This window comes from Vibrio sp. V31_P5A7T61, assembly GCF_009904895.1.
In the GTDB taxonomy this organism is placed as follows: Bacteria; Pseudomonadota; Gammaproteobacteria; order Enterobacterales; family Vibrionaceae; genus Vibrio; species Vibrio metschnikovii.
In genome coordinates, this window is the sequence record NZ_WXWI01000018.1 from 1 (window position 1) to 106611 (window position 106611).

Annotated in this window: 84 protein-coding genes; 37 read left to right on the top strand and 47 right to left on the bottom strand. The window is 45.8% G+C overall.

From position 1 onward, the window contains the following. Nucleotides 1–360: 360 nt before the first annotated feature. The 12 genes from CAG58_RS02515 to CAG58_RS02570 all read left to right on the top strand — a co-directional run bounded on the left by CAG58_RS02515 (nt 361) and on the right by CAG58_RS02570 (nt 18451). On the top strand, nt 361–2031 hold the full coding sequence (locus CAG58_RS02515; protein ID WP_004394189.1) for an ABC transporter substrate-binding protein: 1671 nt from the start codon (nt 361–363) through the stop codon (nt 2029–2031). A 220-nt stretch (nt 2032–2251) separates the two neighbouring features. Next, the gene (locus CAG58_RS02520; RefSeq protein WP_004394190.1) at nt 2252–3238 is read left to right on the top strand and encodes an ABC transporter permease; all 987 of its coding nucleotides are present in this window, start codon (nt 2252–2254) and stop codon (nt 3236–3238) included. 2 nt (nt 3239–3240) lie between these two features. Continuing rightward, nucleotides 3241–4266: an ABC transporter permease gene (locus tag CAG58_RS02525; RefSeq protein ID WP_154170222.1), complete on the top strand. Its 1026-nt coding sequence runs from the start codon at nt 3241–3243 to the stop codon at nt 4264–4266. A 2-nt stretch (nt 4267–4268) separates the two neighbouring features. After that, nucleotides 4269–5252, top strand: a complete 984-nt coding sequence (locus CAG58_RS02530; RefSeq protein WP_004394193.1) for an ABC transporter ATP-binding protein — start codon at nt 4269–4271, stop codon at nt 5250–5252. A 40-nt stretch (nt 5253–5292) separates the two neighbouring features. Then, on the top strand, nt 5293–6288 hold the full coding sequence (locus CAG58_RS02535; RefSeq protein ID WP_004394196.1) for an ABC transporter ATP-binding protein: 996 nt from the start codon (nt 5293–5295) through the stop codon (nt 6286–6288). Nucleotides 6289–6442: 154 nt separating this feature from the next. Next, the gene (locus tag CAG58_RS02540) at nt 6443–8161 is read left to right on the top strand and encodes a glycoside hydrolase family 9 protein (RefSeq protein WP_161425797.1); all 1719 of its coding nucleotides are present in this window, start codon (nt 6443–6445) and stop codon (nt 8159–8161) included. Nucleotides 8162–8216: 55 nt separating this feature from the next. Beyond that, a complete protein-coding gene (locus tag CAG58_RS02545) occupies nt 8217–10148 on the top strand; it encodes a beta-N-acetylhexosaminidase (RefSeq protein ID WP_161425796.1) in 1932 nt (643 codons plus the stop codon). A 61-nt stretch (nt 10149–10209) separates the two neighbouring features. Beyond that, nucleotides 10210–12615, top strand: a complete 2406-nt coding sequence (locus tag CAG58_RS02550; protein ID WP_161425795.1) for a GH36-type glycosyl hydrolase domain-containing protein — start codon at nt 10210–10212, stop codon at nt 12613–12615. A gap of 42 nt (nt 12616–12657) precedes the next feature. Beyond that, a complete protein-coding gene (locus tag CAG58_RS02555) occupies nt 12658–14070 on the top strand; it encodes a phosphoglucomutase/phosphomannomutase family protein (RefSeq protein ID WP_161425794.1) in 1413 nt (470 codons plus the stop codon). A gap of 458 nt (nt 14071–14528) precedes the next feature. Continuing rightward, a complete protein-coding gene (locus tag CAG58_RS02560; protein WP_161425443.1) occupies nt 14529–15527 on the top strand; it encodes an iron ABC transporter substrate-binding protein in 999 nt (332 codons plus the stop codon). A 231-nt stretch (nt 15528–15758) separates the two neighbouring features. Then, nucleotides 15759–17363 carry an ABC transporter permease gene (locus tag CAG58_RS02565; protein ID WP_161425444.1) on the top strand — a complete coding sequence of 535 codons (1605 nt, stop codon included), beginning with the start codon at nt 15759–15761 and terminating at the stop codon, nt 17361–17363. Then, entirely contained in the window at nt 17360–18451 is a 1092-nt protein-coding gene (locus tag CAG58_RS02570; protein WP_154170210.1) for an ABC transporter ATP-binding protein, read from the top strand. The genes CAG58_RS02565 and CAG58_RS02570 overlap by 4 nt, the downstream gene beginning before the upstream one ends. A gap of 52 nt (nt 18452–18503) precedes the next feature. Here CAG58_RS02570 and CAG58_RS02575 read toward each other — a convergent pair whose 3' ends face one another. The 3 genes from CAG58_RS02575 to CAG58_RS02585 all read right to left on the bottom strand — a co-directional run bounded on the left by CAG58_RS02575 (nt 18504) and on the right by CAG58_RS02585 (nt 20691). Then, the gene (locus CAG58_RS02575; RefSeq protein ID WP_161425451.1) at nt 18504–19733 is read right to left on the bottom strand and encodes an ammonium transporter; all 1230 of its coding nucleotides are present in this window, start codon (nt 19731–19733) and stop codon (nt 18504–18506) included. 26 nt (nt 19734–19759) lie between these two features. Then, the gene (gene glnK / locus CAG58_RS02580) at nt 19760–20098 is read right to left on the bottom strand and encodes a P-II family nitrogen regulator (RefSeq protein WP_004394213.1); all 339 of its coding nucleotides are present in this window, start codon (nt 20096–20098) and stop codon (nt 19760–19762) included. A gap of 206 nt (nt 20099–20304) precedes the next feature. Continuing rightward, nucleotides 20305–20691 (bottom strand): YacL family protein, encoded by a 387-nt coding sequence (locus tag CAG58_RS02585; protein ID WP_161425445.1) that lies wholly within the window; start codon nt 20689–20691, stop codon nt 20305–20307. A 140-nt stretch (nt 20692–20831) separates the two neighbouring features. On the opposite strand from CAG58_RS02585, the gene CAG58_RS02590 reads away from it, so the two are divergent. Further along, a complete protein-coding gene (locus CAG58_RS02590) occupies nt 20832–21977 on the top strand; it encodes a glycerate kinase (protein ID WP_161425446.1) in 1146 nt (381 codons plus the stop codon). Between the two features lie 125 nt (nt 21978–22102). On the opposite strand, the gene CAG58_RS02595 is transcribed toward CAG58_RS02590, so the two are convergent. The 16 genes from CAG58_RS02595 to hrpB form a co-directional block, all read right to left on the bottom strand. Then, entirely contained in the window at nt 22103–24298 is a 2196-nt protein-coding gene (locus CAG58_RS02595) for a TonB-dependent receptor domain-containing protein (RefSeq protein WP_161425447.1), read from the bottom strand. Nucleotides 24299–24589: 291 nt separating this feature from the next. Then, nucleotides 24590–25984 (bottom strand): HAMP domain-containing sensor histidine kinase, encoded by a 1395-nt coding sequence (locus CAG58_RS02600; protein ID WP_161425448.1) that lies wholly within the window; start codon nt 25982–25984, stop codon nt 24590–24592. Continuing rightward, nucleotides 25974–26657 carry a response regulator transcription factor gene (locus CAG58_RS02605; RefSeq protein WP_154170198.1) on the bottom strand — a complete coding sequence of 228 codons (684 nt, stop codon included), beginning with the start codon at nt 26655–26657 and terminating at the stop codon, nt 25974–25976. Before CAG58_RS02605 ends, CAG58_RS02600 begins: the two co-directional genes overlap by 11 nt. Before the next feature lie 88 nt (nt 26658–26745). Further along, complete coding sequence (locus CAG58_RS02610; RefSeq protein ID WP_154170196.1) at nt 26746–27639, bottom strand: metal ABC transporter solute-binding protein, Zn/Mn family; 894 nt, start codon at nt 27637–27639, stop codon at nt 26746–26748. 4 nt (nt 27640–27643) lie between these two features. Continuing rightward, entirely contained in the window at nt 27644–28522 is an 879-nt protein-coding gene (locus tag CAG58_RS02615) for a metal ABC transporter permease (protein ID WP_004394220.1), read from the bottom strand. Further along, on the bottom strand, nt 28522–29289 hold the full coding sequence (locus tag CAG58_RS02620; protein WP_161425452.1) for a metal ABC transporter ATP-binding protein: 768 nt from the start codon (nt 29287–29289) through the stop codon (nt 28522–28524). Before CAG58_RS02620 ends, CAG58_RS02615 begins: the two co-directional genes overlap by 1 nt. Beyond that, complete coding sequence (locus tag CAG58_RS02625; RefSeq protein ID WP_237665964.1) at nt 29289–30221, bottom strand: metal ABC transporter solute-binding protein, Zn/Mn family; 933 nt, start codon at nt 30219–30221, stop codon at nt 29289–29291. The genes CAG58_RS02620 and CAG58_RS02625 overlap by 1 nt, the downstream gene beginning before the upstream one ends. A 16-nt stretch (nt 30222–30237) precedes the next feature. Beyond that, nucleotides 30238–30837, bottom strand: a complete 600-nt coding sequence (locus tag CAG58_RS02630) for a DUF6162 family protein (protein WP_161425449.1) — start codon at nt 30835–30837, stop codon at nt 30238–30240. Beyond that, nucleotides 30821–31123, bottom strand: a complete 303-nt coding sequence (locus CAG58_RS02635) for a hypothetical protein (protein WP_040903804.1) — start codon at nt 31121–31123, stop codon at nt 30821–30823. Before CAG58_RS02635 ends, CAG58_RS02630 begins: the two co-directional genes overlap by 17 nt. A gap of 10 nt (nt 31124–31133) precedes the next feature. After that, the gene (locus CAG58_RS02640; protein WP_161425450.1) at nt 31134–31958 is read right to left on the bottom strand and encodes a DUF4198 domain-containing protein; all 825 of its coding nucleotides are present in this window, start codon (nt 31956–31958) and stop codon (nt 31134–31136) included. Nucleotides 31959–32036: 78 nt separating this feature from the next. Further along, nucleotides 32037–32549, bottom strand: coding sequence for a DUF2271 domain-containing protein (locus CAG58_RS02645; RefSeq protein WP_237665965.1), 513 nt, complete (start codon nt 32547–32549; stop codon nt 32037–32039). 64 nt (nt 32550–32613) lie between these two features. Continuing rightward, the gene (locus tag CAG58_RS02650; protein ID WP_154170188.1) at nt 32614–33240 is read right to left on the bottom strand and encodes a PepSY-associated TM helix domain-containing protein; all 627 of its coding nucleotides are present in this window, start codon (nt 33238–33240) and stop codon (nt 32614–32616) included. Nucleotides 33241–33473: 233 nt separating this feature from the next. Continuing rightward, a complete protein-coding gene (gene acnB, locus CAG58_RS02655; protein ID WP_158138870.1) occupies nt 33474–36071 on the bottom strand; it encodes a bifunctional aconitate hydratase 2/2-methylisocitrate dehydratase in 2598 nt (865 codons plus the stop codon). 230 nt (nt 36072–36301) lie between these two features. Beyond that, nucleotides 36302–38626: a patatin-like phospholipase family protein gene (locus tag CAG58_RS02660; protein WP_161425961.1), complete on the bottom strand. Its 2325-nt coding sequence runs from the start codon at nt 38624–38626 to the stop codon at nt 36302–36304. Nucleotides 38627–38666: 40 nt separating this feature from the next. Continuing rightward, nucleotides 38667–40946: a penicillin-binding protein 1B gene (gene mrcB, locus CAG58_RS02665; RefSeq protein WP_237665968.1), complete on the bottom strand. Its 2280-nt coding sequence runs from the start codon at nt 40944–40946 to the stop codon at nt 38667–38669. Between the two features lie 98 nt (nt 40947–41044). After that, a complete protein-coding gene (gene hrpB, locus CAG58_RS02670) occupies nt 41045–43507 on the bottom strand; it encodes an ATP-dependent helicase HrpB (protein WP_161425963.1) in 2463 nt (820 codons plus the stop codon). Nucleotides 43508–43736: 229 nt separating this feature from the next. On the opposite strand from hrpB, the gene sfsA reads away from it, so the two are divergent. The 7 genes from sfsA (at nt 43737) to panC (ending at nt 49761) form a co-directional block, all read left to right on the top strand. Further along, nucleotides 43737–44483: a DNA/RNA nuclease SfsA gene (gene sfsA, locus CAG58_RS02675; RefSeq protein WP_161425964.1), complete on the top strand. Its 747-nt coding sequence runs from the start codon at nt 43737–43739 to the stop codon at nt 44481–44483. A 132-nt stretch (nt 44484–44615) separates the two neighbouring features. Beyond that, on the top strand, nt 44616–45062 hold the full coding sequence (dksA, locus tag CAG58_RS02680) for an RNA polymerase-binding protein DksA (protein WP_072671411.1): 447 nt from the start codon (nt 44616–44618) through the stop codon (nt 45060–45062). 157 nt (nt 45063–45219) lie between these two features. Beyond that, complete coding sequence (gene gluQRS, locus CAG58_RS02685; RefSeq protein ID WP_161425965.1) at nt 45220–46089, top strand: tRNA glutamyl-Q(34) synthetase GluQRS; 870 nt, start codon at nt 45220–45222, stop codon at nt 46087–46089. 110 nt (nt 46090–46199) lie between these two features. Then, nucleotides 46200–47570, top strand: a complete 1371-nt coding sequence (gene pcnB / locus CAG58_RS02690) for a polynucleotide adenylyltransferase PcnB (protein ID WP_161439693.1) — start codon at nt 46200–46202, stop codon at nt 47568–47570. After that, nucleotides 47567–48058, top strand: a complete 492-nt coding sequence (folK, locus tag CAG58_RS02695) for a 2-amino-4-hydroxy-6-hydroxymethyldihydropteridine diphosphokinase (RefSeq protein ID WP_158138875.1) — start codon at nt 47567–47569, stop codon at nt 48056–48058. Before pcnB ends, folK begins: the two co-directional genes overlap by 4 nt. A gap of 15 nt (nt 48059–48073) precedes the next feature. Beyond that, a complete protein-coding gene (panB, locus tag CAG58_RS02700) occupies nt 48074–48868 on the top strand; it encodes a 3-methyl-2-oxobutanoate hydroxymethyltransferase (protein WP_040903811.1) in 795 nt (264 codons plus the stop codon). Nucleotides 48869–48879: 11 nt separating this feature from the next. Next, nucleotides 48880–49761: a pantoate--beta-alanine ligase gene (gene panC / locus CAG58_RS02705; RefSeq protein WP_154170174.1), complete on the top strand. Its 882-nt coding sequence runs from the start codon at nt 48880–48882 to the stop codon at nt 49759–49761. A gap of 126 nt (nt 49762–49887) precedes the next feature. Here the strand turns inward: panC and CAG58_RS02710 are convergent, their stop codons facing one another. Together CAG58_RS02710 and CAG58_RS02715 are read right to left on the bottom strand one after the other, a co-directional pair. Then, nucleotides 49888–50658 carry an ABC transporter permease gene (locus tag CAG58_RS02710; protein WP_004394238.1) on the bottom strand — a complete coding sequence of 257 codons (771 nt, stop codon included), beginning with the start codon at nt 50656–50658 and terminating at the stop codon, nt 49888–49890. Further along, complete coding sequence (locus CAG58_RS02715) at nt 50658–51581, bottom strand: ABC transporter ATP-binding protein (protein WP_004394239.1); 924 nt, start codon at nt 51579–51581, stop codon at nt 50658–50660. Before CAG58_RS02715 ends, CAG58_RS02710 begins: the two co-directional genes overlap by 1 nt. 263 nt (nt 51582–51844) lie before the next feature. On the opposite strand from CAG58_RS02715, the gene can reads away from it, so the two are divergent. Continuing rightward, nucleotides 51845–52513, top strand: a complete 669-nt coding sequence (gene can / locus CAG58_RS02720) for a carbonate dehydratase (RefSeq protein WP_004394240.1) — start codon at nt 51845–51847, stop codon at nt 52511–52513. A gap of 77 nt (nt 52514–52590) precedes the next feature. Here the strand turns inward: can and hpt are convergent, their stop codons facing one another. Further along, the gene (gene hpt, locus CAG58_RS02725) at nt 52591–53121 is read right to left on the bottom strand and encodes a hypoxanthine phosphoribosyltransferase (RefSeq protein ID WP_004394241.1); all 531 of its coding nucleotides are present in this window, start codon (nt 53119–53121) and stop codon (nt 52591–52593) included. Nucleotides 53122–53507: 386 nt separating this feature from the next. On the opposite strand from hpt, the gene CAG58_RS02730 reads away from it, so the two are divergent. Further along, nucleotides 53508–54137 (top strand): LuxR/HapR/OpaR family quorum-sensing transcriptional regulator, encoded by a 630-nt coding sequence (locus CAG58_RS02730; RefSeq protein ID WP_110167828.1) that lies wholly within the window; start codon nt 53508–53510, stop codon nt 54135–54137. Between the two features lie 104 nt (nt 54138–54241). Here CAG58_RS02730 and lpdA read toward each other — a convergent pair whose 3' ends face one another. The 7 genes from lpdA to xerD form a co-directional block, all read right to left on the bottom strand. After that, on the bottom strand, nt 54242–55669 hold the full coding sequence (lpdA, locus tag CAG58_RS02735) for a dihydrolipoyl dehydrogenase (protein ID WP_004394244.1): 1428 nt from the start codon (nt 55667–55669) through the stop codon (nt 54242–54244). A gap of 266 nt (nt 55670–55935) precedes the next feature. Continuing rightward, nucleotides 55936–57822, bottom strand: a complete 1887-nt coding sequence (aceF, locus tag CAG58_RS02740) for a pyruvate dehydrogenase complex dihydrolipoyllysine-residue acetyltransferase (RefSeq protein ID WP_161426633.1) — start codon at nt 57820–57822, stop codon at nt 55936–55938. Nucleotides 57823–57841: 19 nt separating this feature from the next. Then, nucleotides 57842–60502 (bottom strand): pyruvate dehydrogenase (acetyl-transferring), homodimeric type, encoded by a 2661-nt coding sequence (gene aceE, locus CAG58_RS02745; protein ID WP_161426634.1) that lies wholly within the window; start codon nt 60500–60502, stop codon nt 57842–57844. A gap of 50 nt (nt 60503–60552) precedes the next feature. After that, complete coding sequence (gene pdhR, locus CAG58_RS02750; protein WP_004394247.1) at nt 60553–61323, bottom strand: pyruvate dehydrogenase complex transcriptional repressor PdhR; 771 nt, start codon at nt 61321–61323, stop codon at nt 60553–60555. A 303-nt stretch (nt 61324–61626) separates the two neighbouring features. Then, nucleotides 61627–63366 (bottom strand): single-stranded-DNA-specific exonuclease RecJ, encoded by a 1740-nt coding sequence (gene recJ / locus CAG58_RS02755; RefSeq protein WP_158139070.1) that lies wholly within the window; start codon nt 63364–63366, stop codon nt 61627–61629. Nucleotides 63367–63426: 60 nt separating this feature from the next. Beyond that, complete coding sequence (locus CAG58_RS02760) at nt 63427–64179, bottom strand: thioredoxin fold domain-containing protein (protein ID WP_161426024.1); 753 nt, start codon at nt 64177–64179, stop codon at nt 63427–63429. A gap of 15 nt (nt 64180–64194) precedes the next feature. Then, a complete protein-coding gene (xerD, locus tag CAG58_RS02765; RefSeq protein WP_154170166.1) occupies nt 64195–65103 on the bottom strand; it encodes a site-specific tyrosine recombinase XerD in 909 nt (302 codons plus the stop codon). Between the two features lie 131 nt (nt 65104–65234). On the opposite strand from xerD, the gene fldB reads away from it, so the two are divergent. Beyond that, nucleotides 65235–65753 carry a flavodoxin FldB gene (gene fldB / locus CAG58_RS02770; RefSeq protein ID WP_154170164.1) on the top strand — a complete coding sequence of 173 codons (519 nt, stop codon included), beginning with the start codon at nt 65235–65237 and terminating at the stop codon, nt 65751–65753. Here fldB and ampD read toward each other — a convergent pair. Next, nucleotides 65750–66295, bottom strand: a complete 546-nt coding sequence (ampD, locus tag CAG58_RS02775) for a 1,6-anhydro-N-acetylmuramyl-L-alanine amidase AmpD (RefSeq protein ID WP_154170162.1) — start codon at nt 66293–66295, stop codon at nt 65750–65752. The genes fldB and ampD overlap by 4 nt on opposite strands. Nucleotides 66296–66403: 108 nt before the next feature. Between ampD and nadC the strand changes: the two genes are divergently transcribed. The 8 genes from nadC (at nt 66404) to yacG (ending at nt 73736) form a co-directional block, all read left to right on the top strand. Beyond that, nucleotides 66404–67324, top strand: a complete 921-nt coding sequence (nadC, locus tag CAG58_RS02780) for a carboxylating nicotinate-nucleotide diphosphorylase (protein WP_161426025.1) — start codon at nt 66404–66406, stop codon at nt 67322–67324. Between the two features lie 377 nt (nt 67325–67701). Further along, nucleotides 67702–68121, top strand: coding sequence for a pilin (locus CAG58_RS02785; RefSeq protein ID WP_004394258.1), 420 nt, complete (start codon nt 67702–67704; stop codon nt 68119–68121). A 14-nt stretch (nt 68122–68135) separates the two neighbouring features. Further along, a complete protein-coding gene (gene pilB / locus CAG58_RS02790) occupies nt 68136–69824 on the top strand; it encodes a type IV-A pilus assembly ATPase PilB (protein ID WP_161426026.1) in 1689 nt (562 codons plus the stop codon). A gap of 18 nt (nt 69825–69842) precedes the next feature. After that, on the top strand, nt 69843–71069 hold the full coding sequence (locus tag CAG58_RS02795) for a type II secretion system F family protein (RefSeq protein ID WP_154170154.1): 1227 nt from the start codon (nt 69843–69845) through the stop codon (nt 71067–71069). Between the two features lie 175 nt (nt 71070–71244). Then, entirely contained in the window at nt 71245–72111 is an 867-nt protein-coding gene (locus CAG58_RS02800; protein WP_158138884.1) for a prepilin peptidase, read from the top strand. 5 nt (nt 72112–72116) lie between these two features. Further along, a complete protein-coding gene (coaE, locus tag CAG58_RS02805) occupies nt 72117–72725 on the top strand; it encodes a dephospho-CoA kinase (protein WP_158138885.1) in 609 nt (202 codons plus the stop codon). A gap of 31 nt (nt 72726–72756) precedes the next feature. Next, complete coding sequence (gene zapD, locus CAG58_RS02810; protein ID WP_004394266.1) at nt 72757–73497, top strand: cell division protein ZapD; 741 nt, start codon at nt 72757–72759, stop codon at nt 73495–73497. A 41-nt stretch (nt 73498–73538) separates the two neighbouring features. Then, nucleotides 73539–73736: a DNA gyrase inhibitor YacG gene (gene yacG, locus CAG58_RS02815; protein ID WP_040903818.1), complete on the top strand. Its 198-nt coding sequence runs from the start codon at nt 73539–73541 to the stop codon at nt 73734–73736. Between the two features lie 96 nt (nt 73737–73832). On the opposite strand, the gene parC is transcribed toward yacG, so the two are convergent. The 6 genes from parC to nudF form a co-directional block, all read right to left on the bottom strand. Beyond that, nucleotides 73833–76106 carry a DNA topoisomerase IV subunit A gene (parC, locus tag CAG58_RS02820; protein WP_161426027.1) on the bottom strand — a complete coding sequence of 758 codons (2274 nt, stop codon included), beginning with the start codon at nt 76104–76106 and terminating at the stop codon, nt 73833–73835. Between the two features lies 1 nt (nt 76107). Next, nucleotides 76108–77991, bottom strand: a complete 1884-nt coding sequence (gene parE / locus CAG58_RS02825) for a DNA topoisomerase IV subunit B (protein ID WP_161426028.1) — start codon at nt 77989–77991, stop codon at nt 76108–76110. A 218-nt stretch (nt 77992–78209) separates the two neighbouring features. Then, nucleotides 78210–78797: an esterase YqiA gene (gene yqiA, locus CAG58_RS02830; protein WP_154170737.1), complete on the bottom strand. Its 588-nt coding sequence runs from the start codon at nt 78795–78797 to the stop codon at nt 78210–78212. Nucleotide 78798: 1 nt separating this feature from the next. Continuing rightward, nucleotides 78799–79620 carry a 3',5'-cyclic-AMP phosphodiesterase gene (gene cpdA / locus CAG58_RS02835; RefSeq protein WP_004394272.1) on the bottom strand — a complete coding sequence of 274 codons (822 nt, stop codon included), beginning with the start codon at nt 79618–79620 and terminating at the stop codon, nt 78799–78801. Nucleotides 79621–79636: 16 nt separating this feature from the next. Next, the gene (locus tag CAG58_RS02840; protein WP_161426029.1) at nt 79637–80086 is read right to left on the bottom strand and encodes a DUF1249 family protein; all 450 of its coding nucleotides are present in this window, start codon (nt 80084–80086) and stop codon (nt 79637–79639) included. 7 nt (nt 80087–80093) lie between these two features. Then, a complete protein-coding gene (nudF, locus tag CAG58_RS02845) occupies nt 80094–80723 on the bottom strand; it encodes an ADP-ribose diphosphatase (protein WP_154170144.1) in 630 nt (209 codons plus the stop codon). A gap of 318 nt (nt 80724–81041) precedes the next feature. On the opposite strand from nudF, the gene tolC reads away from it, so the two are divergent. Continuing rightward, nucleotides 81042–82355, top strand: a complete 1314-nt coding sequence (tolC, locus tag CAG58_RS02850) for an outer membrane channel protein TolC (protein WP_158138890.1) — start codon at nt 81042–81044, stop codon at nt 82353–82355. Nucleotides 82356–82460: 105 nt separating this feature from the next. Here the strand turns inward: tolC and hldE are convergent, their stop codons facing one another. The 4 genes from hldE to CAG58_RS02870 all read right to left on the bottom strand — a co-directional run bounded on the left by hldE (nt 82461) and on the right by CAG58_RS02870 (nt 90274). Continuing rightward, entirely contained in the window at nt 82461–83891 is a 1431-nt protein-coding gene (gene hldE / locus CAG58_RS02855; RefSeq protein ID WP_161425898.1) for a bifunctional D-glycero-beta-D-manno-heptose-7-phosphate kinase/D-glycero-beta-D-manno-heptose 1-phosphate adenylyltransferase HldE, read from the bottom strand. Nucleotides 83892–84032: 141 nt separating this feature from the next. Further along, a complete protein-coding gene (gene glnE / locus CAG58_RS02860) occupies nt 84033–86876 on the bottom strand; it encodes a bifunctional [glutamate--ammonia ligase]-adenylyl-L-tyrosine phosphorylase/[glutamate--ammonia-ligase] adenylyltransferase (RefSeq protein ID WP_161425899.1) in 2844 nt (947 codons plus the stop codon). 105 nt (nt 86877–86981) lie between these two features. Then, complete coding sequence (locus tag CAG58_RS02865; protein ID WP_161425900.1) at nt 86982–88238, bottom strand: methyl-accepting chemotaxis protein; 1257 nt, start codon at nt 88236–88238, stop codon at nt 86982–86984. A 515-nt stretch (nt 88239–88753) separates the two neighbouring features. After that, entirely contained in the window at nt 88754–90274 is a 1521-nt protein-coding gene (locus CAG58_RS02870; RefSeq protein ID WP_161425901.1) for a CYTH and CHAD domain-containing protein, read from the bottom strand. A 208-nt stretch (nt 90275–90482) separates the two neighbouring features. On the opposite strand from CAG58_RS02870, the gene CAG58_RS02875 reads away from it, so the two are divergent. From CAG58_RS02875 to CAG58_RS02890, 4 genes are all read left to right on the top strand, one after another. Further along, nucleotides 90483–91163: a TIGR00153 family protein gene (locus CAG58_RS02875; RefSeq protein ID WP_161425902.1), complete on the top strand. Its 681-nt coding sequence runs from the start codon at nt 90483–90485 to the stop codon at nt 91161–91163. A 146-nt stretch (nt 91164–91309) separates the two neighbouring features. Further along, nucleotides 91310–92569, top strand: a complete 1260-nt coding sequence (locus tag CAG58_RS02880; protein ID WP_158138894.1) for an inorganic phosphate transporter — start codon at nt 91310–91312, stop codon at nt 92567–92569. Nucleotides 92570–92799: 230 nt separating this feature from the next. Continuing rightward, a complete protein-coding gene (locus tag CAG58_RS02885; RefSeq protein WP_154170138.1) occupies nt 92800–93408 on the top strand; it encodes a TIGR04211 family SH3 domain-containing protein in 609 nt (202 codons plus the stop codon). 70 nt (nt 93409–93478) lie between these two features. Next, nucleotides 93479–94693 carry a multifunctional CCA addition/repair protein gene (locus tag CAG58_RS02890; protein ID WP_161425903.1) on the top strand — a complete coding sequence of 405 codons (1215 nt, stop codon included), beginning with the start codon at nt 93479–93481 and terminating at the stop codon, nt 94691–94693. Between the two features lie 99 nt (nt 94694–94792). Here the strand turns inward: CAG58_RS02890 and eno are convergent, their stop codons facing one another. The 5 genes from eno to rlmD form a co-directional block, all read right to left on the bottom strand. Continuing rightward, complete coding sequence (gene eno / locus CAG58_RS02895; RefSeq protein WP_004394305.1) at nt 94793–96094, bottom strand: phosphopyruvate hydratase; 1302 nt, start codon at nt 96092–96094, stop codon at nt 94793–94795. Nucleotides 96095–96171: 77 nt separating this feature from the next. After that, nucleotides 96172–97809 carry a CTP synthase gene (locus CAG58_RS02900; protein WP_161425904.1) on the bottom strand — a complete coding sequence of 546 codons (1638 nt, stop codon included), beginning with the start codon at nt 97807–97809 and terminating at the stop codon, nt 96172–96174. A gap of 221 nt (nt 97810–98030) precedes the next feature. Next, complete coding sequence (gene mazG, locus CAG58_RS02905) at nt 98031–98834, bottom strand: nucleoside triphosphate pyrophosphohydrolase (protein ID WP_161425905.1); 804 nt, start codon at nt 98832–98834, stop codon at nt 98031–98033. A 122-nt stretch (nt 98835–98956) separates the two neighbouring features. Continuing rightward, on the bottom strand, nt 98957–101176 hold the full coding sequence (relA, locus tag CAG58_RS02910; RefSeq protein ID WP_004394308.1) for a GTP diphosphokinase: 2220 nt from the start codon (nt 101174–101176) through the stop codon (nt 98957–98959). Nucleotides 101177–101241: 65 nt separating this feature from the next. Beyond that, nucleotides 101242–102564, bottom strand: a complete 1323-nt coding sequence (gene rlmD, locus CAG58_RS02915; protein WP_161425906.1) for a 23S rRNA (uracil(1939)-C(5))-methyltransferase RlmD — start codon at nt 102562–102564, stop codon at nt 101242–101244. Nucleotides 102565–102787: 223 nt separating this feature from the next. Here rlmD and barA point away from each other — a divergent pair, with 223 nt between their 5' ends. Continuing rightward, nucleotides 102788–105577, top strand: a complete 2790-nt coding sequence (gene barA / locus CAG58_RS02920; protein WP_161425907.1) for a two-component sensor histidine kinase BarA — start codon at nt 102788–102790, stop codon at nt 105575–105577. Nucleotides 105578–105650: 73 nt separating this feature from the next. Here barA and CAG58_RS02925 read toward each other — a convergent pair whose 3' ends face one another. Together CAG58_RS02925 and CAG58_RS02930 are read right to left on the bottom strand one after the other, a co-directional pair. Then, the gene (locus CAG58_RS02925; RefSeq protein ID WP_186463716.1) at nt 105651–106334 is read right to left on the bottom strand and encodes a response regulator; all 684 of its coding nucleotides are present in this window, start codon (nt 106332–106334) and stop codon (nt 105651–105653) included. Between the two features lie 18 nt (nt 106335–106352). Next, on the bottom strand, nt 106353–106611 hold a 259-nt coding region (locus tag CAG58_RS02930; RefSeq protein WP_237665966.1), incomplete at its 5' end, for a sensor histidine kinase.

Genomic DNA, 106611 nt, shown 5'->3' on the forward strand with positions numbered 1-106611 from the left:
ATGCTATATATATAAAGGAAATTAAAGATAGTAACCACTCACAAATTGACGGCGCAATTGACTCATTTGCGAAGTGAATCACTGTTTACTATTTCAACACTCATGAGGCAATTAGATTCATTTTAACAAAACTGACGTCAAGTAAGAGTATTTTGACGTTTTTAACGGGAATTAGAATTGATAATTTTCCTTGTAAGGTGTTTCCTTACCTCTGTCAACGACCTACAGGCCACTCATGCCATTGAGCTTTGACTTAATGAACATCATGAGGTGGGTCATTGCCGAGTGTTAATCCGATGATGACATTCAAACCCTATTCATATCCGTATGTGAAATGAAAGCAAATAGTAAGGAACAGCTATGCTTGCCAATATAAAAAAAACTGCCCTAGCCGCTGCCGTAATTACTGCAGCCGCAACCGTGTCAACTCCAGCGTTTGCACGCAGTGAGTTGACCATCGTACCCGATTTTTACCCAACCATGGTGCGCAACTTTAACCCTTACCTTGCCACGAATTTAAGAACAACCACTGACTTCATTTATGAACCATTGGTCATTTTTAATGAAATGCACGGTAATACTCCCGTTATGCGTTTAGCCGAAAACTTCTCCATGTCTGACGATTTAATGAGTGTCACTTTCGATATTCGTAAAGGCGTCAAATGGTCAGATGGTAAGGGCTTTAGCGCGAACGACGTCATCTTCTCATTCAATCTAGTGAAAGAAAAACCTGAACTAGATCAACGCGGTATCAATAAGTGGGTCACCAGCGTTGAGAAGATTAATGACTACAAAGTGCGTTTTCGTTTGAGTGAAGCTAACTCCAACGTTCCTTATGAAATTGCTCAAGTACCGATTGTTGCTCAACATATCTGGAAAGATGTCAAAGAGCCAACGACATTCACTAACCAAAACCCAGTTGGTACTGGTCCATTTACCGAAATTGATACCTTTACTCCACAACTTTACATCCAGTGCCGCAACCCGAATTACTGGGACGCAGCAAGCTTAAAAGTCGATTGTTTACGCGTGCCACAAATCGCCAATAACGACCAATTATTGGGACAAATTATTAACTCTGAGCTTGACTGGACATCCTCATTTGTTCCCGATATCGATCGTACTTACGCGGCGGCCAATCCAAACCACCACTACTGGTACCCAGCGGCAGGAACACAAGCGTTTATGATTAACTTCAAAAACGCCGATCCTGCGAAAAAAGAAGCACTGACTAACGTTGATTTCCGTCGCGCCTTCTCAATGGCACTGGATCGTCAAACCATCATTGATATCGCCTTCTATGGTGGTGGTACGGTCAACGATTTTGCTTCTGGTCTCGGCTACGCGTTTGAAGCATGGTCAGATAAAGCGGTACACGATAAGTATAAAGGCTTCAATACCTACAATGTCGAAGGTGCCAAAGCGCTACTCGCCAAAGCTGGCTTTAAAGATATTAACGGTAATGGTTTTGTCGAAACACCATCAGGTAAAACCTTTGAGTTGTTAATTCAATCGCCTAATGGCTGGACCGATTTTAATAACACCGTTCAGCTAGCCGTTGAACAGTTACAAGAAGTGGGCATTAGAGCTCGAGCTCGTACGCCTGAGTTTGCAGTTTATAACCAAGCCATGCTCGAAGGTAACTACGATGTCGCTTATACCAACTACTTCCATGGTGCCGATCCTTATACTTATTGGAATAGTGGTTATAACTCAGCGCTACAGTCTGGTGATGGAATGCCGCGTTTTGCTATGCATTTCTTCAAAAATGAAGAGCTTGACCGTCTTCTAAACAGCTTCTACAAAACCGCAGACCGTAATGAACAGCTAGCCATTGCTCACAAGATCCAAAAGATCATCGCTGAAAATCAAGTCACCGCTCCTGTTTTGTCTGGTGCTTGGATGTACCAATATAACACCACGCGCTTTACTGGCTGGTGGAACGAAGAAAATCCAAAAGGCCGTCCAAGTATTTGGGCTGGTATCCCAGAGCGTTTACTACATGTACTGGATTTAAAACCCGTTAAGTAAACGTTGATTGCTGCGGCGCATTCGTTGCGCCGCTCTTGAAAATCCCCTCTCTTATTAATGATAAGTATGGCGCGTGTCGTCAGGGGATTTCTCGCTCTCAACTTTCTGTGAGCGACCTGAATAATATAACCAAACGGCTTGGAGTTGCAGCTAGCCAACATTACCGCAACTTCAAATAGCACGGGGTTATCAGGATGACTGGGTGAGTAAGGGGTAAGTTATGGGATATTTTTTAAGACGTTTGTCATTTTATTTTGCGGCGTTGCTGGTTGCAGCAACCCTCAATTTTATTATACCGCGAGCCATGCCCGGAGATCCGGTGACCATGATGTTCGCACACGCAACCGCACAAGTGACACCAGAACGAATTGAAGCCATGAGACAACTGCTTGGCTTTGTTGATGGACCGATTTGGGTTCAATATTTTACTTATATGAAAAGCATCCTCAGTTGGGAACTCGGGACATCGATCAAATTCTATCCATTAAGTGTTAATGAGCTTTTAGCGGGTGCTTTTGGTTGGTCACTATTCCTTGCTGGCACAGCGGTGATTATTTCATTTTCGATTGGCTCTATCCTCGGCATCTTTGCTGCTTGGAAACGAGGCAGTTACTACGACTCTTTTGTGACCCCAGGGATGCTGGTGATTCAAGCGGTTCCCCAAGTGGTTATTGCCATGCTCGCCATGTACACCTTTGCTATCGGCTTAAGATGGTTTCCAACTGGTTACGCTTACACACCAGGTACCATTCCAGATTGGACAAGCTGGGCCTTTATTAAAAACGTAGGATTTCACGCTGTACTGCCTTTGCTTTGTGCCTCAATCGTGCAAATAGGTGGCTTCTTAGTCAACATGCGCAACAACATGATTAACTTGTTGGCTGAAGATTACATCACGATGGCGAAAGGCAAAGGACTCAGTGAAAACCGAGTCGTTTTTAACTACGCCGCTCGTAATGCACTATTACCCAGCGTCACCGCTCTTTCAATGTCACTCGGCATGGCGATAGGTGGTCAATTAATTATTGAGATTATCTTCAACTACCCCGGCCTTGGTACGGTTTTGTTCAACGCGATCACCGCGCGAGATTACCAGGTTTTGCAAGGCCAATTGATCATCATGACGCTCTTTATGCTGTTCTTTAACTTACTCGCCGACATGCTTTATGTTGTGCTCGACCCGCGTTTACGCCGGGGAGGTAAATAATTATGCAAGCACTCGTGAAACTTCTTCGTGGTAATAGAATGGCAATGCTCGGAGTGATCATTCTTAGCCTGTTCTTACTGATGGCAGTTTTTGCGCCGTTAATTACTCAACATGCACCCGATAAACGGACGGGAAATCCACATGAATACCCAAGCTTTATCGTCAAAGCCGCAAAAGCTAATCCAGATGGTTGGATAGCGACTAATCTGGGCAACGATCGTCGAACTTTGGCGATGTCCAAAAAAGAGAACCATGTGCTCGGCACTACCCGTATGGGACGAGATGTGTGGGCGCAAGTGGCCTATGGAGCAAGAGTATCACTGGCGGTCGGTTTTGGCGCTGGGATCACCGTATGCTTTTTAGCGACCATTATTGGCGTCTCTGCGGGTTACTTTGGTGGAAAAATCGATGATTTTCTTACCGCTGCGATGAACATCATGTTGGTGATTCCCCAATATCCCTTACTGTTTGTGGTCGCCGCCTTCATTGGTCAAGCTGGGCCACTGACCATCGCACTGATAATCGGTTGTACCTCCTGGGCTTGGGGCGCTCGAGTCGTGCGAGCACAAACCATGGCACTGCGTGAAAAAGAGTTTGTTAAAGCCGCAGAAGTGCTTGGTGAGTCTTCTTGGCGGATCATTTTCGTCGAAATTCTTCCTAACCTGATTTCGATTGTTGGGGCAAGTTTTATCGGCTCGGTGATGTACGCGATTATGATGGAAGCCACCATCTCCTTTCTCGGTTTAGGCGATCCAAACACCATCAGTTGGGGCATCATGCTCTATAACGTACAAACCTCCTCCTCGATGTTAATTGGCGCGTGGTGGGAACTGTTAGCTCCTTGCCTTTCTTTAACCTTATTGGTGACTGGCTTAGCGTTGCTTAACTTTGCGGTTGATGAGATAGCTAACCCACAATTGCGTTCTCACAAAGGCATGAAACGTTGGAAGAAGCTTGCCAAGCAAGAACAGAAAGAGCGTAAACCAGCCATGCAACCTCAACAAGCCATTTGGAGCGGAGACAAATAATCATGACCCAACCTATTATCTCAATCCGCAACCTCTGTGTTGATTATATTACCGATGCGGGCGATGTTCGCGCTTGTAATAATGTCAGCTTTGATATTGCGCCAAAAGAAATCTTTGGCCTCGCTGGCGAATCTGGTTGTGGTAAATCGACCGTCGCTTTCTCGTTAATGCGTTTACATAAGCCGCCCGCATTTATTACTGGGGGAGAAGTCATCTTCAACGGCGAAAATATTTTGCAATACAGTGAAGAACGTATGCAGTCCTTTCGCTGGAGCCAAATGTCGATGGTCTTCCAAAGTGCCATGAATGCACTTAACCCTGTATTGACCATGGAAGAACAGTTTTGTGACGTGATCATGCGTCACACCAATATGAGCCGCTCACAGGCCAAACGGCGTGCTGAAGGCTTATTAGAGATTGTCGACATTCATCCTAGCCGTCTCAATGACTATCCACATCAATTTTCCGGAGGGATGCGTCAACGGCTAGTGATTGCGATTGCTTTAGCCCTTAATCCGAAAATGATCATTATGGATGAACCCACTACTGCATTGGATGTGGTCGTCCAACGAGAGATCTTGCAAAAGATCTATGCGTTAAAAGAGGAATTTGGCTTTGCCATTTTATTCATCACTCACGATCTGTCTTTGATGGTCGAATTCTCAGACCGGATTGGGATTATGTACTCTGGTGAACTGATTGAGGTAGCTCCTTCTAAACAAATTTTAGAGACCCCTTATCACCCTTATACCAAAGGGCTAGGCAGCTCGTTCCCACCCTTAACCGGACCGAAAAATAAACTCACAGGAATCCCTGGCAATCCACTGAACTTATTGGAAATTCCCCATGGTTGCCGTTTTCAAGCTCGCTGCGATCGCGTTCATGAAGCCTGCAGCAAAGTGCCCACTGAGTTGCGTCTAATTGAACAAGGACGCTTCTCGAATTGCCATCTCTATGGTGAGCCGATTGCTCAGCGAAAAGCATGAGTATTGAGGTAGGTAAACAACTGAATTTCTGGAGATAACAATGAGTAATGTATTAGGCCAACTGTTGGTGGAAGGTAAGAATCTCGTCAAGGATTTTCCACTAAATAGCAATAGTCTTAAACAACCGATGATGCGCGCTATCAATGACGTATCATTTAAAATGTACAAAAGTCGTGGCTTATCAGTCGTGGGAGAATCTGGTTCAGGCAAATCAACCACGGCCAAAATGATCGCCAAGATGTATGCCCCCAGTTCAGGAACGATTGAATACAAAGGCAGAGATATTCTTAACATTAAATCACGTTCAGATTTAATGCACTACCGTGAGGGTGTGCAGATGGTATGGCAAGATCCCTTTGGATCGCTCAATCCAACCCATACCATTTTTCATCACATCGCTCGTCCGCTACTGATCCATAAAAAAGTCACACCGGGGAATAAAAAAGAGCTGCAAGAGCGAGTGTATGATTTGCTTGAGCAGGTTGGTTTGATTCCGCCGAAAGAGACCGCTGAAAAATACCCTCATCAGCTCTCTGGTGGACAGCGACAACGCATCAACTTAGCTCGTAATATCGCCGTTGGCGCAGAAGTGGTACTCGCTGATGAACCAACCTCGATGCTCGATGTGTCGATTCGTGCTGGGGTCTTGAACTTAATGCAAGAGATGAAGTTTGAAAAACAGATGTCTCTACTCTACATCACCCATGATATCGCCACTGCCCGTTATATTGCCGAAGATCTCGCCGTGATGTATGTCGGTCATATGGTCGAATGGGGAGACACCGATGAGATCATTCACGATCCACAGCATCCTTATACCCAGTTGCTCGTCTCTGCGGTTCCCGATCCTAAAAAGTCGATTCATGAAAAGCTCAAAGGCAATAAAGGTGAAATTCCACTCTGGACACCCGACTCCGTTGGCTGCCCCTTTGCTGGGCGATGCCTGCACGCCAGCGAGCGCTGTCGAGAAAAACTGCCCGAGGTAACCCAGCTATCAGAAAACCATTTTGTGCGCTGTTATTTATTTGAACATTAATACTGTCCTTATCGTTGGCTCGCGACTTTGGGGTCACGATAAGGAAATGTCGAATCGCTATCTGCAAACAACTTGGAGCGTCAAATAGCAAGGAGATAAATAACTATTGAATCATCAACATAACAACGATTTTGCGTGATTAACGGAGAGAGGAATGCAATTACTCACTAACCACATTGGTTATGAAGCGTTGGGACCTAAACAGGCCGTATTATTGACCTATCAATCGGCTTTTTACGTTGAAGAAGCCCGCTTGGTATGTGCGCATACACATCAAACTATGGCTCGTATTGCGATTGAATTTGGTGGCCAAGTCGATGGTTGGCATCAGGGGCATTTTCATCGTCTCGATTTTTCGGCCATCACGCAAATGGGTCAATTCTATCTTTGTGTCGATAACGCACGCTCAGCCACTTTTACTATTCAATCTGGGCTACTGATGCAGCGTACCTTTTCGGATGTACTGCATTATTTTAAATCACAACGCTGTGCTGGCGTATTCGATAGACAAGATAAGCAAGTACCACTGCTGGGCACTTCACTCACTGCCGATGTGCACGGCGGTTGGTACGATGCTTCTGGTGACGTCAGTAAATACTTCAGTCACCTTTCTTATGCTAACTATTTGAACCCACAACAAACACCTATGGTGGTATGGAATATGCTCAAAGGGTTAGCGCTTTTAAACCATCACTCGGGTTTTGCTGATTTCTCTCGCATTCGTCTCATGGAAGAGGCGTTGTTTGGTGCTGATTTTCTCGTTCGTATGCAAAACGCCGAGGGTTTTTTTTATGTCACGGTATTTGACAAGTGGAGTAAAGATCCCAAACAACGCGAAATTTGTAGCTATGCCACTCAACAAGGGCACAAATCTACCGATTATCAAGCTGGCTTTCGTCAAGGTGCAGGAGTGGCGATTGCCGCGCTAGCGGCGGCTGCTCGCCTATCCGAGCACGGCGAGTTTACTCAGCAGCAATACCTAGAAGCAGCACAGCGAGGTTATCAACATTTGCTAACGGCCAATCTCGCTTATCTAGATGATCAGCAAGAAAATATCATTGATGAATATTGCGCCCTATTAGCCAGTTGTGAGCTCTATCAAAGTACTCAGCAAGCCGACTATTTACTCGAAGCTCGCCAATGGGCTCAACGTTTATCTGCTCGACAAATGAGTGATGAACAGCATAACCATTTTTGGTCAGCCAATCAGGACGGTTCGCGCCCTTATTATCACGGTGTTGAAGCTGGTTTGCCTGTGATTGCATTGTGTGAATATCTGGCAATTGAGCCTGAACTGACCCAGCGCGAAGTTGTGCAGCAGGTGGTGACTCAAGCCTGTCAATTTGAACTGGCCATTAGCTCGCAAGTACACAATCCTTTCGGTTACCCACGACAATACGTATGTGACACTAAAGGCCTAAAACGCAGCGCTTTTTTCATGGCTCACGACAACGAAACTGGTTACTGGTGGCAAGGGGAAAATGCTCGGCTCGCTTCATTAGCCAGTATGGCTTACTTAGTACAGCCTTATCTTACCGATAACCGCCTGAGTCAGTCATTACTTGCACTAGCCCACAATTCACTGAATTGGATCTTAGGGCTTAATCCTTATGACCTCTGCATGCTCGATGGTCATGGCCATCATAATCCCGATTATTTACCAGATTTGGGCTTTTTTAATGCCAAAGGCGGGATCTGCAATGGGATTACCGCAGGATTTGATGATGAGCAAGATATCGCTTTTAACCCTGAACCACAAAAAGACGATTTGCTACAAAACTGGCGCTGGGCAGAGCAGTGGATGCCTCATGCCGCTTGGTATTTGTTAGCAATGACCACTCAGTTTGCTCACTTTACCTCCGTAGGAGAATAACCATGAGTCCGCATTTAACTCACTTGCTCAACGTCAATGGCAGTAAGGATAGAGTATGAATTATCGAATGGATTTTGCTGTGCTGAGCGAGCAAGCTAGCCATTGCCGTTTTGGCTTAACCTTGCATAATCTAAGCGATCAGCCCCTGACTGACTGGCGCTTACACTTTGTGATTGAGCGTTATATTGACCCCAATTCCCTCACTCAAGGTCAGCTACAGCAAACAGGGAGCTTTTGCACCATCGAGCCTAATTGCCAGATTTTAGCTGCCAATAGTCACTTTTACTGTGAATTTAGCATAAAAACCGCACCATTCCACTTTTATACCGACGGTATTAAAGAGGCTTTTATCGAATGGTCAAGTGCCAATACTATTCATCGCCAAACCGTTACCGTCACGCCCATCGCTCTGCTGTCTAGCCATAAACGGCGCAGTGTTATCGAGGCGGTTGAGTGCGCAGAGCTGTGTTTAATTCCCTACCCTAATCAACTGCAGCGATTCGAGGGCAAACTCTCTTTACCTCGCCAAAGTGGATTCGCAATACAAACGGAAAAAGCTCATCACGCCAGTCAGTGGTTTCGAGAGCAGTTGATGGCGTTATACGCATTCCCTATTGAGGATAAAGCGGAAGCCGCGCCGATCCTTTATTGTCTTAAACCAACACTTGATGCACAAAGTTATCAATTGGAGATCGACCAACAAGCCATTCGCGTCTTCGCCAATAGCGAAACCGGCTTTATGTATGCCAGCGCTACGCTATTACAGCTCGCGCAACACAATGATCCGGTTGTCGATTTTCCCTGCTTAACCATTAGTGATGCTCCGCGCTTTGACTACCGAGGCATGATGCTCGATTGCGCGCGACATTTTCACTCTTTAGAAACGGTTAAACGCTTAATCAATCAACTGGCCTACTACAAATTCAATACTTTTCATTGGCATTTAACCGATGACGAAGGCTGGCGGATTGAAATTAAATCGCTGCCGCAACTAACGGACATTGGCGCATGGCGCGGTGTTGATGAGGAACTAGAGCCCCAGTACAGCACGCTCACGGAACGTCATGGGGGATTTTATCGTCAACACGAAATCAAAGAGGTGATTGCCTATGCCGCTGAGCGTGGGATCACGGTCATCCCAGAAATCGATATTCCCGGTCACAGCCGCGCAGCCATCAAGTCACTCCCTGAGTGGTTAATCGATAGAGAAGACAAGTCGGCTTATCGCAGTATTCAATATTATACCGATAACGTGCTCTCTCCCGCTCTGCCCGGCACCTATCAGTTTATTGATCGGGTTTTAGAAGAAGTCGCTGCCCTGTTTCCAAGCCCATGGGTTCACATCGGTGGCGATGAAGTCCCTGAGGGTGTCTGGCTCAATAGCCCTAAGTGCCAAGCCTTAATGGCAGAGCATGGTTATACCAGTAGCCATGAATTACAAGGTCATCTGCTGCGTTATGCCGAGCAAAAACTTAAGTCACTGGGTAAACGCATGGTCGGATGGGAAGAGGCGCACCATGGCAATAAAGTCAGTAAAGATACCGTGATCTACTCTTGGCTGTCGGAAAAAGCCGCTTTGCACTGCGCCAAGCAAGGCTTTGATGTGATCTTACAACCGGGACAATTTACCTACTTAGACATCGTACAAGATTACGCGCCAGAAGAACCCGGTGTTGATTGGGCCGGAGTGACACCGCTAGAACGCGCTTATGGCTATGAGCCATTAGCTGAGGTCGCCGATAACGATCCGCTGCGTAAACGTATCCTCGGTATTCAATGCGCCCTATGGTGCGAACGAATCAATAACCCATCACGTCTCGATTATATGATTTATCCACGCTTAACCGCTCTCGCCGAAGCTGGCTGGACCGAAAAACAGCATCGTGATTGGTCCGGTTATTTGACACGTTTAAAAGGTCATCTGCCGCTACTTGAGCAGCAAGGTATTGACTATCGCCATCCATGGCAAGCAAAGCAGCAGAACTAAATCTACTTAACTCTTTATTTTTTATCTGCCCCATTGAGCAGTGTTTGAAAAGGAAAACATCATGAAATACGGCTATTTCGATAATGAAAATCGCGAATACGTCATTACTCGCCCCGATGCTCCGGCCCCGTGGACCAACTACCTTGGCACAGAGAAATTCTGCAGCGTGATTTCACATAACGCTGGCGGATACGCTTTCTATCATTCTCCTGAGTACAATCGTGTCACTAAGTTTCGACCGAACTTTACTCAAGATCGTCCCGGTCATTATGTTTATTTACGTGATGATACCAGTGGTGATTTTTGGTCTATTTCTTGGCAGCCGGTGGCGAAAAGCCTTGCCCAAGCCAACTATGAAGTTCGCCATGGCCTGTCTTACTCAATCTTTAAATGCGAATACCAAGGTATCGTCGCGAGCAAAACACTGTTTGTACCCAAAGGAGAAGATGCTGAACTGTGGGATGTGGTGATTGAAAACACGTCCAATGAGACGCGGACTATCAGTGCTTTCAACTATGTTGAATTTTCCTTTAGCCATATTAAATCTGATAACCAAAACCATCAGATGTCACTTTATTCTGCTGGTACTGAATATAAAGAAGGGGTGATTGAATACGATCTGTATTACAACACTGATGATTTCTTAGGTTTTTATTATCTCACCGCAACCTTCGATGCCGACAGCTACGACGGTCAACGTGACCAATTCCTCGGCATGTACCGTGATGAAGCCAACCCAATTGCGGTAGAGCAAGGTCGATGCTCAAACAGCGCACAAACTTGCTATAACCATTGTGGTGCGCTGCATAAGCAGTTTGTCCTCCAACCCGGAGAAAAAGTCCGTTTTGCTGTGGTATTAGGGGTCGGGAAAGGTAACGGCGCCAGACTACGTGAAAAATATCAAGATCCACAACAGGTTGATCAAGCATTGGCAGCAATAAAAGCCCATTGGGATGAACGCTGCGCTAAGTTTCAAGTCAAATCCCCTAATCCAGGCTTGGATACCATGATTAACACTTGGACGCTCTACCAAGCGGAAACCTGCGTAGTCTGGTCACGCTTTGCCTCTTTCATCGAAGTGGGTGGCCGTACTGGGCTTGGTTATCGTGATACCGCTCAAGATGCCATCTCGGTGCCTCATACTAACCCTGAAATGACCCGTAAACGCTTAGTTGATCTGCTGCGTGGTCAAGTGCAAGCGGGCTACGGTTTACACCTTTTTGATCCAGACTGGTTTGATCCAGAAAAAGCCAATGTCAAACCATCAAAATCGCCAACCGTCGTTCCAACGCCTTCTGATGACGATAAGATCCACGGCATCAAAGACACCTGCTCTGACGATCACCTATGGATCGTGCCGACCATCTTAAATTACGTGAAAGAGACTGGCGATATGGCCTTTATCGATCAAGTGATTCCTTATGCGGATGGCGGTGATGCTACCGTGTACCAGCATATGATGGCTGCGCTCGATTTCTCCGCCGAATACGTGGGTCAAACCGGAATTTGTAAAGGTCTACGCGCCGACTGGAACGACTGTCTGAATCTTGGCGGTGGTGAATCGGCGATGGTGTCTTTCCTTCACTTCTGGGCACTAGAAGCATTCCTCGAACTGTCTCGATTCCGTCACGATGAAGCGGCCACCGATAAATACCAAGCCATGGCTAACGGGGTGCGCGCCGCGTGTGAAACCCATTTATGGGATGAACAAGGTCAGTGGTACATTCGCGGCCTGACTAAAGATGGCGATAAGATTGGCACTTTTGACCAAGTGGAAGGCAAAGTGCATCTGGAATCCAATTCACTGGCTGTGCTGTCTGGTGCGGTGAGCCACGAACGTGGCATCAAAGCCATGGATGCAGTGTATGAGTACCTCTTCTCTCAATATGGCTTGCATCTCAATGCGCCATCCTTTGCGATCCCAAATGATGATATTGGTTTTGTGACTCGTGTTTACCAAGGGGTAAAAGAAAATGGCGCGATTTTCTCTCACCCTAACCCTTGGGCATGGGTGGCTGAAGCAAAACTCGGCCGTGGCGATCGAGCGATGGAATTGTACGATGCGCTCAATCCTTATAATCAAAACGATCATATCGAAACTCGTATCGCAGAACCCTACTCCTATGTGCAGTTCATCATGGGTCGCGATCATAAGGATCATGGTCGAGCCAACCATCCTTGGCTGACTGGTACTTCTGGTTGGGCTTACTACGCCACCACCAACTTTATATTGGGGATTCGCACTGGCTTTGAGGGCTTAGATGTCGATCCTTGCATCCCAACCTCATGGCCTGGTTTTGAAGTCACCCGTCAATGGCGCGATGCGACCTATCAGATCAAGGTTGAAAACCCTGATCACGTTTCTAAAGGTGTGAAATCGATCACTTTGAACGGTCAAGCGATTGAAGGGGCGATTCCGGTGCAAACAGCAGGCTCAGTCAATCAAGTCATCGTCACAATGGGCTAAACAGCTTGGGGCGCATTTTTGCGCCCCTCTAAGGAGAGAAGCATGATTCAATTTGGTACCGGAGGCTGGCGAGCCTTTATTGGTGAAGAGTTTACCAAAGACAATGTACGCATCGTCGCACAAGCGCTAGCCAACATCATTCAGCAAGAACAAGTGGCAGAGCAAGGCTTTGTGATTGGCTATGATCGCCGCTTTTTATCCGATAAGGCCGGGCGCTGGTTTGCAGAAGTCCTTGCGGGCAATGGCATCGTGGTCAGTTTTATTAATAAATTTGTCCCCACGCCTGTGGTGATGTTTCAAGCAAAAGTTATGGACTGCGCTTACTCGGCCTGCATTACCGCCTCACACAATCCTGCCGATTATAATGGCATTAAAGTGTTTATCCGCGGTGGACGTGACGCTGATGAAATTATTACGAAAAAAATTGAACAACAGATAGCAAGGTTGACGCTTAGCGACATTCGATCGCTCGATTTTGAGCAGGCTATCGCGGAACAACTTATCATCAACATTAATCCAATGAATGATTTTGTCGATTCGATCATTAACTTGATTGATATTGACGCGATCCGTAAAGCAAATTTACGGGTATTGATCGATCCTATGTTTGGCGTGGCGAAAAATGCACTACAAACCGTCCTGATCAATGGCCGCTGTGATGTTGATGTGATCAACGATGGGAAAAATCCCGATTTTGGCGGATTAATGCCATCGCCCAGTGCCGCCACCTTATATCGCCTGCAACATCTGGTGAAAAATGAAGGCTATGATATTGGTATTGGCACCGATGGCGATGCGGATCGACTGGGGATTATTGATGAAAAAGGCCATTTTATTCATCCCAACGAAGTGCTAATGCTGCTTTACTATTACTTACTGGAATATAAAGGCTGGAAAGGTTCGGTAGTACGTAATATTGCCACTACGCATCTATTGGATAAAATTGCCGCGGATCATGGCGAGCAATGCTTTGAAGTTCCGGTTGGCTTTAAGCATATTTCTTCACAAATGGAAGCGGCTGATGCTTTGATTGGCGGTGAAAGTTCAGGGGGCTTGACCATTCGCGGGCATATCAAAGGTAAAGACGGCGTCTTTGCTTCTAGCTTATTGGTTGAAATGCTCAGTGTCACTGGCAAAAAACTCTCTGAATTATTGCAAGAGATCTATGGCCGCTATGGTTATGCTTACACCGCCGAAGGGGATTGTAAATTTAGTCAGCAGCAAAAGGCCTCTCTGTACAATAAGCTGTATGTTGAAAAACAGCTGCCAGACTTTGACGATGAGATAGAAAAAGTCAGCTATGAAGATGGAGCGAAAGTCTATTTTTCCAACGGCGGCTGGATCATTGCCCGTTTTTCCGGCACGGAACCTTTACTGAGAATCTTTGCCGAGATGGCCGATAAACCCACCGCAGAACGATTAGTCGATCAAATGAAAGCGTTTTTACAACTTTAATCCCAATTAAAGTTCAGTAGGCTCACTAGGGTCTGCCTTGTATAAAGAAGCCACAAACTGCTGCAAAAATCAGCTCGAAAGATAAACAGACCCTAGGGGTACAATATCGAAGTGAAAGTCATCGTACTTTCACTTCTTCCAATACTCGAATAAAGCGGCCAACCTAGCGTCTTTATCTTCCTATCTTTTGATAAAGCTCAGGCCGCTTCCCCCCCTGCCTTATCATACAATTTGTTACAATTAATCAACTCTTGATTTTATTGTTTTCTTTCAAGGTATTAAATCACATTATTGATTTTTGAGATTTTCCACCATGGCTAGCTATTGACCCAAAGAGTGCGATTAATAATAATTATCAAACTTATTTATACAATGGCATCGATAACGCTTAATGCCAGTGCAGTAAGTAAAGCCAAATACCGTCGATCGTCCTACTCATTGAGATAAAAGGTTTATTCATGCAAAAGAAGTTGCTCTCAACTGTCGCTTTAGTCAGTAGTTTCATCACCGCCCCATTACTCCACGCTCAAGACATCACGCTTTATTCAGGCCGTGGTGAAACGCTTGTTAAACCGATCATCGAACAATTTGAAAAGCAGAGTGGCATTAAAGTTAACGTACGTTATGGTGATACCGCTCAACTTGCGGTGTTATTGCAAGAAGAAGGCGCTCGCTCACCAGCTGATGTGTATTGGGGACAAGATGCAGGTGCGATGGGAGCACTGGCTAACGCAGGTCTCTTAGCCACGCTACCAGAAGCGGTTTACAAACAGCTACCTGAGATTTATACCAGTAAAACGGGTCAATGGGTTGCCGCCAGTGGCCGCTCACGCGTGATCGCTTATTCGACTGAACGCGCTTCTGCGGAAGATATTCCAGCCTCTGTGTTTGATTTAACATCAGAAAAATACCAAGGCCGTTTTGGTCTTGCACCAACCAACGGTGGCTTCCAGTCATTCGTTACCGCAATGCGTGTTGAGCATGGTGACGAGAAAACCTTGGCGTGGTTAAAGGCGATGAAAGCCAACCAGCCGAAAATTTATCGTAATAACACCACTCAAGTACAAGCCATTGGCGATGGCGAAATTGATTTTGCGTTGGTCAATAACTACTATTTACCACGCTTTGTTGCCGCCAATGCGAGCTTCCCAGCCAAGCAGACTTACTTTGCCGAAGGTGATATTGGTAACTTAGTTAATGTCGCGGGTGTTACCGTGTTAAAAAGCAGTAAAAAGCAGCCTCAAGCGATTCAATTTATTGAGTACATGCTGTCTCCTGCCGCTCAGCAATACTTCACCTCAGTAGTTGGTGAATACCCAGTCACTCAGGGCATCATTCCTAACCCTGTGTTGGGTGAGCTAGATACACTATTGCAAGCAGCACCCAGTATTGACCTCGATCAACTGGCTGATTTACAAGGTACCTTAAAACTGTTGCGTGACGCAGGTTTGCTATAAGTTTTACGATAATTTCGTACCTTATTCATTACCCTTAATGGTAATATCTCGACCACAAAGCCAGTGCGCAAGCATTGGCTTTGCTATTTAATCGTAATTTATAGTATGCAACTTGGCCCTATAATTTGGCCTTGAACAGACTATCTCCGTCTCAGCGTTATCACGCTCAATCAAGAGATAGTAATAATTAGCAAACTCCACCAAGGACACTGAATACAGGTAGTAACTCCTATGAGTGTTTCATCACAACCAGACTTTTCTATACGAGCGATTCGTCAACGTCCTCCGTTTTATTTACTGCTCAGTGCTGGTGTTATCTCACTATTGATGATCATTCCGCTGTTTTACTTGGTTCTGCGTGCATCACAAGCTGATTATGATCAGCTGATTGAATTGGTGTTTCGAGCACGCAATTGGCAACTTTTGCTCAATACATTATCTCTGACCTTTGGCGTGTTAGCCGTTTGTACCTTTTTAGCACTGCCCATGGCTTGGTTAGTTACCCGTACCTCGATAGCAGGAAAACAGCTGTTAACCATTCTCGCGATTGTTCCCCTTGCGATACCCGGTTACGTGATGGCTTATGCTCTACTCGGTATCGGCGGCAATATGGGCGCATTAGCTCACCTATTTGATATTCGAATCAGTAATATCTCCGGCTATTGGGGGGCGGTGTGGGCGCTGGCGCTTTATACCTATCCATATATATTTCTGAATCTACGTGCAGCGCTGTTAGGATTAGACAGTAGCTTGGAAGAGAGCGCCTACAGCCTTGGTTATTCTCGATTCGCCACCTTTCGTTTTGTGATGCTGCCACATTTATTACCAGCGCTCCTCGCTGGCTACATGGTGGTGGCTCTTTATGTGCTCGGCGATTTTGGCGCCGTAGCCTTAATGCGCTATGAAGCGTTTAGTTTTGCGATTTTTAATCAGTATTCAGGGGCATTTGATCGGATTTACGCCGCTTGGCTATCACTGATGTTACTGGCTCTAGCGGGCAGTTTTTTATTAATTGAATACTCATTGTTAAAACGGAAACGCCTCTCCAGTGTCGGTAGTGGTGTTACTCGTCATGCAAAACCGTTCGCCTTAGGGGCTTCGACTCCTGCAGCCTGGCTCTATGTCACTGTTGTGTTTTCCGCCTCCATCGGTTTGCCTTTAACCATGCTCGGTTACTGGATGATCGTCATACCACCGGATATCAGTTTGCTCATGCAAGTCCCTTTCACTTTTGCACGCTCTGCCTTTGCCGCCGCACCCGCCGCGTTATTGGCGGCTTTGATGGCGCTGCCACTGTGTTATTTAGTGACTCGCTATCCATCGCCATTAACACGCACCATGGAACGCAGTGCTTACATTGGTTATGCACTGCCTCCTTTAACGCTGGCTTTAGCCATGGTGTTTTTTGCTCTGCATAGTGCATTTTTCTTATACCAGACCTTAGCATTGCTGATCCTGACTTGGAGTCTAGCCACTCTTGCCTTAGCGATGGGCCCTATTCGCAGCGCGCTCATCCAAACCCGTCAAAATACCGAAGAAGCGGCGCAGTCCTTAGGTTACAGTTCAAGCGCTAGTTTTTTTTATGTGGTTCTGCCTCGCTTAAGACGCGGTATTTTAGCGTCCATCGCTTTGGTGTTTCTATTCTGCATGAAAGAACTGCCGATCACTTTCTTACTCGCTCCTACGGGGTATCACACCTTAGCGGTGACTGTGTTTTCACGAACTTCGGAAGGATTGATGGCAGAGGCCGCCCCCTTTGCGACGGCGATTGTTTTATTTTCTAGTTTATCGTTCGGTTTAATCTTAAATCGTGAAAAGATCAAAGGGACCCAATGAGTTCATACAACCTTGTTATTGACGCTATGCAAGACACCTTAGCGACTGAAAAATCGCCTCATTGCCAATACCAAATTCAAGCGCAGCAATTAAGTAAATGGTTTACCGATAGCGATCAACCTGCAGTCAGCGATGTCTCTTTTCAACTGCAAGCCGGTGAAATTTTGGCTTTATTAGGTCCCAGCGGCTGCGGAAAAACCACCACATTACGCATGCTAGCTGGATTTGAGCAACCTAACTCAGGTCAGATTGCCCTTCATGGCCAAGAGGTCACTCAACGACCCGCTCAAGAACGTAATATCGGCATCGTCTTTCAAGATTATGCGCTGTTTCCACACATGACAGTGGAACAAAACATTATGTTTGCTATGCGTACGACGCCCAAAAATCAACGTGCAGAAAAAGCGATCCCTTGGTTAGAGTTAATGGGACTAAGCCATTTATGTCATCGTTATCCCAATGAGTTATCTGGCGGTCAGCAACAGCGAGTTGCACTCGCGCGCACCTTAGCCGCAGAGCCCGATCTCGTGCTACTTGATGAGCCGTTTAGTAACCTTGATGCGGCACTGCGTGAAGCCACGCGTAATGAAATGCGTCAATTATTTAAGCGCTCAGGAACAACGGTGATTTTAGTGACTCATGATCAAGCGGAAGCACTGTGCTTCGCCGATAAAATTGGCGTGATGCAACAAGGTAAATTGGTGCAAATCGGTACACCACAACAGGTCTATCAGCAACCGATCAATGCGTTTGTTGCTCAATTCTTAGGTCATACTAATTTAATCACCGGTCAAGTTGATGGCGATCAGGTACAGACTCGCTTAGGCAATATCACGCTTCCCGGATTGTCTGAACCTAGTGTTACTCTCTCTATTCGACCAGAAGATATTCAACTGAGCAGCCAGCTAAACGAGCAGCAGACACAAGCGACGGTGATCAGCCGTGAATTTCGTGGCCATGATTACTTTTATACCCTACAACTCGATGAACTGAATTTATCAGTTATCACTAACCGTCACGCTGAATTTGCCGTAGGTCAAACGGTCGCGATTACCAACATCGCTTACGCTTGCCGTTTACTGGCATAAAAAATCCCCTTACTGAGCCTTCAGTAAGGGGATGATCAACGATTCAATATCGCTATTTTAGAGTGACAAATTCAGGGTAAGCATCAACGCCGCAGTCATGAATGTCCATGCCTTGCATTTCTTCTTCTTCAGTGACTCGAATACCAATCGTCGCTTTGAGAATCGCCCACACCACTAAGCTAGCCGTAAACACCCAAGCAAAAATCACCGCAGCACCGAATAACTGAGCGGTTAATGTCGCCTCAAGGTTACTTAAAGGCACCACCAGCAAACCAAACAAACCACACACACCGTGTACTGAGATGGCACCGACTGGATCATCAATTTTGAGTTTATCCAAACCGACAATACTGAATACCACAATCACTCCAGCCACTGCGCCAATCGCCACCGAATAGAGAGGCGATGGTGACAGAGGATCGGCGGTGATCGCCACTAAACCCGCTAATGCACCATTAAGGATCATCGTCAGATCGGCTTTACCCCAAGTAGTTTTGCATACCAGTAGCGCTGCAATCGCTCCCGCTGCCGCTGCCGCATTAGTGTTTAAGAACACTTGCGCTACTGAGGTGGCATTCTCAAAATCGGAGATCATTAATTGTGAGCCACCGTTAAAGCCAAACCAACCAAACCATAGAATAAAAGTACCTAAGGTTGCTAACGGCATGTTTGAACCAGGGATCGGGAAGATTTGGCCATTTTTACCATATTTACCTTTACGAGCACCGAGCAAGAGCACACCCGCTAAAGCCGCAGAGGCTCCCGCCATATGCACAATTCCTGAACCAGCAAAATCACTGTATCCTGCCGCATCCAAAAAGCCGCCGCCCCATGTCCAGTAACCTGAAACCGGGTAGATAAATGCGGTCAATACTAGTGCAAAAATCAAAAATGCCCACAGCTTCATTCGCTCAGCCACGGCGCCAGAGACCACTGACATCGCGGTAGCCACAAACACCACTTGGAAAAAGAAATCCGCTTGCAAAGCAAAATCAGCACCTTCTTCTTGGCTACCAATCAAGCCACCCAGTGAAGGAAATAAACCACCTTCAACATTATCAACATACATAATGTGATAGCCGACGATCAAAAAAGTGGTACAAGCTATCGCGTATAAAACAAAGTTTTTGGTTAAAATTTCGGTGGTGTTCTTAGAGCGAACTAAACCCGCTTCTAACATGGCAAATCCAGCCGCCATCCACATCACTAATGCGCCAGAAATTAATAAAAAGAACGTATCCAGTGCATAGCGCAGCTCAGTTACTGTCAGTGACAATTCCATAGTCATATTCTCCAATCCATTGAATGTTAAAGCGCTTCACTGTCGGTTTCGCCAGTACGAATGCGAACCGCGTGGCTTAAGTCATAAACAAAAATCTTGCCATCACCGATTTTCCCGGTGTGCGCCGCTTTAATGATCGCCTCAAGAACGCGATCAACATTATCAGCTTGAGTGGCAATTTCTAATTTCACCTTGGGTAAAAAATCCACTTGGTATTCAGCACCGCGGTATAACTCAGTGTGCCCTTTTTGGCGTCCAAAACCTTTAACTTCAGTCACCGTCATCCCTTCAATGCCAACATCCGCTAAAGCCTCACGTACATCATCGAGCTTAAAAGGTTTAATTATCGCGTTAATCAGTTTCATCGTATCCTCTCAATCGCAGTCATCCATTTCCTACTCATACAATCCAAGGTACGTGCCAACTTTTTAACGTATTGTTTATAAAGATTATTTACTTAAAATCAGCGATTAAAATATGCAAAACGCACCATAACGGTGCGTAAATTCCCACTATTGAAGCAACCGCTTCACGTTTCACTGATGTTGTGCAACGTATTGTCAGCCTCGACCTAACCAAGCGAAGTCGGCCGATAGCGAATAAATTCACACCACTGATCAATCATCAAGATAAAATCATCCAAACCACAGCTCGCTGTGCTTTCACAATCATAAAAATCAAAGTCACTCTCGACGTCTAACTCATCCTCATGAGACAACACATTGGCTTGCACAGTCACTTCATCGGCTAGGATCATTAAGCTAATTTCACGCCCTTCTAATATATGCTCTTGGTTCGGCGCTTGCTGGGCTTGATGAATGGCTTGTAACACTTGATCGACTTTTTGACGGTCATGACTGATCTCTTCTTGCAACCAGCGACCAATGATTTCATGGTCCATTGAAAATGCGCAGTAATAACTGCCATCGAGGGTATTTTTTTTAAATTCGTAGTCCATCAGGTTCTCTGCCATTGATGCTTGGGGATAAATAGAATCTTGTTATTATCAATGATTATCGACACTAAAGAAACTCAACTGTCTCCTTGCTCAGCGATGGTTTACTCTAATTAACGGCCTCAACCTAATAAGGTGTAATAATGAAAATTGTCATTGCTCCTGATTCATACAAAGAAAGCCTAACCGCAATGGAAGTGGCTACCGCGATTGAAAATGGATTTAAACAAGTATTCCCTAACGCCCAGTACCTAAAATTACCCATGGCCGATGGTGGAGAAGGTACGGTTCAATCTCTAGTTGACGCGACCGGTGGATCCATTTTTATGGCTACAGTCACCGCCCCTTTAGGTGAACAGATTGAAGGTTTCTACGGATTAATGGGCGATGGTAAAACCGCTGTGATAGAAATGGCAGCCGCATCTGGTTTGCACCTTGTCGCGCCAGAGCTGCGCAACCCAATGAAAACCACCAGCTATGGCACAGGTGAGTTGATCAAAGCTGCGCTCGATCACGGAGTTGAACGGATCATCATAGGGATTGGTGGCAGCGCGACTAACGATGGCGGTTTAGGCATGGCGCAAGCATTAGGGGTTAAAATGCTCGATGCACAAGGCGATGAGCTAGGCTTTGGTGGTGAAGAATTGGCTAAGCTGGCTCGCATTGATACCTCTGCTATCGACCCACGCTTAGCCAAGATCACGCTACAAGTGGCTTGCGATGTGAATAATCCTTTATGCGGTAAACAAGGGGCAACGCAGATATTTGGCCCACAAAAAGGCGCAACGCCAGAGATGGTTGCGCAGCTTGATGCCAATCTTGCTAATTACGCACAGATCATCAAAACGCAACTGACAATCGATGTCAAAGATATCCCTGGCGCTGGCGCGGCGGGAGGCTTAGGAGCAGCGCTGATTGGTCTGCTTGGGGCAAGCCTGCGTCCTGGCATTGAGATTGTTATGGAAGCCGTCAAGCTAAGTGATATGGTCAAAGATGCCGATTTAGTGATTACTGGCGAAGGGCGCATTGATAGCCAGACTATTTATGGCAAAACGCCCATCGGGGTAGCGCGAACCGCCAAACGTTTTTCAGTGCCGGTGATCGGCATTGCGGGAAGCTTGTCTGCCGATTGCGGCGTTGTGCATCAGCATGGGATGGATGCGGTGTTCAGTGTGGTACCAAGCTGTGTTGATTTAGCGACCGCTTTTTCTGAAGCGGAGCAAAATATCGAGCTCACTGCACGTAATGTGGCGGCGGTATTGCATTTGTCTCGCGCGGATCAATCTTAATCGTCGTTAGCCAATGACGATTAAGATTACACCAAGCAGCATGACATCATACTGATTAATAAAAATGCCAGTGATCGTCAGATCGCTGGCATTGTCTATTCACGACTTGTCACTCAACACGAGACTTAGAAAGTGTAGTTAGCCGAAATCCATAAGCGGCGTCCTTCTAAAATCGCACCTTTGGTCGATTGTTGAAGATTACTGTACTGACTTGCGTAGTAGGTATCACCGTCATACTCATAAGCGGTGAACTTACGAAAATCTTGGTTAAATAAGTTATAAATTGTCGCATTGACACTGAAGTTTTTATTGATCCGATAAGCACCACCCAGATCAAACAGGGTATACGCTTTAATATCACCTACCGCATCGTACATCGCTTTATTAGCGGCAGTGAGATCTTCCACTAAACCATTAAAGCGACGGCTCTCGCCACGATAATTCACTGCTAACCAAACATTAGCTTGCTCAGTCGCAGTCCAGTTCACTTTCGCACTGGCTTTATGTTTTGGTGTATCACTCAGTTCGCCAGCAACCTTGCCTTTTTCCTTGATTTCCGTTTCAGTAAAGGTGTAGTTCATCGAGAAATTCACCGTGTCGAGTAATGGCATCGCAAAAGCAAATTCCACACCACGACTGTAAGCTTCATCAACGTTAGTTTGTTGGCTAAAAGTATCTTGAGTCCAGTTATCACCATAACTCACGCAGCCAGGACGGTTCGGATTGCTCGATGAGAAACAGTTAGATAATGGCGTACCCGTTGAGATCTTATCATCAAACTGGTTATGGAATAACGTGACATTGGTAGTAATGCCTTGCTCACCATTGTAGTAAAAACCAATCTCGGTAGTGCGAGTGGTCTCTGGTTTTAGATCCGGAGAACCGATGGTAATTTGTGTCCCTTGCCCGGTAATCCCATTAATGCCACTGTGTAACGCATTCACTTGTGGCGCTTTATAACCGGTGCTCACGCCACCTTTGACTGTCATTGTCGGACTCAGGCTGTACACTGCATAGGCACGAGGACTGAAGTGGCTACCAAAGGCATCATGATGATCGTAACGTCCGCCTAATGTTAAACTTAAGGCATCGGTAATCAGCCATTCATCTTCGGCAAACAGTGACCACGTTTTTTGCTCAAAATCTTCGCTGACCATACCGTCAGTCATAGAAGCATTCCAGTACTGTGCTCCTACAGTCAGGTAATGATCATCACCGATGGTTGTATTAAGTTTGGTATCAAAGACAATATTGGTGGTTTCTAATTCACGCTTATCTTTGACATTCTTACCTGGGATACCACTCGGACGATTTGGATTCCCCGGAATGGTGCGACCAATGGTTTCAGAAACGTTATACATGACACTCGATTCCCATACCCCTAAATCTACTTGAGAAGTATGACCGAGTGCAAACTGACGGTTTTCATAGCGTAACTCGTCAGCATAACCGCGCCAATTGGTTGCAGTATCATTGTGGCTCAGTTTACGATTTTCTGGAGTACCGTTATCGTAATTCTGACGCGATAAGTCCATATCGAACCATAAGTTATGATCGTCTATCGCAATGTAATCAAAACGAGTACCAAAGGTATAGTTTTCATTATCGACTTTGCTTTGCCCACGGGCGTCTAGCTCGCGACCATCTGCTCCCTGCGCAGTCAGATTGGATTCATTACGTTTATAAAAACTACCGCGAACGGCTAGACCTAGCGTATCCGCGATCAGCGGACCACTGGTATGCAAACTGGTTTTATGAGTATCACCAAATTCACGCTCTTGCTGCCAAGTATAATCTTGGGTGATCGATGTATTCCAAGTGTCGGTTACTTTACGGGTGATGATATTGATAACCCCGCCCATCGCATCTGAGCCGTAGAGCGTTGACATCGGGCCACGGACAATTTCAATTCGCTCAATAGCATTAACCGGCGGCATAACCCCACCAGACATCTCACCAAAGCCATTTGGCGTGATATTTCCCGCGACATTTTGTCTGCGACCATCAATCAAAATCAGCGTATATTCAGACGGCATACCACGGATACTGATGTTCAAACCACCGGTTTTTCCAGTATTACCAAAAACATCAATCCCTTCTTGATCTTGTAGCGCTTCAGCAAGATTAGCAAAACGCTTCATTTCCAGATCAGCACGGGAGATCACACTGATCGTAGCGGGAGCATGAGTCAATTTCTTTTCAAAACCAGAAGCGGTGACGACCATTACTTCATCCGCTTTACTTTCCACTTGGGCCAACACAGGCAAATGACACAGCGAGGCAATCGCCACCGCTAAGCTCGTTTTACGAGTTAACAACATGGTTCTATTCCTTTATCTTTATTGCATAATGCCCATTGTTTGGTCCAAGGAGGCGCTCAACAGCGATAACGATGGAGGCACTCACCATGATTGCCGTATAACGGCAGCTTCACGTGGGTTGGAAATAAATGGGCTTGAACTATCACTGGAAGGAATCTAACTAATAATAATTATCAATTGTATTTACTTTACATTCTTTACACTGATAAAGGGAACTTTTCTCAACATCCTAATCGAAAATGATATTGCCCCCTCTCAATTGGATAATGTTCTGAGAAACAAAGTAAATCGTTAATCGTGACGGTGGCTTAACTCAGAGGGAAGGTAGACAGGAAAGCTCAGCGTAACGACTAAGCCGTGATTATTTTCAGCACTGACATGGCCATGCATTTTCTCAACCGATTGCTGAACAATCGACAAACCTAATCCATAACCATGACGAGAAGATAGTGTCGACATCGTTTGATAAAAAGGACGAAAAATCGCCTCTAATTGCTCACTCTCCACCCCAGGACCATCATCCATCACGATGATTTTGACTTGCCGATCCTGCTTTTTCGTCATCACTGTAATGCAACACTGCTCACCCGCGTACTTAGTCGCATTAGTCAATAAGTTATCCAATATACTGCCGAGTAACACTCGATCGCCCCGTATCCATTCATCTTGTCCACTCGGCACAAATCGCAGTTGCTGAGTGGGTTGTAAATGTGGACGAAACTGCTCGGTTTGCTGACTTAAATACGCCTGCACATCCAACGATTGTAATACCACATCACAATGAAGACTGCGCAACCGACTAAGCTCAAGGATTTTCTCAATCATTGAATCCATCAACTGAGCTTCTTGTTCAGCGCGCACTAACCATTGAGTGCGCTCTTGGGCAACATCAGTATGGCTGGCTAAATGCAGAGCTAAGGCTTGCCGAGTCAGCGGTGTTTTTAACTCATGGGATAGAGTGCGAACCAATTTTCGCTGCTCTTCAATCAATCCTTGGATCTGCTCGGCCATGTTATCGAAATCAGCCGCCAGTTGTTGAAACTCCCACGGGCTATGGCCTATCGACTGTGAAACACGCGTTTCTGTGATCCCCTGAGCCACCGCACGACTAGCACACTGTAAACGTCCCAATGGCCTTTGCAATTGACGACTTAATACCCATGAGATCAAGGTTAAAATTAATAGGCTGAGCAACAGATTCGTTGACCAAAGATAATAGCCCGCTCGCGATGCAGGATGTTGCTGCCATGGTAACTGAACCATCAGCGAATATCCCTCGCTCATCGGCACAATGATCATCGGTTTCGAGACTCGAGTTCCCATCGGCTCGGTGAGCTGACGAGCGTTACGCATTTTCATCTGCACATGAGGGTGAATATCTCGCCCACTGACGACATGATTAGTACTGTCTATTACGTACAATAAATAAGGCTGAGATATTTCCCATTGCGCTAGGGCCTCTGCACCGAGCTGGCGCTGTTGATTGGCGCTGGCACTTAACTGTTGTAATTCTCGTTGGACTTTATTAGGCAGGGTTAAAAAACGCTCATAGAGCACCATCTCTACGGCAGTAAAAGAGAGCAAAATCAACAACACACTGAGCGCTAAACTGGCAAAAAGACGCACCACCAATCGCTGGCAAATATGGTTCCCAGAAAAAAGACACCATTGTCTTTTATTGAACATGGGCACTGGCAAATTGATACCCCACGCCTCGCGCGGTACGAATGGTGGATTTTGGCCATCCAGCTTGCGATAGCTTACGACGTATATTACTGATATGCATATCTAAATTACGATCAAACGGACACAACTCTCGTTTTAACACTTGATGCTGTAGCTCAGATTTGGAGATCACTTGCTGCGGATGAGCCGCCAGATAAGTCACTAAATCGAGTTCGGTTTGGGTAAACGGCAGCCGACGCAAGGTATCCATATGCGCTGACAGTTGCCCTGAAAAATTCAGTGCAAAATGATGGGTATGGCGCTGTTTCTCTAATGCAACTCGACGTAGTGTCGCTTTGATCAAAGTGAGTAATTTCGGAATACTGAACGGTTTGGTTAAATAGTGATCCGCTCCAGCTTCATAGCCATCGATTTTTGCCGCTTCGTCCGCAAAAGCACTGATCATGACAATCGGGGTCGAAAAACGCTGGCAGATGCGCCGTGCCGCCTGCAATCCATTGAGTTTAGGCATCATCACATCGAGTAACACCAGATCAAAGGGATGGCTGGCAAGCTGAGTTAACGCTTGCTCGCCATCATGGGCACAGATGACTTGATAGCCCTCATTCACCAACACAGATTCGAGCAGTTGGCACATCATCGGATCATCATCAGCAATTAGAATGGTCGGCATGAGCTTAATAATAACAAATAGGAATTGTTATTATTCTATTTATTATTAACTCAAATACAAGCACAACAGCCGATAGCCTTCATACGAGTTAATCTAAATCAATTTGCCAGCGCTGCCAGGGATGTTCAACATCAAATCCTTGCCCTAAACGGCTTAACGGATCGATCACAATATAGCGTGAAAACTCTCCCAATAAGGCCTTTAACGCAGGGCTCGGCGGACGAGTCGTCAATACCCAAACATCGGATGACGTTTGCAACCATTGTTTTAACTGTTGTTGATCTTGCGTATTCCACTCCAGCTCCGGCTTAAATTGCTGCCCTTGGATTGATAAACTGTAGCCCGCAGCAAAATCGAGCAGTGCTTCATCCAACAACACCACACTTTCGACCTCATGATTAAACAATCGAGCTTGATTGGCAAAAAGCTGCTGCTGTAGTTCACGCGCCACGCGCTGCTGATTCGCTTGAATAGCCGCTTGTTGCGAGCTGAATATTTGCTGTAAATCGAGGCTAATATTATTCAGCATGGTGGTTAAATTGAGTGGATTGAGCCACACATACGGCGAGATCTGTCCTTGTCCATCTCGTAATGATGAAACCGCTGGCGCTCTTGGCGTTAAGGCTTGCGCAGCATCAATGGGCACCAGATGAATATTGTATTGACGCACCTGAGGATAAATCGGGTCTTGCGGCCAAATGGAGCGGATAGTCACGACTGCTGTCGCTTCTCTGGCGTACTTGGCCACTTTTTGCTGCTCGCTATCAAACCAGCTTTGGTGACGCTGTAAACTAAAACGAGGCGATGGCAGATAGACAACCTCTATTGGCGTCTGATCAACCAGCTGCTTGGTTAACCAATAAGTAACCGGCAAAGAGGTTAATACTCGGTCTTGAGCTTGTGCTGATAGAGACACCAGCAGCAATGAACTACACAATAGCAACCACAATTTAGTCATGATGGTTCGGCAGTGAGGGTACATAACGTTATCCATTCGGTCTTAATACTCGCCATAAAGTGGCGCTGATGAAAAACAGGGTTGAGAGTAAAATAATCGCCGCCCCAGAAGGTAAAGGCCATTGATAAACAACCGGTAAAATGGTTCCACCAATGCAAGCTAAGGTCGCTAAGCAAGCCGATAACATCACAAAGCTGGCATTATTACGAGTTAATAGACGCGCCGTCGCCCCAGGAATCAACAGCAATGCACCAACTAAAATTGCGCCAATGACTTTGACCGAAACTATCGTCACTAGGGTTATCATGATGACAAATAGATAGTCATAACCGTTGACCAGATAGCCGCGGACTTTCGCGATATCTGGGCTTAAACAAGCCAGTAAGATACGGTTATAACTGAGCAGCAGTACTAACATGATCAAGCTACACACCAGAACCAGCAACATAATATCTTGCCGAGTGACGGTTAAAATCGATCCAAACAACACGTTTTCTAATAAATGAATATTGATTTTACGCGCTACGTACATCAGTAGCGCTGCGCCCAATGCCAAGGCCGCGGAGAGAAACACTCCCACTAAAGTATCGTAAGGTACTTGGGTGCGATTGCGCACATAATGCAGCAGTAAGGCAAAAATTAAGCAGAAGCTGAACAAACCAATCATCGGCGATTCGGGACTTTCACCTAATAAAATACCGATAGCAATTCCCGTAATCGCTGCATGGCCCACCGCTTCGGAGAAAAATGCCAAGCGTTTCGCTATCACTAAAGTCCCCAACCCACCAAGCAAAGGGCCTAAAATTACCGCAGCAATTAACGCATTGAGCATAAAAGCGTAGGCAAAGCTTTCTGCTAACCAACCACGTTCAACCCCGGTGATCAGCCATTGTTGTAATGTTTCCATTAAGCCGCTCGCTCTTGTTTGGACGCCAAATGCCCATGCTGACTGTAGTGCTCAAAAAGTCGCTCAATATTATCAGGGTGCAAGACTTGTGCGACCGGTCCCGAGGCGACCAATTGACGATTGATGACATGGACTTGGCCAGGTGTAGTTTGCAAGATGCGCCGTACCGCGCCAATATCATGGTGTACCGCTAATACCGTCACACCTTCGGCCACTAAATCCGCAATCAGTTTCTCTAAGTACTGTACGCCTTGCTCATCCATCCCGGTTGTCGGTTCATCCAAAATCAGCAGCTCTGGCTTATCGAGTAGCGCCTGAGCAAACATCACCCGTTGCAATTCACCGCCTGATAATTGACCAAGACGTAAATGAGCACGACTCGCCATACCAACCCGCTGTAGACTGTTCAAAACCTGCTCGCGATTCGTTCGCTTGTAAGGTGACAGCGCTTGTAAAAACAGCGGTAACCGGCTGATATTGAGCAGCATAAAATCCATCACACTGATCGGTAAACTTGATTCAAATAAGGCTTTTTGAGGCACATACCCCATTTGCTGCTTAGCGCCCAGCGGCCACTCAAGAGCAATACCGCCCTGAAAAGGGGTTAAGCCCATAATTGAACGCAGTAAAGAGGTTTTCCCTCCGCCATTTGGCCCCATAATGATATGGCATTGGCCAGCGGCAAACGCATGATCAAACGGCATTAAAACCTGTTGATTGGCGTAACCCAAACTCAGTTGGCTAAGATGAATTGCCGGTCCCAGCATCATTGAGCTTGCTCGCTCATCTGATTAGCATAATGAATGGCTTGCACTAACGTTTGTGTGTTGTCTTGCATCTCTTTGATCACTTTATCGGCCGTAAAAGGGCCATGAGTCATGTGTGAAAAACGGTATAACTTGACGCCAGTTTCGCGCTCAATGGTATCGACAAAGCGATTCGGCATTTCTAGTTCATAAAACAGGACATTAATCCCAGACTGGCGAATTTTATTGATCGTATCTTGTAGCTGGCTGGCACTCGGCTCAACCCCGTGGGCAGGTTCAATCACCGCACTGACTTCAATCCCAAATTCTTGCAGTAAATAGTTATAGGCGTTATGAGTGGTTGCCACTTTTAAAGCTTGAACATTGGCATCGATCAATTGTTGCATCGCCGCTTGCTTCATTTGACGCATCTGGCGCGCAAATTGCCGCGCATTGGCGAGATAAAATTGACCATTATCAGGATCAAGCTGAGCTAAAGCCTGAGCAATGGTATAGACCTTTTGAATCGAGGTTGCGATACCCACAAAAGTGTGGGGATTTTTGGCACCATCGCCAACACTCGCACCCATTGCTGCGAGTAATGGCACCTGTTGATTAGCATAAATAACCTGAAGATCGGAACGCTGAGCGGCAGCAAGCACTTTCATCGCATAATCATCATGACCGATGCCATTGACCACCAAAACATCCATCTGCTGTAAACGCAGTAAATCCCCCGGTTGCGGTTGATAATTGTGTGGATTAAAGCCTGCATCAACCAGTGGCAAAATGGTCGCTCTATCTTGGACAATCGTAGCAACATAACTGTAGTAAGGGTGTAGCGTGATACCGATAGTCAATTTATCAGATCCTACCACCGCGTGACTGGCAAACAGTAAGGAGATCGTTAACAGCGTTCTATGAAAGACGGCTCTAATCTGGCTTGATAACATAACGATTTTTCTCTTATTAATGCGATAGTGAGGCAGACAGCGGCCAACGCTTCCACCCAGCTTGAATCCATGATGAATCAGTAAGTGCTAACCAGTCTGATAACTCTCCCACAATCGGCTGAGTAAAAAACCAGACTTGCGCGTCAGCATCAGGGCCTTCTGGATACCAGATCAATACATGTCCAACTTGACTAGGGTCTTGCGCCAATCCTAAATAGCCTTGAGCAACCTGCTGCCATTGATGTTCACCCAAATAATGCCAGCTACTATCACGCACAAAAGGCGCAATACCCTCTTCTGCCAGCCATTGCACCGAAGGCCACTGATGCTCTAGATGGTGAAAGAAACGCAGCTCTTGCTCAGCAAGACTCAGTTCAATCAACAGACTTTTTTGTTTTTCATTAAGATCCGTAGCATGCAGCTCAAAAGAGAGCGGCGAGGTCTGAGGCGCATTATCCACCTGTATACCGCGCAACAACAGTGCCGAGACCAGTAGGATCAACAGCATGCTGCCTAGCACCCACCATGTCTCTTGACTGCCCTTATCCGCCTTGACCTGAACGTGCACCGTCGACGGCGTTGACGAGTGAGAGTGAGAGTTAAAGTTCAACGCCATCAATCTCAACAGGCGCTTCATGGCCGGGATCAAACACAATGTAATAGTCACCGTTTGGGATAGTAAACGTCACCTCAGAACGTTGATCGGTTTTTCCAATTTCAATCAGTACATCGTCATAATCAAACATACGTACCGTTTCATTGATCGCCGGACTACTGTCGCTGTATCCCGCTTGACACAAGATGTGATCAGCCTGTTTTTGGCACTCCATGACTGGAAAATGAGCCCAACTCAAGCCACTCAATAAACCACTCGTTAACACAAGCCACTGTTGCCACTTCATTGCATACCTCTTATTTTAAAACCGCTTCAAAAGTTAAATGGATGGAAGAACGCGTTTGTTCAGCAAGTGGATTATCATCTAAAGGGCCGCTAAAACCGGCAATTAATAAATAGCGACCCGCTTGATGTGGCGTGAATTGAATTTTGCCATCCTTATCGCTAGTCAAAATCACCGCTTCTTGTTGATTACGGTACAAAGTACCATCTTGACGAATTTCTGCTTCTACACCAGCTTGGGGTTGTCCATTAAAGAAAAACTGCAAAACGGCCGCTTCACCTTCAATAATGTCTGCTGGATGAGTCACAGGAACCAATTCTAAGAATTTCTTTTCTAATTCAAAAACTTGTCTAGACGGTTGATTCACCGTCACGTAAGCTTCAGTACGGTTAAACACCAAAACACTTTGCACATTCTGTGCCCCTTCAGGCAACACCGCATCACGCTCTGCGGCATTGGCAGCAATACGTCGTGGCGTTTGACGAGCACCAATGGTGTAGGTGGTCATATAAAATGGCTGACCGGTAAGGCTGATTTTATGGGTTCCTGGCTCTGAGAAAAAGAAATCGAAGCTCGACTTACGCTTATGCTTAGCCACGAAAGCAAAGCGCTCGCGCTGACCACTTGGCGTGATCACTACGCCAGAATCTAATCCTAACGGCTTATCGAAGACAAAAGTTCCGTGTGACGCGCTGGCGTCAGTGGTGATCCAATCACCCTCTTGTGAAGAGACCGTAAACTCACTCGGTAATACCCAACGAGGATGGGCGACCGCAGCCGCTGACGCTAAGGCCGCAAGCGCTAATAAAGCCGTAGAAAATACGCGATACAACATCATTTATTCATTCCTATGTAGTGCTCTTAGTTGAAGAGCCGTCATACTATTAACGACTATCCTTGGATTAAATGGCGATTATTAAGGTTGATAACGTAGCCTGATCACGCCCGTTTCATAAGTAGCATCGAGTTGATACTGCTCAGGCTGAGCATGCAACGTCATTGCTTGTCGTACTACGTCTCGGCCACCGTGTTCACGGACTACTTCGGCATAAAACAGGTAGTCCCCTTGCGCTAATGGCTGACCTTGGTCATCTAAACCATCCCATTGCAAACGGTATTGTCCCGCCGGACGAGTCGCGGATGTCACCGCATCGATCAATGCCCGATCGTAACGACCCACTTGTCGCCACCAGCGACGAATATCTTTAAGCCAAGTATCTTCTTTCTGCCATAAGGCAACCGTACGCACTGGCTGACCTTGAGCGTCTTCTATCCAAATCGCAACATAAGGTCTGGCGTACATTCCAACGTCCAGCTTTGGCAGTTCAAACTCAATATTCAGCTTACCCAAAGGCGCGGCGAATACATTAACGCTCAGTACACTGAGTCCCAATAACCAAGCGTAAACCCGTCCTCGCTGTTTCTTCATGCTCTGTCGTCCACAAAAATAGTAATCATAACCAACCTAAAATAGCTGGGCGCATAGACAAGCTTTACGGCACTGCCAGCCAATAAATAACAAACGTGATCAAAGTGCCAAAACTGCACCAACGTATGGCATAACGCAGTGTGCTTTTCTTTGGCAGTAATAGGGCAAGGCCTGATAAGATAAACACCAGCATCAACAGAGATGAAACGTCAATCACCCACTTCCACCACTCACCACTATGACGCCCTTTATGGAGATCATTGAATTTAGCTACCCAGCCATAATCACTGATATCGAGCTCCGCTTCTCTAGAGACCAAATCGATAAACAACGCGGCACTGTAGCCGGGAGCGGTAAAGCTCGCACTCGCTTCACCTTCTTGTAAGACACCATTGTCTGAATCTAGATAGATATCGAGTCGCGACATCTGGCCACGGATCGGCGTATGCTGAGCAAGAAATTGGCGTAATTCCGGTTCATTAATCGCAACTTTGCTTTCAACAAACAATAAATGCTGAGGAATAGTGACTCGCCATTCGGATGTCTTCGCCTGACTGGCTACAAATAGCTCCGGCCGATTAAGGGTTATCCCTGTGACAGCAAAAAACAGCATTAGCCCTAATACCGCCATAGAGACATAAATGTGTAAACGGCGAGCCCAAAGCTGAAAAGTACGGTGCTTATAAAACATGGCTGGTCTATTAACGAATAAAACTCCCAGAAAGCTACATGATAACCAGTCTCATTTTTATTCAATTTACATTATTTACATACAGAACGATGAAAAAAACGGAAAAATCGGCTACCAAGAAAGCAAAAACTAGGTTTAGTCTCCAGCAGCAATAAAAAAGAGCCACCGGTACGGTGGCTCTTGATTGGTCAAAAGACGGCTAAACGATAAGATTTAGCGTTTGGGTATATCTATTATACGGCTTGCTGAACAATCACTGTATCTGCCTTCTTGGTGTAATGAGGCATCAGATGGAAGTTCAAATAGCGATAGGTATCGGCTGCCGTGGCATCAATCTGCTTCGCGTAATCCAAATACTCGGTCATGGTCGGAATACGGCCCAATATCGCCCCAACCGCTGATAGCTCCGCTGAAGCCAGGTACACATTCGCTCCAGTTCCCAAACGGTTCGGGAAGTTACGCGTTGACGTCGACATGACGGTTGATTTATCAGCCACTCGCGCTTGGTTACCCATACACAAAGAGCATCCCGGAGTTTCAATCCGTACCCCAGCACGGCCAAAGATACCGTAGTAGCCCTCTTCGGTTAATTGGTCGCGATCCATCTTAGTCGGTGGCGCTATCCATAAACGAGTATCGAGCTGACCATTGTATTTTTCTAGCAGTTTACCTGCCGCTCGGAAGTGGCCAATATTGGTCATACAAGAACCAATGAAGACTTCGTCGATTTTAGTTCCTGCACAATCAGACAATAAACGAGCATCATCAGGATCGTTAGGCGCACATAGAATCGGCTCTTTGATATCGGCTAAATCAATGTCGATCACATGGGCATATTCTGCATCTTTATCGGCTTCCATCAGCTCTGGATTCGCTAACCACTCTTCCATCGCTTTAATACGGCGCTCAATCGTCCGGCGATCGCCATACCCTTCAGCAATCATCCACTTAAGCATGGTGATGTTTGAATTCAGGTACTCGGCAATCGACGCTTGCGATAGCTTGACCGTACAACCGGCAGCAGAGCGCTCAGCAGAAGCATCAGACAGTTCGAAAGCTTGCTCAACGGTTAAATGTTCAACCCCTTCAATTTCTAACACCCGACCTGAAAACTCGTTGATTTTACCGGTTTTCTCTACCGTGAGCAGACCTTGCTTGATACCGAAATAAGGGATGGCATGAACCAGATCACGTAAAGTGATCCCAGGCTGCATCTGACCTTTAAAACGAACCAAAATCGATTCTGGCATATCCAATGGCATGACACCCGTTGCCGCCGCAAACGCCACTAAACCTGAGCCAGCAGGGAAAGAAATACCCAATGGGAAACGAGTATGAGAGTCTCCCCCCGTTCCGACCGTATCTGGCAGTAGCATACGGTTCAACCAAGAGTGAATAACACCATCTCCCGGACGCAATGAAACGCCGCCACGATTCATAATAAAATCAGGCAGGGTATGGTGCGTATTAACATCGACCGGTTTCGGGTAAGCGGAAGTGTGACAAAAAGACTGCATCACTAAATCGGCAGAAAAGCCCAAACAAGCCAAATCTTTCAGCTCATCACGAGTCATCGGCCCAGTAGTATCTTGCGAGCCAACCGTCGTCATTCTCGGTTCGCAATACGTTCCAGGTCGTACCCCTTTTACGCCACACGCTTTACCGACCATTTTTTGTGCCAGAGTGAAACCTTTTTTGCTTTCAGCCACAGGCACTGGACGACGAAACACCGTTGACGGCTCTAAACCCAGTGATTCACGTGCTTTATCGGTTAATCCTCGGCCGATAATCAATGGAATACGGCCACCAGCACGTACTTCATCAATCAAAACGTCCGTTTTTAATTTAAACGTAGCGAGTACTTCACCCGTTTGATGATTGCAGACTTTGCCTTCATACGGATACACGTCAATCACGTCACCCATATGTAGTTTGGAGACATCCACTTCTATCGGTAAAGCCCCTGCATCTTCCATCGTATTTAAGAAAATAGGCGCAATTTTACCGCCTAGGACATAACCGCCAGCACGTTTATTGGGAACAAAAGGAATGTCATCACCCATAAACCAAAGTACGGAGTTAGTCGCCGACTTACGAGAAGAGCCTGTCCCGACAACATCGCCCACATAAACCAGTTGATGGCCTTTTTGTTTGAGAGCTTCGATCTGGCCAATTGGTCCGATACTGCCAGGTTGATCCGGATGAATACCTTCGCGCTCATTTTTCAGCATCGCTAACGCATGAACAGGAATATCAGGACGAGACCACGCATCTGGCGCGGGGGATAAATCATCAGTGTTGGTTTCACCCGTGACTTTAAAGACCGTTAAGGTGATCTTTTCTGCTAAAGCGGGTTTAGATAAGAACCAATCGGCATCCGCCCAAGCTTGCATCACTTGCTGAGCAAAGGTATTGCCTTTTTGCGCTTTTTCTTCAACGTCATAAAAAGCATCAAACATTAATAGCGTGTGTGATAGCGCCTTAACCGCAATCGGGGCAAGCGTGGTATCGTCTAATAAAGAAACCAGAGGTTCAATATTATAACCACCTTGCATGGTGCCAAGTAGTTGCGCGGCTTTTTCCCGACTAACGAGAGGAGACGAAACCTCACCTTTAGTGATCGCGGTTAAGAAACCAGCTTTAACATAAGCGGCTTCATCAACACCAGGAGGAATACGATTTTCAAGTAAATCAAGGATGAAGTCTTCTTCACCCTGTGGGGGATTTTTCAATAATTCAACAAGTCCAGAAACTTGTTCAGCGTCTAAAGGTTTAGGGACCACTCCTTCAGCGGCACGCTCTGCGACGTGTTTACGGTAGGCTTCAAGCACGACTTTTTCCTCTCATTGCGGTTCACCCCAGTTGTTATTAAAAGGTGAGTGAACATCCTTGGAAACTTGGCTCTCCATTGCTGATGTTTTCATTCAAATATGATTGAGAAACCGCGCCCTAGAGGCCAAACTGTGGACAATAGAATAGCAAAATTAACGATAAATTAAAATCTCATCATGTTGACCAACATAGCAAGTTAAGATGAAACTTACTCGCTACCAAGCTGCACTTAAAATGTCGTGCCAATAATAAGATAAAATGAATCGTAATTTTGCTCGGTTCGTCCATAACCGAACATCACTGGGCCAATCGGCGAGTCGATACCCGCAAAAATCGAACCGGCAACATACTTAGGCGCCGTATCAATTTTCAAATCAGGATCCGACCATACGCCGCCATACTCAATTGACGCCCCTAAATAAAATGGCGCATTAAATAAACCAAAATCATTATCAAACCAACGGTAGCGATAGACTAAACTGGTGAATATTTTGTTCTGTCCCAATAAGCTTTTACGCGGAATACCCGATAAATTTAAAAAACCACCGATGGTTTTAGGTTCGACCGGAGTAATGGAGTTTTTACTCCTCACTTCTCCATACTCTAAATTAGCGACTAACGTGTGCCGCCCAACACTTTTTGCCGACATCAACTTAGCGGAAATATCGTATACCGTATCAGAACTGCTATTGGCTTGTTCGACTAAATCATTGACATCATCATGCGAAATAAAATATTCAAGATCGATGTAGTTACCTTCACGGGGTAAACTAAAATTATCCAGTGAATCAATTCGATAGTTGATAAATACGCCTTGGCGAGTAAACGTGCCATTGCCATAATCTGGCACCGTTGATGGCTGTACTTGTCCATCAACATAACGTGCGCCTACTCTTAACTGACGCCATAAGGTTTGTTGATAGCCAAGCGCCGCCTCTCCAGTCAAGGTCCGGTAAGTAATGGGAATATAATTGCGTGTCGCGGACAGTCCGGTATTTTCAAATAAATCATCGAACGGAATTTGGCGATTATCATCCCGATAACGCGCAGTAAACGACGCAAAGGTCTTTTGACTGGAGAACAGCGGCGAATAGAGCTCGGCTTCTAGTTGCTTATCCGTCCCTAAGTCCATATTCAACGCTAATTCGGCACCATGTGAACCCAAATCGGTAAAATTCAAAGACGCGCCTAACGAATATTGACTGGTGGTACTAAAATCATCCTCTAAAAAAAAGCGAAAATTTAAATAATTAGGACCCCAGCCTTTTTCGTAGACATCGATCAGCAAATGATTTTCTTGCTCAACTTGTTCATATTGGTAACGAACCAATTTAAATCGGTCTAAGGCATAGAGTCGATCAACGCTGGCTTCTATCTCTTCGGTACTTAACGTCGTATTTCGCGCTAGGTTCAACCTATTTTTTAGCAGTAAGTCACTATAATGAGAGTGGTTACGAATCGCGATATCGTCGACCGTTAGCATATCGCCATATTGCAACTGTCGCCGGCGCTCCGCTTTGCCATCAATATAGTTTTGATATTGAGCACTACTCAAAGCAAGCACTTGTAATTGCGGCTGATGCTCTAGCGCGGTCTGATAGCCTTCAATAAAAGCATCGGGCATTTTATAAAAATCGGTGGTTTCCATCAGCCCAACATTTGGTCTGAGTAAGATATCCTGCTCACTGAGATGAGAGACTTGACGCTCAGTCGTGCGGCGCACAAGGTAATTGGACAACTGATTGGCGGCACTTAAAAAGCTGCTGAATGAGTCTTGCTGTTTATAATCGGAGCTAATGTCCACCGCAATCACCACATCAGCACCCATTTGCTTGGCAATATCGACCGGCATATTATTGGTTACCCCGCCATCGACTAACCAACGGCCGTCAATATCATAAGGCGGCAAGGCACCAGGCACTGACATACTGGCCATCATCGCATCGACTAAGTAGCCTTTATCTAATACTACGGGTTGCATTTCAATAATATCGGTCGCTACCGCACGATACGGGATCACCAAATCATCAAACGAGTCTAACTTAGCAAGGTTACCTGAGGTTTCACGCAAAATACGCAGCATACTTTGCCCTTGTACCACGCCGCGCGGAGCACGAATTCCATCCCAACCAAAACCCAAATCGGTGGTTAATTGATAACGGTCTTCGTACTCTTTATCACGCACTCGACGCTGGCTACGACTGACCCGATCACGATAACCCGATTGCCAGTTAACGCTATAAATGACACTTTCAATTTCTTCCGCATCCATGCCCGTCGCATAAAGCCCCGCGACATAGGCTCCCATGCTGGTGCCAAGCACAATATCGACCGGTATTTTCATCTCTTCGAGCGCCTTAAGCACTCCCATATGGGCCGCGCCTTTCGCACCGCCACCCGCTAAAACAAGCGCAATGATCGGACGAGGGTGGTTGATATCATCGCGAGTGACAACGACATGTTCCGTATGTTCTGCTGATACAAACCAAGGGAACATTGTGGCAAAAATAACCATCACACTAAGCTGAAAACGCTTCACACCTTGTCCTCTCATCCTTAAAAATCAAGCCACTATAAATAAGCGAGATTATAGATTACCACCGAAAGAGATTTTTTAACCACTCTTGGGGGCGGTTCTCACACTGTTTCTTCATTTCACCGGTTCGATCCCAAACTGGCAAGGTAAATTCACTGCCGCAATCAACTTGTAAGGCGCCAGAGGCGGTAGGTTTAAAGCCCATCATCGTAATCCCATTTGGCCACGGTAATGATAAGACTTCAGGCGTGCGCTGACGTAAATATTCGGCATAGACGCGCAGTGCACCACTCGCTCCGGTTAATTGTGTCGGTTGGTTATCATCGCGTCCAAGCCAAATGGTGGTCACTTCACGGCCATCAACACCGACAAACCAACTATCACGCCGATCACTACTGGTGCCCGTTTTTCCTGCTAATGCCGCCCAAGCAAACTGATTCGTGAGGTATCGCCCCGTACCTTGCTGAACGCCTTGTTTCATGGCGTAAGTGGTCAACCATGCGGCTTGTTCATCAACGACTTGCGAGACCTTAGGGATCGATTGATAAAGCACATTGCCTTGTAAATCAACCACTGAACGTAGCGCAGAGAGTGGCGCTTTTCTACCGGAATTGGTCACGGTTTGATACATTTGCGCCACCTGATAAGGTGTGAGTGAAAATGCCCCTAGTAACATGGCTGGTACAGGACGAATCTCTTGGCCATCGACACCCAATTGCTGCAAGGTTTTTGAGACGTTATCAATGCCTAATGCCATACCCAGTTGCACCGTCGGCACATTGAATGATTTGGCTAACGCTTGATACAAAGGCACATCGCCTCGGTATTGACGATCAAAATTGCGCGGTGTCCAAACACTGCCCTCACTGCCTTTTAGGCTGATTGGCTTATCAATTAAGGTGGTAGCCAAATGGTAACGTTCAGGCTGCGCGAGCGCGGTTAAGTACACGGCTGGTTTGACTAATGAGCCAATCGGACGACTGGCATTAAGGGCGCGGTTAAAACCATCATAACCCGTGCGCTTACCTCCGACCATGGCACGAATTTCACCACTGGTCCGATCGACAGCAATCGCCGCAGCCTCTAATTCATTACCTGCTTGCTTGGCTAATACTGGTACTTGCTCGGCAATGGCTTGCTCCAGCTTGGCTTGCGATACCGGATCAAGCGAAGTAAACACTCGCAACCCTTGATCCGCTTGAAAACGTTCTGCCAATTGCGATCTTAATTCAATCGAAACTTGCTGGAAATAAGCGGGTTGCCGACTGGCGATTCTTGGTTGTGGCTGCACATCCAATGGCCTGGCTATCGCTTGTTGATATTGTTGAGCGGTGAGAATGTTTTGATCCATCATTAATTTCAGTACCAGATCACGTCGTTCACGCGCGCGCTCAGGAAAACGTACTGGATGATAAAAAGACGGCCCTTTAACCATACCGACCAATAAAGCCAGTTGATCAATGCGTAACTCTTGCAGAGGCTGACCAAAATACAACCGCGACGCTAATCCAAAACCATGAATCGCTTCGCGACCATTTTGTCCAAGGTACACTTCGTTGAGGTAAGCCTCAAGGATCCGGTCTTTACTGTAGCGATAATCAATGATCAGCGCTAAATAGGCTTCACGAACTTTTCGCCATAAGGTGCGGTCACTGGATAAAAAGATATTTTTCGCTAGCTGCTGAGTTAAGGTGCTGCCGCCCTGCACCGTTCTTCCCGCTTTAAGGTTGGCAAGCATCGCACGTGCAATCGACCACGGAGAGATACCGTCATGCTGATAAAAATAGCGATCCTCCGTGGCAAGCAAGGCATCAACCATCACTTCGGGAAACTGTTCACGACGTAGGAATAAACGTTGCTCTAACGCATTACGTTCTAACATGCCGAGCATTTTCGGATCTAAACGAAAAAAACCGAGCTGACCTTGGCGCGCTTCTAAAGATTGGATCTGTTGTAAACCGTTTTGATCAAACGTCAGCATCACGTGCCGATCCGCCTCTGGTCCATCAGCGAATTCAAAGGGACGACGAATTAACTCAATACGCGTCGCCGAAGACGAATACTCACCAGCCAAACGAGGTTGACTCACTTTGCGATAATTTAAGATATCCAATTCATTACGCACCTCGGCTAAGGTAATGCTATCGCCCGGTTGCAGAGTCAATACTCGGGCATACATCACGGTAGGCAAATCAAACAATTGGCCTTCAAAGCGCTGTTTGACCACACTATCTAGATACAGCCCAGCAAACAGTAACACGGCCAATAAAGCGAGTGCACACTTCCAAGCGACACCCCACAATCGTCGCCACCAAGGAGAGGTTGCCCGTTGAGCCATTGAAGAAGAATGGCTTTTGGCAGCCGTTTTTTTCGATGCTTTATTGGTAGGCTCGACTTTTTTCGAAGCTGGCCGTTTAAGCGGAGTTTTTTTATTGGTCATGAGTTTAGATGTCGTTTCGTTTTTGTCGTCGCACTGTGGTTAGCCGGATCATCCGGCCAAATATGTTTTGGGTATCGCCCTTTCATCTCTTTTTGTACATCGCGGTAAGCGCCCTGCCAAAAACTGGCTAAATCACGGGTGATCTGCAGGGGGCGTTGTGCGGGGGATAACAACTCCATTACCACGGCTATCCGTCCTTTCGCTATCCACGGCGAGCTTTTTTCACCAAAGACTTCCTGCATTCTCACCGACAACACCGGATCATACCCAACTTGATAACGAATTTTTTTTCGTGTACCCGTTGGCAAAAGATGATGAGTGGGTAACCATTCGTCTAATTGCTGATTCAATGGCCAAGCTAAATAGGCATTCAGAGCTTCAATAATCGGCACTTGCTGCAAAGCCTTTCCAGAACGAATACCGATGAGATAAGGCGCTAACCAATCTGCCAGATGATTCAATAACCCTTCATCGCTCATATCAGGCCATGCCTCTTCCGGCAGCCATTGGCAAGCGCAGCGCACCCGCGCAAGCCATTCTTGGCTAGCACTATCCCAATGTAATACCGAAAGCCCTTGGCGCTGGACAAAATTAAGTAAAGCCTCGGTGATTTTTTCAGATTCAGGGGCAGGAAGCACTTGCCGAGCAATCAGTAACTTACCGAATCTCTGTTGCTTTTCCGCAACAAAGCGCTGGGATTTATCATCCCAATCAACCCACTCCTGCTCGATAAGACGCTCACAGTGATCGGTAATTAATGATTGAATATCAACCTGCAGAGCCGTAAAAATTTGACTTGCTTGCTGCTGGCCACGCAACAAATCCAGCGCAAGCAAATATTGACTACTGGCAAGAGGATGATCATCAAAGGTAAAGGCACCATGACCATTAGCTAAAACATATTGCCCATGACGCCCCCGTTGCTGGGCTAAACGATCAGGAAACGCAAAATAGGCAACACTGGCCAGCAATCGTTCATCCACATCTGAAAGACAAAAACGAGTGCTTAATAGACTCGCTAATGAGCTCGCTCGCTGATCCAATCGGGAAGATTGGCGGTGTAACCGCTGCTGCCAACGATGCAGACTGTGCTGAATATCCAATACTTGCCGTTCAGGCTCCTCCAATAAGGCCGTTAATGCCACAGCCGTCGATAAATAAGCGGGGCTTTGAGTTGCCGCCCAAATGAGCATGGCTGCTAGTCTAGGTTCAACACCTAATTGATGGGCTTGTTTTCCCGCGCTAGTCAGTTGCCCCCGCGTATCCAGTAATTGTAAATCAGCCAACAACGCTTGAGCTTGCTCAAGCGCCGATGGAGGAGGCACATCCAACCATAATAAATCACTGGCTGATTGCGCTCCCCATTGGGCAAGTTCTAAAGCCAGCGAGGCTAAATCACTGTGTGAAATTTCTGGTGGTGGTGTGGATGGCTGCTGCTTCAACTGCGCTTCACTGTACAGTCGCACGCATAAACCAGGCTCTAAACGCCCCGCACGCCCGGCTCTTTGCTGAGCCGAAGACTGACTAATTCTGACCTGTTCTAGGCGAGTAATACCCGTTTTCAAATCAAAACGAGCTCGCCGCTCAAGCCCAGAATCAACCACTAAGCGAATGCCCTCAATGGTTAATGAGGTCTCGGCAATATTGGTCGCTAATACCACTTTACGTTGACCACTCTTGGCAGGAAGCAGCGCTTGTTGTTGCTGCTCAAAAGGCATCTGACCAAATAAGCCATGCACGCTAATCTCGCTAGGCAAGTCGCTGAGCCGCTGTTGTAACTGAGCAATACTGGCCGCACTGGGTAAAAATGCCAGTAACGATCCGCTGTGCTGGGTGAGTAAGCCACGGATCTGCTGCTCCATCACCGCCTGCCAAGTTTGATTGGACGATAGCGGACGATAGTCAACAGTGACGGGATAACTGCGTCCTTGTGATTCAAGGTAACCAGCGCGAGGCAATAGCGTTTGTAATGCAGAGCTGTCTAAAGTTGCTGACATAACAACAATTTTCAAGTCATCACGCAATGCCATTTGCACTTCCAAACTGAACGCTAAGGCGGTATCCGCGTGGAGACTGCGTTCGTGAAATTCATCAAAGATCACTAAATCGACACCACTTAACTCTGGATCGTGCTGAATCATCCGCGTCATGATCCCTTCAGTGACGACTTCTAAGCGAGTCTGTGCACTAACCTGATTCTCACCACGCACTCGATAACCCACCGTTTGGCCAACCGACTCACCCAATTGCTGTGCTAAATAATAGGCAATATTACGCGCGGCTAGCCTACGCGGCTCCAGCATAATAATCTTGCCGTCGATCAGATTAGCCTGCAAAAGTTGTAACGGAAAACGGGTCGATTTCCCTGCTCCTGGAGGCGCTTTAAGGATCACTTGATTTTGCTGTTGGATAGCACGAAGTAATTCAGGAATAACCGCATCGATAGGTAAAGCTGACAAAATAGCGTCCTTCTCAAAAAGCAACGCAGTATTGTACATAAAAACAGTAGTGAAACCCAACTAACTTACTTTCAGTACATTATGTTGTGTCCCGAAAGTAAACCTTTTACAAACAGTAAAAAGCCAGACGCGATAAGCATGATTGATGGTCAATCCGAATCACTCAACGTGCCTTTAGATTGTTTTTAACGTATAAAATAAGCCTTTCCCTTATCAAACTGGTTATCGGATGCAATTTATCCCTGAGCTACACAGCGCCATCTTAATTAAACGCTACAAACGTTTTTTAGCCGATGTCCAATTAGACGATGGCTCAATCATGGCTATTCACTGTGCCAACACAGGAGCAATGATCGGCTGTGCTCAACCCGGTAGCCGAGTATGGTATTCCACCTCCGACAATCCTAAGCGTAAATATCCACACAGTTGGGAACTCACCGAAACCCTCTCCTCTCAACAGATTGTGGTGAATACCTTACGAGCCAATCAATTGGCATTGGAAGCGATTGAAAATGGGACGATTAAGGAGCTACAAGGCTACCCTCAGCGACAGAGCGAAGTAAAATATGGCCAAGAAAATAGCCGAATTGATCTCTTGCTTAGTGGTCCAGATTTGCCAAACTGTTATGTAGAAGTGAAAAGTGTCACCTTACTTGATGATCCTTCTCTCAATCATCACGTAGGAAAGCCATCTGTCGGTCAAGGTTATTTCCCAGACGCGGTAACCTTACGAGGACAAAAACACTTACGTGAACTGACCGAAATGGCCAAAAATGGGAGTAGAGCTGTACTTTTATTCACTGTTTTGCATTCAGGGATTGAAAAAGTCTCTATCGCTCACCATATTGACGCGAACTATTCACAATTGTTAACCATGGCTCAAGAAGCCGGTGTCGAAGTACTGTGCTATAAAGCGCAACTTTCACCACGAGAAATCCAATTAGTATCGCCAATCGAGTTTGTGCCTTCACAGTAAAAAATGATGACACCTTCACATTGACGATAAGTTTACGATTGAGTATTTGCCTCGGCCCCTTCTTTTTGCTATAGATACCCGCCTCAAATTAACTGCTCTCGCAGTTGACTAGGTGTTAGTAGGAGATGCTGTATGCCAGAATCCAAAAAGAAAACGCTAGGCACCCTAGCCATTGCAGGTGTTGAGCCGTATCAGACCAAACCCGGTGAAGAGTATATGTCGCCGGATCAGATCGCTCATTTTACTAAAATTTTAGAAGCTTGGCGTAACCAGCTTAGGGAAGAAGTCAGTCGCACCGTTCACCATATGCAGGATGAAGCAGCAAACTTTCCCGATCCCGTGGATCGCGCGTCTCAGGAAGAAGAATTCAGCCTAGAACTGCGTAACCGTGATCGTGAACGTCGCTTGATCAAAAAAATTGAAAAGACGCTCGATAAGATCAAAGAAGACGATTTCGGCTTCTGTGAATCTTGCGGTGTTGAAATCGGTATTCGCCGTTTAGAAGCTCGTCCAACGGCAGACTTGTGTATCGATTGTAAGACACTGGCAGAAATCAAAGAAAAGCAGATGATGGGCTAACCACAGTCGCAACGCTGATTGATGATAAAAAAGGAGCACCATGCTCCTTTTTTATTGGCGGTGATTTGCTTACTATTGCAAGCTAGCGCGGTTACTCTGCCGCAGCTATTTCCGACTCAACGGACTGTATTTTTTACTACATTTAACTGTTATCACTATGAATTACATCGGTCGCTTTGCTCCCTCACCTTCTGGTCCACTGCATTTTGGTTCGCTGATTGCCGCGTTGGGCAGTTATTTTCAAGCCAAAAGTCAGCAAGGGAAATGGCTGGTGCGCATAGAAGATCTCGACCCGCCACGAGAAATGCCCGGCGCGGCACAATCGATCTTACAAACACTGGAAGCCTATGGCTTAACATGGGATGGTGAAGTGGTTTATCAAAGCCAGCGGCACACTCTCTATCAAGACCAAATCGATGCTTGGCTTAAGTCAGGGCAAGCTTATCGCTGCCAATGCACTCGCCAACAGATCAAGCAAAGCGGTGGATTTTATACTGGCACTTGTCGAGGGGTATTCCTCAATCCGCGCCAGCCTTGTGCGATTCGTCTACGCATGGACTATCCGACTTATCAATTTACCGATCTAAAACAAGGTAACATCACGATTCCTAAGCCATTAGCGGAAGAAGATTTTATCATCAAACGTCGTGATGGCTTATTTGCTTATAATCTCGCCGTGGTCATTGATGATATCGCACAAGACGTCACTGAAGTGGTCCGTGGTGCCGATTTGATTGAGCCAACCGGGCGACAAATTAGCCTGTATCACACTTTACAACAAAAGCCGATTCACTACTTACATTTACCATTGGCGATGGATGGTAACGGGAATAAACTCTCTAAACAAAATCACGCCCCAGCGATTGATATTGAACATCCCAAACCGACGTTGATTCGCGCGATGCAGTTTTTAGGCTTTGCAATACCGGACGAAGTTATCGATGCTCAGCTCGACGAAATCATTCATTGGGGGAGTCAACATTGGCAAGTCGCGCAGCTCCCTGAAGCGACAAAGATCACACCGTGATTCTCAAACGGCGCTATCTACGCTATTATTAGCCGCAATTCGGCCCATTTAAGCCACAACAGGTGCACCACAACGCTTGAATAGCCAACACCAATCATTGTCAGATGCACATGAATAATAATGAATTAGAAACACGCGAACCTCGCGTATACCCAGAGCTTGCGCTCAACGTAATCACTCGCCAAGAGCATAATATCTCTCGGCAGTTGATTAGCGAAAATGCTTTAAAAGTCTTGTACTGCTTACACGGTGCGGGATTCGATGCTTATTTAGTTGGAGGTGGTGTGCGTGATTTATTGCTTAACCATACTCCAAAAGATTTTGATATTGCCACCAATGCGACCCCAGAGCAGATCCGTCAGCTATTTCGTAACTGTCGCCTGATTGGCCGCCGCTTTCGTTTAGCACACATCATGTTTGGTCGTGACGTGATTGAAGTCGCCACTTTCCGCGGTCATCATCAAGAGATCAATCAACACATCGCAGCGCAGTCAGAAGCGGGCATGCTGTTGCGTGATAACGTGTATGGCACCATCGATGAAGATGCTGAACGCCGTGATTTCACGGTCAATGCGATGTACTACAACATTGCTGACTATAGTATTCATGATTATGCTGGTGGTATTGAAGATCTCGATGATAAGTTGATCCGCTTAATCGGCGATCCACAAACTCGCTATCGTGAAGATCCGGTGCGCATGCTGCGCGCGATTCGTTTCGCCGTTAAATTGGATTTTGATATCGAAGAAGATACCGCCGCCCCGATTGAAACGCTGGCTCCACTATTAAAAGAAATCCCTTCGGCACGCTTGTACGAAGAATCGCTGAAAATGCTGCAAAGTGGTCATGGTTTAGAGACCTATCATTTGATGCGTGAGTACAACCTGTTCCAACAGTTATTCCCGCAGGTTGCTGAATACTTTACGGAAGATTACTCATCACAAACCGAGCAGATGCTTGATTTGGTGCTTGACTCTACTGATTTACGTATCGAAGAAGGTAAACGCATCAATCCGGCCTTTATGTTTGCCGCGTTTCTTTGGTATCCAATGGTCACGATCGCTGAACAATTAATGGCATCCAAAGCGCTTAATTTTTACGATGCGGTGATGGAAGCAAGCAACGATATTCTCGACCAAGTCGTTAAGTCGATTGCGATTCCACGTCGCCATACCACGACCATTCGAGAAATTTGGCAGATGCAGTTGCGTTTACCTCGTCGTAACGGCAAACGCGCCTTCCGCTTATTAGAGCTCAATAAGTTCCGCGCTGGATTTGATTTCCTTGAAATGCGTGGTGAGATTGAAGGCGGCGACGTGCAAAAACTCGCGAAATGGTGGCAAACATTCCAAAATGCGGGTCGTAATATGCGCCAAGCCATGGTCAACGACTTAGACAGTGCGGATAGTGACGGCCCGAGTACTCGTCGACGTAAACCGTCCACTCGTAAGCGCAAACCTAAGGGAAAAACAGCGCTATGACCATCGCTTATATTGCGGTAGGCAGTAATTTAGCAAAGCCCATATTACAAGCCAAACAAGCGATTGAGGCACTCAAACAGTTGCCGAAATCACAGTTTATTGCTGCCTCATCGCTGTACAGTAGTACGCCAATGGGGCCCCAAGATCAGCCAGAATACATCAATGCTGTTGTCGTAATTGATACTCAGCTCAGTCCATTAGCTCTGCTAGATTGCACTCAAGCTATCGAACAAGAGCAAGGACGTGAGCGTAAAGCTGAACGCTGGGGGCCAAGAACGCTCGATTTAGATATCCTTCTCTATGGCGATGAGATCATCGATTCACCACGCTTAACGGTACCTCACTACGGTATGAAAGTGCGTGAATTCGTACTTTACCCCCTAGATGAAATAGCCCCTGATTTATCTCTCCCTGATGGAACTAAGCTGAGCGATCTACTCTCAGAGGTTGATCGTAATGGACTTAGTATTTGGCACTCGCCAACCTGAGTATAAGGACATCCTATGAAAAAAATAACCATTAACGACCTGATAAACTGGAAACAGCAGGGCCGTAAATTTCCAACGGTAACCGCCTACGATGCGAGCTTTGCTCAATTATTTGAAAGCCAAGAAATGCCAGTGTTACTGGTCGGTGACTCTCTAGGTATGGTACTGCAAGGGCAAAATGATACGCTGCCAGTGACTATTGCCGATATTGCTTATCACACGCGCTGTGTGAGAGCCGGGAGTCCAAATTGTCTACTGATGGCAGACATGCCCTTCATGAGTTACGCTACACCTGAGCAAGCGTGTGAGAACGCCGCTCAGCTGATGCGTGCTGGAGCCAATATGGTCAAGATTGAAGGCGGCGACTGGTTGGTTGAGACGGTCAAAATGCTCACTGAACGCGCCGTTCCAGTCTGCGCTCATTTAGGGCTTACCCCTCAATCAGTCAATATTTTTGGTGGTTATAAAGTACAAGGTCGAGAACAAGACAAAGCCGATCGTATGGTGAAAGATGCGATCGCTCTACAAGAAGCTGGAGCACAAATTATTTTATTAGAGTGTGTACCAGCGGCCTTAGCAAAAAGAATCACCGAGTTACTTGACGTTCCGGTGATTGGCATTGGTGCTGGTAATAGCACCGATGGACAGATCTTAGTGATGCACGATATGTTCGGTATCTCGGCCAATTATATGCCAAAATTTTCCAAAAATTTCCTCGCAGAGACAGGAGATATGCGCCAAGCGGTCGCCAAATATATGGCTGATGTGTTAAGCGGCGCGTTTCCTGATGATGCACATACTATTGCCTGAAGGAGTAATCCATGCAGACTTTTGCTGATATTTCAGCTCTTCGCGAGCAGATAAAACAGTATAAGCGTGATGGTCGCCAAGTGGCTTTTGTGCCAACCATGGGCAATTTACACGAAGGTCATTTGACCTTAGTTCGTAAAGCCCGTGAATTGGCTGATGTTGTCGTGGTTAGTATTTTTGTCAACCCAATGCAGTTCGAACGTGCCGACGATCTCAATAACTACCCACGCACTTTAGATGACGATCTTAGTAAGTTGAATAGTGAAGGCGTTGAGTTGGTCTTTACTCCGACTGCCGAGACGATTTATCCCAATGGACTGGATAAACAAACCTTTGTTGAAGTCCCAGGGCTTTCCCAGATGCTGGAAGGAGCGTCCCGTCCAGGTCACTTTCGTGGTGTCGCGACGGTCGTTAATAAGCTGTTTAATATTGTTCAGCCTAACATCGCCTGTTTTGGCGAAAAAGATTATCAGCAGTTAGCCGTCATTCGACAAATGGTTCAAGACTTATGTCTAGACATTGAGATCGTCGGTGTCGCTACCGTACGTGAAATGGATGGTTTAGCGATGAGTTCGCGCAATAACTTATTAACCATTGATGAGCGTCAACGAGCTCCCGTACTCGCCCGCACGATGCGTTGGATAAGCAGCACCATCCGCGGTGGTCGAGATGATTATCCCTCGATCATTGAAGATGCAATTGACCAATTACGAGCGGCCGATATTGAGCCTGATAATCTGTTTATTCGCGATGCGCAAACCCTATTACCGATCAGTGCAGAGAGTAAACAAGCAGTCATTTTAATGGCGGCTTTTTTAGGTAAAGTGAGACTTATCGACAATCAAGTGGTTGAACTTAATGCTGATACTAAAAGTAGCAGTGAAGAAGAGTAACCCTTTGCCCTCGGTATATTGAGCGCGATTCTCTAAATAAAAAGGTCAACCTCCTAAGGGTTGACCTTTTTATTCGTGGCTTACCTATCGGTGATAACCATCGACAATACCCATCGATAATAGTGATTAACTGCGTAATCCTTTACCTTTACTCACTAAGTAATGAGCAATCGAATAAAGGACGATAATAAATACCGCCAATACGCTAAATGAAGTCACCACATTAACATCCGAAACGCCTAAGAAACCATAACGGAATGCATTAACCATATAGACGATTGGGTTAATTTTCGATACCGCTTGCCAAAAGTCCGGTAATAAGCTGATTGAATAAAAAACACCGCCCAAATACGTCAATGGCGTAAGAATAAATGTCGGGATGATCGAAATATCATCAAAGGTTCGAGCAAAAACTGCGTTAATTAGTCCACCTAAAGAAAACACTATCGATGTCAGAAAAACCGTTGCGCAGATAATACCCCAATGTTCGATTTGTAAATTCACAAAAAACAATGAAACAAAGGTCACTAATGCACCAACCAACAGACCGCGTACCACTCCCCCCATGACGTAACCGGCAATGATCACGTAGTTCGGTACTGGCGCCACCAATAACTCTTCAATATTCTTTTGAAACTTAGCACTAAAAAATGACGAAGCCACATTAGAATACGAGTTGGTGATCACCGACATCATGATAAGACCAGGAACAATATATTCCATATAGCTAAAGCCATTCATCTGACCAATGCGTGAACCGATCAAGTTACCGAAAATCACAAAATACAGGCTCATGGTAATCACGGGAGGCACCAGCGTTTGCACCCAAATACGAGTGAAACGGGTAATTTCTTTGCGCAGTAGACTACAAAAAGCCGTCCAATAAATCGCGTACATTAGTTATCCCCTTGATTGGAATCACGCACTATCGTGACAAACAACTCTTCTAGGCGGTTGGCCTTATTACGCATTGAACGTACGCTAACGCCTTGTTGAGTTAACTGTTGAAAAACGGCATTTAAGCCTTGGCTTTTATCGAGTTCAATTTCTAAAGATCCATCAACCATGCGCTGAGAGATCACTTGGGATAACGGTTGCACTTTCTGCTCATCATCGATATCGAGAATAAACGTCTCGACACTCAGTTTACCCAACAGTGCCTTCATGGTGGTGTTTTCAATCAACTCACCACGATGAATAATACCAATATTACGACAGAGCATTTCCGCTTCTTCCAGATAGTGAGTAGTCAGAATAATGGTAATGCCCTGCTGATTAATTTTTTTTAAAAACTCCCACATCGAGCGACGCAGCTCAATATCAACCCCCGCGGTTGGCTCATCTAAAATCAGCAGTTGTGGCTGATGCATCAAAGCTCGAGCAATCATTAAACGCCGTTTCATGCCGCCGGAGAGATTACGAGCACGCTCTTTGCGCTTATCCCATAAATCCAGTTGGCTGAGATACGTTTTCGCTCGCTCTTTCGCTAAGCTCTTCGGCACGCCGTAATAGCCCGCTTGCTGAATAACAATCTGCTCTACGGTTTCAAAAGGGTTAAAGTTAAACTCCTGCGGGACCAGCCCCAAATACTGCTTAGCCTGTTCAAGATGAGTATCGATATCATATCCAAATACGTTAACTTGGCCTGAGGTTTTATTCACCAGAGAAGAAATAATACCGATAGTAGTCGATTTACCTGCCCCATTTGGCCCGAGTAACGCGTAAAAATCGCCTTTTTTTACCGTTAAACTAATGCCTTTCAATGCTTCAAACCCACCTTGATAGGTTTTACGCAACTGATCAATTTCTAATGCATACATATTAATTACAGACTCTAGGCTATGACGATAACAACATCTCTAGATGTGCTGGCGAGATGACGTTTTTTCAACCCCTTACATTAGGAAATAATAAAATATCCCCCCATCACTACCATTGCCTCAAATAAGCCGTAGAGAACAAGATTATTTTGCATAAAAACCACTATGATAAACTGCTCAGATGAGTAATCTATCTGCTAATTTATCAGAGAATCGTGTAAGCACATTGTGTATAGTTGGCTCAGTTAATAAAGGGAACGAAGATGCCAGTACTTAAACAGCTTTTTGAAAATAACTCTCGTTGGTCAGAGTCAATCAAATCCGAACGGCCAGAATACTTCGCAAAGTTAGCCAAAGGACAGAACCCCGATTTTTTATGGATTGGTTGCTCGGATAGCCGTGTCCCAGCAGAACGCTTAACTGGATTGTACTCCGGAGAACTGTTTGTTCATCGTAATGTCGCCAATCAAGTGATTCATACTGATCTTAACTGTCTGTCGGTGGTGCAATATGCGGTCGATGTACTAAAAGTGAAGCACATTATTGTCTGTGGTCATTACGGCTGTGGCGGTGTGACGGCAGCGATCGATAATCCTCAATTGGGCCTAATCAATAACTGGCTGCTGCATATTCGCGATTTGTACTTTAAGCATCGCCACTATTTAGAGCAGATGCCAGAGAAAGATCGCTCAGACAAACTGGCAGAAATTAACGTGGCAGAGCAAGTCTACAACCTAGGTAACTCCACCATCATGCAAACCGCTTGGTTACGTGGTCAAGACGTTGAGCTGCATGGTATGGTCTATGGCATTGAAGATGGAAAGCTTGAGTATTTAGGTCTACGCTGCGATTCTCAAGAACTGGTTGACGGAAGCTATCATAAAGCGATGGAGAAGATCCTTAATCCACAACATCAGCTATTGTGTCGTTAAATAATAGCAAGGATGCGCTTTAAGCGATGAGGTAATGCCCACATGATAGTGGGCATACTTTTAGGTGAAGATTGATATTACTCTTGCGGTACAACTTTACCAATGTAAGGCAAATGACGGTACTTCTGTGCATAATCAATACCGACACCGACCACAAATTCATCAGGAATTTCAAAACCGACCCATTGAACATCGACGTGAACTTCACGGCGTGACGGTTTATCCAATAAAGTACAAATGTTGATAGAGTTAGGCTCACGCAGCGCTAAAAACTCCTTGACCTTAGTTAGGGTATTGCCAGTATCGATAATATCTTCAACCAGTAAAACGTCTTTACCTTTGATGTCATCATCCAGATCTTTCAAAATTCGTACATCACGCGAACTTTGCATGCTATTGCCGTAACTTGATGCTGTCATAAAATCGACGTGATGAATTTTATCAATCGCACGAGCTAAGTCGGCCATAAACACAAATGAGCCACGCAATAATCCAACCAAGACTAAATCTTCACTCTCTTGGTAATGCTCAGTAATCTGTTTACCTAATTCACGAATGCGTTGCTGAACATCGTGCTCAGAAATCATCACTTCTACTGTATGTTTCATACCTATCTCATGGGTTAGAGCGACATTCGACACCAGTGTGCAGCCTATCGCAGGTTGGTTCGGTAGGTATAATAACATCGCCGACGCGGGGTGTTAACCTTTCACCACCTTACTGCGCATAATTACCCGACTAAAACACCTATCCTCTTTAACGCTCTGTTTTCCCTCGCCTATTAATATCAGAATGATCAACATCATTCGCTAAACCATCAATAAAACTCATTGAATGACAAGTCATTTCATAACAAAGCGCACTTTTTACCCACAACGTATTGACCTGAAACATATGCACCATTACACTCATACGGTTTTTTAAACAAATTATAAAAAAATCATTAGCGTAACTAAATACGCAACAACTCAGTCAATTGGCAAGGAAAACAACTATGGACGCATCTATTGAGAAACGCCCTAGAACAAGGCTATCTCCACAAAAACGTAAACAGCAACTCATGGAAATCGCGCTAGAAGTCTTCGCGAAACGAGGTATTGGTCGTGGCGGCCATGCTGACATTGCTGAGATTGCTCAGGTCTCAGTAGCCACAGTATTCAATTACTTCCCGACCCGTGAAGATCTCGTCGATGACGTTCTCACTTTTGTGGTGCGTGAGTTCTCTAATTTCTTAACTGACCATATCGATCTCGATTTGCATGCAAAGCAAAATATGCACAATATCGCGTCGGGTATGGTGAGTTTGGCTATCGACGATTGTCACTGGTTAAAAGTGTGGTTTGAGTGGAGCGCCTCTACGCGTGATGAAGTATGGCCACTCTTTATGTCGAGTAATCGTACCAATCAACTGCTAGTGAAAAATGTCTTTTCAAAAGCGATTGAGCGCTCAGAAGTATGTAGCAAACATAACCCTGAAGATCTTGCTACCCTGTTTCACGGCATCTGCTACTCGCTATTCGTTCAAGCCAATCGAGCGCGTGATGAGGCCGATATGCAGAAACTGGTTAATAACTATTTAAATATGCTCTGTATCTATCAAGGCGATCGCGCAGTAGCTATCTAGTCAGCTGTATCTTGAATAACGGGAGGATCGAATCCCGTTAACTTCAAGAGATAGCAAAAAGCCGCTGAATCATTCAGCGGCTTTTATTATTCAAAAACGATCAATTACTTTTTCTTTTTGGCTTTCGCGTTTGGCAGGTCAGTAATTGTCCCTTCAAACACTTCTGCAGCAAGACCAACTGATTCATGCAACGTTGGGTGAGCGTGAATCGTGAGCGCGATATCTTCTGCATCACAACCCATTTCAATCGCTAAACCAATTTCACCAAGCAGTTCACCACCATTGGTACCGACAATCGCACCACCAATCACACGATGAGTCTCTTTATCAAAGATAAGCTTAGTCATACCGTCTGCACAATCAGAAGCAATAGCACGACCTGAGGCAGCCCATGGGAAAGTAGCGACTTCGTAGTTAAGACCTTCCGCTTTCGCTTCTTTCTCAGTCTTACCAACCCAAGCAACTTCTGGCTCGGTATACGCGATGGATGGAATCACTTTTGGATCAAAGTAGTGTTTCTTACCAGAGATCACTTCAGCGGCAACGTGACCTTCATGGACACCTTTGTGTGCCAACATTGGCTGACCGACAATGTCACCAATCGCAAAAATATGTGGCACATTGGTACGCATTTGCTTATCGACATGGATAAAGCCACGCTCATCAACTTCAATGCCCGCTTTTTCAGCGTCCATCAGTTTACCATTTGGCACACGACCGATAGCAACTAAGACCGCATCATAACGTTCAGCTTCTGCTGGTGCTTTCTTACCTTCCATTGACACGTAGATACCATCTTCTTTGGCTTCTACAGCGGTCACTTTGGTTTCGAGCATCAAGTTAAATTTGTTCTGAATGCGTTTGGTGTACACCTTCACAACATCTTTATCTGCCGCAGGAATCACTTGATCGAACATCTCAACAACGTCGATCTTAGAACCGAGAGAGTGGTAAACCGTTGCCATCTCAAGACCGATGATACCACCGCCCATAATAAGCAGTTTCCCTGGAACTTCTCTTAGCTCTAGTGCATCGGTTGAATCCCAAATGCGAGGATCTTCATGAGGAATAAACGGCAATTTAATTGGACGAGATCCGGCAGCTACGATCGCATTATCGAAGTTAACCAGTGTCTTACCTTCTTCACCATCGACTTCAAGCGTATTCGGACCGGTAAATTTACCAAAGCCATTCACCACGGTTACTTTACGCATCTTAGCCATACCGCCAAGACCGCCCGTTAGCTGGTTAATGACTTTTTCTTTCCATAAACGAACTTTATCAATATCGGTTTGTGGTTCACCGAATACAATGCCGTGATCAGCGAGCGCTTTCGCTTCTTCAATCACTTTAGCAACGTGGAGTAGCGCTTTTGATGGGATACAGCCGACATTCAAACAAACACCACCAAGGGTGCTATAACGTTCAACGAGTACGGTTTCAAGACCTAAATCCGCACAACGGAAAGCCGCGGAGTAACCGGCAGGACCTGCGCCCAGTACAACAACTTGGGCTTTAATTTCTTTGCTCATTTCGACCTCTTATAGTCAATATCCCTAACAGGCTGAGTGGAGGGTTCTATCTTGCTTGATAATAAAGAATTTAATCAAACATAATGGTTTAAAACGATTATTTTTCAGACCGCAACAGTTTACAGAGATGTTAATGGTGTGAAAAGTAAATCCATTTAGCCTGTGAGCTAGACGACAATTCGCTGAATAAAAAACACTATATCAGCCAATTACAAGATAATAGTTGAATCAAGGCGGCTGAAAAGCCGCCTTCACTCGCTAACTGCTTATAATACTAAACGACGAATATCGCTTAGGCAGCCATTCAAGTACGTAATAAAGCGTGCACCTTCTGCACCGTCGATCACTCGGTGATCGTAAGACAGTGACAATGGAAGCTGTAAGCGTGGAGCAAATTCTTTACCGTTCCACACTGGCTTAATTTCCGACTTAGATACACCAAGAATACCCACTTCTGGTGCATTGACGATCGGCGTAAATGCCGTACCACCAATACCACCTAGGCTAGAGATAGTAAAGCAGCCACCTTGCATATCAGCAGCGGTCAGTTTACCGGCACGCGCTTTTTTCGAGACTTCAGCCAGCTCAGCTGAAAGCTCGTAGATGCCTTTTTTATTAACATCTTTAAATACAGGTACCACTAGACCATTCGGGGTATCTACCGCAATACCCACGTTAACGTACTTCTTGAGAATCAAGCTTTCGCCATCTTCAGACAATGAAGAGTTAAATGCAGGGAAGGCTTCTAGCGCTTTAGCGACCGCTTTCATGATGAACACCAGTGGGGTGATCTTCATGCCAGTGTCTTTCTTCGCTTCGATAGCGTTTTGCTCTTTACGGAAATTCTCTAACTCAGTGATGTCCGCGTTATCCCATTGGGTAACGTGTGGGATCATTACCCAGTTACGGTGCAAGTTAGCACCAGAGATCTTCTTAATGCGAGAAAGTGGTTGAACTTCAGTTTCACCAAACTTGCTAAAGTCCACTTTTGGCCAAGGAAGCAGACCAAGTGCCGCGCCATCACCTTTACCAGAAGCGACCGCCGCTGATCCAGATTCAAGACGCTTTAGCGCTTCTTTAACGTAGTTTTGTACGTCTTCTTTTAAGATGCGGCTCTTACGACCAGATCCTTTCACTTTAGACAGGTTAACACCGAACTCACGAGCGAGACGACGAACCACTGGAGAGGCATGAGCGTATTCATGATTCTCTTGGAAATCAGCTGTCGTAGCAGCACTCGCTTGTGCTACTGGTGCAGCAGCGGCAGCGCTTGGTGCTGAAGCTTGCACAGGAGCAGCAACCGCCACTTGCGCAGGAGCTGCGCCAGCCACTTCAAACACCATGATCAGTGAGCCAGTAGAAACTTTGTCACCCGCAGCGACTTTAATCGCTTTCACTTTACCAGCAAAAGGTGCAGGAACTTCCATCGAGGCTTTATCGCCTTCAACGGTGATCAACGATTGCTCTTCTTCAACCATGTCGCCAACCGCAACCATGATTTCGGTCACTTCAACTTCATCGCCACCGATATCTGGCACTTGAACGTCTTTATCTGCTGCTGCAGCCGGAGCTGCTGGAGCGCTAGCTTGAGCAACAAGCGCTGGAGCCGAAGTACCAGAACCAGCTACTTCAAAGACCATGATCAAAGAACCCGTGGTCACTTTGTCACCAGAGGCAATTTTGATTTCTTTCACTGTACCAGCGAAAGGCGCGGGTACTTCCATTGAGGCTTTATCGCCTTCAACGGTGATCAACGATTGCTCTTCTGTTACCACGTCGCCGATGGCAACCATGATATCAGTCACCTCAACTTCATCGCCACCAATATCCGGTACTTGAACTTCTTTCAGTTCAGTAGCGGCAGGAGCGGCGGCCGCAGCAGCAACAGGAGCCTCAGCCACAGGAGCCGCTGCAGCGGCACCTTCAGCTTCAAACACCATGATCAAAGAGCCGGTCGTTACTTTGTCGCCGACAGTCACTTTGATCTCTTTAACAATACCTGCTTGAGATGCAGGAACTTCCATTGAGGCTTTATCACCTTCAACAGTGAGAAGCGATTGATCTTCTTCAACCTTGTCGCCAACGCTGACAAGAATCTCAGTAACTTCAACCTCATCGGCACCGATATCCGGTACATTAATTTCGATTGCCATTATTCTTTCCTACCTTCAATTAAGCGTATAGCGGGTTAGTTTTTTCGGTGTCGATATCAAATTTCTTGATAGCTTCAACCACTACCGATTTCTCAACTTCACCACGTTTGGCCAGTTCGCTTAGTGCTGCAACCACAACATAACCTGCATTCACTTCAAAGTGACGGCGAAGGTTTTCACGGCTGTCTGAACGACCAAAGCCATCTGTACCTAATACTTTATAAGACTCTGCTGGTACGTAAGCACGTACTTGCTCCGCATAGTTTTTCATGTAGTCAGTCGCAGCAATCGCAGGCTCTGTACCCATCACTTGTGCGATATAAGGTACTTTCGCTTCCGCTTCAGGATGAAGCATTGCATCACGCTCACACGCTTGACCATCACGAGCTAATTCGTTAAATGAAGTCACCGAGTAAACATCCGAAGCAACGCCATAATCATCACTCAGAATTTGCGCGGCTTTGCGCACTTCATTCATGATCGTGCCAGAGCTCATCAACTGAACTTTCGCTTTTGAACCTGTGTAGGTTTCTAGCTTGTAGATACCTTTACGGATGCCTTCTTCAGCGCCTTCAGGCATTGCTGGCATTGCGTAGTTTTCGTTCATTAGCGTCAAGTAGTAGAACACGTTCTCTTGGTCACCATACATACGACGAATACCGTCTTGAATGATCACCGCCACTTCATAAGCGAAGGTTGGGTCATAAGAGATACAGTTTGGTACTGTGCTCGCTAGGATGTGTGAGTGGCCATCTTCATGCTGTAGACCTTCACCATTTAGCGTAGTACGACCCGCCGTTGCGCCCAATAGGAAGCCACGAGCTTGTTGGTCGCCCGCCATCCATGCCATATCACCAACGCGTTGGAAACCAAACATCGAGTAGTAAATATAGAACGGGATCATCGGTAGATCGTTAGTGCTGTAAGAGGTCGCCGCTGATACCCATGACGACATTGCGCCTAGCTCGTTGATGCCTTCTTGCAATACCTGGCCTGACGTCGCTTCTTTGTAGTAAGAAACGATATCACGATCTTGTGGGGTGTAGTTCTGACCATGCGGGTTGTAAATACCGATTTGACGGAACAGACCTTCCATACCAAAGGTACGCGCTTCATCAGCAATGATCGGTACGATGTTTTTGGCAATATTCTTGTCTTTCAGAAGAATATTCAACGTACGTACAAACGCCATGGTCGAAGAGATATCACGCTTTTGCTCTTCAAGTAGCGGTTTGAATTCTTCTAACTCAGGAATAACTAAAGGCTGAGTAAAGTTAGGCAAACGCTGTGGTGTATAACCATGTAAGGCTTTACGACGCGCATGCAAGTACTCGTACTCTTTTGAACCTTCTTCAAGTGTTAAGTAAGGTAAATCGTTGATCGCTTCATCTGAGATAAGATCTTGTAAACCAAGACGATTACGCATCGCAAGAACATGGGTCATGTCCATTTTCTTGACTTGGTGCGCAATGTTTTTACCTTCAGCCGCTTCACCCATGCCATAACCTTTAACGGTTTTCGCTAGGATAACGGTTGGACGACCTTTAGTTTCTTGCGCATTCTTGAACGCTGCGAACAGTTTTGATGGCTCATGACCACCACGTTTCAGAGCAAAAATCTCATCATCAGTCATATCGGCAACAAGTGCCGCTGTTTCTGGGTATTTACCAAAGAAGTGTTCACGAACGTAAGCACCGTCTTTCGCTTTGAACGTTTGGTAATCGCCATCGATGGTTTCATTCATCAATTGCAGTAACTTACCAGAGGTGTCTTTCGCTAATAGTGCATCCCAGTTGTTACCCCAAATCACTTTAACCACATTCCAGCCAGCGCCTTTAAATAGGCCTTCTAGCTCTTGAATGATCTTGCCGTTACCCATCACTGGGCCATCAAGACGCTGCAAGTTACAGTTGATAAGGAAACATAGGTTATCCAGTTTTTCACGAGCAGCAAAAGAGATTGCGCCGCGTGATTCTGGCTCATCCATTTCACCATCACCAAGGAAAGCGTAAACGCGTTGCTCAGAAGTATCTTTAAGACCACGACCATCTAGGTACTTAAGGAAACGAGCTTGATAAATAGAGGCGATTGGACCCAGACCCATAGATACGGTCGGGAATTGCCAGAATTCAGGCATCAATTTCGGGTGTGGGTAAGAAGGCAGACCTTTGCCATCGACTTCCTGACGGAAGTTGTCCAATTGTTCAGCAGTCAGGCGACCTTCAACGAAGGCACGCGCGTAGATTCCTGGAGAAATATGACCTTGATAATAAACGAGGTCACCACCATCTTTTTCGTTAGGAGCACGGAAGAAATGGTTGAAGCACGTTTCATAAAACGCGGCAGAAGACTGGAAAGAAGCCATATGGCCACCCAAATCAAGATCTTTCTTCGAAGCACGAAGAACAATCATGATCGCGTTCCAACGAATGATTGAACGAATACGTTTTTCAATCGTGGTGTCGCCAGGGTAAGCGGGCTCTTGGGCTGCAGGGATCGTATTGATGTAATTAGTGTTGATACCGGTTGGCATATCAACACCACCAAGACGAGCTTTTTCTAGAACTTCTTCTAGTAAAAATTGCGCACGCTCTACGCCTTCTTCACGTACAACGGATTCCAGGGCAGCTAGCCACTCCTGAGTTTCCAGTGCATCTACGTCATGCTTCATGTCAGACATGGCGATCTATCCTTCTGTTGGTTGGATTTATTTAGAACCGCAATGGACCGCTATTGCGGCTCATTACCCTGTTGGATGCGACGGAGAGAACGTTCACGTCGAGACTCTTCTCGGGTCAAATCCAACAATGTTTCTTCGATATAAGCTAAATGTGAGTGTGACATTTCTCGTGCTTTTTCTGGCTGACCAGAAACGATCGCATCCACGATATTAGCTCGGTGCTTAGTTACTTTCTCCTCCGCTTCGGGGCGGCGGCGTAATAATTTAAAATTTTGTAAAATATTTTGCTCAAGCAAAGGCGCAAGGCTACGAACGATATGCAGCAGCACCACATTATGAGTGGCTTCGGTAATCGCTATCAAAAAGGCCATGACCGTGCTGGCTTCTGCTTCGGTATCTTTCAAGTCTTGAACTTCGCTAATTCGCGCCAAACTGGTTTGAATACGAGCAAAATCTTCATCGGTACCACGCAAAGCGGCAAAATAAGCTGAAATACCTTCCAACGCATGGCGTGCTTCCAGTAAATCTAACTGTGTTTCCGAATGACTAGACAATAAATTTAGCAGAGGATCAGAGAAACTTTGCCAGATATGTTCACTGACAAAGGTGCCGCCACCTTGGCGACGCGTCAATAAACGTTTTGCTTCTAAACGCTGTATCGCTTCACGTATCGAAGGACGAGAAACCTCGAACTGTTTTGCCAGCTCGCGCTCCGGAGGGAGTTGCTGCCCTGGGGCTAATGTTCCTTCCACAATCAACCGTTCTAACTCTTGCTCTATCACATCAGAAAGTTTCGGCTGACGAATCCTTTGATAAGCCATAATTTATTGTTCTTCTACTGGTCATTTTTTGCAGGCAATTGGTAATACCAATTTCAAGTTGGGGTAGAAATTAACATAATTAAAACGCGAGTGTCCAGTCAAAAGTTGACCCAAATCATAGAACCAGCCAAGTTAAAACACTTTGATAACAACCGCGCATTAAAACAGCAATAGTATAGGTCAGACCAATTACAAATTAAGCCTAAGTCAATAACCTAATAAGGTCGTAGCGAAAAATAATAGCAATAGAGTGACCGGACTGAGTGTAGGTGAACTCAGTCCGGAATGAGAAGTTGGCGAGGATTATTTGGCTTCTAAGCAATCAATCAGTAACTGTAAAGACTGGTTGCCACGGAATTCGTTAATGTCGAGTTTATAAGCTAAGCGTACCGTTTTCACCGAAGCATCAGGCCAACGACGGAGATCAACATTAAAAGCAATACCATCGATCATGATATTGGTTGGATGACCTTTAAATAACGGTTCAAGCATTAATTTTAAGTGTTTTTCACCGACTAATTTTTGGTGGAGAACTTTAAACTCACCGTCAAACAGTGGATCAGGGAAGGCTTGTCCCCAAGGCCCTGCGGATCTTAATAACTCGGCGGTATGCATCGAGAACTCTTCTGGAGTTAACTCACCATCACTGAGTACGATCCCTTTTAAGCTGGCTTCATCTAACTGTAAAGCCACTTCATGCTCAAACAGCTGACGAAAACGCGGCAAGTTAGCTTCAGCAATGGTTAACCCTGCCGCCATCGCATGACCACCGAATTTGATAATGATCCCCGGATTCTGGGTATCAATTTTATCTAAGGTATCTCGCATGTGTAAGCTAGGGATCGAGCGACAAGAACCTTTAATTAATCCGTCGCCACCATCGGCAAAGGCAATCACGGGACGGTGGTATTTGTCTTTGACCCGGGAAGCTAAAATACCGATCACCCCTTGATGCCAATCTCGTTGAAATAACACTAACCCCTGTGGCAACGCGCTATTATCGGCAAACTGAAGACGCTCACAAAACGCTAACGCTTCTTGCTTCATCCCTTCTTCGATTTCTTTACGAGTTTGATTCAGGGCATCCAATTCGCTGGCCATGCGCCGCGCGGCATGGATATTGTCGGTTAACAACAGTTCAACCCCAAACGACATATCATCCAACCGCCCAGCCGCGTTAATCCTTGGCCCAAGCGCAAAACCAAAATCGGCAGCCACTAGTTTTCGCGCATCGCGTTTGGCAATTTCAATTAAGGCTTGGATCCCCGGACGGGCTTTACCTGCGCGAATACGCTGTAAACCTTGATGGACTAAAATGCGATTATTGTCATCCAGCGGAACCACATCAGCTACGGTACCTAATGCCACTAAATCGATCAATTCCATGAGTTTAGGTTCAGGAATACCGTGTTTAATAAACCATCCTGACTGACGCATATGCACGCACAGTGCCATCATTAAGTAAAACGCCACCCCTACTCCAGCAAGCGCTTTTGACGGAAAAGCACACTGCTGTAGATTAGGATTCACCATGGCATCGACCTCAGGCAAGACTTGTCCGGGTAAATGGTGATCGGTGACTAAGACTTGCAAACCATGTTGCTTGGCATAACGTACCCCTTCGATGGAAGAGACGCCATTATCCACCGTCATAATCATCTCTGCGCCCATATGTAAGGCTTGATCAACCACTTCAGGACTGAGTCCATAGCCATCTTCAAAACGATTAGGGACTAAATAATCAACATTACGGCTACCCAGCATTCTCAGCGCTAATACCGACAGCGCGCAACTCGTGGCCCCATCGGCATCAAAATCGCCGACAATAATGATCCGCTTTTGCTGCTCAATGGCATTCAATAGGAGTGACACGGCTAGTTCAATCCCGTGCAGACTTTGATACGAATGCAAAGATTTAGCGCTTTTCTCTAATTGCTCAACACGGGTAATGCCTCGATTAAGATAAATACGTTTCAATAAATCGGGGATACTGTCAGGCAATAGGCTTAAATCGACTTCTGGTCTTCTGTGGATCTCGATCATAAAAATAATCAGGCTTGGACATGCCAAGCCTGTTTCCTCGTAATAAACAACGTCGTGAGATTAGCCTTGTTGAAGGCGTTGCAGTAATTGAGCTGCGGGTAAGTAGCCACCGATCATCTCACCGTTTGGTAAGAACATTGCTGGCGTACCTGAAATACCCAGCTCTTGACCTAATTGATAATGTTCAGCAATGGTCTGTTTACATTGAGCGATATTCCCTTGCGGGGTTAACGTTTTGCGCTCAATTTTCACCTCGTGCATGGCTTGCTTCGGATCGCTAGCACACCACATCGCCGCCATTTGCTCGGCAACAGGGCCGGCAACGCCTTGACGAGGAAACGCTAAATAACGGATGGTGATCCCCAAATCATTGTAATCTTTAATTTGGCTATGCAAACGAACACAATAACCGCAGGTCGTATCGGTAAACACACTAACGATATAGCGCTCTTGAGGCGCTTTAAATTCAATTGTGCTCGATGCAACTTGTTGTAATTTTTGTGCATTAATCGGCGCTTGGCGCTTGGCTAACATATCGACATAACTACCGTCATCCTTCAATGCGTATAACGTTCCGGCAATAAAATGTTTACCGTCCGGCGAAGCGTATAACACGCCACCGGGCGTTTGCACTTCGACCAATCCGCTGATCTCAGAAGGGACGATAGCCGTGACATCAATACCTAATGGGGCAAAACGTTGCTCAAATCCTGCTTTATCCAAACTTGGCGTTTGCTCTTTTGATTCCTGTGCATGGCATGCCATAGTGAAAAATGGTAAAGCAAAAAGCGTCAGACGGTGTAAAACCTTCATAAATAATCCTTTCTTTTAAGCCCTTGGATGGTGCTCGCTGTGTATTTGTTTGAGTCGCTCAGTCGCAACATGAGTATAAATTTGCGTGGTCGATAAGTCACTATGACCAAGCAGCATCTGTACCACGCGTAAATCGGCACCATAGTTGAGTAAATGAGTGGCAAAGGCATGACGTAAAACATGGGGAGACAGCTTTTCGACATCAATCCCAGCAATCACGGCATAATATTTAATCCGATGCCAAAAGGTCTGCCGCGTCATTTGTTGCGCACGTTTACTTGGGAAGACCACATCAGACGTATTCTCGCCCAGTAAATGTAAGCGCCCTTGAGCGATAAACGTTTCAATCCATTCAATGGCATTTTCACCCATCGGCACTAAACGCTCTTTACCGCCCTTACCAACTACCCGCACCACACCTTGACGTAAGCTGATGTTTTCCATGGTTAACGAAATCAGTTCAGTAACACGCAGTCCGGTCGCATACAATAACTCTAGCATGGCTTTATCACGCAACTCCAATGGATCATTAGGATCCGGCGCATTCAACAGCGCTTCGACTTGCTCTTCACTGAGATCTTTCGGTAAACGCTGTGGCAATTTAGGGCTCACCAATAAGGCACTCGGATCGTCACTACGCACTTTTTCACGGTGTAAATACTGAAATAAACGACGTAACGCCGAGAGCATTCTTGCTCGTGAGGTTTGTTTATAATCTTGATCGGTTAGCCAGCTCTGATACTCCAACAACCCAGCCAAGCTGATGAAATCTAATCGGTAATCGTGTTGCTCCATCCAGAGCAATAATTTTGTGAGGTCATTGCGATAAGACATCAGGGTATTTTCCGCTAATCCTCGCTCCATCCACATCGCATCTAAAAACTGCTCAACCAGTCCATGGTCGGCCGACAATTGCTTTGACACCGCTTCTTCTCATTATTTATTAGATTTAGACCTCAACTTAATACCACAAAATAGTCGCCACTCCTAGGTGGCATCTCTGGTCGAATTGGGTATAGAATTCGTCCATCGTTCTAAACCATGAATAAGATTCTATGAAAATTGGCCTATTTTACGGTTCTACCACCTGTTATACCGAAATGGCAGCGGAAAAAATGCGCGCCATTATTGGCGAAGAATTATTGACCCTCCATAATGTCAAGGAGACGCCACTAAGCAAAATGCGTGATTACGACCTGCTGATTTTAGGCATCTCAACTTGGGATTTTGGTGAAATCCAAGAAGATTGGAGTGCAATATGGGATCACATCGATGGCGTACCGCTAAACGACAAGTGCGTCGCATTGTTCGGCTTAGGCGATCAAGAAGGCTATGGCGAGTGGTATCTGGATGCGATGGGGATGCTGCACGACGAGATCCAGAAGAGCGGCGCTAAGCTTATTGGCTACTGGCCCAATCATGGTTACCATTTTGATGCCTCGAAAGCACTGACTGCCGATGGTGAATATTTTGTCGGTTTAGCACTCGATGAAGATTCACAATATGAACTCAGTGATGAGCGTATTGCCAACTGGGTAGAACAGATCCTCACTGAATATCAACAGCTCAATTAAAGCGATAGCTGCTGAAAAAAATAGCGCCAATCAAATACCAATCCTGGATCGGTTTTGCGTTGCGGAGCGATATATTGATGACCGGTGATCCGCTGCTGAGTGATTGCCGGATAACGCTGTTGCAAAGCCTTTGTTAAGCGTACCAATGATTGGTATTGCGCCGAAGTATAGGGCACATAATCACTGCCCTCTAACTCTATACCTATTGAATAATCATTACACCGCGCTTGACCCGCAAAGGATGATTGTCCAGCATGCCAAGCTCGCCCAGAAAAAGGTACAAACTGCACGACCTCGCCATCACGGCGAATTAAACAGTGCGCTGAGACCTGCATCGTCGCAATGGTGGCAAAAAATGGGTGTGCGCTCGGATCCAATTGACCGGTAAAAAACTGTTCAATATAAGGCCCTCCGAACTGCCCCGGCGGTAAACTGATGTTATGCACGACCAATAGAGAAATGGGTTGTTGCTGAGTGCGCTGATCAAAAAAAGGCGACGGAACATGTCGAGCGACTTGATACCAGCCTGCTGGGTCAATCATCAATTTCACCTTATCTATTACACAAAATCCGTGATTAGTGGCTGAATTTCACGCCTAGTCAGCGTATCATTCAAACTCCGTTCGATAGCATATTAGATTAGATTCGCGATGAAAAACACCCATAACAGCCAACAACGCCTTGATTACCTAAAACAACAGCTTCCCTTAGATATTACGCGTGCGGTACGTGATGCACTAGAAGAAGATCTTGGTGGTAGTGTCGATCCAACGGCAGATATTACCGCCAGCCTGATCCCTACCGATGCCCATAATGTGGCGACGATCATTACTCGCGAATCGGGCGTATTTTGTGGCCAAGCTTGGGCTGATGAAGTTTTTCGACAACTTGGTGGTGAAGTAGCGATAGATTGGCATGTGCAAGATGGTGACTCGCTCGAACCCAATCAAGTATTGTGCACGCTAAGCGGCCCTGCGCGCGCACTCTTGACCGGTGAACGTAACGCGATGAATTTTATCCAAACCTTATCTGGCTGCTCTACCGTTACCGCCCAATACGTCAAGCAACTGGAAGGCACCTCGTGTCGTCTATTGGATACCCGCAAAACGCTACCGGGACTACGTAATGCCTTAAAATACGCCGTCACTTGTGGCGGGGGCTTTAACCATCGTATCGGTGTATTTGATGCTTACCTGATCAAAGAGAATCATATTATTGCTTGCGGCGGGATCACCCCCGCGATCACGACTGCAAAAGCGCTTAATCCGGGCAAACCGGTTGAAGTGGAAACCGAAAACTTAGCCGAGCTCGAAGAAGCGATTCACGCCGGGGCTGATATTATTATGCTCGATAATTTTAGCTTAGAGATGATGCGTGAAGCCGTGCGTATCAACGCGGGACGGGCTGCTCTGGAAAACTCAGGCAATGTCACCTTAGCGACCATTCGCGAATACGCGCAAACGGGGGTGGATTATATTTCGGTAGGGGCATTAACCAAGCATATTCAAGCGTTGGATCTCTCCATGCGCCTATACCCAAACGACTTGGAGTTGCAGGTAGGCGGCAAGTGAGTGAATCCCCATGAGCATAGGCAAACTATGTGATTGGGGTGAACGAACGTAGCCAACACCGCTGCAGCTTCAAGTAGAAAGGGGATAAAGGTTAAAGGTTCATCGGGTTTTATCCCCCTGAAGCATCGCCTCAGCCTGTCATCGAATTGATATCAAACCACCATTGCCTCTTTATCACTCCCGATAAACACCAATTGCCACACTGTTTATCGGGATATCTTTAACTGACTCGCAGAATTTCAGCAACGACATTTCAACGCGGATGTAAAAACTGTCGCCTGACTCGAAACACATTTGTGTGACAGTTTTATTAATGCAACCAGACACTTATCCTAATTCGGTCTCAACAACTGACCATACCCAAGGATAATTCAGTCATGAAAACTCACTACACTAAACAACAAGGCTTTACTCTAATTGAACTGATGATCGTCGTGGCGATCATTGGCGTGCTAGCGGCAGTCGCTGTACCTGCTTATAAAGATTATGTCACCAAATCTCAAGCATCCTCTGCTATTGCCACATTGAAAGCACTACAAACCCCGGCTGAACTGCATATTCAAGAGTATGGATCATTAACTGCTCTCGGTGATTTAGGCACTTCGGCAACAGCGAATGGATTAGGCACATTATCAATTGGAGAAGATAAAGAAAGCATCGTCTTTACCTTCGATAAGGGTGTATTGGATACCAAGAAAATTACTTTAGAAAGAGATAAGGACACTGGCTGGACATGTAAGGCTGATAAAGAGATAACAGATTTCGACATAAAATCTTGTAACACAACAAAATCATAATTTATCAATAATTTATGCTCACCAATCTCATCGCGATTTTGCGTCAGGCGCAATTACTTAGCCTGACGCAAGAAAAAGCGCTGGTCGAACATATCCAAGCTTCTGGCGCTAGCGCGCCGGAAGCTTTGTTGGATTTAGCGATCTTCGATAGCCAAGAGCTGAGCGAACACATCAGTCAGCTGTTCGCACTGCCGATCCAAAATCTTAACGATTATGCCTACCCAGAGCTGTGCCAACAGCTCGGATTACGTGAGTTAATCATGCGCTACCAAGCGCTACCGATTGAGAATAATGGCTTGGTACTCACCTTAGCCATGGCCGACCCGACTCATCTGCAAGCAGAAGAAGAATTTCGCTTTGCCACCGGACTCGCGATTGAAGTGGTGTTGGCAGACTATAAAGCACTACAAGGGGCTATTCGTCGCTTATACGGACGCTCATTAGTTGGGCATTCTGCGCAAGGCAAAGAGATCAGCCAAGACGAGCTAGCCAGCTTAGTCGATATTTCTGATGATGAGCAGCAACAAGTCGAGGATCTTAGCCAAGATGACTCTCCAGTTAGCCGATTTATTAACCAAATCTTGCTTGATGCAGTGCGTAAAGGCGCGTCCGATATTCACTTTGAACCTTACGAGTCCCTTTATCGAGTTCGCTTACGCTGTGATGGTATTTTGGTGCAAACCCAACAACCCGCCAGCCATTTAGGCCGCCGGCTAGCGGCGCGAATTAAAATTTTAGCGAAACTGGATATCGCCGAGCGGCGCTTGCCACAAGACGGGCGAATTAAACTGCGCCTCAATGCCACCACCGCGATTGATATGCGCGTTTCCACCTTACCCACCTTATGGGGAGAAAAAATTGTCCTACGTTTACTCGATAGCAGCGCCGCCAGTTTAGATATTGACAAATTAGGCTACAACGAGATGCAAAAACAGCTCTATCTCAATGCTCTCAAACAGCCACAAGGGATGATTTTGATGACTGGCCCAACCGGCAGCGGCAAAACCGTTTCCCTTTATACTGGGCTGAGTTTATTAAATCGTGAGCAGGTGAATATTTCTACCGCCGAAGATCCCGTCGAAATCAATCTCCCCGGCATCAATCAGGTACAAGTGCAACCGAAAATCGGTTTTGGCTTTGCTAAAGCGCTGCGTTCTTTTTTACGCCAAGATCCGGACATTGTTATGGTCGGTGAAATCCGTGATGTCGAGACCGCTGAAATTGCCGTTAAAGCTGCTCAAACCGGGCATTTAGTGCTCTCCACGTTACACACTAACTCAGCAGCAGAGACCGTGATTCGCCTGACTAATATGGGCATTGAACCTTTTAATCTCGCTTCTTCATTAAGCTTAATCATCGCTCAGCGCTTAGCACGCCGTTTATGTCCGAACTGTAAAGTCGCCAAACAACCAAACGTAACGGAACAACAGCAGTTTGACTTATCAGCCGATGACATTCTCTACGCGGCGGATCCGAACGGTTGCAGTGAATGCACCAAAGGCTACAGTGGCCGAGTCGGCATTTATGAAGTAATGGCGTTTAATAGCCAATTAGCTGAAGCGATCATGCAGCGCGCTTCGATTACTCATATCGAAGCCATTGCTAAAGCTAATGGTATGCAAACTTTACAAGAATCTGGAATAGAAAAACTCCAACAGGGGATCACCAGCATTGACGAGCTGCAGCGTGTTCTTTACTTCTAATCGATTGGATTTCTCGCTATGACGCTATCTAAAGCACAAGAACTGAAAAATTATCGCTGGAAAGGCATCAATAGCTCTGGCAAAAAAGTGTCAGGGCAATTTTTAGCGATCAGCGAATTGGAAGTGCGCGATAAACTCAAAGATCAACATGTGCAAATTCAAAAGATCAAAAAAAGCAGCCTCTCTTTGATCACTCGTCTCACTCATCGCGCCACAAACAAAGAGATTACCCTGCTGACTCGCCAACTCTCGACCATGCTCGCGACGGGGGTCCCCATTGTTCAAGCCTTAAAGTTAGTCGCTGATAGTCATCAAAAAGCAGAAATGAAATCGATCATCACTCAAATAAGTAAAGGCGTAGCAGCAGGGACGCCGATCTCAAAAGCAATGCGTACCGCCAGTAGCCTGTTTGACCCTCTTTACGTTGATTTGGTACAAACGGGTGAACAATCGGGTAACTTGGCGGAAGTTTTTGAGCGCCTTGCCACCTATCGAGAGAAAACCGAACAACTGCGCGCCAAAGTGATCAAAGCGTTAATCTATCCAGCGATGGTGATGTTGGTTGCGCTTGGCGTCTCTTACTTAATGCTCACCATGATTATTCCTGAATTTGAGCTTATGTTTCAAGGTTTTGGTGCCGAGTTACCTTGGTTTACTCAACAAGTACTTAAACTGTCGCATCTGGTTCAAGCCTACAGCTTAGTCTTTGTACTGCTCTGCATTGCCATCGTATTCGGTTTTAAACTTATCCGTAAAAAATCGTTCCAATTCCGTTTAAAAACCAGCCGCTTAGCACTCACTATACCCATTGTTGGTGGCATACTCTGCAAAGCGTCGATCGCCAAATTTAGCCGAACCCTCGCCACCAGCTTTGCGGCTGGGATCCCGATTCTTGATAGCCTAAAAACGACCGCGAAAACCGCAGGTAATCTTCATTTTGAAACGGCTATTCAACAAGTCTACCGAGATACTGCGGCAGGCATGCCAATGTATATCGCAATGCGCAATACCGGCGCTTTCCCAGAATTGGTTCTACAAATGGTTATGATTGGCGAGGAGTCTGGTAAGCTCGATGACATGCTGAATAAAGTAGCAACGATTTATGAATTCGACGTTGATAACACCGTAGATAATTTAGGTAAAATCCTCGAGCCCCTAATTATTGTCTTTCTTGGTACAGTGGTTGGTGGGCTGGTCGTGGCAATGTATTTACCTATCTTTAACTTAATGAGTGTATTGGGGTAGTATACTCACTTTCGATGTTTTATCCCCAAATCACTGAAGAAGCAGATTGGTCATGATGAGTGATAAGCTCATCGCCTTGCTAAGCGCTCATTAAATATCAATAGGCTTAGCCCACCTCACGCCCACTCTAAGTTGAAAGGGAATAACACTCCTGCTGCTAACAAGAGCACCCTAAATGGACATTTTTTACTATATACCTTGGCTATTTCCCGCCTTAGCAACGCTATTAGGGTTAATCATTGGTAGTTTTTTGAATGTGGTGATTTACCGCTTACCAACGATGATGCAACGAGAATGGCGTCAAGAATGTGCCGACGCTTTTCCTGACTATGGCATCACACCCCCTGATGGCAAGCTCACGCTCAGTACACCTCGTTCAACTTGCCCTAAATGTCATACGCCTTTGCGCATAAGAGATAATATTCCACTTATCAGTTGGCTCTGCTTGCAAGGCAAATGCGCGCACTGTTCAGCACCGATCAGCGCTCGCTATCCGGCGATTGAGCTATTAACTGCCGTGAGCAGTTTGATCATTGCTCTGCACTTTGGCTTTAGCCCTTATAGTGTGGCACTGCTGCTGTTTACTTATGTGTTAATTGCCGCCACCTTCATTGATTTGGATAGCATGTTGCTGCCAGACCAATTGACTCTGCCTTTACTGTGGGCAGGGATCAGCCTAGCACTGTTGAATATTAGCCCACTCTCACTCAATGACGCCGTGATTGGAGCGATAGCAGGCTATCTTTGCTTATGGTCGATTTATTGGCTATTTAAGCTACTGACCGGTAAAGAAGGTATGGGCTATGGTGACTTTAAGTTGCTTGCCGCGCTCGGAGCTTGGTTAGGTTGGCAATTATTACCGTTAATCGTATTACTCTCTTCACTGGTCGGTTTGGTGTTTGGATTGATTCAATTGCGTTTGCAAAAACAAGGCATTAATAAAGCTTTCCCGTTTGGTCCTTACTTGGCGATTGCTGGTTGGCTGGCGATGTTGTGGGGCGATAAACTGATCGCTTGGTATCTACATTCATTGGTAGGATAACGCTCATGACGCTGATTATTGGCCTAACTGGAGGCATCGCGAGTGGCAAAACCACTGTCGCCAATCTGTTTCAAGAACATTTCTCGATTGATATCGTTGATGCCGATATCATTGCTCGGCAAGTGGTTGAAGTCGGCACTCCGGGCCTGAGCGCCATCATCGAGCACTTTGGTGAGGATATTTTACAAGACGATGGCCACTTAAACCGCAGCGCCTTGCGTGAACGAATTTTTGCCGACCCTAAAGAAAAACAATGGCTTAACGCAACGTTACACCCACTGATCAACCAACAAATGGCCGAGCAATTAAAGCTCGTTACATCGCCTTATGGTTTACTCGTTGTACCGTTATTAATTGAAAATCAATTACAATCGATGGTTGATCGCGTGTTAGTGATTGATGTAGATGAACAGACTCAAATTTCGCGCACCATGGCACGAGATAAGGTGGATGAACAACAAGCTCGAGCGATCTTAGCCGCTCAAGCAACCCGAGCTGAGCGTTTAGCGATGGCCGATGATGTGATTAAAAATGGAGCAAAAAACCGACAACTTTTGCCGCAAATCACAGAATTACATCAAAAGTATCTGGTAATGAGCGGTACAAATCGGTGAGAATACAGGTAAATCAATCAAGGCCAGTTTCATGAGCACACATAAGTTTGAACATCCGCTAAATGAAAAAACGCGCATTTATTTACGCGTCGAAGCGCTGCTCAATCAAATGGATCGAGCCTGTCAAACGGCTGACGGTATTCAGCATCAGTTGCTGTTTCGTTCTCTCTTTGACCTGCTAGATATTTTTGAGCAGATGCAACTGAAAAGTGAATTAGCAAAAGATATTGAAAAACAGCGTCAAACCTACCGACAATGGATTGATATTGACGGTGTCGACCAACAGATGCTGACTAGCCTGTTACAAGAGATTGACAGTGTTCATCGCTGCCTATTAGCCGGCGAACGCTTCGGCCAATCGCTAAAAGATGATCGATTCTTAAGTACCATTCGTCAACGATTTAACCTCCCTGGTGGCTCTTGTTGCTTTGATCTTCCCGCTCTGCATTACTGGTTACACTTATCATCAGAACAGAAGCAACTCGACATAAAACAATGGGTTGCAACCTTACAACCCCTATCTGATGCGCTTGCATTATGGTTAAAACTCACCCGAGAAACCGGGCATTTCCGAGCACGAATGGCACAAGATGGTTTCTACCAAAGCGACGCGGAAGACGCGAATATCCTGCGTTTATCGATTCCTTTAGAGTACGGCGTCTATCCGATGATTTCTGGTCATAAAAATCGCTTTGCCATTAAGTTCATTGATTTTTCTTCTGGTAAAGCCAGCAGCCGAAATATTCCTTTTGATCTTGCGGTGTGCTGCTAAATCCGTATCCTTCTGATTTGGTTTACCTACAGGATAGTGTCATGTCAAAAAAAATCACCGTGGTAAAGTGCCCCCAATGTGGCGATGATGTGCCGTGGAGCGCGCAAAGTCCTTTCCGGCCCTTTTGTAGTAAACAGTGTCAGATGATTGATTTTGGTACTTGGGCTGATGAAGAAAATACCATTCCTGGTGCACCCGATATGTCAGATAGTGACGGTTGGTCTGAAGAGCCGCTATAAGTCTCTCAGGGATAGAGGTTTAAAATACCCACCACCCTGAAGTAAATATGAGCATAAAAAAATCCCCAGCAGATTGGCTGGGGATTTTTTATGCTCTTATTCTACAACCAAAGGTTCGGTAGGTTCTGCATCAATCTCTATTTGCGTCACCCGCTGTAATCCTCTCGGTAGCAGTGCCCCTCGGCGGCCTCGCTCACCTCGGAAATTATCTAAATCCGTAGGCTTTAAGCCTAACTTTCGCTTTCCAGCGTAAAGCGTAATCGATGATCCAGACGGAATAGCCAGCAAATGAGAAACCACTTCTTCTCGCGCTTTCGCTTTCGCACTAGGAATATTAATGATCTTATTGCCTTTACCTTTGCTTAATTGCGGCAGATCTTTGATTGGAAATAGCAGCATTCGTCCCTGATTGGTCACCGCTAAAATCTCATCATGCTGCAGATCATTGACGGCTTGTGGTGCCAGTAACTCAGAGTTATTCGGCAAATTCACTAAAGCTTTACCACTGCGATTTTTCGATAACAGATCCGAACCTTTACACACAAAACCATAACCGGCATCAGAACCGACCAACCATAGCTGATCGTCTTCACCCATAATTACTTGGCGAATCGAACAGCCTTCAGTAATGTTCAACCGTCCGGTAATCGGCTCTCCCTGACCACGAGCAGAAGGCAGAGTATGTGCTTCTAATGAATAACTACGCCCATCACTGCCTAAAAAAGCCACCTGTTGATTACTCTTCCCGCAAGCATGCGCGAGGTAGTTATCACCGGATTTATAGTTCAAGCTATGGCAATCAACCTCATGCCCTTTAGCATGACGTACCCAACCTTTCTCTGAGATCACCACAGTGATCATTTCATTAGGCATCAGGTCACGTTCGGTTAAGGCTTTGGCCTCCGCCCGCTCAACAATCGGTGAGCGGCGATCGTCACCGTATTTTTCCGCATCCGCTTTTAATTCTTTCTTGAGTAGCGTGTTCAAGCGTCGCTCAGAACCAAGTAACTCTTCTAATTTAGCGCGCTCTTTATCCAAAGCATCTTGTTCGCCACGAATTTTGACCTCTTCAAGTTTTGCTAAATGGCGCAGTTTGGTGTCTAAAATCGCATCGGCTTGAATGTCGCTAATCCCGAAGCGCTCCATCAAGATGCCTTTGGGTTCATCTTCTTGACGAATGATCTCTATCACTTCGTCAATATTGAGATAAGCAATCAACAAACCCTGTAGGATATGTAAGCGAGCCAAAACCTTATCAAGACGATATTGCAAACGAGCGCGCACCGTTTCACGGCGAAATTCAATCCATTCACTCAGAATCTGCGTTAAGCCTTTAACTTCAGGGCGATTGTTCAGGCCAATCATATTGAGGTTAACCCGAAAACTCTTTTCTAAATCAGTTGAAGCGAATAAATGATTCATCAAAGTATCGCAATCAACTCGACTTGAGCGCGGTACAATCACTATCCGTGTTGGGTTTTCGTGATCCGATTCATCGCGTAAATCTTCCACCATCGGCAGCTTTTTAGCGCGCATTTGCCCAGCGATTTGCTCCAATAGTTTCGCACCAGAGACTTGGTGCGGCAGCGCTGAAATAACGATATCCGAGCCTTCTTTATGCCATACCGCACGCATTTTGATGCTACCACGCCCGGTTTGATAGATTTTTTCTAAATCAGACGGTGGTGAAATTATTTCCGCTTCGGTTGGAAAATCAGGACCTTTTACATACTGCATCAAGTCAATAAGACTGGCAGAAGGATGCTCGATCAGGTGAATCGTCGCCTCAACGACTTCACGGACATTATGGGGCGGAATATCGGTTGCCATACCAACAGCAATGCCGGTAACCCCATTAAGCAAAATATGTGGTAAGCGAGCCGGTAACATTTTCGGCTCTTGCATGGTGCCATCAAAGTTAGGCTGCCATTCCACCGTACCTTGGCCTAATTCACCCAATAGCACTTCGGCAAATTTAGACAACTTAGCTTCGGTATAACGCATCGCGGCGAACGATTTAGGATCATCCGGAGCCCCCCAGTTGCCTTGACCATCAACCAGTGGGTAACGATAAGAAAACGGCTGTGCCATCAATACCATGGCTTCATAACAGGCCGAATCGCCATGAGGATGATACTTACCCAGTACATCACCGACGGTTCGTGCCGATTTTTTGTATTTCGCTGATGCCGACAACCCCAGCTCAGACATGGCGTAAATGATCCGCCGCTGAACCGGCTTTAAACCATCGCCGATATAAGGTAAGGCGCGGTCCATAATCACATACATAGAGTAATTGAGATAGGCGTCCTCGGTAAACTTGCGCAGCGGTAACTGTTCTACGCCCTCAAAACTGATTTCACTCGACATTCTATTGTACCTCGGCCATATCACCATTGCGTTGTAACCAACTGCGTCGATCGTCCGCGCGTTTTTTACCCAGCAACATATCCATCATTTCATCGGTCTCTTTATCGTCATCAATGGTTAACTGCACTAAACGACGGGTGTTCGGATCCATGGTGGTCTCACGTAATTGCAGAGGATTCATCTCCCCCAAGCCTTTAAAACGTTGGACGTTGATTTTAGCTTTTTTACTACTGAGACGTTCGATGATTGCCTTTTTTTCATTGTCATCAAGTGCATAGTGCACTTCTTTACCGCAATCAATCCGATACAATGGCGGCATCGCCACATAGACGTGACCGGCACGAACCAAGGCACGGAAATGGCGAGTGAATAAGGCGCACAGCAATGTCGCAATGTGTAACCCATCGGAGTCCGCATCGGCTAAAATACAGACTTTACCGTAACGCAGCGCCTCTAAATCATCATTATCAGGGTCAATCCCCAAGGCAACAGAAATATCATGCACCTCTTGTGAAGCCAGCACTTGATCGGCCGAGACTTCCCAAGTATTAAGGATTTTACCGCGCAGTGGCATGATGGCTTGAAACTCACGGTTTCGCGCCTGTTTGGCACTGCCACCCGCCGAATCCCCTTCGACCAGAAACAGTTCTGTGCGGCTGAGATCTTGCTGAGAACAATCGGTTAACTTACCAGGCAACGCAGGACCAGAAGCGATTTTCTTGCGCACCACTTTTTTACTCGCGCGCATCCGGCGATGAGCATTGCTGATACACACTTCTGCCAATAACTCAGCCAATTGTGGCTTTTCATTCAACCATAAGCTAAACGAATCTTTAACAACACTGGCAACAAACGAGGCGGTTTGGCGAGAAGAAAGTCGCTCTTTGGTTTGCCCTGCGAATTGTGGATCTTGCATTTTTATCGATAAGACATAGGCGCAGCGATCGAATACGTCCTCACCGGTAAGTTTGACTCCACGCGGCAACAAATTACGAAATTCACAAAATTCACGCATCGCATCAAGCAGCCCTTGGCGTAAACCATTAACGTGCGTACCACCTTGTGGGGTAGGAATTAAGTTCACATAACTTTCGGTAATTAAATCGCCACCTTCCGGTAACCAAATGACTGCCCAGTTTGCGGCTTCTGTCTCGGTTTTAAACTCGCCCGTAAACGGCTCTTCAGGCAGTAAGGTATAACCTTTTACCCCTTCGGCAAGATAGTCTTTCAAACCGTCTTCATACAGCCAGCGATACTCGTTATTGTTAACCTTATCGGTGAAAGTAATTTCTAGACCGGGGCAAAGTACGGCTTTGGCGCGTAAATTATTGACCAAACGCGAGACGGAAAAATTAGCAGAATCAAAATAACGCGCTTCTGGCCAAAAATGCACCGAAGTACCACGATTACGACGTCCACAAGTCCCAGTGACCATTAAATCAGAGACTTTTTCACCATGTTCAAAGGCAATGTCATACACCTGACCGTCACGGCGAACCGTCACTTCAACCCGTTTAGAAAGGGCGTTAACCACCGAAATCCCCACCCCGTGTAAACCACCAGAAAATTGGTAGCTTTTATTGGAGAATTTACCGCCAGCGTGAAGCTTACATAAAATAAGTTCAACCCCAGAAACGTTCTCTTCAGGATGAATGTCTACGGGCATACCACGCCCATCATCAATCACCTCTAGTGATTGATCAGCGTGAAGTATCACCTGAACCTTAGTGGCGTATCCGGCCAACGCTTCATCGACACTGTTGTCGATGACTTCTTGCCCAAGATGATTGGGACGCGTGGTATCCGTATACATCCCGGGACGGCGACGTACTGGTTCTAAGCCATTGAGAACTTCGATGGCTCCAGCATTATATTGTTCAGTCATAATACGGAATGCTTTTATCGATAAATGATTGGTAACTTTACTACCCATTAAGGATTTACGCTTGAATTATCCACCAAAAAGCAGATTTGGTGATAAAACACAGCAGCTCAATGGAGCAAGAACAAGACAGACATAGTCTGGAAGAGCCCCTTCGATGTCAAGTGACATCCGTAAGCCTAAGGTAAAATTATGACTTTTCGCGCATGATGACAGCGAATTTATAAGTGCAGAAAATCGATGATTGCCGAAGGATAGCGCTCAAAACCAACAAAACTATGATCACCACCGTCTTCAACCGTCTGGCGAGCATGACGATATTTCTCTACCGCTTGTCGATAATCGAGCACTTCATCACCCGTTTGCTGTAATAGCCAAAAATGCTCAGGATGATCAATCGAGTCAATCTCTAGCGCTTTTAATTCATCAATATGATCAACCGTCAGCAGGTAACGTTGTTGAGTATACGGATTCTGCTGCTCACCAAGAAAATTACGCAGTAATTCATACGGTTTCACCGCTGGATTCACCAACACCGCAGGAACCGTATAGTGCGCATTAAGCCAAGTGGCTAAATAGCCACCTAATGAACTTCCCACCAGACCAATCTGATAATCGGCTTGATAAGACTCCATTAAATTACGTAACTGTTCAGCGGCTTGCTGTGGAAAAGGCGCTAATTTAGGGATAACGACCTTGATATCCGGCCGTTGCTGAGCACAATACTGCTGGATCACCTGAGCTTTGTGTGAAAGCGGTGAGCTGTTAAAACCATGTATATACAGCAGTAGCGAAGAGCGCACACCCATATTAATACCCATTTGAAGTAAAGTCCGGCACAAAGGCTCCGCGTGCTAATCGTTTGACCTGCGTTGTCACTTGACCATCAGCGTGCAATTCAAGCTCACGCCAACCAGGAGAGCATTGATCTAACGCGAAATCATCGGAATTCGGTTTAAACTGTACACACGTTGACGGACTTGCCATTACTTTTACCCCGGCGAAAGTGCGGTCCATATCTTGATGAACGTGACCACACAAAACGGCTCGTGCGTTTTGATGTCGCTGAATGACGCTCCAAAATGCATCACTGTCTTTTAAAGTATGTTGATCAAGCCAAGCACTGCCCACTAACAGAGGATGATGATGCAATAAAATCAACGCATAGCGATCTGGATGTTGAGCGAGTTTTTCATCTAATAGATTCAGTTGGTAATCACTGAGACGGCCATGCGGCACGCCAACGACTTGAGAGTCGAGTAAAATCATTTGCCAGTGCTTCCCAAGCAAGACATGCTCGGGGGCATGCAGTTGTGAAGACGGCATAACACTACCCATGTTGGGTTTATAATCATGATTACCCGGTAACCAAAAGCACGCTTTTTGCAAGGCGCTGATCTCAGAAGCAAAACGCTGATAAGACTCCGCGCTATGATCTTGTGAAATATCGCCAGTAGCAAGCAGAGCATCAAAAGCAACCTTTTGCTCAATAATCGCTTGCACAATGGCATGAAAACTGTCTGCTGTATTCACACTAAGTAAACAACCGTCATCAGCCGCAAACAGGTGCGTGTCCGTGATCTGAACAAGCTTAATATTGTCTGATGGGTCTAAACTGGGCGACACGTTCAAATTGATAAACCTAATGCTATGAATAGTTAATATTAATCGGCGCTCGGCTAATGCCTTGTTTCAAACAGAAGGTGAGCCAATCACCTAAAAAACGGTTGATTTGTGCTTTCTCATCTTTTTGCACCATCTTATGGTTAGGATACTCATAACGAGCCGCAATACGCGTTAATTGATCGCTAGCACACACTTCAGCAACTCGTGCATCGTGATACAGCCTGACAGACATCACAGGTAATGAAAACGTTGAAATATCATCACTTTGACAAATTTCCACCAAAGTTGTGTACTTTGTGACCTCGAGCACTTGTAACTGATAAATCAGATCAGCCGCTTGATAACAACGGACTTCACCTACACTCCCTGGTTTTGGCAGCAGAGCATTGAGTTTTGCGTAATTGGTTTCATAAGTTCGCATCAGATCCGCAAGATCCACATGATACGGCTTAGTGGCTATCGCTCTGCGCATGAGGTTATCAACTCCGCCATTGAGATTGTAATTGCTGATGATGCAACTCTAACCATTGTAGTGCGATTATTGAGGCACCATTCTCAATTTGACCATCTTTGATCCATTGATAAGCTTGCTGACGACTGAGCACATGCACTTTAATATCTTCACCTTCAGTGTCCAACCCATGCACACCTCCCGCCAGTGTAGTATCTACTTCACCAATGTAGACATCGAGTTTCTCAGAACATCCCCCTGAAGAAGGGTAATAACTGGTGATTTTTTCTAATCTTGCCACCGAGATCCCAGCCTCTTCGAATGCTTCACGACGTACAACGTCCTGTGCATCCTCACCCGGTTCAATCATGCCTGCGATAATTTCTTTCTGCCATGGCTGATCATGTTCTAGTGCCCCGACCCGGATCTGCTCAATGATCACTACTTCATCACGTTGAGGATCATAAGCTAACAGCGCCGCGGCGTGACCACGCTCGAACATTTCTCGCTCGATCGTCTCACTCCACCCACCTTGGAATAATCGATGCTTAAATTGGTATTTAACCATGCGAAAAAAACCTTGGAACAGTGTCTTTTTTGAGACAATCTGCAGATCATTAACGCTAAAGTGGTCTTTTTCTTGGTTTGTGGGTTGCATAGCCATTCCTTCTCGGTGAATCTATTAGTTTACTCATGAAGGTTTACGACTGCCAACGACATTGCTCAACTTTTTGTATAAAAGTTATGTTTTTTTTTAAGTGATTGCTCTTTTATCATGATAGATAGCTGATTAAATAAACTTTTTTGTGTAATGAACCATTCGCAAGCTCTGTCACTGGTTGGTTAATACATTAATTTATATTGCACAAGTGGATAATTAAGTGTAAAAAAGTGCAAACTTTCGCATGAAATACCAACAATTTGAGTTACACTCTGTCAACGTAACTCCTTTCATATCTAGGCAGGAATAGGACCGATGAAAAAACTGCTTCCTTTTTTAGTGAGTGCAACCCTTGGTAGCTTTAGTATTAACGCATGGGCCGATGATCTTGCACAAATTTATGATCAAGCAAAACAAAATGATCCGCAATTGCTCAGTGCTGCTGCTCGTCGTGAAGCCGCTTTTGAAGCAATCAATTCGAGCCGTAGTTCGTTGTTACCACAGATTAATTTAACGGCTGGGTATAACCTCACTCGTAGCGATGTTGATGCGCGCGATAGCGATCGCCTATCAGCAGGCATCAGTTTTGCTCAAGAACTGTATAACCGCTCAAGTTGGGTATCATTAGATACTGCTGAGAAACAAGCTCGCCAAGCCGATGCACAATACGCCGCCGTACAACAAGGATTGATGTTGCGCGTCGCTCAAGCCTACTTCGAAGTGTTGAGTGCACAAGATAACTTAGAATTTGTCCGTGCCGAAAAAGCCGCGGTGGCACGTCAGTTAGAACAAACTAAGCAGCGTTTTGACGTTGGGCTCTCAGCCATTACGGATGTCCATGATGCACAAGCACAATACGATAGTGTTTTAGCGCAAGAAGTTTTAGCGGATAACACCTTAATCAATAGCTATGAATCTTTGAGAGAAATTACTGGGCAAGGCTATTCGCAATTAAGCATTCTTGATACTCAACGCTTTTCAGCCAGCCGCAATACGGAATCGATGCAGGCATTGATCGAGCGAGCTCAGCAACAAAACTTAGCCTTGCTTTCTTCGCGTATTGCTCAAGATGTGGCAAAAGATAATATCGCTCTCGCCAGTTCCGGTCATTTGCCGTCGTTGAAGTTAAACGGTGGTTATAATTATGCGCGTGAGTCGAATAGCAATAATTCCGCGAATAATACCGATTTTAACGATTTTACCATTGGGCTAAATCTCAATGTTCCGCTGTATACGGGTGGTAACGTAACGTCATTAACCAAACAAGCCGAACATGCGTTTGTCGCCGCAAGCCAAGACTTAGAAGCGACCTTCCGCAGCGTGGTCAAAGATGTGCGCGCCTATAACAACAATATCAACGCTTCAATTGGCGCATTACGTGCTTATGAACAATCGGTGATTTCCGCTCGTTCTGCCCTAGAAGCAACCGAAGCCGGTTTTGAAGTTGGTACTCGGACGATTGTTGATGTATTAGATGCAACGCGACGTCTGTATGATGCCAACCGTAATCTCTCTTCAGCGCGCTACGATTATATTTTGAATCGTCTACAACTTAGTCAAGCAATTGGCTCTCTCAGCGAACAAGATATTCTCGATATCAATGCCGGACTACAACGCGTGAGTCGATAAAGCAATCCCTAAATGAAATAAGGGGCTTCAATTGAAGCCCCTTATTTTTATGCGCTTACGCGCTGAAAACACAGCGATTGGCTATCTCCATCGAGATCACCGGCGTTAACCTTTACCGCCTTTAATCGCCTTGATAATATCTGTGGTCGAACAGCCTTCTTCGAAATTCAGTACTTTCACTTCACCACCCGCAGCAATCACTTCTTCACCACCAGCGATATCTTCAGGTTTATAGTCGCCACCTTTAACTAAAATGCTTGGTAACACTTCTGAAATTAAGCGCTGCGGAGTATCTTCGCTAAATGGAACCACCCAATCTACGGCACCTAGCCCGGCTAGCACCGCCATGCGACGATCGGTTGGATTGACCGGACGCCCTGGGCCTTTCAAACGTTTCACAGACTCATCGGTATTAACCGCTACAATTAAGCGATCGCCAAGCTCTGCTGCATGGTTCAAATAAGACACATGTCCAGCGTGTAAAATATCAAAACAGCCGTTAGTCATGACAACTTTTTCACCGCGGGCTTTGGCTTTTTTGACCGCTTCAATCAGCGCACTTTCACCAATAATGCCAAAATCCGCCTCTTTGCTGCCATGAATGGCTTCAGCCAATTCAATCGTCGATACCGTCGAAGTTCCCAGTTTTCCAACCACAACGCCAGCGGCAGCATTGGCTAAAACACACGCTTCATCCAAAGATTTACCCGCAGCCACCGACGCAGCAAGCACCGAAATCACCGTATCACCAGCACCGGTTACATCAAAGACTTCTTTGGCTTGCGTTGGCAAATGGAAAGGCTCCATACCACGACGCAACAAGGTCATACCATGCTCACTGCGGGTCACCAACAACGCTTGTAGATCAAACTGTTCAATGAGCCCCAAGCCTTTTTCAACCAATTCTTGATCCGACTTAACTTTTCCTACTACCTGCTCAAACTCACCCATATTCGGTGTCAATAAGGTTGCACCACGATAGCGTTCAAAATCAGCCCCTTTAGGATCAATAAACACTGGGACATTGGCAATGCGGGCTTTTTGAATCAACTGCTGAACGTGCTCCAAAGCGCCTTTCGCATAGTCAGATAAAATCACCGCGTTCACGCTCGCCAGAGAACGTTCCATGCGCGACAGGATCAGCTGAGCATCAATATTCTCAAATTTGTCTTCAAAATCGAGACGGATCAATTGTTGTCCACGACTTAACACTCGTAATTTGGTGATGGTGGGGTAATCAGCTAAACCAACGAAGTCACACTGCACATTCAGCGAGGTTAATTTTTCTTGCAGCACTTGTGCTGGCTCGTCAATGCCAGTTAAACCTATGATATGCGCCAAACCACCTAAAGAGGCAATGTTCATCGCCACGTTAGCAGCGCCACCAGGACGCTCTTCGTTATGCTCGACTTTTACCACTGGCACTGGCGCTTCAGGGGAAATACGTCCCGTTGGACCATACCAATAACGATCAAGCATGACGTCACCAATGATAAGCACACCCGCTTTGCTGTAGTCAGGTAGGATTGGTTTCATTATCGATCTTCTCCACTATTAATCTATGGCGCAGTGTAACATAGCCCTCTATCGGCAAACTACTTTGAGTTACCGCTAAGCGGTGTCAGTACGACCAGTCTTTATCGGGTTCAGTAGGCAGCGTTTCCTCGCTGACAGCGTTCAGCCTAACCAGTGATGCCAAGTTTCAATCACCCATTCTCGCTGAGCTACCCATTGTGCTTCATCCACATCCGCATCAAGATTCAATAAGTTACGATGATGGATTTGATCTCGCATCTCGGTATACGCGCGAGTTAACGCCTCAGCTGATGCGGGATCCAGTACCGCTTCGTTCATCAACGATTCAAAAATACGCACATTATCCGACCAACGCGTTAACTTTGGATGCTGGTGACTATAACGTAAGACAAAATATTGCGCGAGAAACTCAATATCGGTGATCCCACCTTGATCGTGCTTTAACATGAAACGTCCGGCTTTTTTGCTGGCCAAGTGTTGACGCATTTTGTCACGCATCTCGACCACTTGTTGTTGCAAAGTGTTTGGATCTCGCGGCAAACAGAGTACAGAATGTCTGACATGATTAAATTTGGCTTGTAAATCCGCTTCACCGTAAATCATTCTTGCTCGGACCAAGGCTTGATGCTCCCACGTCCAAGCCTCTTGATGCTGATAATCGGCAAAAGCGTCTATCGAGCTGACCAATAACCCTGAAGCGCCGGAAGGACGTAGACGGGTATCGACTTCGTACAAAATACCGGAAGCGGTACGGGTCGAAAAAAGGTGAATGATCCGCTGAGCAAGACGCAGATAAAATTGTCGCCCATCAATCGGTTTGATCCCTTGAGTCATGGAAGAAGCCGGACAATCATGAATAAAGACAATATCTAAATCGGAGTTATAACCCAGCTCCCAGCCCCCCACTTTGCCATAGCCTACCACAGCAAAGCCTTTACCAGCTTGTTGGGTTAAATGATCCGGCACACCATGTTTAGCACTGACTTGTAACCAAGCTTGATTAACGACGGCATCGACGATGGCTTCAGCTAAATACGTTAAATGATCGCTGACCTTCATCACTGGCAACACACCCGCGATATCAGCAGCAGCGATTTTCAATATCCCGATCTGCTTAAATTGACGCAGCGCTTCCATTTGCTGCTCCATGTCCTCTTCTGGAATACGAGCAAGAAAATCACGCAGCTCGGTTTTATAACTACCAAGATCGATCGGATGATAAAGATGCTGCGGATCAATCAACTCATCCAATAAAATCGGGTAACGAGCCAGTTGCTCGGAAATCATCGGGCTGGCTGTGCACAAACGAACCAGTTGATGTAGTGCTGCTGGATATTCATCCAACAGCTCTAAATAGGTGGTGCGCGTGGCAATACTATTAAGTAAATGCAGCACTCGCGCTAAACCAAATTGCGCATCGGGATGAGAGAATATGGCTTGATAAACCTTAGGCATTAAGCGATTTAATACCTCTCGGCCACGTGGACCAATGGTTTTTTTAGCTAAATCCTGTTTAAACGTTAAGCAGCAATGTGCCAAATTCGATGGCTCTTCAATTGCTAACTCCTGCCTAAAAATAGGTAAAATCACATCCAGCTTATCTGCCATGTCCCACAATTCATGAAAATGCTCAGCCGTGGTGCTTTCTTCATCGTCATCTTCACCGATCAAAGTGATAAACACGTGATGAACTTGCGTCATATGATGTTGTAACTGGCTAAGTAACGCATCCCAACATCCATAACCCATCGCAATAGCGAGACGCAGTTGATCGTCTTCTTTCTCTGGCAGCGTTTGCGTCTGTTTGTCTTCCATGGCCTGTAATAGATTTTCTAATCGGCGCAAAAAACGATAAGCGGCCACTAACTGCGCGACTTGTTCGGCGGTTAATAGTTCAAGTTCGGCAATCGCCTGTAGTGTTTCTAATAATCCTCTCTGGCGCAAACTGGGCTCTCGTCCACCACGAATGAGCTGGAAAACTTGGGCAATAAATTCAATCTCCCGAATACCACCAGCACCCAGTTTAATGTTATTACTCAACCCACGACGACGTACCTCACTACGGATCATCGATTTCATTCGCCGCAGCGATTGAATCGCACTAAAATCGATATAACGACGAAATACAAAAGGCCGCAGCATTTGCCGTAGTTCTTGATACTGATGGTGCATTTCACGGCCCATCACCCGCGCTTTGACCATCGCATAGCGTTCCCAATCACGTCCTTGTTCTTGGTAGTAATCCTCTAATGCGGCGTAGCTCATCACTAAAGGACCGCTTTCGCCAAACGGACGCAAACGCATATCAACCCGATAACAAAAACCATCGAGTGTCGGTTGATCAAGCATTTTTATGATCCGCTGACCTAAACGGGTAAAGAACTGTCCGTTATCAATACTGCGCCTGACGCCTTGAGTTTGACCATTTTCAGGGTAAGTAAAAATCAGATCGATATCCGAAGAGAAATTGAGCTCCCCACCACCTAATTTACCCATGCCGATAATCAGCATCGGTTGAGCCTCACCTTGCGCATTGCATGGCGTTCCCCATTCTTGGCAGCACAGTGAATATTGCCATTGATACGTCTCGACGATCAGCGCTTCTGCCAGTTCAGAAAGATGCTCAAGGCTCTGCTCGACAGGCCAAGTGGCTAAAAAATCACGCCAAGCAATATAGACCATCTCTCGATAACGAAACTGACGTAAAATCCGCTGTCCGGTTTGTTCATCAGGGCACGAAGTTAGTAAAGCCTGTAATCGCTCACGATAAGTCTCTGCTCGCGATTCACTTTGTAACCAAGTAGGAAACTCATCGACCAGCCACTCATCACGAGAGAAGGTCTGGGTGACAAAGCGGCTCAACGCGGTCACATAACGAAGTGATTGCTGTAATTCAGACGGCCACTGATTCAGCTTCGGCTGCTCAGCAAGCAACTGTTGATAGGCATTATCGGCATGGGTCATTAAGCGTTCAGGGAGGTGCATAAATCATCCTTGTCTCTCATCATCGACTCACTCTATCGCAGTCTGAGATAAATAAAAACGCCCACTAAACAGTGAGCGTCGTTGATATCAATTAACCTGAACTGATCACACCTTGAAGACGGTGATTTTTCGATCCAATTCTTCGGCATTATTTTGCATCAGTTCCGAAGTTTCCAGCAACTCACTGACTACCGTGACCGATGCTTCGACTAACTCTCTCACATTGGTGATATTTTGATTGATCTCCACCGCAACACTGCTTTGTTGCCCCGCTGCTGTCGCAATCTGTAAGTTCATCTCATTGATGAGTTTGACTTGTTGGACAATACCGTCCAACTCTGTACCCGCATTGGTGATTAATTCAACGCCATCAGCCGCTTCAACGACACTTTTTTCCATTAAATCCACCGCCGAGTTAGCGCTGCTTTGTAGATGGCTAATCATATCTTGTATTTCAACCGTCGCCGTCTGAGTACGCTGAGCTAAGTTACGAACTTCATCGGCAACCACAGCAAAACCACGCCCCGCCTCGCCAGCACGAGCGGCTTCAATCGCGGCATTTAACGCCAATAAATTGGTTTGTTCAGAAATACTTTGAATGGTACCAACCACACTGCCAATCGCAACGACTCGCTCTTCAACTTGGTTTACGGCCGAAGCTGAAGCGGCAATATCTTTTGATAACTGATCAATTTTACGAATGGTTTTTTGAACAAACTGCTGCCCAGTAGCCGCACTATGAGAAGCAGTCTCGGTCAATGAAGACGCACTTTGTGCATGATCGGCGACCGTTTGTACCGTTGACGACATTTGATTCATCGCCGTAGCAATTTGGTCAATCTCATGGAACTCTTCCTGCGCGGAGTCTTTCGTCTCTGACATACTGATCGTCATGACTTCCGTCAAGGTGGTTAATTCTTGTGATGTAGTGATCTGCACTTTGATTAAATCTTGCAGTTGGCGGCGAGTTTTCTCTAACTCACGAGCGACATCACCATACTCATCTTTACAGTCCATAAAAATAGGTTCAGATAAATCGCGTTCAGCCATCTGTTTGATTGACTGACTAAGAAATTGGGTTTGACGTAACATCACTCGCGCGGCAAACATCAGTAATGAAACAAAAGTGACGATCATAAACCCAGTTTGCCAAATGACCTGCACGATATAAGTGTCATAGTGCAATTTGGCAATTTCCGTGCTTTGAGTCGCAGCAAGTAAAGAGTCATAGAACAAGCTCGCATCCCACAGTTGCTTGCCGATCACTAAAATCGTACTAAAAAACATTAGCATGACCATTTTAGGGATCAAACGTATGTCTGTGATCACCCGTTCCCACGGTTTAAATGCCATCCTCGCCATGACTGATTCTCCACTCTGTTTTTAATGCTCGCCCATCATGGTGTGATGCCCACCTACCACGTATGAATTATTTCGAGCTTCGTATGAAATTAATACTATCAAAAACCAGCGGCTCTCGATGTGTATTACCTCGCGAATTTGCAGATTGATGGTGTGATTTGTCTAAGCCGATGGATTATGCATTACACACTCTTTAATGCAGTATATATCCAACCATCACCGTTTTTATCGGCGACACATCAAATGGCTACAATGGAATAAACCAGCGGTTACGCTATTTGTGAGTTAACTCTAGTTTTTTCAACAAAGAGAGAAGTAACGGAAAGATAGGATGAAAGTGGCACATTCCCGAAGTGAAAGTTCAGAAATGTGCTTGATGAGCGTATACCCAAACGACTTGAAGTTGCAGGTAGGCGGCAAGTGAGTGAATCTCCATGAACATAGGCAAACTATGTGATTGGGGTGAACGAACGTAGCCAACACCGCTGCAGCTGCAAGTACGAAGGGGATAGTCACTATTCACGCCAATAAGGCGTCGCTTCTATCCCAATGCGACGCGTTTGCTCCATGGCGTGCAAAATCGAGTTTTCTTGACGATTAAGCCAACGGGTTAACTGCTCTTGATCTTGTTCATCTTGTAACAGATCAAGCAGTTGCTCTAACGTTTTTAAGGTTAATAAGTCATCGATACCATGTAATAAATCAATCCATGGCATCCGAAACGCTAAACGCTGCTCGGCATCATATAAACGCGCGAAACTGACCCCAGTATAAAGCGCGCGTATCAAACGATATTGCTGTTCAATGTAATCATCAGCTGAGAGTGCCTCCTCTGGCGGAAAGACCTCAACCAACTCCGCCCACGCTCGGTCAAGCTGTTTGACAGAAAAAGGCCCCACCAGTCGAGCCATTCGCTCACGAGCTTTATCATCCAAAAACGGCTGCCATCCGCGGGTTAAAATCCAACGACTCAAATCAAGCAGTAATGCCGTATAACGAGCACTGTGCAACAGTTTTAATGACGCATCACGTTGAGGTAAGGCTTCTTGGCGCTGCTTAAGCTCGTTGACTAAAAACTTACGGGCATCCAGCTTACGTAACGCATAGCCCTTATCTTTGAGTAAGTCTTCTAGATAGTCATACTGTTTTAACCACGCCAATTCACCATCTAACCATTTAAGTTCTTGACGTAAAATCGCACTGGCTCGGCGTGGAACAATACCACCGTATACGCTGAGTAATTGGCGGATAAAACTGATTGCATGACGAATCTCATGCAAAGCGGCTATCGAGTCTTGTTCGGTGTAAATTTGTTCATGGCGATGCCAATGAGCAAGAGCGTGCTCGAGTGAGCGAATAAAGCAAGACTCAACGTTATCATTGCTCTGGGTATTCACCAGCATGAGCCCTTGCACCTCATCACCTTCGTACCCCATCGCTAAACGATAACCTTTTGCCGCTTTACTTTGGTTCCCCAACCGCATACCACCTTGTTCAGAGAGGTGACGAGCAAGCAAAAACAGAGCATCTATCTGCCCCGATTTAAGCTCTAACTCAACCTCACAAATCGACGCTTGCTGATCCCCAGCCTCGACAACGCCTTGATCAAACGCCACTTCAATTTGACTACCATCATTCATGGCGACGAGCCACTGTTCACGGGTAAAATTGGTCGAGAATAAAGCGACCAATTGCGATTGCAGCGTTTCAGCATCGCGCCCTTGAGGCCAAATATCTTCAGGATGTAGGGTTAAATCGGGATGATTGCCCGTGTGCTCTGCATTGTATTCCGGCCTTTGATGCAGGCCTGCAACGACTCGTCCTGCAGTTTTGACGGTTTGCACGTACACCTCATCAAAACGACGAATACGTAGCCCAATATCGTGTTGACGTAACCAATGGTCAGCAGAATCAAAATAGGTGTTACCCAGTTGCCGACAATGGTGCTGAAGCACTTTGGTTTCGGAAATTTTATTACGCAAAACGTCTGAAAAATCAGGAGAAACAAAAAACTTCAGTTCTATCTCGGTTTCCATAGTTATACCTTTCACAGCAGATAGCGACAGGATATTGCCTAATAGACAGCGGGGCAAGTGAGAAATATCGTCCTATTGATGATCTAAAACAGTTTTAATGATTCTATTATTAGGTTACCATGCGCGCCTTTATAGCCAACGCTCAACATTTCACCAGGCTATCGTGGTGTCTGTTCTTTCTCGGTTATAGTAATTAGGTTGAATGACCATGCCAGTAAATACCATTATGGGGTTATTTGCAAAGTCCCCCATTAAGCCTTTGCAACGACACGTTGTGTGTGTCAATGAATGCTGCTCACACCTGATCAACTTCTTTGAAGTTTGTGCTCAAGGTGATTGGGAAAAAGCGGCAGAAATACGTGCACAAATTTCTCATTTAGAGAAAGAAGCCGACGTGTTAAAACGCGAAATTCGTCTGAAACTCCCTCGCGGTCTGTTTCTGCCGGTTGATCGTACTGACATGCTTGAGCTTCTCACTCAACAAGATAAGCTGGCAAATCTTGCTAAAGACATTTCTGGCCGTGTTTACGGTCGTCAGCTTATTATCCCTAAACCTCTCCAAGATAATTTCCTCGCTTATGTTCAACGCTGTCTTGACGCGGCGACACAAGCACAGAAGGTGATCAATGAACTTGACGAGTTATTGGAAACCGGATTTAAAGGTCGTGAAGTCACGCTCGTGGCGGAAATGATTAATCAACTGGATGTCATAGAAGATGATACGGACAACATGCAGATTCGCTTACGCCAACAGTTAATGGCTATCGAGTCAACCATGAATCCGATTGACGTCATATTCTTGTACAAAATCTTTGAATGGGTCGGCGGTATCGCTGATCAAGCTCAGCGAGTCGGTGCTCGACTTGAACTGATGCTTTCCCGTTCTTAAATCATTTAAGTTAACCAAATAACTAAGAGTCATAATCGTGTTTCCCACCATTCAAGCGCTGACTATATTCTTGCGCTAATGGTTTTTTTCGTGCCTAAAAAGCACCACGATGAGTCTCCGCTTGTTATCAACAACTAGGTATTACGATGGATATCCTTGCGAACTACGGCATTGTCCTGATTATTGTTGCAGCGATCTTCGGTTTATTAATGGCCATTGGTATTGGTGCAAATGACGTCGCCAATGCGATGGGCACATCTGTTGGCTCAAAAGCTCTCACCGTCAAGCAAGCGATCATCATTGCGATGATTTTTGAATTTGCTGGCGCTTATTTAGCCGGAGGCGAAGTCACCGATACGATTCGCCAAGGTGTTATTGACACCACCCTGTTTGCCGATCAACCAGACCTGCTGGTCTATGGCATGATGTCATCCCTGCTCGCCGCAGGTACTTGGCTGCTTGTTGCCTCTTATATGGGCTGGCCAGTCTCAACTACCCATTCGATTATTGGTGCGATTATTGGTTTTGCAACAATTTCTGTCGGTACAGAAGCTGTTGATTGGAGCTCAGTACAAGGCATCGTTGGCAGTTGGGTTATCACGCCATTTATTTCCGGCTTATTGGCTTACGCTATTTTTGTCAGTGCACAAAAACTGATCTTTGATACAGAAACGCCGCTGATTAATGCCAAGCGTTTCGTCCCCGTTTACATGTTTATTACCACCATGGTGATCGCCTTAGTGACCATTAAAAAAGGCTTAAAACATGTTGGGCTGCACTTAACCAGTAGTGAAGCTTGGATCTGTTCGATTCTGGTTTCAGGCATTGTCATGGTTATTGGCTATCTGTACATTTATAAGAAATTTGCCGATACCGAAGAAAACCATGGTTTTTCTAATGTTGAGCGTATTTTCTCTGTTTTAATGGTCATTACCGCCTGTGCGATGGCGTTTGCCCATGGTTCAAACGATGTCGCGAATGCGATTGGTCCCCTAGCCGCAGTGGTTTCTACGGTTGAAAGCCTAGGTAATGTCGCGTCTAAAAGTGCGATTGCCTGGTGGATACTACCACTCGGTGGTATCGGGATTGTGATCGGCCTTGCGACACTGGGTCATAAAGTGATGGCTACCGTCGGAACAGGGATCACTGAATTAACACCAAGTCGTGGTTTTGCCGCTCAGTTAGCTACCGCTTCGACGGTGGTACTCGCTTCAGGCACTGGCTTACCGATTTCAACCACTCAGACCTTAGTGGGTGCGGTGTTAGGGGTAGGCTTTGCTCGTGGCATCGCGGCGCTCAATTTAGGTGTGGTGCGTAATATTGTCGCATCATGGATTGTGACTTTACCCGCCGGTGCTTTACTGGCCGTGATCTTCTTCTATGCGATTCAAGCGGCGTTTACTTAATCGATTCGTCAATCCAATGTAAACGGATTGTCATTATTGACTCAAACGCACAGAAAGGGAGGCTCAGCCTCCCTTCTTTGTTGCGCCGCGCGCAGAAAGTTTTTACTATTTGTAAAACAAACCTTAAGACTGATAATAAAGTCGTACATAACCCTATTGCGCGCCCATCAACAGAATGAGATGATTCAAAGCTCTCACGCGCAATATTGACCATAATTAAGGGATCTACCGTGAAAAAACTCATCTGCATGGTGCTATTTTCTTTATTAGCAGCACCAGCGCTCGCTCAAGACCGTTATGTCGCAGATAAACTGTTTACTTATATGCATTCTGGCCCAAGTAATCAGTTTCGTATTATTGGATCGATTGATGCGGGAGAGAAAGTTAAACTGCTCAACACCGATAAAGAGACAGGTTATAGCCAAATTGTTGATGAACGAGGACGCAATGGTTGGATAGAAAGCCGCTTTGTAACTCGTGAAGTCAGTATGGCGGTTCGTCTGCCGCAACTTGAAAAAGAACTTAAAGAAGTAAAAAACCAACTGGCTAATGCTCGCCAAAATGCCGATAGTGAAAAAGCCGGACTGGTCGATTCATTAGAAATCCGTAACAAACAAATCGCCGATCTAGAGCAAAGTTATAGCGATATCAGTCAGCAACTGATTGCTTCGCAAACTGAAATCCGTGAACTGCGTGCTCGCTTAGATACCCAAAAAGAGGATTTACTCTTGAAATACTTTATCTATGGCGGTGGCGTTGCTGGCGGCGGCTTGCTGTTTGGTCTAGTGCTGCCACACATTATCCCTCGCCGTAAACGTAATCCGGCCGGATGGGCATAATGACACGAACAACGGTCACCTAAGGTGGCCGTTTTTGTCTTCGCACTTGTTTTCTCAATAAGGAGCCTCTGTGCAAGTTTATCTCGTCGGTGGCGCAGTGCGCGATCAATTACTCTCTTTGCCAGTACATGATCAAGATTGGGTCGTCGTCGGCAGTAGTCCAGAGCAAATGCGTCAAGCCGGCTATCAAGCGGTCGGTAAAGATTTCCCTGTCTTCTTACACCCTAAGACAAAACAAGAATATGCTCTGGCTCGTACCGAGCGTAAAACAGGATCAGGCTATACCGGATTTGCTTGTTATTACGCCCCAGATGTCAGTCTTGAAGAAGACCTCGCTCGGCGCGATCTGACCATCAACGCCATAGCACAAGACAACACCCGCAAGCTGATTGATCCCTATGGGGGTCAGCGTGATTTGCACAACCGTCTATTACGCCACGTTTCTGATGCCTTTATCGAAGATCCGCTTCGCGTCCTTCGCGTCGCACGATTTGCGGCAAAGTTAGCACATCTCGGGTTTACCATTGCTAGCGAGACGATGCAATTAATGACACAGATCGCTCAATCTGGAGAGTTACATCATTTAACCGCGGAGCGCATCTGGCAAGAGTGGCATAAATCGCTTTCGACCGCGAATCCAGAAGTCTTTCTCTCTACACTGCGCGAATGTGGGGCGCTGGCTATTGTATTACCTGAAATTGACCGCTTATTCGGTGTCCCACAGCCCAAGCAGTGGCACCCTGAAATAGATACCGGAGTACACACGTTAATGGTCGCCGCACAAGCGGCAAAGCTCTCTCCATCCATTGCGGTGCGTTTTGCTGCGCAAGTACATGATGTAGGTAAAGGCGTAACACCGCAGAATGAATGGCCAAGCCACAAAATGCACTGCCATACCGGAGTTAAGATTATTAACGCGTTATGCGAACGTGTCCGCATTCCTAATGAGTGCAAAGATCTAGCATTATTAGTCTGTGAACAACATTCAAACATTCATCGAGCGGCAGAGCTTAAAGCAAGCACCAAGCTTAAGATACTCGATAAACTCGATGTCTGGCGTAAACCCGAGCGTTTGCATGACGTTTTGCTCTGTTGTCAGGCGGATCACGCTGGTCGATTAGGCTGCGAAGCAAACGCTTATCCGCAACGCGATCTCTTTCTTAATGCTTATCAAGCGGCTCTAAGTGTCGAGGTACAGCAGGTGATCGCTGATGGTTTTCAGGGAAAAGCTATTAAAGAAGAGCTTAATAAACGACGAATACAAGCGATTAGCGCAGCGGCATAAGCCCTACTGCACTGGCCTTGTACTTATCTTCAATATAAAAAAACGCCCTGCTATGCAGGGCGTTCTCTAAGCAATAATGCTAAGCCGTATCCAAAAGGATTACGCTTGGCCTTTCACTTCTTTTAGACCGTTGAAAGGAGCACGACCCGCTAGCGCTTCTTCAATACGGATCAATTGGTTGTACTTAGCAACGCGATCAGAACGGCTCATAGAACCCGTTTTGATTTGACCTGCAGCAGTACCTACCGCTAGATCAGCAATCGTTGCATCTTCAGTTTCGCCTGAACGGTGAGAGATAACTGCAGTGTAACCAGCATCTTTCGCCATCTTGATAGCTGCCAATGTTTCAGTTAGAGAACCGATTTGGTTAAACTTGATCAGGATTGAGTTAACAATACCTTTCTCAATACCTTCTTTCAGGATCTTAGTGTTGGTTACGAACAGATCATCACCCACTAATTGCAGCTTGTCACCAAGTAGTTCAGTTTGGTGCTTGAAGCCATCCCAATCTGACTCATCAAGACCGTCTTCGATAGATACGATTGGGAACTTGTTAGCTAGCTCAGCAAGGTAGTGGTTGAACTCTTCTGAAGTGAAGGTTTTACCTTCACCTTTCATGTTGTAGATGCCGGCTTCTTTGTCGAAGAACTCAGATGCTGCACAGTCCATCGCTAGAGTGATGTCTTTACCTAACACGTAGCCAGCCGCTGCAACCGCTTCTGCGATAACTTCTAGCGCTTCAGCGTTAGATTTTAGGTTAGGAGCGAAACCACCTTCGTCACCAACAGCAGTGTTGTAGCCTTTAGATTTAAGCACTTTAGCTAGGTTATGGAACACTTCTGCGCCCATACGTACTGCTTCTTTTAGCGTTTTTGCGCCAACAGGTTGGATCATGAACTCTTGGATATCTACGTTGTTATCGGCGTGCTCACCACCGTTGATGATGTTCATCATTGGTAGAGGCATAGAGAATTGACCAGGAGTGCCGTTTAACTCAGCGATGTGCTCATACAAAGGCATACCTTTAGCGGCAGCGGCTGCTTTCGCGTTCGCTAGTGATACCGCAAGAATCGCGTTCGCACCAAACTTAGATTTGTTTTCCGTGCCATCAAGGTCGATCATCACTTGGTCAATTGTCGCTTGATCTTTTGCGTCTTTACCGACAAGAGCATCAGCAATTGGGCCATTAACCGCAGCAATCGCTTTAAGAACACCTTTACCTAGGAAACGAGACTTGTCGCCGTCACGTAGCTCAAGCGCTTCGCGAGAACCAGTAGATGCACCAGATGGAGCTGCTGCCATACCAACGAAACCGCCTTCTAGGTGTACTTCAGCTTCTACTGTTGGGTTACCACGTGAGTCGATGATTTCACGACCTAGAACTTTAACGATCTTAGACATTAATGTTTCCTCTCATTGAATTTAAATGTCAAAACTAAAAGGATAGCCGCACAACTTAAGCCGCTACCCATATCCTTTTACTTTAATTCACCGCGTTGGAACTGACCGGCTGCTTTCACAAAACCTGCAAATAATGGATGACCATCACGAGGCGTCGATGTGAATTCTGGGTGGAATTGAGCCGCAACAAACCATGGATGAGCTGGGTTTTCAATCACTTCCACCAGTTTCTTGTCTGCTGACAATCCAGACACTTTCAAGCCTGCTTTTTCAATTTTTGGACGAAGATGGTTATTCACTTCGTAACGATGGCGATGACGCTCATGAATCGTCGCGCTACCATAAAGCTCATAAGCTTTGGTGCCTTTCGTCAAGTGGCAAAGTTGCGAACCTAAACGCATGGTGCCGCCCAAATCGGAACTTTCGGTACGCTCTTCTACCTTACCTTCACCATCAACCCACTCGGTAATTAAGCCTACCACAGGGAATGGGGTTTCTTTGTTAAATTCTGTTGAATGTGCGCCTTCCATACCAGCGACATTACGTGCGTATTCAATCAACGCCACTTGCATCCCCAGACAGATACCTAAATAAGGGACATTATTTTCACGTGCATATTGAGCAGCAAGGATTTTACCTTCAATACCACGATCACCAAAGCCACCTGGAACCAAAATAGCGTCAACACCTTCTAAGATTTCAACACCTTTGGTTTCAACATCTTGCGAATCGATGTATTTGATATGCACGCTTAAACGGTTTTTAAGGCCCGCGTGTTTCAGTGCTTCGTTAACCGATTTATACGCATCCGGTAACTCGATGTATTTGCCGACCATGCCAATCGTCACTTCACCCGTTGGGTTAGCATCTTCATAAATGACTCGTTCCCACTCGGTAAGATCGGCTTCTGGAGCGGTAATACCAAATCGTGCACATACCAAGTCATCTAAACCTTGTGACTTGATAAGCTGAGGGATTTTGTAGATCGAATCAACATCCTTCATTGAGATAACGGCTTTTTCAGGGACGTTACAGAATAGAGCAATTTTCTTACGCTCATTCGCAGGGATCACTCGATCACTACGACAAACTAGAATGTCAGGTTGAATACCAATCGAGAGTAGCTCTTTAACCGAATGTTGGGTTGGTTTGGTTTTTACTTCACCAGCGGCAGCAAGATAAGGCACTAACGTCAGATGCATAAACATCGCCCGCTCACGACCAACTTCGATCGCTAGCTGACGAATGGCTTCCATGAAAGGTAAAGACTCGATATCACCGACGGTACCACCAACTTCAACAATCGCGATTTCATGGCCTTCAGAGCCAGCAAGAACACGATCTTTGATCGCATTGGTAATATGAGGAATAACCTGAATCGTTGCACCTAGGTAATCACCACGACGCTCTTTACGCAATACATCAGCATAAACACGACCAGCCGTAAAGTTATTGCGCTTAGTCATTTTGGTACGAATAAAACGTTCGTAGTGACCAAGGTCAAGGTCAGTTTCAGCGCCATCTTCCGTGACAAACACTTCACCATGTTGGGTTGGGCTCATTGTGCCCGGATCAACGTTGATGTAAGGGTCAAGCTTCATCATGGTCACTTTAAGACCACGAGCTTCTAAAATCGCCGCAAGCGATGCTGCTGCAATACCTTTACCTAGAGAGGATACAACCCCGCCAGTAACAAAAATATAATTTGTTGTCATGTTTAACCTGAAATTGGTTGAATGAGGGAAATGGATTTCTTCTGGACGGGATAAAACTATACCAGAACCCATTTATCGCCACAACGTGAAATCTATCACACTCAGTTTTTTATTTTTTGCTTCAAATCAAACAGATTGAAGTCGGTGCTTTTTCTTGGCTCACCACGGTTGATTAACTCGCTCAAAATGACGCAGTGAGAAAATCCATGCGATACATAGAGTCAACGAACCTTTTTCTCTTGTCGTTTTACTTGTTCCCATAACGCATCTAACTCGTTTAATGTCAAACTGGTTAGTGGCTGCTCAGCTAATGATGCTAATTGCTCTACGGCTTGAAAACGGCGTATAAACTTATGATTGGCTTTATTTAAAGCCAGTTCAGGATCCTTACCTAAATGACGAACCAGATTAACCGTCGCAAACAGTAAATCCCCAAGCTCTTCTTCTACCTTTTGCTCATCGACGGGCACTTGCAGCACTTCCGCCATCACCTCATCCAACTCTTCCTGCACCTTCTCCGCCACAGGGCCGACACTTGACCAATCAAAACCAAATTGAGCGCATTTCTTTTGGATTTTATTAGCCCGCGACAAGGCCGGTAACGCTTGTGGTATTGAGTCTAGAATACTTTGTTCTGTTTTGCCTGCTTGCTGCTTTTCTTTATGTTTTTCGGCCTGCCAATGGGCAGCCAGTTGCTGCTCATCGGCAAACTTTGCGTCAGAAAAGACGTGCGGATGACGGCGAGTGAGCTTTTCATTGACGGTGTCTACCACATCAGAAAACTCGAATAATCCTTGCTCTTTAGCCAACTGGCTATAAAAAATCACTTGGAACAATAAATCACCGAGTTCTTCTTGTAAGTTAGGCCAATATTGCTGGACTATCGCATCGACGACTTCATAGGTTTCTTCGATGGTATGCGGAATAATCGTTTCAAAGGTTTGTTGTTTATCCCATGGGCAGCCATGCTCTTTATCACGTAACTGCGCCATAATCTGTTCAAGTTGTACAATAGGATGAGACATACTTTCTCTTTACTGATACGTAATAACGAGGCCAATGAGCATCATCGCACCTCGTTATTGATTAAGGACTAATCAGCGACACGACGCCATCGCCACTCGCACTGATCGGCGTAGGTCGTGATTCAGCCCAATCGTTTGACGAGCATAACGTCTTTGATTTGCTCCGTGCGCTTCATGATCCGCTGTAGAACTTCAACACTATTGACCTCTAACTCAAAGTCCATGATCGTCAATTGACGTTTATAATCACTGCGGTTTTTCATGCTGATCACTTTCACTTTCTCGTTAGCCAGTAATGTGGTGATGTCTTTTAATAACCCGCTGCGTTCCATCGCTTCAATCCGTAACGTCAAGCGATAAGTTCCCACAAAACCTCGTCCCCAAACCGTTTCAATGATGCGTTCAGGCGCATGGTGACTGAGTTCTTCAAGCTGCTCGCAATCGCTACGATGTACCGAAATACCGCGACCTTGAGTGATATAACCGCGAATATCATCACCAGGAATCGGCTGACAACAACGAGCAAGATGGGTCATTAAATTATCCACTCCTTGCACCACGACCGCATCCTTGTGAGTGGTTTGAGTCGTGGTCGTTTTTACTTCACCGGCTAATTTTTCTAAGGCGATCTTATCTTCTTCTTCAGCGGTGGGCTTATTCACTAATGCATTGATATGATTAATGATTTGATTGATGCGAAGATCACCACTGCCAACACCAACGTAAAGCTCATCGGCGCTATTAACATTAAAGCGCTTTAACGCGTACGCTTCGGCATCTTTTAACTTAGCGCCAATTTTTGCCAATTCGTTTTCGAGAATTTCACGTCCCGCTTCAAGATTTTTCTCTCGGCTCTGTTTACGAAACCAAGCGTTGATTTTGGCTCGAGCCCGACCAGAATGCACAAAGCCCAGTGATGGATTTAACCAATCACGAGAAGGATTAGGCTCTTTAGCGGTAATAATTTCTACCTGATCTCCCATGTGTAATTTATGGGTAAACGGCACAATTCGCCCTGCCACTTTAGCGCCAATGCAGCGATGACCCACTTCTGAGTGAATATGGTAAGCAAAATCGAGCGGTGTTGCGCCCATCGGTAAATCGACGACGTCACCACGCGGCGTAAAGGCATAGACCCGATCGTCAAAGACTTGACTGCGCAGTTCATCAAGCATTTCCCCTGAGTCGGACATCTCTTCTTGCCAATCAAGCAGCTTACGTAGCCAGGTGATTTTTTCATCATAACCACTACGAGCCGTCGATGCGCCTTCTTTATATTTCCAGTGCGCGGCAACGCCAAGCTCAGACTCTTCATGCATCTGCTTAGTTCGGATCTGAATCTCAATGGTTTTGCCTTCGGGGCCTAAAATCACCGTATGAATCGACTGATAACCATTAGGTTTCGGATTGGCCACATAGTCGTCAAATTCGCCCGGCAAGTGTTTATATTTAGTATGCACAATGCCTAAAGCGGCGTAACAGTCTTGCAATTTATCAGCGATGATCCGCACCGCGCGCACATCAAACAGCTCATCAAACGCGAGGTTTTTCTTCTGCATTTTGCGCCAAATGCTGTAGATATGCTTAGGACGACCACTCACCTCAGCATTGATATTTAATGCTTGCATCTCTTGGCGAAGATCATTGACGAAATCACGGATGTATTGTTCACGGACAATACGCCGCTCAGAGAGCTGTTTAGCGATTTGTTTATAAGTATCTGGTTGTTGATAACGAAACGCGTAATCTTCAATTTCCCATTTTAACTGACCAATCCCCAAACGATTCGCTAGTGGCGCATAGATATTGGCGCACTCTTTAGCTGCGGCGCGACGCACTTCATCAGGCTGGTCTTTTACTTCACGTAAATTGCAAATTCGTTCTGCTAACTTAATGACTACACAACGAAAATCATCAACCATCGCCAACAACATACGGCGAACATTATCAACTTGTGCCGACGCTTCACTGCCTTGCATGGTGATATTGAGTTGCCCAATCGCTGCCATCTCTTCAACACCATGAATCAACTTGATGATCTCTTTGCCGTAATGCTCTTCGAGTTCTTCTTGATCCAACAAACCGCTGGTGGCAATCGGAAACAGTAGCGCTGCCACTAAGGTGGGTTTATCCATCGACAAGGTGATCAATATTTCGATCATTTCCCGTCCACGCCATAGCAACATTGGACCTTGAGAGTGCCCCTCAAGCCAATGATCACACTGACGATAGACTTCCATCAGTCTCGCCGTCGTTTTGCTATCTTGCTGCAAACTAGCAATCCATTTTTCTAGTTCAAACTGTTCGTCTGGGTTTAAATGTGCGCTACGAACCGCAACCATAGGGATAATCCTAATTTTTAGATTTTAGGGTATCGACTGACTTTCGCTCCCGAAAGTTCAGCCGCTTACCGATTTTTTACAAACAGAGCCATCGATTCTAAATGACTAGTATGAGGAAACATATCAAGCATAGCCAATTTCGCCAAATGATAACCTTGATTGAGTAAGCTTTGGCTATCACGCGCTAAAGTTGCGGGGTTACACGAGACATAAACAATACGTTGAGCCGATAATTGTCCCAACTGTTCAACAATCCCTGCTGCGCCCGCTCGCGCCGGATCAAGCAGTATTTTATCAAACTTTTCAGCCGCCCACGTTGCCTTGGTCATATCTTGTTCCAAATTGGCTTGGTAAAAGGCGCTATTATTGATCTGGTTCAAATGAGCATTCTCACTGGCCACTGAAACCATCTCATCGACGCCTTCAACCCCAACCACATAGTGAGCAATGCGTGCCAGCGGTAAACTAAAATTGCCTAAGCCACAAAAGAGATCAAGCACTCGGTCATTGGCTTGAATCTCTAGCCATTCGATAGCTTGGGCAACCATGCGCTGGTTGATGGATTGATTAACCTGAATGAAGTGAGTGGGCAAAAAATGCATCGTCACTCCCGTCTCTTGATAGTAAGGCGTTTCACCTTGCACATGCTCCAACGGGTGATCATCGGTCAACAAATACAATGCCAATTGATGACGCTGAGCGAATTCAGACAAACGTTGCTTATCGGCACTCGGTAACGGCGCTAAATGGCGCAATAAAAGCACACTGGTATTATCGGCTTTGATCAACTCAACATGCCCCAGTTGTTCTGGCTGCTTAAACCCACTCAGTAAAGGTTTTAACTCAGCTAAGCATTGATTAAGATGAGGTTCAAGGACTGGGCAATCCGTCACATTGACAATACTTTTACTCTGTTTACGCCGAAACCCAACCTGCAATTGCCGTGTTTTTTTATCCCACCATAAACTGAGTCGCGCTCGGCGACGGTAGCCTTTATCTTCATCAATGATCGACGCTGACAATGGTACCGCTTGCTTAGCGAACTTGCTCATTAAATGGCTAAGAGTTTGCTGTTTATGAGTAATTTGCGCTTCGCGAGATAAGTGTTGTAAATCGCATCCGCCACACTGCTGATAATATTGGCAAAATGGCACGACGCGTTCGGGACTAGGGGCAAGCACCTTGATAAGCTTTGCCCGCGAAAATTTGCTTTTACTTTCAGTAATTTGAATCACAACTTCTTCACCAGGCAACGCTCCGTCAATAAAAGTCGGTTTGTCTTGCTGATACGCAATCCCCGCGCCAAGATGATCCAGCTTAGTCACCATGACTGACTGATGTTTAGATTGAATCGAGGTGTTCTTCTTCGCTTGGAAAAAACGTGCCATGCTCTGTGCCTAAGTGTGATTTATAAAAAGGTTTTTGCCCCAGCATCACTATTCTGTGTGGGGAAGATTGTCGAAGCCATTACTCTTGCATTAAGCTATAGTGGCTTAGCGTTGTGGGTAGACAACCGCCGTCTGACTCAACCACGATAGCGACTTATTGAATAGCTTCGCCACTGTAATGCGGGTTATTTTCCCATATCCACACCACGATGTTTAGACAATAATGACCAAATATGGCTTACGTGCGCGTGTTATTACCCTGACTTTAGCACCAACCTTAATTATTGGGTTACTGCTTAGCGCTTTATTCTCATTCAATCGTTACCACGATTTGGAAATTCAGGTTCTCAATTCTGGGGCAAGTATCATTGAACCACTGGCGATTGCCAGCGAAGAAGCGTTAAAAAACCAAAGTAGAGAATCGGTACGACGGATCATTAGTTATGCTCATCGTAAACATTCCAAATTAGTACGCAGTATTGCAGTGTTTGATGCTCGTCATGAGTTATTTGTTACCTCCAACTTTCATCCCAACTTTGAAAGCTTGATGTACCCTAAAGAGCAACCGATCCCCGTCCTCGGCAGCGCTCAGCAACATGATAACACCCTGATTCTCCGTACACCGATTTTGGCAGAAAGTCGCCTACTCGAAGATAATACCAACAGCGCGCGATCGGTACCGGTACTGGGTTATATTGCCATTGAATTAGATCTCTCCTCGTTGCGTTTACAACAATATCAAGAGATTTTCTCCGCCTGCTTAGTATTAATTATGGGCTTAGTGCTCTCTAGCGTTTTCGCCGTTCGCCTCATGCACGATGTGACTCGTCCCATTACCCATATGAAAAACATGGTTGACCGCATTCGGCGCGGCCATTTAGATGTTCGAATTGAAGGGAAAATGCATGGTGAGTTGGACTCGCTACGTAAAGGCATTAATGCCATGGCGGTCTCGCTATCCGAATACCATGTAGAAATGCAACACAGTATTGATCAAGCCACCTCAGATCTGCGCGAAACCCTTGAGCAATTAGAGATCCAAAACGTTGAACTGGATATTGCCAAAAAGCGCGCTCAAGAAGCCGCTCGAATTAAATCTGAGTTTTTAGCCAATATGTCACACGAACTGCGTACTCCGCTCAATGGGGTGATCGGCTTTACACGTCAAATGCTGAAAACCCAGTTAACCAACAGTCAAACTGACTACCTTCAAACCATTGAAAAATCAGCCAATAACTTATTAACCATCATTAATGACATCCTTGATTTCTCAAAACTCGAAGCGGGTAAGCTCGCTCTGGAAAATATTCCTTTTGAATTTCAAGAAACCTTAGAAGAAGTGGTTAATCTCCAGGCCACCAGCGCCCATGAAAAAGGCTTAGAAATCACGCTCAAAGTTGATCCAAAGATCCCGTTAGGCCTCGTCGGCGATCCACTGCGCATTCAACAAGTCTTAACCAATTTAGTCGGCAACTCGATTAAGTTTACCGAACGTGGCAACATTGATATCAGCGTCGAAATGCGCTCACAACGGGATGATATGGTTGAGTTGCAGTTTATGGTCCGCGACACCGGAATCGGCATTTCAGAACGTCAGCAGGCCCAGCTCTTCCAAGCCTTTAGTCAAGCGGATGCGAGCATTTCGCGTCGTTACGGTGGCACAGGTTTGGGCTTAGTCATCACGCAAAAGTTAGTCGGGCAAATGGGCGGCGAAATCAGTTTAACCAGCCGGCTGCATCAAGGTTCGACATTCTGGTTTACGCTGCGTTTACCTGCGACAACCATGCCAATCAGTGATTGGGTCGATCCGCAGGCGCTATTAGATAAACAGTTATTACTTGTTGAACCTAATATGCAGGCCGCTTCTATTGTTCAGCAGCAGTTAGTGCAAGCCGGGTTAAGCGTTACCTATCGCTCATCGATGCCTGAAGAATCGGAACACTACGACTATATTTTACTGAATTTATCGCCAACGAAAGAAACCGACAGCACCATCGTGGAGCAATGGATTCAACAAGCACTGCAATCTGCACCACATGTCATTATTGGTACACCAAGTACCGAGCTGGCGTTGGCAGACCAACTGATGAAGCATTATCCGGTACAATGCGTCACTAAACCGTTGTCACGCCGCAAACTATTGCAAACCTTATTAGCTCATCAGCCGACACGACCGACGCCTATCGAGCAACCGCGTGAAATAGATAAACTGCCCTTGACCGTGATGGCGGTTGATGACAACCCAGCCAACTTAAAACTGATCAGCGCCCTACTGCAGGAAAGGGTTGCACAGGTGGTCACTTGCAGCGATGGAATAAGCGCAGTGGAGCAAGCGACGCTGCGCGCCTTTGATATCATTTTAATGGATATTCAGATGCCACATATGGATGGAGTTAGCGCTTGTAAAGCAATTAAACAGTTACCGCTCAATGCCACCACACCGATTATTGCGGTAACCGCACACGCCATGGCCGGAGAGCGAGATCGGCTGCTAAAAGCGGGTATGGACGATTACCTAACCAAACCGATTGAAGAGCATATTTTACAACAAGTACTGGTGCACTGGAGTCCAACCCACTTAACTCATGGTGTAGAGAAACTTCCCTTGAGCCACCATCAAGCAGAGCCGATCCTCTCGCCCCACTCTACCGCCAATCTATCCTCTTCAATGGTGATTGATTGGCCGCTGGCCTTAAAGCAAGCCGCAGGCAAAGAAGACTTAGCTAAAGAGATGCTACAGCTGTTGGTCAATTATCTTCCTGATGTGATTCAAGTGGTGAATCAAGCACAGCAAGATGATCAATATGCGTTAGACGATCTACTGCATCATATCCATAAACTACACGGTAGCTGCTCTTACAGCGGTACGCCATCACTAAAAGCCATCTGTGCAACCTTGGAACACATGCTGCGCTCAGGGAGCCAACTCAGTGATATCGAACCAGAATTATTTGAACTGCAAGATGAAATGGAGAAGCTACTCAACGAAGCGCCACAATATTTACTAACTTAATATAGCTAATTATAAAATATTCACTGAGGTAGTATTAATTGATACTACCTCAGTGAATATCATTGTTAAGTATTTATATTTCATTATCAAAACAAAATCTGTAGCCTACACCTGGCTCTGTTCTTAGGTATTTAGGATTTAATGATTCATCGCCTAATTTTTGTCTAAGGTGGCTAATAACAATTCGTAAATAATGAGTATCTTGACTATGACCTGGCCCCCATATTTCTCGCAGTAACTGCGTCTGAGTAATAACACAATTAGGCGATGATGCCAGAATCGACAATACCCCATACTCTTTAGGTGTCAATTCAACTAGCTCATTATCAAACATTACAACTCTACGAGTTAAATCAATCTTTAAACTCCCATCATCTAATACTGCCTGTTGCTCTGGCTTAATATTATCTCTTAAACAAACTCTTATACGTGCTAATAGCTCAACAACGCTAAATGGCTTAGTGACATAATCTTGAGCACCATTATCTAGAGCTTTAACTTTTTCGTTATCTTTATTCCTAACCGACAATACTATAATGGGAATAGAACTCCAACTACGAAGCTCCTTAAGCACATCTTGTCCATCTAAATCAGGCAAACCAAGATCCAGTACAACTAAATTTGGTTGATGACGTGCAACCATACTTATTCCAATATTACCATTTTCTGCTTCTATAATTTCATAGCCTTCACTACCTAAAGCAACACGAAGCATTCTACGAATTTGAGCCTCATCATCAATCACTACTATTTTCATACTCACAAGTATACAACCTTACTTTATTTCTACAGTCGGATATGCCAGAGGCAGCTCAATCTCAAATCGAGTTCCTCTACCATGAGCTCTATCTTTCACTCTCACTTTACCACCATGAGCACTAATCATTCCTTTGCAAATAGCTAAACCCATTCCTGTATTATTTTTCTTATTATCACCATCGGAAATAACATAAAACATATTAAAAATACTATCTTTCTTATCATCAGGAATTCCAGGACCTCGATCTTCGATAGCAATTATACATGAATTATTG

Bases quoted from the DNA above. Each gene is read 5' to 3' on its own strand.
- CAG58_RS02515 (WP_004394189.1), top strand. From the start codon at position 361: ATGCTTGCCAATATAAAAAAAACTGCCCTAGCCGCTGCCGTAATTACT.
- CAG58_RS02520 (WP_004394190.1), top strand. From the start codon at position 2,252: ATGGGATATTTTTTAAGACGTTTGTCATTTTATTTTGCGGCGTTGCTG.
- CAG58_RS02525 (WP_154170222.1), top strand. From the start codon at position 3,241: ATGCAAGCACTCGTGAAACTTCTTCGTGGTAATAGAATGGCAATGCTC.
- CAG58_RS02530 (WP_004394193.1), top strand. From the start codon at position 4,269: ATGACCCAACCTATTATCTCAATCCGCAACCTCTGTGTTGATTATATT.
- CAG58_RS02535 (WP_004394196.1), top strand. From the start codon at position 5,293: ATGAGTAATGTATTAGGCCAACTGTTGGTGGAAGGTAAGAATCTCGTC.
- CAG58_RS02540 (WP_161425797.1), top strand. From the start codon at position 6,443: ATGCAATTACTCACTAACCACATTGGTTATGAAGCGTTGGGACCTAAA.
- CAG58_RS02545 (WP_161425796.1), top strand. From the start codon at position 8,217: ATGAATTATCGAATGGATTTTGCTGTGCTGAGCGAGCAAGCTAGCCAT.
- CAG58_RS02550 (WP_161425795.1), top strand. From the start codon at position 10,210: ATGAAATACGGCTATTTCGATAATGAAAATCGCGAATACGTCATTACT.
- CAG58_RS02555 (WP_161425794.1), top strand. From the start codon at position 12,658: ATGATTCAATTTGGTACCGGAGGCTGGCGAGCCTTTATTGGTGAAGAG.
- CAG58_RS02560 (WP_161425443.1), top strand. From the start codon at position 14,529: ATGCAAAAGAAGTTGCTCTCAACTGTCGCTTTAGTCAGTAGTTTCATC.
- CAG58_RS02565 (WP_161425444.1), top strand. From the start codon at position 15,759: ATGAGTGTTTCATCACAACCAGACTTTTCTATACGAGCGATTCGTCAA.
- CAG58_RS02570 (WP_154170210.1), top strand. From the start codon at position 17,360: ATGAGTTCATACAACCTTGTTATTGACGCTATGCAAGACACCTTAGCG.
- CAG58_RS02575 (WP_161425451.1), bottom strand. From the start codon at position 19,733: ATGGAATTGTCACTGACAGTAACTGAGCTGCGCTATGCACTGGATACG.
- glnK (WP_004394213.1), bottom strand. From the start codon at position 20,098: ATGAAACTGATTAACGCGATAATTAAACCTTTTAAGCTCGATGATGTA.
- CAG58_RS02585 (WP_161425445.1), bottom strand. From the start codon at position 20,691: ATGGACTACGAATTTAAAAAAAATACCCTCGATGGCAGTTATTACTGC.
- CAG58_RS02590 (WP_161425446.1), top strand. From the start codon at position 20,832: ATGAAAATTGTCATTGCTCCTGATTCATACAAAGAAAGCCTAACCGCA.
- CAG58_RS02595 (WP_161425447.1), bottom strand. From the start codon at position 24,298: ATGTTGTTAACTCGTAAAACGAGCTTAGCGGTGGCGATTGCCTCGCTG.
- CAG58_RS02600 (WP_161425448.1), bottom strand. From the start codon at position 25,984: ATGTTCAATAAAAGACAATGGTGTCTTTTTTCTGGGAACCATATTTGC.
- CAG58_RS02605 (WP_154170198.1), bottom strand. From the start codon at position 26,657: ATGCCGACCATTCTAATTGCTGATGATGATCCGATGATGTGCCAACTG.
- CAG58_RS02610 (WP_154170196.1), bottom strand. From the start codon at position 27,639: ATGTACCCTCACTGCCGAACCATCATGACTAAATTGTGGTTGCTATTG.
- CAG58_RS02615 (WP_004394220.1), bottom strand. From the start codon at position 28,522: ATGGAAACATTACAACAATGGCTGATCACCGGGGTTGAACGTGGTTGG.
- CAG58_RS02620 (WP_161425452.1), bottom strand. From the start codon at position 29,289: ATGCTGGGACCGGCAATTCATCTTAGCCAACTGAGTTTGGGTTACGCC.
- CAG58_RS02625 (WP_237665964.1), bottom strand. From the start codon at position 30,221: ATGTTATCAAGCCAGATTAGAGCCGTCTTTCATAGAACGCTGTTAACG.
- CAG58_RS02630 (WP_161425449.1), bottom strand. From the start codon at position 30,837: ATGGCGTTGAACTTTAACTCTCACTCTCACTCGTCAACGCCGTCGACG.
- CAG58_RS02635 (WP_040903804.1), bottom strand. From the start codon at position 31,123: ATGAAGTGGCAACAGTGGCTTGTGTTAACGAGTGGTTTATTGAGTGGC.
- CAG58_RS02640 (WP_161425450.1), bottom strand. From the start codon at position 31,958: ATGATGTTGTATCGCGTATTTTCTACGGCTTTATTAGCGCTTGCGGCC.
- CAG58_RS02645 (WP_237665965.1), bottom strand. From the start codon at position 32,549: ATGAAGAAACAGCGAGGACGGGTTTACGCTTGGTTATTGGGACTCAGT.
- CAG58_RS02650 (WP_154170188.1), bottom strand. From the start codon at position 33,240: ATGTTTTATAAGCACCGTACTTTTCAGCTTTGGGCTCGCCGTTTACAC.
- CAG58_RS02660 (WP_161425961.1), bottom strand. From the start codon at position 38,626: ATGAGAGGACAAGGTGTGAAGCGTTTTCAGCTTAGTGTGATGGTTATT.
- mrcB (WP_237665968.1), bottom strand. From the start codon at position 40,946: ATGGCTCAACGGGCAACCTCTCCTTGGTGGCGACGATTGTGGGGTGTC.
- sfsA (WP_161425964.1), top strand. From the start codon at position 43,737: ATGCAATTTATCCCTGAGCTACACAGCGCCATCTTAATTAAACGCTAC.
- dksA (WP_072671411.1), top strand. From the start codon at position 44,616: ATGCCAGAATCCAAAAAGAAAACGCTAGGCACCCTAGCCATTGCAGGT.
- gluQRS (WP_161425965.1), top strand. From the start codon at position 45,220: ATGAATTACATCGGTCGCTTTGCTCCCTCACCTTCTGGTCCACTGCAT.
- pcnB (WP_161439693.1), top strand. From the start codon at position 46,200: ATGAATAATAATGAATTAGAAACACGCGAACCTCGCGTATACCCAGAG.
- folK (WP_158138875.1), top strand. From the start codon at position 47,567: ATGACCATCGCTTATATTGCGGTAGGCAGTAATTTAGCAAAGCCCATA.
- panB (WP_040903811.1), top strand. From the start codon at position 48,074: ATGAAAAAAATAACCATTAACGACCTGATAAACTGGAAACAGCAGGGC.
- panC (WP_154170174.1), top strand. From the start codon at position 48,880: ATGCAGACTTTTGCTGATATTTCAGCTCTTCGCGAGCAGATAAAACAG.
- CAG58_RS02710 (WP_004394238.1), bottom strand. From the start codon at position 50,658: ATGTACGCGATTTATTGGACGGCTTTTTGTAGTCTACTGCGCAAAGAA.
- CAG58_RS02715 (WP_004394239.1), bottom strand. From the start codon at position 51,581: ATGTATGCATTAGAAATTGATCAGTTGCGTAAAACCTATCAAGGTGGG.
- can (WP_004394240.1), top strand. From the start codon at position 51,845: ATGCCAGTACTTAAACAGCTTTTTGAAAATAACTCTCGTTGGTCAGAG.
- hpt (WP_004394241.1), bottom strand. From the start codon at position 53,121: ATGAAACATACAGTAGAAGTGATGATTTCTGAGCACGATGTTCAGCAA.
- CAG58_RS02730 (WP_110167828.1), top strand. From the start codon at position 53,508: ATGGACGCATCTATTGAGAAACGCCCTAGAACAAGGCTATCTCCACAA.
- lpdA (WP_004394244.1), bottom strand. From the start codon at position 55,669: ATGAGCAAAGAAATTAAAGCCCAAGTTGTTGTACTGGGCGCAGGTCCT.
- aceF (WP_161426633.1), bottom strand. From the start codon at position 57,822: ATGGCAATCGAAATTAATGTACCGGATATCGGTGCCGATGAGGTTGAA.
- aceE (WP_161426634.1), bottom strand. From the start codon at position 60,502: ATGTCTGACATGAAGCATGACGTAGATGCACTGGAAACTCAGGAGTGG.
- pdhR (WP_004394247.1), bottom strand. From the start codon at position 61,323: ATGGCTTATCAAAGGATTCGTCAGCCGAAACTTTCTGATGTGATAGAG.
- recJ (WP_158139070.1), bottom strand. From the start codon at position 63,366: ATGATCGAGATCCACAGAAGACCAGAAGTCGATTTAAGCCTATTGCCT.
- CAG58_RS02760 (WP_161426024.1), bottom strand. From the start codon at position 64,179: ATGAAGGTTTTACACCGTCTGACGCTTTTTGCTTTACCATTTTTCACT.
- fldB (WP_154170164.1), top strand. From the start codon at position 65,235: ATGAAAATTGGCCTATTTTACGGTTCTACCACCTGTTATACCGAAATG.
- ampD (WP_154170162.1), bottom strand. From the start codon at position 66,295: ATGATTGACCCAGCAGGCTGGTATCAAGTCGCTCGACATGTTCCGTCG.
- nadC (WP_161426025.1), top strand. From the start codon at position 66,404: ATGAAAAACACCCATAACAGCCAACAACGCCTTGATTACCTAAAACAA.
- CAG58_RS02785 (WP_004394258.1), top strand. From the start codon at position 67,702: ATGAAAACTCACTACACTAAACAACAAGGCTTTACTCTAATTGAACTG.
- pilB (WP_161426026.1), top strand. From the start codon at position 68,136: ATGCTCACCAATCTCATCGCGATTTTGCGTCAGGCGCAATTACTTAGC.
- CAG58_RS02795 (WP_154170154.1), top strand. From the start codon at position 69,843: ATGACGCTATCTAAAGCACAAGAACTGAAAAATTATCGCTGGAAAGGC.
- CAG58_RS02800 (WP_158138884.1), top strand. From the start codon at position 71,245: ATGGACATTTTTTACTATATACCTTGGCTATTTCCCGCCTTAGCAACG.
- coaE (WP_158138885.1), top strand. From the start codon at position 72,117: ATGACGCTGATTATTGGCCTAACTGGAGGCATCGCGAGTGGCAAAACC.
- zapD (WP_004394266.1), top strand. From the start codon at position 72,757: ATGAGCACACATAAGTTTGAACATCCGCTAAATGAAAAAACGCGCATT.
- yacG (WP_040903818.1), top strand. From the start codon at position 73,539: ATGTCAAAAAAAATCACCGTGGTAAAGTGCCCCCAATGTGGCGATGAT.
- parC (WP_161426027.1), bottom strand. From the start codon at position 76,106: ATGTCGAGTGAAATCAGTTTTGAGGGCGTAGAACAGTTACCGCTGCGC.
- parE (WP_161426028.1), bottom strand. From the start codon at position 77,991: ATGACTGAACAATATAATGCTGGAGCCATCGAAGTTCTCAATGGCTTA.
- yqiA (WP_154170737.1), bottom strand. From the start codon at position 78,797: ATGGGTGTGCGCTCTTCGCTACTGCTGTATATACATGGTTTTAACAGC.
- CAG58_RS02840 (WP_161426029.1), bottom strand. From the start codon at position 80,086: ATGCGCAGAGCGATAGCCACTAAGCCGTATCATGTGGATCTTGCGGAT.
- nudF (WP_154170144.1), bottom strand. From the start codon at position 80,723: ATGCAACCCACAAACCAAGAAAAAGACCACTTTAGCGTTAATGATCTG.
- tolC (WP_158138890.1), top strand. From the start codon at position 81,042: ATGAAAAAACTGCTTCCTTTTTTAGTGAGTGCAACCCTTGGTAGCTTT.
- hldE (WP_161425898.1), bottom strand. From the start codon at position 83,891: ATGAAACCAATCCTACCTGACTACAGCAAAGCGGGTGTGCTTATCATT.
- glnE (WP_161425899.1), bottom strand. From the start codon at position 86,876: ATGCACCTCCCTGAACGCTTAATGACCCATGCCGATAATGCCTATCAA.
- CAG58_RS02865 (WP_161425900.1), bottom strand. From the start codon at position 88,238: ATGGCGAGGATGGCATTTAAACCGTGGGAACGGGTGATCACAGACATA.
- CAG58_RS02870 (WP_161425901.1), bottom strand. From the start codon at position 90,274: ATGGAAACCGAGATAGAACTGAAGTTTTTTGTTTCTCCTGATTTTTCA.
- CAG58_RS02875 (WP_161425902.1), top strand. From the start codon at position 90,483: ATGCCAGTAAATACCATTATGGGGTTATTTGCAAAGTCCCCCATTAAG.
- CAG58_RS02880 (WP_158138894.1), top strand. From the start codon at position 91,310: ATGGATATCCTTGCGAACTACGGCATTGTCCTGATTATTGTTGCAGCG.
- eno (WP_004394305.1), bottom strand. From the start codon at position 96,094: ATGTCTAAGATCGTTAAAGTTCTAGGTCGTGAAATCATCGACTCACGT.
- CAG58_RS02900 (WP_161425904.1), bottom strand. From the start codon at position 97,809: ATGACAACAAATTATATTTTTGTTACTGGCGGGGTTGTATCCTCTCTA.
- mazG (WP_161425905.1), bottom strand. From the start codon at position 98,834: ATGTCTCATCCTATTGTACAACTTGAACAGATTATGGCGCAGTTACGT.
- relA (WP_004394308.1), bottom strand. From the start codon at position 101,176: ATGGTTGCGGTTCGTAGCGCACATTTAAACCCAGACGAACAGTTTGAA.
- rlmD (WP_161425906.1), bottom strand. From the start codon at position 102,564: ATGGCACGTTTTTTCCAAGCGAAGAAGAACACCTCGATTCAATCTAAA.
- barA (WP_161425907.1), top strand. From the start codon at position 102,788: ATGACCAAATATGGCTTACGTGCGCGTGTTATTACCCTGACTTTAGCA.
- CAG58_RS02925 (WP_186463716.1), bottom strand. From the start codon at position 106,334: ATGAAAATAGTAGTGATTGATGATGAGGCTCAAATTCGTAGAATGCTT.